The sequence below is a fragment of the Chromobacterium indicum genome, assembly GCF_039708975.1.
In the GTDB taxonomy this organism is placed as follows: Bacteria; Pseudomonadota; Gammaproteobacteria; order Burkholderiales; family Chromobacteriaceae; genus Chromobacterium; species Chromobacterium piscinae.
In genome coordinates, this window is the sequence record NZ_JAYFSJ010000017.1 from 1 (window position 1) to 106,517 (window position 106,517).

Annotated in this window: 101 protein-coding genes, 8 tRNA genes and 1 riboswitch; of the genes, 53 read left to right on the top strand and 56 right to left on the bottom strand. The window is 65.7% G+C overall.

Translation table 11 applies throughout. The features are described 5' to 3' along the window. The 6 genes from VA599_RS19895 to rsmD all read right to left on the bottom strand — a co-directional run. A partial coding sequence (locus tag VA599_RS19895) for a GTP-binding protein (protein WP_346790242.1) occupies window positions 1-329 on the bottom strand: 329 nt, incomplete at its 3' end. Window positions 330-368: 39 nt separating this feature from the next. Then, window positions 369-443, bottom strand: a tRNA-Thr gene (locus VA599_RS19900). Window positions 444-469: 26 nt separating this feature from the next. Further along, window positions 470-543 (bottom strand) — tRNA-Gly (locus VA599_RS19905). A 53-nt stretch (window positions 544-596) separates the two neighbouring features. Beyond that, window positions 597-681: transfer RNA gene (locus VA599_RS19910), tRNA-Tyr, on the bottom strand. 139 nt (window positions 682-820) lie between these two features. Continuing rightward, window positions 821-1,072: a YfhL family 4Fe-4S dicluster ferredoxin gene (locus VA599_RS19915; RefSeq protein ID WP_021478148.1), complete on the bottom strand. Its 252-nt coding sequence runs from the start codon at window positions 1,070-1,072 to the stop codon at window positions 821-823. Between the two features lie 107 nt (window positions 1,073-1,179). Beyond that, window positions 1,180-1,734: a 16S rRNA (guanine(966)-N(2))-methyltransferase RsmD gene (rsmD, locus tag VA599_RS19920; protein WP_346790243.1), complete on the bottom strand. Its 555-nt coding sequence runs from the start codon at window positions 1,732-1,734 to the stop codon at window positions 1,180-1,182. A gap of 237 nt (window positions 1,735-1,971) precedes the next feature. Here rsmD and ftsY point away from each other — a divergent pair, with 237 nt between their 5' ends. The 4 genes from ftsY (at window position 1,972) to rpoH (ending at window position 5,737) form a co-directional block, all read left to right on the top strand. Beyond that, window positions 1,972-3,123 (top strand): signal recognition particle-docking protein FtsY, encoded by a 1,152-nt coding sequence (gene ftsY / locus VA599_RS19925; RefSeq protein ID WP_346790245.1) that lies wholly within the window; start codon window positions 1,972-1,974, stop codon window positions 3,121-3,123. Window positions 3,124-3,186: 63 nt separating this feature from the next. Next, a complete protein-coding gene (ftsE, locus tag VA599_RS19930) occupies window positions 3,187-3,840 on the top strand; it encodes a cell division ATP-binding protein FtsE (protein ID WP_011137750.1) in 654 nt (217 codons plus the stop codon). Further along, on the top strand, window positions 3,837-4,745 hold the full coding sequence (gene ftsX / locus VA599_RS19935) for a permease-like cell division protein FtsX (RefSeq protein ID WP_046158084.1): 909 nt from the start codon (window positions 3,837-3,839) through the stop codon (window positions 4,743-4,745). The genes ftsE and ftsX overlap by 4 nt, the downstream gene beginning before the upstream one ends. Before the next feature lie 128 nt (window positions 4,746-4,873). After that, the gene (rpoH, locus tag VA599_RS19940) at window positions 4,874-5,737 is read left to right on the top strand and encodes an RNA polymerase sigma factor RpoH (protein ID WP_021478152.1); all 864 of its coding nucleotides are present in this window, start codon (window positions 4,874-4,876) and stop codon (window positions 5,735-5,737) included. 84 nt (window positions 5,738-5,821) lie between these two features. Here rpoH and VA599_RS19945 read toward each other — a convergent pair whose 3' ends face one another. From VA599_RS19945 to VA599_RS19955, 3 genes are all read right to left on the bottom strand, one after another. Further along, complete coding sequence (locus tag VA599_RS19945; RefSeq protein ID WP_346790248.1) at window positions 5,822-7,606, bottom strand: PglL family O-oligosaccharyltransferase; 1,785 nt, start codon at window positions 7,604-7,606, stop codon at window positions 5,822-5,824. 92 nt (window positions 7,607-7,698) lie between these two features. After that, entirely contained in the window at window positions 7,699-9,516 is a 1,818-nt protein-coding gene (locus tag VA599_RS19950) for a PglL family O-oligosaccharyltransferase (RefSeq protein WP_346790249.1), read from the bottom strand. A gap of 61 nt (window positions 9,517-9,577) precedes the next feature. Beyond that, complete coding sequence (locus VA599_RS19955) at window positions 9,578-10,066, bottom strand: pilin (RefSeq protein WP_346790251.1); 489 nt, start codon at window positions 10,064-10,066, stop codon at window positions 9,578-9,580. Window positions 10,067-10,343: 277 nt separating this feature from the next. On the opposite strand from VA599_RS19955, the gene VA599_RS19960 reads away from it, so the two are divergent. The 4 genes from VA599_RS19960 to VA599_RS19975 all read left to right on the top strand — a co-directional run bounded on the left by VA599_RS19960 (window position 10,344) and on the right by VA599_RS19975 (window position 15,631). Beyond that, complete coding sequence (locus tag VA599_RS19960; RefSeq protein ID WP_346790253.1) at window positions 10,344-11,690, top strand: adenosylmethionine--8-amino-7-oxononanoate transaminase; 1,347 nt, start codon at window positions 10,344-10,346, stop codon at window positions 11,688-11,690. A gap of 85 nt (window positions 11,691-11,775) precedes the next feature. After that, entirely contained in the window at window positions 11,776-13,269 is a 1,494-nt protein-coding gene (locus VA599_RS19965; RefSeq protein ID WP_021478157.1) for a hypothetical protein, read from the top strand. 75 nt (window positions 13,270-13,344) lie between these two features. After that, complete coding sequence (proB, locus tag VA599_RS19970) at window positions 13,345-14,463, top strand: glutamate 5-kinase (protein WP_021478158.1); 1,119 nt, start codon at window positions 13,345-13,347, stop codon at window positions 14,461-14,463. A 94-nt stretch (window positions 14,464-14,557) separates the two neighbouring features. Then, window positions 14,558-15,631 (top strand): ABC transporter substrate-binding protein, encoded by a 1,074-nt coding sequence (locus tag VA599_RS19975; protein WP_346790256.1) that lies wholly within the window; start codon window positions 14,558-14,560, stop codon window positions 15,629-15,631. Between the two features lie 42 nt (window positions 15,632-15,673). Here VA599_RS19975 and VA599_RS24205 read toward each other — a convergent pair whose 3' ends face one another. From VA599_RS24205 to ruvB, 3 genes are all read right to left on the bottom strand, one after another. Next, entirely contained in the window at window positions 15,674-15,784 is a 111-nt protein-coding gene (locus VA599_RS24205) for a hypothetical protein (protein WP_429838916.1), read from the bottom strand. Window positions 15,785-15,838: 54 nt separating this feature from the next. Next, a complete protein-coding gene (locus tag VA599_RS19980) occupies window positions 15,839-16,258 on the bottom strand; it encodes a hypothetical protein (RefSeq protein WP_031296709.1) in 420 nt (139 codons plus the stop codon). A gap of 156 nt (window positions 16,259-16,414) precedes the next feature. After that, window positions 16,415-17,452: a Holliday junction branch migration DNA helicase RuvB gene (ruvB, locus tag VA599_RS19985; RefSeq protein WP_046166906.1), complete on the bottom strand. Its 1,038-nt coding sequence runs from the start codon at window positions 17,450-17,452 to the stop codon at window positions 16,415-16,417. 78 nt (window positions 17,453-17,530) lie between these two features. Beyond that, window positions 17,531-17,679: riboswitch (FMN riboswitch) on the top strand. Window positions 17,680-17,811: 132 nt separating this feature from the next. Here ruvB and ribB point away from each other — a divergent pair. The 6 genes from ribB to VA599_RS20015 all read left to right on the top strand — a co-directional run bounded on the left by ribB (window position 17,812) and on the right by VA599_RS20015 (window position 23,146). Continuing rightward, window positions 17,812-18,444 carry a 3,4-dihydroxy-2-butanone-4-phosphate synthase gene (gene ribB, locus VA599_RS19990; RefSeq protein WP_021478163.1) on the top strand — a complete coding sequence of 211 codons (633 nt, stop codon included), beginning with the start codon at window positions 17,812-17,814 and terminating at the stop codon, window positions 18,442-18,444. Between the two features lie 11 nt (window positions 18,445-18,455). Then, complete coding sequence (locus VA599_RS19995) at window positions 18,456-19,166, top strand: riboflavin synthase subunit alpha (RefSeq protein WP_346790259.1); 711 nt, start codon at window positions 18,456-18,458, stop codon at window positions 19,164-19,166. A 91-nt stretch (window positions 19,167-19,257) separates the two neighbouring features. Beyond that, complete coding sequence (locus VA599_RS20000) at window positions 19,258-20,661, top strand: ATP-binding protein (protein ID WP_346790260.1); 1,404 nt, start codon at window positions 19,258-19,260, stop codon at window positions 20,659-20,661. Next, on the top strand, window positions 20,658-21,146 hold the full coding sequence (locus VA599_RS20005) for a hypothetical protein (RefSeq protein WP_346790262.1): 489 nt from the start codon (window positions 20,658-20,660) through the stop codon (window positions 21,144-21,146). The genes VA599_RS20000 and VA599_RS20005 overlap by 4 nt, the downstream gene beginning before the upstream one ends. Further along, entirely contained in the window at window positions 21,143-22,483 is a 1,341-nt protein-coding gene (locus VA599_RS20010; RefSeq protein ID WP_346790264.1) for a sigma 54-interacting transcriptional regulator, read from the top strand. The genes VA599_RS20005 and VA599_RS20010 overlap by 4 nt, the downstream gene beginning before the upstream one ends. Window positions 22,484-22,795: 312 nt before the next feature. Next, complete coding sequence (locus tag VA599_RS20015) at window positions 22,796-23,146, top strand: BON domain-containing protein (RefSeq protein ID WP_021477444.1); 351 nt, start codon at window positions 22,796-22,798, stop codon at window positions 23,144-23,146. Between the two features lie 80 nt (window positions 23,147-23,226). Here VA599_RS20015 and VA599_RS20020 read toward each other — a convergent pair whose 3' ends face one another. Next, complete coding sequence (locus tag VA599_RS20020) at window positions 23,227-24,012, bottom strand: substrate-binding periplasmic protein (RefSeq protein WP_346790266.1); 786 nt, start codon at window positions 24,010-24,012, stop codon at window positions 23,227-23,229. A 69-nt stretch (window positions 24,013-24,081) separates the two neighbouring features. Beyond that, window positions 24,082-24,675 carry a Holliday junction branch migration protein RuvA gene (ruvA, locus tag VA599_RS20025; RefSeq protein ID WP_021477442.1) on the bottom strand — a complete coding sequence of 198 codons (594 nt, stop codon included), beginning with the start codon at window positions 24,673-24,675 and terminating at the stop codon, window positions 24,082-24,084. Between the two features lie 520 nt (window positions 24,676-25,195). On the opposite strand from ruvA, the gene VA599_RS20030 reads away from it, so the two are divergent. Further along, a complete protein-coding gene (locus tag VA599_RS20030) occupies window positions 25,196-25,948 on the top strand; it encodes a trypsin-like serine protease (protein WP_346790268.1) in 753 nt (250 codons plus the stop codon). A gap of 62 nt (window positions 25,949-26,010) precedes the next feature. Here the strand turns inward: VA599_RS20030 and ruvC are convergent, their stop codons facing one another. Genes ruvC through amgK form a run of 4 tightly spaced genes read right to left on the bottom strand, consistent with a single transcriptional unit; the run spans window position 26,011 to window position 28,929 of the window. Further along, a complete protein-coding gene (ruvC, locus tag VA599_RS20035; protein ID WP_104946048.1) occupies window positions 26,011-26,541 on the bottom strand; it encodes a crossover junction endodeoxyribonuclease RuvC in 531 nt (176 codons plus the stop codon). Further along, window positions 26,538-27,236 carry an N-acetylmuramate alpha-1-phosphate uridylyltransferase MurU gene (gene murU / locus VA599_RS20040; RefSeq protein ID WP_031296466.1) on the bottom strand — a complete coding sequence of 233 codons (699 nt, stop codon included), beginning with the start codon at window positions 27,234-27,236 and terminating at the stop codon, window positions 26,538-26,540. The genes ruvC and murU overlap by 4 nt, the downstream gene beginning before the upstream one ends. A gap of 11 nt (window positions 27,237-27,247) precedes the next feature. Further along, complete coding sequence (locus tag VA599_RS20045) at window positions 27,248-27,895, bottom strand: hypothetical protein (protein WP_346790270.1); 648 nt, start codon at window positions 27,893-27,895, stop codon at window positions 27,248-27,250. Then, on the bottom strand, window positions 27,895-28,929 hold the full coding sequence (gene amgK, locus VA599_RS20050) for an N-acetylmuramate/N-acetylglucosamine kinase AmgK (protein ID WP_346790271.1): 1,035 nt from the start codon (window positions 28,927-28,929) through the stop codon (window positions 27,895-27,897). Before amgK ends, VA599_RS20045 begins: the two co-directional genes overlap by 1 nt. Window positions 28,930-29,003: 74 nt before the next feature. Between amgK and VA599_RS20055 the strand changes: the two genes are divergently transcribed. From VA599_RS20055 to pdxA, 3 genes are read left to right on the top strand one after another with little or no spacing between them, the layout of a single operon-like run. Further along, window positions 29,004-31,265 (top strand): LPS-assembly protein LptD, encoded by a 2,262-nt coding sequence (locus VA599_RS20055; protein WP_346790273.1) that lies wholly within the window; start codon window positions 29,004-29,006, stop codon window positions 31,263-31,265. Between the two features lie 12 nt (window positions 31,266-31,277). Continuing rightward, window positions 31,278-32,567 (top strand): peptidylprolyl isomerase, encoded by a 1,290-nt coding sequence (locus VA599_RS20060; RefSeq protein ID WP_199776234.1) that lies wholly within the window; start codon window positions 31,278-31,280, stop codon window positions 32,565-32,567. Beyond that, window positions 32,567-33,553, top strand: a complete 987-nt coding sequence (gene pdxA, locus VA599_RS20065) for a 4-hydroxythreonine-4-phosphate dehydrogenase PdxA (protein WP_346790274.1) — start codon at window positions 32,567-32,569, stop codon at window positions 33,551-33,553. The genes VA599_RS20060 and pdxA overlap by 1 nt, the downstream gene beginning before the upstream one ends. A gap of 15 nt (window positions 33,554-33,568) precedes the next feature. On the opposite strand, the gene VA599_RS20070 is transcribed toward pdxA, so the two are convergent. The 3 genes from VA599_RS20070 to VA599_RS20080 are packed head-to-tail and all read right to left on the bottom strand — an operon-like array spanning window position 33,569 to window position 35,529. Beyond that, on the bottom strand, window positions 33,569-34,072 hold the full coding sequence (locus tag VA599_RS20070; protein WP_346790275.1) for a TPM domain-containing protein: 504 nt from the start codon (window positions 34,070-34,072) through the stop codon (window positions 33,569-33,571). 1 nt (window position 34,073) lies between these two features. Continuing rightward, entirely contained in the window at window positions 34,074-34,922 is an 849-nt protein-coding gene (locus tag VA599_RS20075; RefSeq protein WP_346790276.1) for a TPM domain-containing protein, read from the bottom strand. Window position 34,923: 1 nt separating this feature from the next. Then, window positions 34,924-35,529: a LemA family protein gene (locus VA599_RS20080; protein ID WP_343481010.1), complete on the bottom strand. Its 606-nt coding sequence runs from the start codon at window positions 35,527-35,529 to the stop codon at window positions 34,924-34,926. 313 nt (window positions 35,530-35,842) lie between these two features. Here VA599_RS20080 and VA599_RS20085 point away from each other — a divergent pair, with 313 nt between their 5' ends. The 6 genes from VA599_RS20085 to VA599_RS20110 all read left to right on the top strand — a co-directional run bounded on the left by VA599_RS20085 (window position 35,843) and on the right by VA599_RS20110 (window position 44,876). Next, window positions 35,843-39,697 carry a DUF3683 domain-containing protein gene (locus tag VA599_RS20085; protein ID WP_346790277.1) on the top strand — a complete coding sequence of 1,285 codons (3,855 nt, stop codon included), beginning with the start codon at window positions 35,843-35,845 and terminating at the stop codon, window positions 39,695-39,697. Window positions 39,698-39,796: 99 nt separating this feature from the next. Next, window positions 39,797-40,591, top strand: coding sequence for a MerR family transcriptional regulator (locus VA599_RS20090; protein ID WP_346790278.1), 795 nt, complete (start codon window positions 39,797-39,799; stop codon window positions 40,589-40,591). A gap of 66 nt (window positions 40,592-40,657) precedes the next feature. After that, a complete protein-coding gene (gene dnaN, locus VA599_RS20095; protein WP_104946038.1) occupies window positions 40,658-41,758 on the top strand; it encodes a DNA polymerase III subunit beta in 1,101 nt (366 codons plus the stop codon). Window positions 41,759-41,823: 65 nt separating this feature from the next. Then, window positions 41,824-43,299 carry a sensor domain-containing diguanylate cyclase gene (locus VA599_RS20100; protein WP_346790279.1) on the top strand — a complete coding sequence of 492 codons (1,476 nt, stop codon included), beginning with the start codon at window positions 41,824-41,826 and terminating at the stop codon, window positions 43,297-43,299. Window positions 43,300-43,339: 40 nt separating this feature from the next. Next, entirely contained in the window at window positions 43,340-44,311 is a 972-nt protein-coding gene (locus VA599_RS20105; RefSeq protein WP_346790280.1) for a D-2-hydroxyacid dehydrogenase family protein, read from the top strand. Between the two features lie 40 nt (window positions 44,312-44,351). Then, complete coding sequence (locus VA599_RS20110; RefSeq protein ID WP_021476257.1) at window positions 44,352-44,876, top strand: cysteine hydrolase family protein; 525 nt, start codon at window positions 44,352-44,354, stop codon at window positions 44,874-44,876. A 59-nt stretch (window positions 44,877-44,935) separates the two neighbouring features. Here VA599_RS20110 and VA599_RS20115 read toward each other — a convergent pair whose 3' ends face one another. The 3 genes from VA599_RS20115 to paeA all read right to left on the bottom strand — a co-directional run bounded on the left by VA599_RS20115 (window position 44,936) and on the right by paeA (window position 48,521). Next, window positions 44,936-46,552 (bottom strand): glycosyl hydrolase family 18 protein, encoded by a 1,617-nt coding sequence (locus VA599_RS20115; protein WP_346790281.1) that lies wholly within the window; start codon window positions 46,550-46,552, stop codon window positions 44,936-44,938. Window positions 46,553-46,822: 270 nt separating this feature from the next. Then, window positions 46,823-47,071, bottom strand: coding sequence for a hypothetical protein (locus tag VA599_RS20120; RefSeq protein WP_046158090.1), 249 nt, complete (start codon window positions 47,069-47,071; stop codon window positions 46,823-46,825). A 133-nt stretch (window positions 47,072-47,204) separates the two neighbouring features. Next, on the bottom strand, window positions 47,205-48,521 hold the full coding sequence (paeA, locus tag VA599_RS20125; protein WP_021476397.1) for a polyamine export protein PaeA: 1,317 nt from the start codon (window positions 48,519-48,521) through the stop codon (window positions 47,205-47,207). Window positions 48,522-48,685: 164 nt separating this feature from the next. On the opposite strand from paeA, the gene VA599_RS20130 reads away from it, so the two are divergent. Continuing rightward, window positions 48,686-49,087 carry an HIT family protein gene (locus VA599_RS20130; protein ID WP_346790283.1) on the top strand — a complete coding sequence of 134 codons (402 nt, stop codon included), beginning with the start codon at window positions 48,686-48,688 and terminating at the stop codon, window positions 49,085-49,087. 7 nt (window positions 49,088-49,094) lie between these two features. Here the strand turns inward: VA599_RS20130 and VA599_RS20135 are convergent, their stop codons facing one another. Next, window positions 49,095-50,744, bottom strand: a complete 1,650-nt coding sequence (locus tag VA599_RS20135; RefSeq protein ID WP_346790285.1) for a methyl-accepting chemotaxis protein — start codon at window positions 50,742-50,744, stop codon at window positions 49,095-49,097. 216 nt (window positions 50,745-50,960) lie between these two features. Between VA599_RS20135 and VA599_RS20140 the strand changes: the two genes are divergently transcribed. Continuing rightward, window positions 50,961-51,797, top strand: a complete 837-nt coding sequence (locus VA599_RS20140; RefSeq protein WP_346790287.1) for a sulfurtransferase — start codon at window positions 50,961-50,963, stop codon at window positions 51,795-51,797. Between the two features lie 72 nt (window positions 51,798-51,869). On the opposite strand, the gene VA599_RS20145 is transcribed toward VA599_RS20140, so the two are convergent. Together VA599_RS20145 and VA599_RS20150 are read right to left on the bottom strand one after the other, a co-directional pair. Further along, window positions 51,870-52,466: an alpha/beta hydrolase gene (locus VA599_RS20145; protein WP_104946031.1), complete on the bottom strand. Its 597-nt coding sequence runs from the start codon at window positions 52,464-52,466 to the stop codon at window positions 51,870-51,872. Then, the gene (locus tag VA599_RS20150; RefSeq protein ID WP_021475832.1) at window positions 52,466-53,242 is read right to left on the bottom strand and encodes an exodeoxyribonuclease III; all 777 of its coding nucleotides are present in this window, start codon (window positions 53,240-53,242) and stop codon (window positions 52,466-52,468) included. The genes VA599_RS20145 and VA599_RS20150 overlap by 1 nt, the downstream gene beginning before the upstream one ends. Window positions 53,243-53,316: 74 nt before the next feature. Here VA599_RS20150 and pyrE point away from each other — a divergent pair, with 74 nt between their 5' ends. Then, a complete protein-coding gene (pyrE, locus tag VA599_RS20155) occupies window positions 53,317-53,961 on the top strand; it encodes an orotate phosphoribosyltransferase (RefSeq protein ID WP_021475833.1) in 645 nt (214 codons plus the stop codon). 1 nt (window position 53,962) lies between these two features. Further along, window positions 53,963-54,547 carry a DUF4124 domain-containing protein gene (locus tag VA599_RS20160; RefSeq protein WP_346790290.1) on the top strand — a complete coding sequence of 195 codons (585 nt, stop codon included), beginning with the start codon at window positions 53,963-53,965 and terminating at the stop codon, window positions 54,545-54,547. Here VA599_RS20160 and VA599_RS20165 read toward each other — a convergent pair whose 3' ends face one another. The 12 genes from VA599_RS20165 to cutA all read right to left on the bottom strand — a co-directional run bounded on the left by VA599_RS20165 (window position 54,548) and on the right by cutA (window position 62,301). Then, window positions 54,548-54,877: a hypothetical protein gene (locus tag VA599_RS20165; protein WP_346790291.1), complete on the bottom strand. Its 330-nt coding sequence runs from the start codon at window positions 54,875-54,877 to the stop codon at window positions 54,548-54,550. 58 nt (window positions 54,878-54,935) lie between these two features. Continuing rightward, a complete protein-coding gene (locus VA599_RS20170; protein ID WP_346790293.1) occupies window positions 54,936-56,039 on the bottom strand; it encodes a TonB family protein in 1,104 nt (367 codons plus the stop codon). Then, entirely contained in the window at window positions 56,036-56,614 is a 579-nt protein-coding gene (locus VA599_RS20175) for a biliverdin-producing heme oxygenase (RefSeq protein ID WP_104946026.1), read from the bottom strand. Before VA599_RS20175 ends, VA599_RS20170 begins: the two co-directional genes overlap by 4 nt. A gap of 93 nt (window positions 56,615-56,707) precedes the next feature. Next, complete coding sequence (locus VA599_RS20180) at window positions 56,708-59,629, bottom strand: TonB-dependent receptor (RefSeq protein WP_346790295.1); 2,922 nt, start codon at window positions 59,627-59,629, stop codon at window positions 56,708-56,710. Window positions 59,630-59,730: 101 nt separating this feature from the next. Then, window positions 59,731-60,717: a FecR family protein gene (locus VA599_RS20185; protein WP_346790297.1), complete on the bottom strand. Its 987-nt coding sequence runs from the start codon at window positions 60,715-60,717 to the stop codon at window positions 59,731-59,733. Next, a complete protein-coding gene (locus tag VA599_RS20190) occupies window positions 60,714-61,211 on the bottom strand; it encodes a sigma-70 family RNA polymerase sigma factor (protein WP_346790299.1) in 498 nt (165 codons plus the stop codon). The genes VA599_RS20185 and VA599_RS20190 overlap by 4 nt, the downstream gene beginning before the upstream one ends. 127 nt (window positions 61,212-61,338) lie before the next feature. Next, a tRNA-Lys gene (locus tag VA599_RS20195) sits at window positions 61,339-61,414 on the bottom strand. Between the two features lie 39 nt (window positions 61,415-61,453). Next, window positions 61,454-61,529 (bottom strand) — tRNA-Lys (locus tag VA599_RS20200). A gap of 34 nt (window positions 61,530-61,563) precedes the next feature. After that, window positions 61,564-61,639, bottom strand: a tRNA-Lys gene (locus VA599_RS20205). Between the two features lie 28 nt (window positions 61,640-61,667). Next, window positions 61,668-61,743, bottom strand: a tRNA-Lys gene (locus VA599_RS20210). A gap of 37 nt (window positions 61,744-61,780) precedes the next feature. Continuing rightward, window positions 61,781-61,856: transfer RNA gene (locus tag VA599_RS20215), tRNA-Lys, on the bottom strand. A gap of 130 nt (window positions 61,857-61,986) precedes the next feature. After that, on the bottom strand, window positions 61,987-62,301 hold the full coding sequence (cutA, locus tag VA599_RS20220) for a divalent-cation tolerance protein CutA (protein WP_346790301.1): 315 nt from the start codon (window positions 62,299-62,301) through the stop codon (window positions 61,987-61,989). 31 nt (window positions 62,302-62,332) lie between these two features. Between cutA and VA599_RS20225 the strand changes: the two genes are divergently transcribed. Next, on the top strand, window positions 62,333-62,773 hold the full coding sequence (locus VA599_RS20225) for an FxsA family protein (protein ID WP_346790303.1): 441 nt from the start codon (window positions 62,333-62,335) through the stop codon (window positions 62,771-62,773). On the opposite strand, the gene VA599_RS20230 is transcribed toward VA599_RS20225, so the two are convergent. Beyond that, a complete protein-coding gene (locus tag VA599_RS20230; protein ID WP_166439825.1) occupies window positions 62,767-63,063 on the bottom strand; it encodes a DUF167 domain-containing protein in 297 nt (98 codons plus the stop codon). The genes VA599_RS20225 and VA599_RS20230 overlap by 7 nt on opposite strands. A 76-nt stretch (window positions 63,064-63,139) precedes the next feature. Between VA599_RS20230 and VA599_RS20235 the strand changes: the two genes are divergently transcribed. From VA599_RS20235 to VA599_RS20255, 5 genes are all read left to right on the top strand, one after another. Next, window positions 63,140-63,607 (top strand): Dps family protein, encoded by a 468-nt coding sequence (locus tag VA599_RS20235; RefSeq protein WP_021475269.1) that lies wholly within the window; start codon window positions 63,140-63,142, stop codon window positions 63,605-63,607. 91 nt (window positions 63,608-63,698) lie between these two features. Further along, window positions 63,699-64,529: an energy transducer TonB gene (locus VA599_RS20240; RefSeq protein WP_346790305.1), complete on the top strand. Its 831-nt coding sequence runs from the start codon at window positions 63,699-63,701 to the stop codon at window positions 64,527-64,529. 14 nt (window positions 64,530-64,543) lie between these two features. Continuing rightward, window positions 64,544-64,921: a VacJ gene (locus VA599_RS20245; protein ID WP_231152764.1), complete on the top strand. Its 378-nt coding sequence runs from the start codon at window positions 64,544-64,546 to the stop codon at window positions 64,919-64,921. Between the two features lie 27 nt (window positions 64,922-64,948). After that, complete coding sequence (locus VA599_RS20250) at window positions 64,949-65,362, top strand: acyl-CoA thioesterase (RefSeq protein WP_021475272.1); 414 nt, start codon at window positions 64,949-64,951, stop codon at window positions 65,360-65,362. Between the two features lie 29 nt (window positions 65,363-65,391). After that, window positions 65,392-65,877 (top strand): TlpA family protein disulfide reductase, encoded by a 486-nt coding sequence (locus VA599_RS20255; RefSeq protein ID WP_021475273.1) that lies wholly within the window; start codon window positions 65,392-65,394, stop codon window positions 65,875-65,877. A gap of 36 nt (window positions 65,878-65,913) precedes the next feature. Here VA599_RS20255 and VA599_RS20260 read toward each other — a convergent pair whose 3' ends face one another. The 8 genes from VA599_RS20260 to def form a co-directional block, all read right to left on the bottom strand. Beyond that, a complete protein-coding gene (locus VA599_RS20260; RefSeq protein WP_021475274.1) occupies window positions 65,914-66,681 on the bottom strand; it encodes a HesA/MoeB/ThiF family protein in 768 nt (255 codons plus the stop codon). A gap of 154 nt (window positions 66,682-66,835) precedes the next feature. Then, window positions 66,836-68,104, bottom strand: a complete 1,269-nt coding sequence (locus VA599_RS20265) for a sigma-54-dependent transcriptional regulator (RefSeq protein ID WP_011137805.1) — start codon at window positions 68,102-68,104, stop codon at window positions 66,836-66,838. Then, window positions 68,104-70,215, bottom strand: a complete 2,112-nt coding sequence (locus VA599_RS20270; protein ID WP_021475275.1) for a sensor histidine kinase — start codon at window positions 70,213-70,215, stop codon at window positions 68,104-68,106. The genes VA599_RS20265 and VA599_RS20270 overlap by 1 nt, the downstream gene beginning before the upstream one ends. Beyond that, a complete protein-coding gene (locus VA599_RS20275) occupies window positions 70,215-70,787 on the bottom strand; it encodes a DUF4390 domain-containing protein (protein ID WP_021475276.1) in 573 nt (190 codons plus the stop codon). The genes VA599_RS20270 and VA599_RS20275 overlap by 1 nt, the downstream gene beginning before the upstream one ends. Then, on the bottom strand, window positions 70,774-72,024 hold the full coding sequence (gene rsmB / locus VA599_RS20280) for a 16S rRNA (cytosine(967)-C(5))-methyltransferase RsmB (RefSeq protein ID WP_021475277.1): 1,251 nt from the start codon (window positions 72,022-72,024) through the stop codon (window positions 70,774-70,776). Before rsmB ends, VA599_RS20275 begins: the two co-directional genes overlap by 14 nt. 66 nt (window positions 72,025-72,090) lie before the next feature. Then, entirely contained in the window at window positions 72,091-72,945 is an 855-nt protein-coding gene (gene htpX, locus VA599_RS20285; RefSeq protein WP_021475278.1) for a zinc metalloprotease HtpX, read from the bottom strand. 124 nt (window positions 72,946-73,069) lie between these two features. Continuing rightward, window positions 73,070-73,993, bottom strand: a complete 924-nt coding sequence (gene fmt, locus VA599_RS20290; RefSeq protein WP_346790310.1) for a methionyl-tRNA formyltransferase — start codon at window positions 73,991-73,993, stop codon at window positions 73,070-73,072. Between the two features lie 73 nt (window positions 73,994-74,066). Further along, window positions 74,067-74,570, bottom strand: a complete 504-nt coding sequence (gene def, locus VA599_RS20295) for a peptide deformylase (protein WP_021475140.1) — start codon at window positions 74,568-74,570, stop codon at window positions 74,067-74,069. A gap of 126 nt (window positions 74,571-74,696) precedes the next feature. Here def and VA599_RS20300 point away from each other — a divergent pair, with 126 nt between their 5' ends. The 4 genes from VA599_RS20300 to topA all read left to right on the top strand — a co-directional run bounded on the left by VA599_RS20300 (window position 74,697) and on the right by topA (window position 79,764). Next, entirely contained in the window at window positions 74,697-75,731 is a 1,035-nt protein-coding gene (locus VA599_RS20300; protein WP_346790312.1) for a LysM peptidoglycan-binding domain-containing protein, read from the top strand. Further along, complete coding sequence (gene dprA, locus VA599_RS20305) at window positions 75,731-76,810, top strand: DNA-processing protein DprA (protein WP_104946015.1); 1,080 nt, start codon at window positions 75,731-75,733, stop codon at window positions 76,808-76,810. The genes VA599_RS20300 and dprA overlap by 1 nt, the downstream gene beginning before the upstream one ends. A gap of 29 nt (window positions 76,811-76,839) precedes the next feature. Continuing rightward, on the top strand, window positions 76,840-77,298 hold the full coding sequence (locus VA599_RS20310) for a Smg family protein (RefSeq protein ID WP_021475573.1): 459 nt from the start codon (window positions 76,840-76,842) through the stop codon (window positions 77,296-77,298). A 156-nt stretch (window positions 77,299-77,454) separates the two neighbouring features. Beyond that, complete coding sequence (topA, locus tag VA599_RS20315) at window positions 77,455-79,764, top strand: type I DNA topoisomerase (protein WP_346790315.1); 2,310 nt, start codon at window positions 77,455-77,457, stop codon at window positions 79,762-79,764. A 98-nt stretch (window positions 79,765-79,862) separates the two neighbouring features. On the opposite strand, the gene VA599_RS20320 is transcribed toward topA, so the two are convergent. Then, on the bottom strand, window positions 79,863-81,140 hold the full coding sequence (locus VA599_RS20320) for a hypothetical protein (protein WP_158677485.1): 1,278 nt from the start codon (window positions 81,138-81,140) through the stop codon (window positions 79,863-79,865). A 750-nt stretch (window positions 81,141-81,890) separates the two neighbouring features. Here VA599_RS20320 and VA599_RS20325 point away from each other — a divergent pair. Next, on the top strand, window positions 81,891-82,025 hold the full coding sequence (locus tag VA599_RS20325) for a hypothetical protein (RefSeq protein ID WP_267895150.1): 135 nt from the start codon (window positions 81,891-81,893) through the stop codon (window positions 82,023-82,025). 12 nt (window positions 82,026-82,037) lie between these two features. Further along, entirely contained in the window at window positions 82,038-82,244 is a 207-nt protein-coding gene (locus VA599_RS20330; protein WP_346790318.1) for a hypothetical protein, read from the top strand. A 10-nt stretch (window positions 82,245-82,254) separates the two neighbouring features. Here VA599_RS20330 and VA599_RS20335 read toward each other — a convergent pair whose 3' ends face one another. The 5 genes from VA599_RS20335 to VA599_RS20355 all read right to left on the bottom strand — a co-directional run bounded on the left by VA599_RS20335 (window position 82,255) and on the right by VA599_RS20355 (window position 86,609). Continuing rightward, on the bottom strand, window positions 82,255-82,620 hold the full coding sequence (locus VA599_RS20335) for a DUF1622 domain-containing protein (protein WP_104946013.1): 366 nt from the start codon (window positions 82,618-82,620) through the stop codon (window positions 82,255-82,257). 84 nt (window positions 82,621-82,704) lie between these two features. Further along, window positions 82,705-83,085 carry a diacylglycerol kinase gene (locus tag VA599_RS20340; protein ID WP_031295639.1) on the bottom strand — a complete coding sequence of 127 codons (381 nt, stop codon included), beginning with the start codon at window positions 83,083-83,085 and terminating at the stop codon, window positions 82,705-82,707. A 76-nt stretch (window positions 83,086-83,161) separates the two neighbouring features. After that, entirely contained in the window at window positions 83,162-84,106 is a 945-nt protein-coding gene (gshB, locus tag VA599_RS20345; RefSeq protein ID WP_021475568.1) for a glutathione synthase, read from the bottom strand. Window positions 84,107-84,124: 18 nt separating this feature from the next. After that, the gene (gene gshA, locus VA599_RS20350) at window positions 84,125-85,411 is read right to left on the bottom strand and encodes a glutamate--cysteine ligase (RefSeq protein WP_346790319.1); all 1,287 of its coding nucleotides are present in this window, start codon (window positions 85,409-85,411) and stop codon (window positions 84,125-84,127) included. Between the two features lie 253 nt (window positions 85,412-85,664). Next, window positions 85,665-86,609, bottom strand: coding sequence for a carbohydrate kinase family protein (locus VA599_RS20355; RefSeq protein ID WP_021475566.1), 945 nt, complete (start codon window positions 86,607-86,609; stop codon window positions 85,665-85,667). A 120-nt stretch (window positions 86,610-86,729) separates the two neighbouring features. Here VA599_RS20355 and VA599_RS20360 point away from each other — a divergent pair, with 120 nt between their 5' ends. Then, window positions 86,730-87,209: a TlpA family protein disulfide reductase gene (locus VA599_RS20360; RefSeq protein ID WP_021475565.1), complete on the top strand. Its 480-nt coding sequence runs from the start codon at window positions 86,730-86,732 to the stop codon at window positions 87,207-87,209. A 46-nt stretch (window positions 87,210-87,255) separates the two neighbouring features. Here VA599_RS20360 and VA599_RS20365 read toward each other — a convergent pair whose 3' ends face one another. Together VA599_RS20365 and secA are read right to left on the bottom strand one after the other, a co-directional pair. Then, complete coding sequence (locus VA599_RS20365; RefSeq protein ID WP_346790321.1) at window positions 87,256-87,789, bottom strand: DUF2087 domain-containing protein; 534 nt, start codon at window positions 87,787-87,789, stop codon at window positions 87,256-87,258. A gap of 266 nt (window positions 87,790-88,055) precedes the next feature. Further along, on the bottom strand, window positions 88,056-90,767 hold the full coding sequence (gene secA, locus VA599_RS20370) for a preprotein translocase subunit SecA (RefSeq protein WP_021475563.1): 2,712 nt from the start codon (window positions 90,765-90,767) through the stop codon (window positions 88,056-88,058). A 265-nt stretch (window positions 90,768-91,032) separates the two neighbouring features. On the opposite strand from secA, the gene VA599_RS20375 reads away from it, so the two are divergent. The 12 genes from VA599_RS20375 to VA599_RS20430 all read left to right on the top strand — a co-directional run bounded on the left by VA599_RS20375 (window position 91,033) and on the right by VA599_RS20430 (window position 106,320). Beyond that, window positions 91,033-93,072: an alkaline phosphatase D family protein gene (locus VA599_RS20375; protein ID WP_346790323.1), complete on the top strand. Its 2,040-nt coding sequence runs from the start codon at window positions 91,033-91,035 to the stop codon at window positions 93,070-93,072. 334 nt (window positions 93,073-93,406) lie between these two features. After that, window positions 93,407-95,146 (top strand): ABC transporter permease, encoded by a 1,740-nt coding sequence (locus tag VA599_RS20380; RefSeq protein ID WP_346790325.1) that lies wholly within the window; start codon window positions 93,407-93,409, stop codon window positions 95,144-95,146. A 13-nt stretch (window positions 95,147-95,159) separates the two neighbouring features. Then, on the top strand, window positions 95,160-96,473 hold the full coding sequence (locus tag VA599_RS20385) for an ABC transporter ATP-binding protein (protein ID WP_021475560.1): 1,314 nt from the start codon (window positions 95,160-95,162) through the stop codon (window positions 96,471-96,473). Window positions 96,474-96,581: 108 nt separating this feature from the next. Then, window positions 96,582-97,010, top strand: a complete 429-nt coding sequence (locus tag VA599_RS20390; RefSeq protein WP_021475559.1) for a DUF721 domain-containing protein — start codon at window positions 96,582-96,584, stop codon at window positions 97,008-97,010. A 76-nt stretch (window positions 97,011-97,086) separates the two neighbouring features. Beyond that, window positions 97,087-97,971, top strand: a complete 885-nt coding sequence (locus VA599_RS20395) for a phytanoyl-CoA dioxygenase family protein (protein ID WP_346790327.1) — start codon at window positions 97,087-97,089, stop codon at window positions 97,969-97,971. A 76-nt stretch (window positions 97,972-98,047) separates the two neighbouring features. Then, entirely contained in the window at window positions 98,048-99,700 is a 1,653-nt protein-coding gene (locus tag VA599_RS20400) for an acid phosphatase (RefSeq protein WP_346790328.1), read from the top strand. Between the two features lie 76 nt (window positions 99,701-99,776). Beyond that, window positions 99,777-100,187, top strand: a complete 411-nt coding sequence (locus tag VA599_RS20405) for a lysozyme inhibitor LprI family protein (RefSeq protein ID WP_346790330.1) — start codon at window positions 99,777-99,779, stop codon at window positions 100,185-100,187. Window positions 100,188-100,262: 75 nt separating this feature from the next. Continuing rightward, complete coding sequence (locus VA599_RS20410; protein ID WP_346790332.1) at window positions 100,263-101,864, top strand: mechanosensitive ion channel family protein; 1,602 nt, start codon at window positions 100,263-100,265, stop codon at window positions 101,862-101,864. Window positions 101,865-101,955: 91 nt separating this feature from the next. Further along, window positions 101,956-103,215 carry a glutamate-5-semialdehyde dehydrogenase gene (locus VA599_RS20415; RefSeq protein ID WP_346790334.1) on the top strand — a complete coding sequence of 420 codons (1,260 nt, stop codon included), beginning with the start codon at window positions 101,956-101,958 and terminating at the stop codon, window positions 103,213-103,215. 506 nt (window positions 103,216-103,721) lie between these two features. Beyond that, the gene (locus tag VA599_RS20420; RefSeq protein WP_346790335.1) at window positions 103,722-104,198 is read left to right on the top strand and encodes a WbuC family cupin fold metalloprotein; all 477 of its coding nucleotides are present in this window, start codon (window positions 103,722-103,724) and stop codon (window positions 104,196-104,198) included. A 94-nt stretch (window positions 104,199-104,292) separates the two neighbouring features. Continuing rightward, a complete protein-coding gene (locus VA599_RS20425; protein ID WP_144410291.1) occupies window positions 104,293-104,649 on the top strand; it encodes a hypothetical protein in 357 nt (118 codons plus the stop codon). A gap of 276 nt (window positions 104,650-104,925) precedes the next feature. Then, on the top strand, window positions 104,926-106,320 hold the full coding sequence (locus VA599_RS20430) for a DUF2252 domain-containing protein (RefSeq protein ID WP_346790337.1): 1,395 nt from the start codon (window positions 104,926-104,928) through the stop codon (window positions 106,318-106,320). The last annotated feature ends 197 nt before the right edge of the window (window positions 106,321-106,517 follow it).

The following is a 106,517-nucleotide window of genomic DNA, read 5'->3' on the forward strand; positions in this document are numbered from 1 at the left end:
TCAGCGGCCGAGCAAACCAGGATCGCGCCGTCCATCTGAGCCGCGCCGGTGATCATGTTCTTCACATAGTCGGCGTGGCCCGGGCAGTCTACGTGAGCGTAGTGGCGGGCTTCGGTTTCGTATTCAACGTGCGCGGTATTGATGGTGATACCACGAGCCTTCTCTTCCGGCGCGCTATCGATCTGGGAGTAGTCCTTGGCTTCGCCACCGAACTTCTTGGACAGAATGGTGGTGATAGCAGCGGTCAGAGTGGTTTTACCATGGTCCACGTGACCGATGGTGCCGACGTTTACGTGCGGTTTGGTCCGCTCGAACTTTTCCTTAGCCATGGCAAATTTCCTGAATACGAAACAAGCAAATAAAATTAGTGGTGCCCATGGGCAGAATTGAACTGCCGACCTCTCCCTTACCAAGGGAGTGCTCTACCCCTGAGCTACATGGGCCCTTAAACAGGCTACAATCAGACGCTTGGAGCGGGTGAAGGGAATCGAACCCTCGTCGTAAGCTTGGAAGGCTTCTGCTCTACCATTGAGCTACACCCGCCTGGCTTTACAACAAGACAGCTTAACTTCACTGCCAAGCGCTTCATCTAATTCTGGTGGAGGGAGAAGGATTCGAACCTTCGAAGGCAGAGCCGTCAGATTTACAGTCTGATCCCTTTGACCGCTCGGGAATCCCTCCTGAAAGAGACCCGAATATTATAGATGGCCCGCCTGATCGTCAACACCTTTTGCGAAAAAAACTGCACTTTTTCGCCGAAAAATAAAAAACGCCCCGCAGGCCGCGGGGCATTCCATTTCGCATCAATAACTTAGCTCAATCAGGCCTTGCCCGAAATCTTCAGATATTTCTGGTGGAGCTCATCCTGGGTCTCCTCGCGGGACGGATCCAGGGGGATGCAATCGACCGGACAGACTTGCTGGCACTGCGGCTCGTCGTAGTGGCCTACGCACTGGGTGCACAATTCCGGGTCGATCTGGTAGATCTCCTCGCCTTGGGAGATCGCGTTGTTCGGACACTCCGGCTCACAGACGTCGCAGTTGATGCATTCGTCGGTAATCATCAAAGACATAGTAATTTCCTCAGGTATTCCACAACATGAATTCTGTCACCCGCCGCCCGGGGGAGCAAGTTCGCGCTGGTTATATCCATAGGCGCAAACTCCCCGCCGCGACGCTCCTATCCAGGCTGGCGGATCAATAGGCCGTAATGGACCATGCCCGCCTTGTCGCGCCGCAGCACCGTCAGACCTTCCGGCAACTCATCCGGCCATTGCCGCGCCTCGACATACAGCACGCCCTCTTCCGACAAGCGCTCCAGCGCCAGCGGCAGCGCCCGCGGCAGCAGGTCGGCGTCGTAAGGGGGATCCAGGAAGATCACATCGAAGGTTTCGCGGCTGTTCTTCAAATACAGCAGCGCGTCGCCGGCGACCACGTCGAGCGCGCCGGCCTGCAGCGACTGGCGGTTGGCCTGCAACGACTCATAGACTTTGCGCGACTTCTCCACCATCACCACCCGCCGCGCAGAACGCGATGCCGCTTCGAAGCCGAGAGCGCCGCTGCCGGCGAACAGATCCAGGCAGCTCTTGCCGTACAGATCCTGGCCCAGCCAGTTGAACAGCGTCTCGCGCACGCGGTCCGGCGTCGGCCGCAAGCCTTCGGCTTCAGGGAAGGGCAACAGGCGGCGACGGTAGTCGCCGCCTATGATTCTGACCTTATTACGTGTCTGACTCATGAAAGCTAAACTCTAGGGACAAGCGCGAGAGTTTAACCTGATCAGGACTTTAGCGCCTCATTCCCGCGCGCCGGGCGGCGAATCTGTCGCGCCGGCGGCGAAATTCGGCAACTATTCCTTATATATGTTTGCAGCGACGTCGCAGCTTTCCGCCCTCGCATCGCCAGCCGATTCGGTGCTCGGCGGCGTTTGAGGATACAATCTTAGCCATTTACCGCTTTTCTGGCCCATTCACGCATGTTTAGCTTCTTCAAGAAAAAGACCAAGCCGGCGGAAACGCCGCAAATCGAAATCCCGGCGCAGGCCGCGCCGGAACAAGCGCCCGCCTCGCCCGAGCACCATGCCCCAGCCGCGGAGCCTCAGCTCGACGCGATCCCGGCGATGGCAATAGACACGCCGGCCTCTCCCGAACCGGCCCCGGCGGCGCCGATTGCGGCCGCGCCCGACGCGCCGGTCGAAGAAGCGCCGACGCCGCTGAAGAAAATGAGCTGGACCGAGCGGCTGAAAGCCGGCCTGGCCAAGACCCGCGACCGACTGGGCAAGCAATTGGCCGGCCTGTTCGGCGGCGGCAAGATCGACGAAGACCTGTACGAAGAACTGGAAACGGTGCTGCTGACCGCCGACATGGGCATGGACGCCACCGTCCATCTGCTGCAGGACGTGCGCGAGCGCGTGTCGCTGAAGGGCCTGAAGGATTCGTCCGAGTTGAAGGGCGCGCTGAAGGATTCGCTGCAGGATCTGATCGGCCCGCTGGAAGTGCCGCTGAACGTGGAAGGCAAGAAGCCGTTCGTGATCATGATGACCGGCGTCAACGGCGCCGGCAAGACCACCTCCATCGGCAAGCTGGCCAAGTACTACCAGAGCCAGGGCAAGAGCGTGCTCCTGGCCGCCGGCGACACCTTCCGCGCCGCCGCGCGCGAGCAGCTGATCGCCTGGGGCGAGCGCAACAACGTCACCGTGATCGCGCAGCAGGGCGGTGATTCCGCAGCCGTCTGCTATGACGCGATCCAAGCCGCCGTCGCCCGCGGCATCGACATCGTGCTGGCCGACACCGCCGGCCGCCTGCCGACCCAGCTGCACCTGATGGAAGAGATCAAGAAGGTGAAACGCGTGATCCAGAAAGCGCTGCCGGACGCCCCGCACGAAGTGGTGCTGGTGCTGGACGCCAATATCGGCCAGAACACCGTCAGCCAGGTGAAGGCCTTCGACGACGCGCTGGGCCTGACCGGCCTGATCCTGACCAAGCTGGACGGCACCGCCAAGGGCGGCGTGATCGCCGCCATCGCCAAACAGCGGCCGATTCCGTTGCGTTTCGTCGGCGTCGGCGAGAGCATCGACGATCTGCGGCCGTTCGACAGCCGCGACTACATCGACGCGCTGTTCGAATAAGACCATGATTCGCGGCCGCAGGCGCGGCCGCCTTTTCTCAGCCAACAAGCGGGAAACTTCTCAATGATACAGTTCGACCAGGTCACCAAGCGCTATCCAGGCGGCAATGAAGCCCTGAAGAACCTGTCGTTCACCATAGAAACCGGCGAAATGGTGTTCCTCGCCGGCCACTCCGGCGCCGGCAAGTCCACCTTGCTGAAGCTAATCGCCGGCATCGAGCGCGCCACCAGCGGCGGCGTCATCGTCAATGGCCAGAATCTGTCCAAGCTGCGCGCAAGCCAGGTGCCCTACGTGCGCCAGCACCTGGGCATGGTGTTCCAGGACCACAAGATCCTGTTCGACCGCAGCGTGTTCGACAACGTGATGCTGCCGCTGGACATCATCGGCTTCGACCGCCGCGACGCCGCCAAGCGCGTGCGCGCGGCGCTGGACAAGGTGGGCCTGCTGCCCAAGGAAAAAATGATGCCGATCCGGCTGTCAGGCGGCGAGCAGCAACGGCTGTGCATCGCCCGCGCCGTGGTCCACCGCCCCAGCATCCTGCTGGCCGACGAGCCATCGGCCAACCTTGACCGCGCCTACGCGCTGGACATCATGGAGCTGTTCAAGTCCTTCCACCAGGTGGGCGTCACCGTGCTGATCTCCGCCCACGACGAAACGCTGATGGAAGATTACGGCCGCCGCATCATCCGCCTGAGGGAAGGACAGTTCGCCGCATGAAACACTTTCTCTATCTGAACTGGCAGAGCGCCAAGCAGGCGCTGGCCAAGATCGTCCGCCAGCCCTTCGGCAGCCTGCTGACCTTGTTGATGCTGGCGCTGGCCCTGGCCCTGCCGCTGTCGCTGTACCTCGCGGTCAACAGCGTGCAGGAATGGGTGGGCCGCCTGACCGCCACGCCGCAGATCACGCTGTTCATGGAGCAGACGGCCGAGCAGGCCGATATCGCCGCCGTCAACAGCACGCTGTCGCATCACCCCAAGGTGAAGAGCTTCTCCTTCGTCAGCAAAGGCCAGGCGTTGCAGGATCTTGAAAAACGCAACGGCCTGTCCGGCCTGTCCGACGGGCTGGAAGGCAACCCGCTGCCCGACGCCTTCGTGGTGACGCCGAAATCTCTCGAGCCGCGCGAACTGGACATGCTGCAGAAGGAGCTATCCGGCCTGCCGATGGTGGAGCTGGCGCAATTCGACGCCAGCTGGGCCAAGCGCCTGTACGGCATGGTGGAGATGGGCAAGAAGCTGACCTGGTTCCTGGCCGCCGCGCTGGGCCTGGCGCTGGTGCTGGTCACCCACAACGCGATCCGGATGCAGATACTGGCGCGCCAGGACGAGATCGCGGTGTCCAAACTGATCGGCGCCACCGACAGCTTCATTCGCCGCCCCTTCCTGTATCACGCGCTGTGGCAGGGCGTGCTGGCGGCGCTGCTGGCCTGGGGCCTGTCCTGCTGGCTGGCAGCGATGGCCAACCCTGCCATCAGCGAGTTCGCTATGCTGTACGGCGAACGGGTGGAGCTGCGCGCGCTGAACCTGCCCGAGCTGGCGGCGCTGATCGGCATCTCCGCCGCGCTGGCAATGCTGGGCGCGCGGCTGGCGGCCGATCACCACCTGCGCAAGGTAGAGCCGAAGTAAAAATGACAAGCGGAAGGTTTCAACTATCGGGCCGATTGTTAAATATCATTGACTCGGGAACCTTTCGCTGCTAGCACTCTCAATACTCGAGTGCTAACATAGCACTACCCAAGGAGGTAGCCATCGCAATGAACACAACATTTGCCCTTCCCGTCCCGTCGACCAGCGGCAGCCTGGAACAGTACATCCAGGCCGTCAACAGCGTGCCCATGCTGACGCCGGAGCAGGAAACCGAACTCGCGACCCGTTTCCAACAGGAAAACGACCTGGAAGCGGCGCGGCAGATGGTGCTGTCGCACCTGCGCGTGGTGGTGTCCGTGTCGCGCGGTTACGCCGGCTACGGCTTGCAGCAAGCCGACCTGATCCAGGAAGGCAATATCGGCCTGATGAAGGCGGTGAAGCGCTTCGAGCCGGGCCGCGGCGTGCGCCTGTTCTCGTTCGCCATCCACTGGATCAAGGCCGAGATCCACGAATTCATCCTGCGCAACTGGCGCCTGGTGCGCATCGCCACCACCAAGCCGCAGCGCAAGCTGTTCTTCAACCTTCGCAGCATGAAGAGCGGTTTCTCCGCGCTGTCCGAGCAGGAAGCCAAATCCATCGCCAATGACCTGGGCGTCAAGCCCGAGGAAGTGCGCGAAATGGAAATCCGCATGAACGGCCAGGACATCTCCCTGCTGGCCGACAGCGACGACGAGGACAGCTACGCGCCGATCGACTGGCTGGCCGACAGCCATAGCGAGCCGACCCGCGCTCTGGAGCGCCGCGCCTTCGACCATCTGCAGTCGGAAGGCCTGGAATACGCGCTGTCCACGCTGGACGCCCGCAGCCGCCGCATCGTCGAGGCGCGCTGGCTGGCCGACGACAGCGGCTCCACGCTGCATGAGCTGGCCGCCGAGTTCGGCGTGTCGGCCGAACGCATCCGCCAGATCGAGGCCAAGGCGCTGACCAAGATGAAGACCGCGCTCAGCGAAGGCGTGGTGCTGGATAACTGATCCCGCCGCCGGACGCGAAAAAACCGCTCGATGATTCGAGCGGTTTTTTTATTGTCCACCGCCGCCATCCGGCGGCGGGACAATTCACTCCTGCAACGTGCGGAACTTAGCCGGCAGCTTGTCGTAAGCCTCGCGGCTGATCTTGCGCAGCGGTTCCCATTCCTGGTTCTGATCGCCCAGCGTCTCCAGAAATTGGCCGGCATAGGTCGGGAACGAGGCCAGCGTGGTGCGCAGCGTCTGCTCAGCCTTGGCCCGCTCGCCAGCCAGGATCTCCAGCTGGGCCCGCTTCAGCATCACATCGGGATAAGGACGGAATTCCGTCAGCCGGTCTTCCAGCGCCAGCTTTTGCTTCAGATTGTCCCGGTTCACCGGCAGATAATCATCCAGCGTGTACAGCGCGTGGTAGGCGAACAAGGGCTTGGTTTCGACGATCTCGACCAGGCGCTCGGCGCGGACCTTGTCCTTGGACGCGTTGCCGGTCGGCACGTACAGGTTCACCAGCTCCCAGAACATGGAAGAGGTGCTGATCGACAGCCAGCCCACCCACACCAGCGCCGCCAACAGCGGCAAACGCAGCGGCCAGGCCAGCGGGCGCTCGCCGCGCGGCGCCATCGCCATGAACATCACCAGCATCGCCAGGAAATAGTAGTACCACAGCGGATACTCCAACATGCTGTGGGTCAGCGTCACTGCGATGCAACCCAGCGCCAGCACGCCTTCCGGCTCGGCCTTGCGGCGGAAGAAGGGCAGCACCGTCCAGATGAAGCCGACGACAATCAGCGCGGTGACCGCGCCGCCCATCTCGGCCAGCAGCTGCATCAGCAGATTGTGCGCGTTGGTGAACAAGCCGCTGTTGTAGCCCGCCGCGGCGAACTGCGGCAACGGCTGCAGACGCACGCTTTCCGCCGCGTACTGCGACCAGCCCACGCCCCACAGCGGATGCGCCTGGAAGGTCATCCAGGCCTTGTGCATCTCGGCGAAGCGGCGCGCGCCCATATCGTCGCCATTGGCCGCCAGCCGCGCGATGCCGGACGCGTTCTCGACATCGGAGTGGGTCAACAGCGAGATCAGGTGGTTGAACAGCGGCAGCGCGAACTGGGCGGCCAGAATCGTGCCGGAAGCGGCCCACATCGCCAGCATCATCCGGCGCGACGCCTCGTCGCGGCTGCGCCAGTGCCACAAGCCGGCCAGCGCCGACAGCGCAACCAGATAGAGCAGAATGGTGCGCGAGCCCGCCCAGCCCAGCATCAGCGCCATCCACAGCACCAGGGCGACCAGCCAGCCGCGCCCCAGGCGGCCTACGGCGAACAGGTAGACACCGGACACCACCGACCACATCAGGTAATGGGCGTACTGGTTGCGCTGGCCGATGTGGCCGAAGATATTGCTGGTGGGATGGGAGCCGTCATAGAACAGCCCCAGCGCCGGCGCCAGGCCGGTCAGCTGGGCGGTGCCAATCAGCGACTGCACCAAGCCGCCCACGATGATAGCCCGCGCCAGCCACACCGCGAACTCCCGGTCGCCTAGGGCGCCGCGCAACGACGCGGTGACCGAGGCCAGCAATGCCGTCGCCAGCCAGGCCAGCGCGGTGACGTAGCTCATGCCGGGGAACAGCAGATGGACGAACTGCGGCTGCAGCGCCCAGGCGCCGGCCAAGGCCAGGCACAGCCAGCCGGCGCGCGGCATCGAATCGAACAGCCGCGCGCCGGGCAGCAGAAACACGCCGGCGGCCAACAGCAGCCAGATCACATTGATCTCGCCGAACCACTGCGGCAGCGGCACGAAGTGGACGCGGGAAGCGAAGGGCACGATGGCGATCAGGCACAGGGCCAGCAGCGCCAGGCGCTCGGAAATCTTCTGAAAAGTCATGGCAGATCAGATGTCGAGAAGCAGGAAGCGGGCAGCATACCGCATGCGCCGCCCCGGCAAAACCCATCAAGTGTGTCCGCGCGTTACAAAGCTCAGAACAGCGTCTTGCGCGTGACCGGCGACGCGACGGTCATCACCGCGGCTACCCGGCCGGCCTCCGTACCTGAGCCATGGCGGTCATATTCCATTGCCGCTTTTTGGGCCATGTGGATCAAAGGCTGCAATGCCGGCTCCCCTCTTCCCCGCAAAAAAAGAGCGACCTTCGGCGTTTCGTCAGGAAAGTTAGCGATCAGCAAAGCCATTGCCTGCTTCGCCTCTTGATCCTTGCCCATGATCAGCCTTTGCATCGCAAGCTTAAGCAGCACCTCGGGGAAAGGCTGGCTCCTGGCCAACTCGTCCAGAAAACTGATACGAGCTTCTGCCATATCGTTTGAAGCATCAATATAATTCGACAGAATAAATTTCGCGCTGTCGTTCCACCAAGGAATGAGCATCACTTTTTGTAGATATGCGACTCTGCGCTGATTTTCTTCGAAACTAATACTGGGATGGTTGTAACGCACCAGATTCTGAAAAATCCAAACCCCGGAAACCATATAAACCAGCACCCCCCCCCCCGCAGCCACCCCAACCCATCTCAACAAACTTGTTTCCAATCGTGCATGAATCAAAGGGCAAGGCGCCCTAGCGCAAACAATGACCAACATCGCCAAAAATGGCAGATACCACAAGGGGAATTCAAATAAGCTGTGCCCCAATATCATGAATACAATAGCAATTAAAAACAAGTGCTCTGGCGCTTGCTGCTCTTTAAAAAAATAAGGCAATAAGCAAAAAAACAAACCGGTCATCACGATGAGCGTGCCTATCAGCCCGGTCTCCGCCAGCAATTGGAATATTAAGTTGTGACAGTGAGTGAACAACCAATTTTCCGGCGCCTTCGGCAAGCCGCCAGTCAACTCCAACCATTGCGCTTGATAAGCATATCCGCCAACACCATAACCCGTCCAAGGATGATCCTGGAACATGCTCCAAGCCTTGCTCCACTCGATTCGCCGCCGCAAGCCGAAACCATCGCCCAGCATCCTTTCCGCACCGCTTGACGTGCCGAAATACCAGCCCAATGCATGCATCTCCCTGACCAGCAGCCCATTGAACAGCTGCCACATAGCCAATGCCAGCAAGGCGAACGCCAACATCACCACCATCTTCGCCACCCGTTCATCCGAACGAGCGCGCCGGTACCAAAACCAACCAAGCACAGCCATGATCAATCCATAAGCCAAAACCAGCCGAGAGCCGGACCAGGTCATCAACATGGTCAACAGCAGCATGCTTACGGCACTAAGTACTCTGGACAGGCGCCCCATACCGTACAGATAGCAACAAGCCATGATGCTCCAACCCAAATATTCCCCGTAATGATTGCGCTGCGCTAAATTACCGATAGGGACTGATGGATTGAGTGGATCATAAATGATGAAACCATGCAGATAAGGCGCCCCTCCCCCAAGCTGTATCAAACCAATTACACACTGTAATAAGCCACCGCCTAACAATGCCCAGGCAAGCGTGCTCAATGCCGAATCTTGTCTAAGCCAGTGCCCTACACACAAGCTGAGAAGAAACATCATCGCCAATACACTCCCCCATTGGATCACCGCGGTGTAATTTCCTCTCCACGCGCCAGAGACGACAACCCATAACAGGAAAATCAGCAGAAAAATGCTTGAGCGGGGAATCGCCAGACTCTCCATACGCAGGCGAAAAAACCAACACGCCGCCATGCCAATGCCCAATACCACCAGCGCATGGGTCCACCAATCCTGCAATGGGCTATAACGGGCATAATTAAGAAAGGGAGCGACAAACAGCAAGATCCAAAACAGGGAGATCGGGAGTTTTTTCATTATGGGCATAGAATCAAAAAGAGGCGCCTATGCGCCTCTTGTCATGACAATGCAATCGCGGTTATACGCGGCAATTGGAGGGTACCCAATTAGCCGATAGCTGATTAGCGGATGCAATAGCAATCGCATTCGAAGCGACCGTGGAACTCCCGGTATAAGTGCAAGCCCAAGTCACAGAGCCGGTACCCGCGCTAGGGACGAGCTCAAGCAAAGCGCCATTTGAGACCGCAGCGGTAAATGTAACCTGGATAACACCATTCGCCAATACCGATACCTGACTGACTGACGGCCCTGCAATCGAAGTCGGAGCGGCAAGCCCATAAGTGGTATTAAAAGGCGCCGTACCACTGGCATATGAGCCCTGCGATGCATAGTACTCCGCGACTGCCGTTTGCGCCGAGGCGGCCAACGACAAACCCTCCGACACCCGCGCGCGCTTGGTGTAATCCTGATAAGCCGGAATCGCGATCGCGGCCAAAATGCCGACGATGGCCACCACTATCATCAGTTCGATCAGGGTAAAGCCCCGCTGCCGATGCTGTTTCTTCATGTTGAACTCCCAGTTTGAGCCAAGCTTAGCCAAAGTGGAGGGCGGCGCGTTGCCTCATCCCTCCTTCCCATCTTCAAAGGTCGCGGGTTTGCCCCGTCATGTTGTACCGAAACCGACCAGCACGAAACATGCCAGCCCTGCGGAAGGCCGGCCATCGACGCCGATCCGGGCACAGCCTTGTCAGCATAGGTCAGAAACTGCCGTTTTTCGTCACACGGACTGCCCGTTCGGACTGTGCTAGCATCGCTTTCCCACCCGGATACACAGGAACCGCCTCATGAGCAACCAAGCCTGGCTGGAGCGCAGTTTCGCCGCCGTCTGGCATCCCTGCACCCAGATGAAGCGCCATGAGCGGCTGCCCATCGTTCCCATCGCCAGCGCGGACGGCGTCTGGCTGACCGATTTCGACGGCAAGCGCTACCTGGACGGCGTCAGCTCCTGGTGGGTGAATTTGTTCGGCCACGGCCACCCGCAGATCAAGCAGGCGGTGCGTGAGCAGTTGGACCGGCTGGAACATGTGATGCTGGCCGGCTTCACCCACCGCCCGGTGGTCGAGCTGTCCGAGCGCCTGGCCAAACTATCCGGCCTCGGCCATGCCTTCTACGGCTCCGATGGCGCCAGCGCCACCGAAATCGCGCTGAAGATGAGCTTTCATTACTGGAAAAATCTCGACCGGCCGCAGAAGAGCCGTTTCGTCAGCCTGGAAAACAGCTACCACGGCGAAACCGTCGGCGCGCTGGCGGTCACCGACGTGCCGCTGTTCTCGTCCACCTACGCCGAGCTGCTGAAGCCCGGCCTGCGCGCGCCCAGCCCGGACGCCCGGCAAGCGGGGCCTGGCGAAAGCGCGGCCGATGTCGCGCTGCGCGCTGTCCGCTCGATGGAAAACCTGCTGGCCAAGCATGGCGGCGAGATCGCGGCGGTGATCGTCGAGCCGCTGATCCAGGGAGCGGCAGGCATGGCGATGTACCATCCCGTCTACCTGACTGAGCTGCGCCGGCTGTGCGACCGCTACCAGGTGCATCTGATCGCGGACGAAATCGCCGTCGGCTTCGGCCGCAGCGGCAGTTTCTTCGCCTATCAGCAAGCCGGCGTCACGCCGGACTTCCTATGCCTGTCCAAGGGCATCACCGGCGGCTTCCTGCCCTTGTCCTGCGTGCTGACCCGGGACGAAATCTACCAGGCCTTCTACCACGACGACGTGACGCGCGGCTTCCTGCACTCGCACAGCTACACCGGCAACGCGCTGGCTTGCGCGGCGGCGCTGGCGGTGCTGGACATCTTCGAAGACGAAAACGTGCTGGAGGCCAACCGGCTCAAGGCAGCCGATTTCACTGAACGGATGCGCCCGTTGATCGACCGCCCCGAAATCCGCCACTTCCGCCATCAGGGGATGATCTGGGCCTTCGATGTCGAAACGTCGCGCGCGGACTTTGCATTGGCTTATTTTTCGGCCATGCTGAAACGCGGATGCCTGTTGCGGCCGATAGGAAAGTCGGTCTACTTCATGCCCCCGTACACGCTGAAACCCGAGGAGATGGACTGGCTGGTAGCGGCCGGCGTCGATGCGCTGGACGAGGTGCTGGCAGGAGAAAGCGCCGGCGGCGACGCAACCCCGCTGCCCTGAGCGCTTCCGGCCCTCCCCCTCCCTTCCGCAGCGCCCGCCTCGGAGCCTCGCCCGAATGCCGCCACTCGTCTTGCCGAAGAAGGATATGGACCCGCAACTCGTCGACACCCAGCCTGCCAGCGTCGCCGCCTGGCTGGAGCGCTTGCCTTACACCGACCTGGCCGAATGCGGCAAGCTGCTGGGCCAGGGCCTCCACCAGCTGGGCCGCGTCCCGATGGACCCCATGCAGCGCTACAAGCTGCTCAAGCTCTATCTGAAAGCGCTGGATCGTTACTACCCGTTGCTGGAGAACGATGCCCAGCACGGCGACGCGGTCGCCTCCCCCAAGATGCGGCTGCTGGCTGCGATCAGCGTCAAGCTGTTCGCCAACCTGTTCCTGGCCTTCAAGCAGACGCTCAACGAGAAGCTGGCCCGCCAAGCGCTGCTGGAGCGCGAGCAGCCCAAACAGGAACTGTTGCTGTACACGATGATGGCCGCGCGCCAATACCTGAACATCAGCCAGCAAAACTATTACCCTCTCCCCGGCGGCTTCTGGCTGGACTGCCATCAGTTGTACGGTCTGGCGCTGCAGCGCGGCTGGCAGGACAAATCACTAGCCGGCGACGACACGCTGGCCGTCATCTATCGCCAGTTGCTGCTGCTGGGGCTCACCGCCACCAACCGGCTGTCGGCCAGCGACATGCAGCTGGCCCGCCAACTGGCCTACGATCTGGCCAAGCAGGTGGAGCTGCTGCCGCTGGCGCGTTTGCCGGAAGGCCGCCAAGGCTATGTGCTGGATCTGCGGGAAGACGCCCCGCCTCGCTATCTCCCCGCCCGGCCGTCTCCATCCCAGCCCGATTGCTTTCTCCTCGAGCTGTCCGGCGCGCTGGCCTCGATGCGGAAAAGCCTGGCCCAGCTGCGCAAGACCGCCAGCGGCAGCGCCTCTCCCATGCTGAACGACGAAGTGCGGCTGCTCAGCGGCCTGGCGGAGGAATGGCAGCGTCCGCGGCGCCGGCGGCACAACCGGGAAGGCGCGCACGCGCAAGCCGAGGTCACCGCAGGCGTCGCCGCCATCTGGCACCGCGTAAACGGCGGCAGTTGGCAGCCGGCCGGCGCGGATCCCGACGAGGACGGCTCCCATCTGCGCCCGCCTCCCGCTTCCAGCCTGTTGACCATCGCCAACCGCAGCGAATCCGGCTACCTGCTGCGCGGCCAGCCGCTGGAGCAGCCGCTGCGCGCCGGGGAAGTCCTGCTGCTGAGCCTGGCCGGCGAAGCCCGGCTGTGCGCGGTGCGTTGGGTGCTGATGCAGCCGGCAGGCGCGGAAGTGGAATGCGGCGTGGAGATCCTGGGAGCGCAGCCGCAACCGGTTCGGGCCATGCCCAGCATCACCCACAGCGGCGACAGCTTCCAGCGCGGCCTGAGGCTGCCCGCCAGCGCGGATGCCCCGGCTCTGCTGCTGTTGCCGGGCCATCCCTTCAGCCAGTTGCGCGAGTTCAGGCTGCGCGATGAAAACGGCGAGCAACTGGTCCGCGTCGCCAAGCTGCACCAGCAATCGCCGCATTTTCAGCTGATGGAATACCGCCCCAGCGAGCAATTTTGACCTGGCGCAAGCCCCGGGCTTTTTCGGGTACACTGCCCTCTCTATAATTATTGGCTTTCATAGAGAGGTCCGTTGATGCACTCGGTGATTCACGCTTCCGACCGTATCGTGGTCAAAGTAGGCTCCAGCCTGGTAACCAACGATGGCAGGGGGCTGGACCTGAACGCCCTGGCGCGCTGGGCGGAAGAAGTGGCCGAACTCAAACGCCGCGGCAAGCAAGTGGTGCTGGTTTCCAGCGGCGCCATCGCCGAAGGCTGCCAGCGCTTGGGCTGGACAGTGCGCCCCAAAGGCGTGCACGAGCTGCAGGCCGCCGCCGCCGTCGGCCAGATGGGCCTGTGCCAGGCCTATGAGAGCGCCTTCCGCTCCTTCGGCCTGCGCACCGCGCAGATCCTGCTCACTCACGAAGACCTGGCCGACCGCACCCGCTACCTGAACGCCCGCTCGACGCTGACCAGCCTGCTCAATCTGAACGTGGTGCCGATCATCAACGAGAACGACACTGTGGTCACCAGCGAGATCCGCTTCGGCGACAACGACACCCTGGGCGCGCTGGTCACCAACCTGATCGAAGCCGACGCGCTGGTGATCCTGACCGACCAGAAAGGCCTGTACAGCGCCGATCCGCGCAAGCACCCCGACGCCGAATTCATCCACCAGGCCGAAGCCGGCGATGAACGCCTGGAAGAGATGGCCGGCGGCGCCGGCTCCAGCGTCGGCACCGGCGGCATGATCACCAAGATCCTGGCCGCCAAGCGCGCCGCCCGCAGCGGCGCCGCCACCGTGATCGCCAGCGGCCGCGAGCCCCATGTGCTGTCGCGCCTGGCCGACGGCGAGTCCATCGGCACCCAGCTGGTCGCCGCCACCAACCGCATGGCCGCGCGCAAGCAATGGCTGGCCGACCACCTGAAGCTGGCCGGCCGCCTGCTGCTGGACGATGGCGCGGCGCTGGCGATCCGCGAGCGCGGCACCAGCCTGCTGCCGGTGGGCGTCAGCGCGGTGGAAGGCGACTTCCTGCGCGGCGAGGCAGTGGCCTGCGTCGACGCATCCGGCAATGAGGTGGCGCGCGGCCTGGTCAACTACAGCTCGGACGAGGCGCGCCAGATCATGCGCAAGAGCACGCGCGAGATCGAAACCGCGCTCGGCTACATCGTGGAGCCGGAATTGATCCACCGCGACAATATGGTGGCGCTCTGACATCGCCCGGCATGTAGCAAACGGTTTTCCCGACCCCTGCCCGGCAGGGGTTAGTTTTTGCAATACCAAAATAATTGGCAAGGATTTTCCGTATATGAACAAGATCGCCCTGGCCGCCTTGTTGGCGGTGGCCTGCGGTTCGGCCACAGCCGCAGACGTGCTGCACATCTACAACTGGAACAACGCGCTGTCGCCGGACACCGCCAAGCGCTTCGAGCAGTCGTGCAAGTGCAGGCTGGTGCAGGACTATTATGGCGACAACGAAGAGATGCTGGCCAAACTGGCCGCCGGGGCCAAGGGCTACGACATGGTGTTTCCCACCGCCTTCGCGGTGAACACGCTGCTGAAGCAGGGCAAGCTGCAGCCGCTGGACAAGAGCAAGCTGCCCAACTGGAAGAACCTGAACAGCGGCTACCTGGCGCTGAACCAGCCCTTCGACCCGGGCAACCGTCACGCCGCGCCCACCGTGGTGTCGCTGACGCTGATCGGCTACAACGCCACCCAGTTGAAGAAGGCCGGCGTCGAAGGCAAGGCCAACAGCTGGGCTCTGGTATTCGATCCGACCGTGCTGGCCAAGATCAAGGGCAAGGTCACCGTGCTGGACAGCCAGCGCGAACTGATGGCCGCCGCGCTGATATATCTGGGCAAGGATGCCAATTCCGCCAATCCGGCCGACTGGAAGGCCGCCGCGGACACCATCCGCAAGGCCAAGCCGTACTGGGCCGCCTTCAATAACCAGAGCTATATCAAGGAGCTGACCGTCGGCAACATCTGGGTGGCGCTGGGCTATTCCAACGACCTGTTCCAGGCGCAGCAGGACGCGAAGAGCGCCAAACGGCCGTTCGAGCTCGCCTACCGCCCGCAGCGGGAAGGCAATGTGCTGGCCATCGACAATATGACCATCCTGAAGGACGCGCCGCGCCCGGACCTGGCGCACAAGTTCATCAACTTCATGCTGGACGGCAAGAACGCGTCGGAGATCTCCAACCAGATCGGCGCCACCAACCCGGTCAAGGCGGCCGAGGCCTTCTTCAAGCCGCAGATCAAGGCCAACCCGGTGATCATGCTGGACCCGTCCAAGGGCAAATACGTGGCGCTGAAAGATCTGGACGTGAAATCCCGCCGCGAGCTGAACCGCCTGTGGTCGCAGGTGAAGATCGGCAGCTGAGCGCCCGCTCCATCAAAAACGCCGGCTTTCCGCCGGCGTTTTTCATTCATGCGCCACCGACACCCGCGGCCAGCGCTCGCGGTAGCGCTTGTCGGCCACCCGGCGGCGATAAATCTCCGCGCTGGCCCTGGCCGGATTTCGGCGCACCGCCATGCCGAACAGGTCGTCCAGCCGAGCGGCGCGATGATGCGCAGGCTGTCGTCTTCGTCACTCGTCGCCATGCTGGCGCGGACCCGACTCCTCGCGGCGGTACTCCACCGCGCGCATGATCGCGTAAGCCAGCATCGCGCACAGGAAAAACAGCAGCACCACCCAGGCGATGGATTGCAAGGTGCTGATGAAGGCCTGGAACAGTTCCAGCAGCCAGCGCTCGCCGCTCAGCTGCAGTTGGGAAGTGCCCTTGCCCGGCGCGGGCGGCAGGTATTGCTGCAGCGACCATTGGCGCACGCCGCCGGAAATGCCGCTGACCACGATGGCGAAGAACACGTACTTGCGCCAGGCGTCGGCCAGGTCCTGGCCCAGCGTGCGGCTGAGTATCTTGCCGACGGCGGGGTCGAAGAAACGGGCGGCGGCGGCGGCGGTAACCACCACCACGATCAGGATGGTGGTGAACAACACGTAGAACATGATGGCTTGCTCGATCAAGGAATACTGTCATTGTACGCGCTTTGCATGCTCGCCACCCGGCCAGCCTTTGCGCGCCGACAAACGCGGCCCCCTTCTGCCGCATCCGGGATGCGAAAACGGCCCCGAAGGGCCGCTCAACGAATCATGGGCAGGGCGTCAGACATCCTTCGCCGGCAGGCCGAAATGCAGATAGGCCTGGGCGGTGGCCATCCGCCCGCGCGGCGTGCGCTGCAGATAACCCTGCTGGATCAGGAAGGGTTCGATCACGTCCTCGATGGTGTCGGTGGATTCGCCTATCGCGGCGGCGACGTTGTCCAGCCCAACCGGGCCGCCGGAAAACTTCTCCAGAATGGCCTGCAGCAGCTTGCGGTCCATCACGTCCAGGCCGGCCGGATCGACGTCCAGCATCGCCAGCGCGGCGTCGGCCACCGCTACCGTCACCACGCCGTCGGACTTCACCTCGGCGTAGTCGCGCACTCGGCGCAGCAGGCGGTTGGCGATCCGCGGCGTGCCGCGCGAGCGCTTGGCCACCTCGAAGGCGCCGTCGTCGGACAGCTGCACATTGAGCAGGCCGGCCGAGCGGCTGACGATGCGGGTCAGCTCCTCGGCGTTGTAGAACTCCAGCCTAGCGACGATGCCGAAGCGGTCGCGCAGCGGATTGGTCAGCATGCCGGCGCGGGTGGTGGCGCCCACCAGCGTGAACGGCGGCAGGTCGATCTTGACCGACCGCGCCGCCGGCCCCTCGCCTATCATGATATCGATCTGGTAGTCCTCCAGCGCCGGGTAGAGGATTTCCTCCACCACCGGGGACAGGCGGTGGATTTCGTCGATGAACAGCACGTCGTGCGGTTCCAGATTGGTCAACAGCGCCGCCAGATCGCCGGCGCGCTCCAGCACCGGGCCGGAGGTCTGGCGCAGATTGACACCCATCTCGCGCGCGACGATGTGGGCCAGCGTGGTCTTGCCCAGGCCCGGCGGGCCGAACAGCAGCACGTGGTCCAGCGCCTCGCCGCGCTTCTTCGCCGCCTCGATGAAGATCTCCAGTTGCTCGCGCGCTTTCTTCTGGCCGACGTACTCGTCCAAGAGCTTGGGCCGCAGCGCGCGCTCCAGCGCCTCTTCCTGATCGGACGCGCGTTGCGGGGTGACGATGCGGCGCTCCGGCGCGGCGCCGAAAAGCTTGTCGGTTTCTATCATCGGGGACTCTTGAAAGATGAATCTTGCTGCCGACATTCTAACACCGCGCTATACTCGCCGCTGGCCGCGCTGTGCGGCCAACGTCTTCGGGGCGGGGTGAAATTCCCCACCGGCGGTATGGCGCGCAAGCGCCGAGCCCGCGAGCGCCTTCGCCGCACGGCGAAGGGTCAGCAGATCTGGTGAAATGCCAGAGCCGACGGTCATAGTCCGGATGAAAGAAGACGACGCCAGTAGTCCGTCCGCGCCCGCGGTTGGAAAACTGTGTCGTATCCGCGCGTTTATTGCGCCGGATAGCCGCACGCTATCCGCTTCACGCCCACGGGACGTGTTTCTCAATCCATTATTTGAGGACCGTTTCCATGAACGCCCACACCGATATCCTTTCCCTGCGCGTCCACGCCGCGCTTGACGCCTTGCGCCGCGGCCTGCCCGTCATCGTCGCCGACGACGCCGACCGCGAAAACGAGGCCGATCTGATCCTTGCCGCCGACACGCTCACCGTGCCGGAAATGGCGCGGATGATCCGCGACGGCAGCGGCATCGTCTGCCTGTGCGTCACGCCCGAGCGGGCCGAGCGGCTGCAGTTGCCGCCGATGGCCGCCGAAAACGGCAGCCGCTACGGCACCGCCTTCACCGTCGCCATCGAGGCGGCCGAGGGCGTCACCACCGGCGTGTCCGCCGCCGACCGCGTCACCACCATGCGCGCCGCCATCCATCCCGACGCCAAACCCAGCGATCTGGTGCGACCCGGCCACGTCTATCCCATCGTCGCCCGCGCTGGCGGCGTGCGCGAGCGCCGCGGCCACACCGAAGCCTCGGTGGAGCTGGCGCGGCTGGCCGGCTTCAGCCCGGCCGGCGTGCTGTGCGAGCTGATGAATCCGGACGGCACCATGATGCGCGGCCAGCAGGTGCAGGATTACGCCGAGCGCCATGGCCTGCCGCAATTGTCGGTCGCCGAGCTGGCCGACTGGCTGCAGCGCGAACAGGCTTGAGGAGGCGCGACATGTTCACCGGCATCACCCAGGCCATCGGCCGCATCGCCGCCATCGAAGAAGGCGAGGCCAGCCGCCGCGTCGCCATCGACTTCCCGGACGGCTTCTGCGCCGGCCTCGTCCAGGGCTGCAGCGTGTCCGTCAACGGCGCCTGCCTGACGGTGGCCGCGCCGCCGCGGGGCGACCGCGCCGAGTTCGACCTGATCCTGCCGACGCTGGTCACCAGCACGCTGGCCTCATGCCGCGTCGGCGATGAGGTCAACGCCGAGCGCGCGCTGCGCGACGGCGCCGAAATCGGCGGCCACGCGCTGTCCGGCCACGTCGACTATCAAGCCACCGTCGAGCAGCGCAAGGAATACGGCGACAATCTGTGCCTGCGCCTGTCGGTGCCCGCCGGCGCGCTGCGCTACCTGTTCGCCAAAGGCTACGCGGCGCTGGACGGCGTCAGCCTGACCATCGCCGACATCGACAAGCAGGCCGGCTGGATCGAGGTATGGCTGATCCCGGAAACCCGCCGCGCCACCTCGCTCGGCGCCAAGCGGCCCGGCAGCCGGCTGAACCTGGAGATCGAGCGCGACACCCAGGTGCTGGTCGACACCATGCGCGAGGCGCTGGAAGACAAGCTGGCCGCGCTGATGCCGCTGCTAGCGCCCAGACTGGAGGAGCTGGCGCCCGCGCTGTTGCCGGCCGCCCGCCACCGCCACGCGCTGGCCGCGCGCTGAGCGCGGACCGGCGGCCGCGAACCAATCGGCCGCCGGCCTGTCTGCTGAACAGGGGCGCATCCGAGCCCCTGTTTTCTTTATCGCCGACTCCATGCTCCGCTTCATCTCCTTCCGCGGCCTGCTGCTGGCCGGCTTTCTCGGCGTCGCGCTGATCCCCGCCGCGGCGCTGGTGCAGCTGCGCCACGAGCTGGGCCTGGCCGCCGACAGCGCCCAGCTTCACCAGCGCCAAGCCCAGCGCTGGCAGGACATCACGCGCCTGTCGCAGGAGCAGGCGGTGCAATTCGAGCGCGCCAGCCGCCAGGCGGCCATCCTGCGCGACCGCAAGCTCAACGAGACCGCCAGCCAGGCGAGCGGCGAGCTGCAGCGCGCCCAGCGGACGCTGCGGCAAGACGCGCCCGCCGAGGCGGTGCCCGGCATCGACAACGTTTTTTCCCTAGCCGCGCAACTGCAAAAGCTTCCCGCCAATCGCCGCCAGCAGCGCGACGCGCTGTTCCGCCAACTGAACCGCGTGCTGGATCAGCAGCAGCAGACGCTCGCCCTGGCCGGCGAAAAGCGGCAGGCCAGCTGGCGGGACGACATCGAACGGATGCGGCTGCAGGCCAACCGCCTGGCCTGGCTGGCGCTGGCCGCCGCCGTGCTGCTGGCCTTGATCGTCACCCTGCTGATCCACGCTCCGCTGCGCGGCCTGCAGCGCCGCATCGCCCGGCTGGCCGGCGGCGCCCGGCAGCTGAACTGGCGCCAGGCCGGACCCGCCGACCTGCAGCGCCTGGGCCGGGAGCTGGAACAGCTGGACCTGCGGCTGGTTGAGCTGGAACAGCAGAAAACCCGTTTCTTCCGCCAGGTGTCGCATGAGCTGAAGACGCCGCTGGCGTCGATACACGAGGCCGCCGCGCTATTGAAGGAGCAGGTGGCCGGCCCGCTCAATCCGCAGCAACGCCACATCGTCGACATCCTGGGCAACAACGCGCTGACGCTGCGCCAGCGGGTGGAGGCGCTGCTGAAGCAGGACGCCGGCCTCTGGCTGTCCACCACGCTGAACGTTTCCGCCTTTCCGCTGCGCCAGTTGCTGGAGGCCAGGCTGGCCAGCTGCCAGCCGCTGTGGCAGGCCAAACGGCTGGAGGTGGCGCTGGACGGCGCGCCCGGCGCAGTGCGCGGCGACCCGTCCAAGGTGGAGACCATCGTCGACAATCTCTTGCTCAACGCCATCCGCCACAGCCCTCCCGGCGGGCGGCTGACGCTGCGCTGCGGCCGCGAACGCGGCCAGGCCTGGCTGGAAGTGGCCGACCAGGGACCCGGCGTGCCCGTCGCGCTGCGCGACAAGATATTCGAACCTTTCTGGAGCGGACCCGCGCCCGACGGCGAACGCCCCGGCAGCGGCCTCGGCCTGACCATGGCGCGCGGCTACGCGCAGCTGATGGGCGGCGAGCTGCGGCTGCTGGACGACGGCCCCGGCGCGCGCTTCCGCCTCCACTGGCCTGAACCGGAGCCGATATGAGTCCATCCGTTTTCCCGCGGCGCTGGCTGCCGCTAATGCTGCTGCCGCTGCTCGCGGCCTGCGCCGGCGTCCCCCCGCCCAACCCGCCGATACGCTACTGCCCGGGCAGCGACGCGCTGCTGATCGCGCTGGACTGGCCGGACGAAGCCGTGCGCCAGCGCTGGCAAGCCTATGAAGCCTGCGACAGCTACCGCCTGCTGCGCGCCCTGCGCGCCAACCGCGGCGATCCTGGCCGCCTGGCCACCGAGCTGGACAAGTTGCTGGCCGACAAGAGCCTGTCGCCGGCCAGCGCCGCGTTGGCCCGGCTGCAGCTGCGCCAGGCCCAGGCCCAGTTCCGGCTGCAGGACCAAAGCGACCGCCAGCAGCAGCAATTGCGCGACCAGCAAAAACGCATCGACGACCAGGCCGCCAAGCTGGACGCGCTGCGCCGCCTGGAGCTGGATCTGCCCAAACCCAACGGCCTCAGCGGAGGAAGCAAGCGATGAACGCCCCCGCCCGCATCGTCCTGGTGGACGACGATCCCGATCTGCTGTGCCTGGTCAAGCTGCGGCTGGAGGCCGCCGGCCACGAAGTGGAGGCGCTGGCCAGCGCCGAAGCCGCGCTGGCGGCGATGGCCGCCCGCCGCGCCGACCTGCTGCTGACCGACTGGCGGCTGCCGGGCATGGACGGCCTGCAGCTGTTCGAAACCGCGCGCCGCCGCTATCCGACGCTGCCGGTCATCCTGTTCACCGCCCACGGCACCGTGCCGGACGCGGTGGAAGCGGTCAGCCGCGGCGTGTTCTGCTATCTGGAAAAACCGTTCGACGGCCAATTGCTGCTGGACAAGGTGGCGCAGGGCCTGACGCTGTCGGCGGGCGACGGCGCCGCCGGCGACGGCTGGCGCGCCGGCATCGTCAGCCGCGGCCCGGCGATGGAGGAGCTGCTGAGCGAGGCCCGGATGGTGGCCGCCACTGACGCCAGCGTGCTGCTGCAGGGCGAGAGCGGCAGCGGCAAGGAAGTGCTGGCGCGGGCCATCCACCAGGCCAGCCGCCGCGCCGGCCGGCCCTTCGTCGCCGTCAATTGCGGCGCGATTCCGGAAAACCTGCTGGAGAGCGAGCTGTTCGGCCATGAAAAAGGCGCTTTCACCGGTGCCTCCGCCCGCCACGAGGGCCTGATCCGCCAGGCCGACGGCGGCACGCTGTTTCTGGACGAGATCGGCGACATGCCGCTGCCGCTGCAGGTCAAGCTGCTGCGGGTGCTGCAAGACCGGGAAGTGCGGCCGGTGGGCGCCAGCCGGCCGCTGCCGGTGGATATCCGGCTGCTGTCGGCCACCCACCGCGACCTGCCGGCCCGCATCGCCGATGGCCAATTCCGCGAAGACCTGTATTACCGACTGAACGTGGTGGCGCTGACGCTGCCGCCGCTGGCCGAGAGGCGCGAAGACATCCCGCTGTTGGCCCAGCATTTCCTGCAACAGGTGGCGGCCCGCTACGGCAAGACAGTGACAGGCTTCGCGCCGGACGCCCTCGCCTTCCTCGCCGCCGCGCGCTGGCCGGGCAATATCCGCCAGTTGGCCAATGTGGTGGAGCAGTGCTGCGTGCTGGCCACCGGCCCGCTGCTGACCCTGGCCCAGGTGGAAAAGGCGGTGGCCGGCGAGTCCCGCGCCATCCCCACGCTGGCAGAAGCCCGCCGCGAGTTCGAGCGCGACTACCTGGAACGGCTGCTGCGCCTGACCGGCGGCAACGTCAGCGACGCCGCCCGGCTGGCCGACCGCAACCGCACCGAATTCTACCGGCTGTTGCAGAAACACGAGCTGCACGCCGCCGCGTTCAAGGACGACTGAATGCCTGTCGCCAAACAGCGACAGCAGCAAGCCATTGATTGGCATGGATTTTCCAACACGCGGCTGGATCGCTGTCGCCGAACGGCGACAAATCAGGCCCCCTGGACCGGCGCCTTCCCCGCCGCAAACCATCAAACAACTGATAAATAAGGAAAAACAAGCGCTGGCACGGCGCTTGCTGTATCGGGAGCCAAGCGCGATTGGCCGCAAGGCGCTGCGGAACAGACGGCTCGGCGGAAATGCTTCCCCGCCGACACCATCCCGGAACGCCGGCCAAACGCAACGACCTCACCCAGTCCTAGGAGACTCATCATGCGCAAGACCCTGATCATCGCCAGCCTGATTCCCGCCCTGTACGCCGGCGCCGGCATCGCAGCGGAAACCAAGCAGACCGCCAGCTCGCCGGCGCAGGAACAAGCGGTTCAACAACACGCCGCCGCCACTCCCGCAGACGCGGAACTGGGCCGCCAGATCAACGAAATCGTCGCCAAGTCCGCCGCGCAGCTGGGCGCCAAGGTCGAGGCTCAAGTCAACAACGGCGACGTGGTGCTGAACGGCACCGCGCCGAACCAGGACGTGGTCTCCCGCATCGCCGAGGAAGTGGCTCGCGTGCCGGGCGTGAAGAGCGTGCGCAGCCAGGTCAACCTGCTGCCCGCCGGCTAAGTCAGATTTCGCCGTTCGTCTTGGACGGCAACCGTCCCGCATCCGTTTGCCCGCCGAAAGGCGGGCTTTTTTTCGCCCGCTCAACGCCACAACGCCGTTTCGGTCTCCGCCGGCGTCATGTAGCGGCCGATCAGCCTGCGCATGGTGCCGTCCCGGTTCATCTTGTCCACCAGCGCCTGCCACTGGCCGATGTCCTGCTCGGAGAATGTCCGCTTGGTGAACACGATGCCGCGCGGGCTGGGCGCGGAAACCTTGTCCCAATCGGCCACCCGCACGCTGTCTTCCAGATTGAATTCGCGCAGTTTCTGGCGATAGACCATGGGCGTGGAGAAAATGCCGGCCACGCGGTTCTGTCCCAGCAAACGATACAGGCTGTCCTCTTCCGGCACTTCCACCACCCGGCCCTTCGCCGCCAGCTGCGCCACCAGCGGATCGTAATAAGCGCTGGTGCTGTAGCTGCGGACAACGGCCCAACGCCACGGGGCCCCGGCCTGGATGAAATCGTCCATCGAATCGATGGCCGCCGGCAGCTTGGGCGACAGCAACACGTACTGTTTGAGCTGGATGTAGTTGAGAAACCAATAGACGCGATCACGCTCGGGGGTGGCGATGGCCGACAGCGTGATGTCCAGCCTGCCGGCCTCCAGCTCGCGCCAGATGCGGGCACGCGGCATCACCTCGTATTCGAAGCGGCAGCCGCTGCGGCGGCGCAGCTCTTCGGCGACATCCCAGTCCAGCCCGTTGCGGTCGGTGTAGAACAGGCCGATGCGGTAGAAGGCCAACCGTATCGGATGCGGCGGGCAATGCAAGGGAGAGGCGAAGGCCGGCATGCCGCCCAGGCCGATTCCCAGCGCAACCGCAGCCACGCACCGCCTCCTCATGCCCTCGCCCTCCCGTCGACGCGGCCTTGGGCGGCCGCATCGGCAGTATAGGCGTCAGACCTTCATCAAGCTCTTCAGGGCCAGGCGCACGCCTTCGCTGACCGTAACGTCGGACGGCAGGCTCTTGGTGGCCGCCGCCGCTTCTTTCTCGTTGTAGCCGAGCGCCAGCAGCGCGTTGACGATGTCGCTCTTCTCGTCCGGCGTGGCGGCGAAAGCCAGGCCGCCCGGCACCGTCAGGTTGCCGCCGGTGGCGAGCTTGCCGCGCAGCTCCAGCACCAGCCGTTCGGCGGTCTTCTTACCGATGCCCGGCACCGCCGACAAGCGCTTGATGTCCTCGCTGGCCACCGCGATCGCCAGTTCGTCGGCGGTCATGCCGGACAGGATCGCCAACGCGATCTTGGCGCCGATGCCGGTCACCTTGATCAGCTGGCGGAAGGTCTGCCGCTCCTCCTTGCTGGCGAAGCCGTACAGCAAATGGGCGTCCTCGCGCACCGCCAGGTGGGTGAACAAGGTGCAGGGCTGGCCCAGCGCCGGCAACTGGTAGAAGGTGGTCATCGGCACGTCCACTTCATAGCCGACGCCGTTCACGTCCACCACCACTTGCGGCGGCAATTTTTCGATCAGTTTTCCGGAAAGACGTCCGATCATCTTGGCATTCTCGCAATCAGGCCCGCGCCGGACTGGCGCGGCTGCCGGCATTATCCCACAAGCCGCGCCCGCGCCCACCTGGCTCGCCAGAGGATCCACCCAACGGTGAAACCCCATCGCTGCCTGTCTTCGATATATCCAGACAAGCTATTCAAATATTTAAAAGTAACTACGCTTAAAATAAATAAAACCCGGACTATTTTCTGGAGCGCGCCGGTGAATATTAACAAGATGGCTATTTCATTTTATGCCATATCGCCCAGCGCCTGATATTCAGCCGATTTCGCGGCCACCTGCTCAATATTCAAACAAAAACAAAATCAAACGTCATTCCAAAAGCAAGCACCCATGCAAACCCTGCCATTCCACAATCGCCTCAGCTGGGCATAATGAATCGGCAAGGCCACATTAATGAGAGTCAAGAATATCAACACTGGAAATATCAGCCCAAACTTGCTGGGATCAGTTTTGACAGCGTCCATAAAGCCGCCTTGACTCCCCATCGACAAGGAATGCATCCGTGAAGAAACTGCTTGCCGTTTCATGCCTGTCGGCATTGTCCCATTTTGCCGTCGCCGCGCCGTTTTCGCCGCAGGAAACCAATTACATCAAGCTGGATTTTCAAAACCAGAATGGCAGCCGCAATATCTGCGGCGGCTCTCTGGTGGGCAAGGATCTGGTGCTGACCGCCTCGCACTGCATCCTGGACAATTGGGCCGGCGTCACCGCCTATTACGGCCGTAATTTCGAGAACCAGGCCAGCGCCCGGCGCGACAACGCCCAGCCCAACTGGATCAAGTTCGACCATCACGGCGTGGCCGTCGATCTGGCCTTGCTCAAGCTGTCCCAGCCCATCGCCGGCCGCAACGGCGCCAAGATCGTCCCGGTAGTGGCCCAGGAAGACTGCGCCAGCGGCATCGGCGCGATGCAGGCGCAGCGCCGCATGGACGATCAGGGCTATCAACTGGGGCAAAGCCTGATGCAGGTCAGCGTCGCCAACATCGTCCGCCAGGGCCCGTCGCCGCTGGCCAACGGCGTCTCCCTGCTGGCCAACGGCAATGTCGGCCGCGGCGGCGACTCCGGCAGCCCGCTGCTGTCGCCGCAAGGCGTGCAAGTGGGGGTGTACAACGGCAACGCCGGCAATGTTTCCGCCTTCGCCGCGCTGTGCAAGTACGCCAGCAATATCCAGGCATGGTCGGAAACGCTCAGCCCGGGCGGCAGCCAGACGCCGCCTCCCGGCGACTGGGTGTGGCCGACGGAACGGCGGCGCTGAGGATTCCAGAAACGGCAAAAGCGGCCTGCGGGCCGCTTTTTCTCGAAGGGAATCAGACCGCGCTACACCAGCCGGCCGCCTTTCACCTTCAAGCCGCTCAAGGCCAGCTTGCCAATGGCGCCGCCGCTATGATTCGCGTGGGTCAAGGCCACGGCCAGCGCGTCGGCGGCATCGGCCTGCGGCGTGCCGGACAAGTTGAGCATGCGCACCACCATGTACTGCACCTGCTCCTTCGGCGCCTTGCCCTGGCCGACCACCGACTGCTTGACCTGCAGCGCGGTGTACTCCGCCACCGGCAGGTCCTTCAGCACCAGCGCCGTCATGCAGGCGCCGCGCGCCTGGCCCAGCATCAGCGTGGCGGCCGGGTTGACGTTGACGAACACTTGCTCCAGCGCCGCCTCGGTCGGCTGGTAGGTATCGATGACTTGATGTATCCCGTTCACGATCACCTTGACCCGCTCGGCCAGGCTGGCGCCCTGCGGCGTGCGGATGGCGCCTGAGGCGACGTAATGGCGCTGGTTGCCCAGCACGTCGATGACGCCGAAGCCGCAGATGCGGCTGCCGGGATCGATGCCGAGAATGCGCCGGCTCATGCCGTCCAGCCGGAGGCGATGCGGTCGGCCTCGGCCAGCCGTTCCGGCGTGCCGACATCCAGCCACACCCCCTGTTGCACCTCGCCGCGGATCCGGCCCTGCTCCATCGCCGCCAGCAGCCACGGCAGCAGGGGGCTGGCCGCGCCGGGCTTCACGTCGCGGAAGAAAGCCGGATGGTAGGCGGCCAGGCCGCAGAAGGTATACGGCGTGTCGCCATCGCCGCAGGCGGCCACGCGGCCGTCGGCGCGCAGCGTCAGGTCGCGGCCGGTTGGATAGCCGGCCTTGGGCGTCAGCGCCAGGTGGGCCTGCGCGGCGTCGCCGTCCAGCCGGCCCGCCGCCTCGATCAGCCGTTCGACCGGAAAATCCGCCAGCACGTCGCCGTTCAGCACCAGGAAAGGCTCATCGCCGAGCAGAGGCAAGGCGGTGGCGATGCCGCCGGCGGTTTCCAGCGCCTGACCCTCCGGCGAATAGGCGATGGACGCGCCGAAGCGGCTGCCGTCGCCCAGCGCCTCCTCTATCCGTTCGCCCAGCCAGGCGTGGTTGATCACCAGCTCGGTGACGCCGGCGCGAACCAGGCGTTCGATGTGCCACTGGATCAGCGGCTTGCCGCCGGCGACCAGCAAGGGCTTGGGCGTGTGGTCGGTCAACGGCCGCATCCGCTCGCCGCGGCCGGCCGCCAGTATCATTGCCTTCATATTCTTCTCGTTCATTTCGGGAACAGCCGCTCGGCCGGGAAATCGCCTTCGTTTTCCCAGAAACCGCGCTCGCTGCGCTCGGTCAGCCGCCATTGGCCATCCTGCAGCTTCAAGCGGCGATAGCTGACGCGGAAGGTTTCGCCGTCCCACTCGCCCTTGGCCGGGAAGTCCGGCGCGCACGACGCCAGCAGGAAGCCGTCCCGCACCTCTTTCCAGCCGCTCTTCAGCGCGTTCGCCATCGCGAACGGCTTGGCCGAATCGCGCCCCTCGGGCTGGGCGAAGCGGATGCCGCGCGCGCCGACAGTGAATGGCCGCGCCTCGACGCCGGAATAGGAGCCGAAACCGGCGGAATGGTCTTCCAGCAGCAAAAACACCGGCTTGCCGCCGTCGCTGAGCCGGGTGCGCTCCAGCTTCGACAAGCGCCCCACTCGCAAACGAGACAACTGGCCGCTCTGACTGTCGTAGATTCGCAACTCGGCCGGGACCAGGGCCGGCTTCCAGGCATCGCCCTCGCTGCCACCGCCGTCCTGCCGCGCGGCCAGCCTGGCATCCTGCCACAGGCACACGCGCAGATCTTGCGCCGGGAAGCACTGCCGCTGCTTGAGATCGGCGGCGCCTGCCGCCAACGGCAGCAACAGCAAAAGGAGAGGCCAGCGCATCACTGGCCCTTGACGCCCAGCACCGGGTAGCTGGACTGCAGTTCCTCGTCGGTGGCGTCGCGGCCCACTAGGTCCACCAGCAGGTGGTAGAACGGCGCCAGCTCGACATAGCGGCGGGTGGTGCGCTTCAGGTACTTGATGAAGCGCGGAATCTCGGCGCGGTACTTGTCCTTGCCGTCGCGGTGGTGCAGGCGGGCGAAGATGCCGGCCACTTTCAGATGGCGCTGCACGCCCATCCACTCGAAGGCGCGGTAGAAGTCGTCGAAGGCCTCCGGCACCGGCAGGCCGGCGGCGCGCGCCTTCTCCCAGTAGCGGATCGCCAGGTCCAGCACGAACTCTTCTTCCCATTCGATGAAGGCGTCGCGCAGCAGCGATACCGCGTCGTAGCTGACCGGGCCGTACACCGCGTCCTGGAAGTCCAGCACGCCGGGCGCGCCTGGCGTCAACATCAGGTTGCGGACAATGAAGTCGCGATGGACGAAAACCTTGGGCTGCGCCAGCAGCGCCGGCAGCAAGGCCTTGACGCCGGCGTCCCACAGCTGGCGCTGCTTGAAATTCAAGGGCTTGCCCATTTCCTTGGCGCAGAACCATTCCGGGAACAGGTTCAGCTCGCGGGTCAGCAGCGCTTCGTCGTATTCCGGCAACAGATCCGGCTGGCTGCCCTTCTGGATCTCCACCAGCGTGTCCAGCGCCTCCAGCAACAGATGGCGGTGCACCAGAGCGCGCTCGTCGTGCTGCAACGCGGCCAGGTAGGTGACCTTGCCCAAATCCTCCATCACGATGAAGCCCTGCTCGCGGTCGCGCAGGTAAATCTCGGGCACTTTCACCATGGAGAAGATGTCTCGCACCTTGATGTAGGCGTCGGTGCCGATGTGCTCCGGCGGCGCGTCCATCACGATGCGGCTTGCGCCATCGGGCCAGATTGCACGGAAATAGCGGCGGAAGTCGGCGTCGGCCGCGGCGAATTCAAGCTGGATTTCGTCGCCGGGATACTGTTGCGCCAGCCATTTCTTGAGCTGTTCCTGTCTTTGCATGTCGCTTTATCGTGGTGCTGATAGAATTGGACGATTTTATACCGCCCACTGCCCCCCACGATATGGCTTTGTGCATGCACAGACAAAAACTGACTCCGCTGGCGCTGGCCCTGGCCGCCGCCTTTGCCCTGAACGCCCCCGCCGCTTTCGCCGACGACGATGAGCCGCCGATAGCCGTCCCCGCCCCGCCCAAGGAGCCGGGCCAGACCGTGGTCCACGCCGACGATCTGGACGGCGAAATGAACGTGATCCTCCACGCCAAAGGCAATGTGGTGGTGACCCGGGATGACCAGAAGGTGGAGTCCGATTGGCTGGACTACTACCAGAACAAGAGCCGGGTGAAAGCCGGCGACCGCTTCCGCATGACCCGCGGCGGCGACGTGATCACCGGCACCACGCTGGACTACAACGTCGACACCTACAGCGGCACCGGCATGGACCCTGTGTTTTCCATGGCCAGGCAGAACCAGACCGCGGCCAAGCCGGCGCCCGGCGCGCAGCCCGCCAAGCCCGTCACCCTGCGCGGCGACGGCAGCCAGGTGGATTTCCAGGGACAGAACCAATATCGCGTCTACGGCAGCCGGATGACCACCTGCGATCCCGGCGACGAGGCCTGGTATCTGAAGTCGTCGCGCACAGACCTCGACTACAACGCCGGCGTCGGCGTCGCGCACAACGCCTGGATGCAGTTCTACGGCGTGCCCATCCTGTATTCGCCGTGGCTGGACTTCCCGCTCAACAGCAACCGCAAGTCCGGCTTCCTGATGCCGACCTTCAAGACCGGCAGTTCGGGCACGGAATTCTCGCTGCCCTACTACTGGAACATCGCGCCCAATTACGACGCCACCATCACGCCACACATCAACGTCAAGCACGGCAACATGCTGGCGGGCGAATTCCGTTACCTGCAGCCCGACTACAGCGGCCGCATCTACACCGAGCAGTTGCCCAAAGACAAGCTGACCGACCAGTCCCGCTACGCCTGGAGCGCCATCCATAGCCAGAACTTCGGCCATGGGCTGACCTTCGGCATGGATTTCAACCAAGTATCGGACAACAACTACTTCACCGATTTCGGCGACCAGGTGGCCATCGCCTCCAACGTCAACCTGAACCGTGAAGCCTGGCTGAACTACGCGCTAAACTGGCAGGGCGGCGGCGGCAACGTCACCCTGCGCGCCCAGCGCTACCAGAACCTGACCATCAACCCGGGCCCCGGCGACATCCCCTACGCCAAGATGCCGCAGCTGACGTTCAGCGCGAACCAGAGCTTGCCGTCCGGGTTCTCGGCCAATCTGATCTCGGACCTGACCCGCTTCGACCATCCTTCGCTGCAGAACGGCGAGCGCTTGGTGCTCTACCCCAGCGTCAGCTGGAACTTCGACCGCAGCTGGGGCTTCCTGCGGCCGAAGCTGGGCGTCAACTACACCCACTACAATCTGGACGCATTCCAGGGCAACCCAAGCAATGTCCAGACCCGCACGCTGCCGATCTTCAGCACCGACGCCGGCCTGTATTTCGACCGCGACACCCAGTTTCTGGGACGGGACCACCTGATGACGCTGGAACCCCGGCTGTTCTACGTCAACATCCCCAACAACAAGGATCAACTCTCGCTGCCGCAGTTCGATACCTCGCTCAACGACATCAACTTCGCGCAGCTGTTCACCGAGAACCGCTACTCCGGCTACGACCGCATCAACGGCGCCAACCAAATCACCACCGCGCTGACCAGCCGCTTCATCGACCAGACCAACGGTCTGGAGCGCTTGCGCCTGGCGGTGGGCAAGCGTTTTTATCTGAAAGACGACGTCACCCAGAGCGTCAACCAGCCCAGCTCCGACCTGCTGCTGTCCGCTGGCGGCGACCTGACCCGCGAATGGCGCTTCGACAGCAGCTATCAGTACAACCAGCAACTGGGCATGACCGAGCGCTACAACGCCCAGCTGCGCTACAACCCTGCCGCCGGCAAGGTCGCCAGCGTGCGCTACCGCTACGGCCGCTACGAGCAGCTGGACAACTCCAACAACTACGGTCCGATGCGCCAGGTGGACGTCGCCGCGCAGTGGCCGATAGCCCGTCGCTGGTACGCGATCGGCCGCTACAACTACTCCATCATCGAACGCAAGCCTATTGAGCGGCTGGCCGGCTTCGAGTACAACGATGGTTGCTGGTCGCTGCGGATGTACAGCCAACGCTATGTCACCGACCCGACCACCACCAAGAACGCGTGGTTCTTCCAGCTGGAACTCAAGGGCCTCGGCGCCTTGGGCAACAACGGCGTGCAGGACACGCTGCGTCTGGCCGTACCCGGCTACACCAAGATTAACGAGTAACAAAGCCTGACCATGAAAAAGACCCTGCTTGCCCTGTTGATCGCCAGCGTCATGCAAAGCGCGCTGGCGGCCCCCGCCACCCCGGTACGAGAAGTGGATCGCATCGTCGCCGTGGTCAACAAGAACGTGATCACCTGGCAAGAACTGCAGGCGCGCGTGGACGAAGCGATCAAGCAGCTGGAATCGCAAAAGGTGGCCCCGCCGCCGCGCGAGGTGCTGGAGCGCCAGGTGCTGGAACAGATGATCACCGAGGAAGTGCAGCTGCAATACGCGGCCAGCGGCGGCCTGCGCATCGAGGACGCCGCGGTCGATCAGGCCGTGGCCAACCTCGCCAAGCAGAACAAGCTGAACGAAGCCGGCCTGAAGGCCCAGCTGGCCAAGGACGGCATCACGATGGACCGCCTGCGCGGCGACATCCGCCGCGAACTGACCATCTCCCGCCTGCGCGACAGCGAAGTGGCCTCGCGCGTCAACGTCAGCGACAACGAAGTGGATCAGGCGCTGAAGAGCGCGCAGAGCGCCAACCGCACCGAATACCACCTGGCCAGCATCCTGGTCGCCGTGCCTGAGCGTGCCGACGCCAAGCAGATCGACCTGCTGTCGCAAAAGGTGCACAAGGCCCAGGCCGACCTAGCCGCCGGCCAGCCGTTCGCCAAGGTGTCCGCCGCCTACTCCGACGCGCCCAACGCGCTGAAGGGCGGCGACATGGGCTGGCGCAGCGCCACCTCGCTGCCGCAAGAGTTCGTCCAATTGCTGGAACAGCTGAAAGTCGGCGCCGACACCGACGTGATCCGCACCCAGCAAGGCTTCTTCATCTTCAAGCTGGTGGACAAACGCAGCGGCGGCGCGCCGATGATGGTCGAGCAGTATCACCCGCGCCACATCCTGATCCGCACCAACGAGGCGGTGTCCGAAGCCGACGCCAAGGCCCGCATCGACCAGGTGCGCGACCGCATCATGCGCGGCGCCAAGTTCGCCGACATGGCCAAGCTGTACTCGGAAGACGGCAGCAACTCCAAGGGCGGCGACCTGGGCTGGGTGAACCTGGGCGATCTGGTGCCGGAATTCGAGAAGGTGATGGTGTCGCAACCGATCGGCCAGGTGTCGCAGCCGGTGCGCACGCCGTTCGGCTGGCACTTGATTCTGGTGGAAGGCAAGCGCAACCAGGACGTCTCCAGCGACCACGAGAAGATGGCGGTCAAGCAGCAGATCCGCTCGCGCAAGATGGAACAGGCCTACACCGACTGGGTGCGCCAGCTGCGCGACTCCGCCTTCGTCGAAGAACATCTGGACGAGAAGTGATGGCTAACCGGCCCGTTCTGGCCGTCACCGCCGGGGAGCCGGCCGGCATCGGTCCCGATCTGGTTTTGCGGCTGCCCGAGCTGGCGCCTGATACCCGCTGCGTGGCGATCGCCGACCGCGGCCTGCTGGCTGGCCGCGCCGCGGCGCTGGGCCTGGATGTGGAACTGGCCGACTACCGCCCCGGCCAACCGGCGCCCGCCGGCGCGCTGGAGGTGCTGCACGTGCCGTTGGCCGAACAGGCGGAAGCCGGCCGGCTGAATCCGGCCAATGGCCGCTACGTGCTGGCCACGCTGGACGCGGCGATAGACGGCTGCGTGTCCGGCGAATTCGCCGCGATGGTGACCGCGCCGGTGCACAAAGGCGTGATCAACGACGCCGGGGTGCCGTTCACCGGCCATACCGAATACCTGGCCGAGCGCACCGGCACGCAGAAAGTGGTGATGATGCTGGCCGGCGGCGGCATGCGCGTCGCGCTGGCCACCACCCACCTGCCGCTGCGCGACGTCGCCGACGCGATCACCGCGCCGCTGCTGTTCGAGGTGGTCCGCATCCTGCACGCCGACCTGGCCGGCAAGTTCGGCATCGCCGCGCCGCGCATCCTGGTGGCCGGCCTCAACCCGCACGCCGGCGAGAGCGGCCACATGGGCCGCGAGGAAATCGACGTCATCGAGCCGGCGCTGGACGCGCTGCGCGCCGAAGGCATCCTGCTGATCGGCCCGCTGCCGGCCGACACGCTGTTCAATCCCGACAAGCTGGCCGCCGCCGACGCGGTGCTGGCGATGTACCACGACCAGGGCCTGCCGGTGCTCAAGCACGCCAGCTTCGGCGCCGGCGTCAACATCACGCTGGGCCTGCCCATCATCCGCACCTCGGTCGACCACGGCACGGCGCTGGACCTGGCCGCCACCGGCCGCGCCGATCCGGGCAGCCTGGTCGAGGCGGTGCGGCTGGCGGCGCAGCTGGCGCGACGCTCGTCGCGCCGCTGACGTCCGCCGCGACGCTCAGCGCACCACCACCTGATCCGGCAGCTCGTTGACGAAGGACTCGCCGTCCCGCGGCGCGTGCTTCAGCAACACCTCGTGGATTCGGCTTAGCCCCTGTTCCAAACCCGCCACGTGGTCGCGGGCGGCGAAGGCCCGCTGCATCTCGGCGCAGATGCCGGCCCACTCGCCGGCCGCCACCCGGCGGTTGATGCCGCGGTCGGCGACGATTTCTATCCGCCGCTCGGCCAGCAACAGGTACACCAGCACGCCGGTGTTCTCTTCGGTATCCCACACTCTCAGCTCGCCGAACCATTGCAGCGCCCGCTGGCGCGCGCTCATGCCGCGCCAGGCGGCGCGCCAGTCCAGCGCCGACTCCACCACGAAACGCAATTGCCCGCGGTGCGCCCGCTCCGACTCGGCGATCCGCCGCTCCAGCCGCTTCAGCTGAGCCGCCGGGAATTGCCGCCGCGCCTGCCAGCCGGTGCTGCACAGGTGGCGCCATGCGCGTTGCCATCGATTCATTTCACCAGTCTCCCGAAGCACCGCCGCCGCCGAAATCTCCGCCGCCGCCCGACCATCCGCTGCCGCCGGAGCCGGAGCTTCCCCCGCCTCCGCCGCCCCAATTGCCCCAGCTGGCCAGCGACAGGCCATGCTCGCCCAACGCCAGGCACAGACCCGCGGCCACCGCGCCGATCAGCAAGGCCATCATCACGCCGGCGCCCAGCACCACCGACAGGCCGATGCTGAGGCAGCCGATGATGAAGCTGCCCACCAACCGGCCGAACAGCTTGCCGGCCACGCCCGAGCCTATCAGCAGGAAAAAGGCCAGCAGCGGCCAGCTTTCGCCCCAGCCGCCGCCCTGCGCGGCTTGCCTGGCCGGCTCAGGCAGCTTCTCGCCGTCTATCAGGCCCTCGATCTGCGCCGTCGCCGCCTGGATGCCTTGGAAACGCAGACCCTGCTTGAACAGCGGCCGCAAAGTGTCCTGCAGGATGCGCTTGGCATAGATGTCCGGGATCGCGCCCTCCAGCCCGCGCCCGACCAGCAGCTGGGTCTTGTGCGAATCGGCGACGATCAGCAGCAGCGCGCCGTCGTCCACGCCCTTGCGCCCCAGCTTCCAGCTGTCCATCACCCGGGTGCCGTAATCGAACGGCGTTTCCGGGTCGACAGCCGGCACGATCAGCACCGCCAGCTGGCTGCCCTTGCGCTGGTGGAAATCCAGCAGCTGCTTCTCCAGCTCGCCGCGCTCGGCGTCGGTCAGGAAGGACGCCTGGTCGATCACCGGCGAGGTCGGCGGCGGCACCGCCAGCTCGGCCCGCGCGACGCTGGCCAGCAGGCACAGCGCGAGCCACAGCCAGGCCCATGCGCGGCTCATCTCACTTGCCTTGCTGGTCGAAGTTCACCTGCGGCGGCGCCGAGATCGCCTTCTCGTTCTCCACGGTGAAATTGGGGCGGGTCTTCAGGCTGAACATCATCGCGGTCAGGTTGTTGGGAAAGCTGCGCACGGTGACGTTATAGGCCTGCACCGAATCGATATAGCGCTTGCGCGCCAGCGCGATGCGGTTCTCGGTGCCCTCCAGCTGCGCCTGCAGGTCGCGGAACGACTGGTCGGCCTTCAGCTGCGGGTAGTTTTCCGACACCACCAGCAGGCGGGACAAGGCCGAGCCCAGCTGATTTTGCGCGGCGGAGAACTGCTTGAGCTTGTTCTCGTCGCTGGCCGCCGCCGCGTCCATCTGGATGCTGCCGACGCGGGCGCGGGCCTCGGTCACCTGGGTCAGCACGTCTTTCTCATGCTTGGCATAGCCCTGCACCGTCTTCACCAGGTTGGGAATCAGGTCGGCGCGGCGCTGGTACTGGTTCAGCACCTCGGACCAAGCGGCGTTGGCCGCTTCGTCCTGGGACTGCATCGCGTTGTAGCCGCAGCCGCTCAGCGTGGCCGCCAGCGTGAAGGCCAGCAACAGTTTCTTCCACATGATCGTCATCCTCTCGATAGTGCGAAACGCCCCGCAAGGAAGCGTTCAAAACCCATAGCTTAACCGAAAAACGGCGGCGCGCCGGCAATCGAAAAACTCATGAACATGGCGTTTGGCGGCATAAAATGACAAGCCGCGCCACCAAGGCCAGCCATCCCCATTAAATAAAAAATCCCATTCGACTCTCATGAATATGGCTCATGCAAACCGGCAATATCTTGATCTAAAGAGGAAAAAGCCCTATTCAACTCGTATTTTTCGCAGCGCAGCAATTGGGATACACTGACAGGCATTCCTCTAATAAAACCCAGCTTGCGGACAAATGACAGCCATCACCAGCGAACAACGCCTGCGGGAGATCCCGTACAACTACACCTCGTATTCCGACCGCGAGATCGTCATCCGCCTGTTGGGCGAGTCGATGTGGCAATTGCTGGACGAATTGCGCGGCGCGCGCAAAACCGGCCGCTCGGCGCGGATGCTGTTCGAGGTGCTGGGCGACATCTGGGTGGTGGACCGCAATCCGTACCTGGTGGACGACCTGCTGGACAATCCCAAGCGACTGGCCGCGCTGGTGGAGGCGATGCGCCACCGGCTGACCGAGATCGAAAAACGCCGCGACGGCAACGACAAGGTGCAACGGATGATCGCCGCCGCCCGCGAGGCAGTGGACGAGTTCGCCCGCCAGTTCGATGAAACCCGCGAGCTGCGCGCCCGGGTGTTGAAGAAGCTGACCCGGCTGACCCGCCGCGACAATATCCAGTTCGACGGCCTGTCCCGCGTCGCCCACGTCACCGACGCCACCGACTGGCGCGTCGAATATCCGTTCGTGGTGCTGAGCCCGGACAGCGAGGCCGAGATGGCGCCGCTGGTGCGCGCCTGCATCGAGCTGGGCCTGACCATCATCCCGCGCGGCGGCGGCACCGGCTATACCGGCGGCGCGGTGCCGCTGGACCGGATGAGCGCGGTGATCAACACCGAGAAGCTGGACCGCCACCTCGGCGTGGAGCACATCGAGCTGCCGGGGCTGGACGGCAAGCGCGCCACCATCCATTGCGGCGCCGGCGTGGTCACCGCCCGCGTCTCCGAAGCCGCCTACGCCGCCGGACTGGTATTCGCGGTGGACCCGACCTCGGCCGAGGCCTCCTGTATCGGCGGCAACATCGCGATGAACGCCGGCGGCAAGAAAGCCGTGCTGTGGGGCACCACGCTGGACAACCTGGCCAGCTGGAAGATGGTGGACCCGGATGGCCGCTGGCAGCTGGTGGAACGCATCGGCCACAACTACGGCAAGATCCACGACGTGGCCGAGGCGCGCTTCCGCGTGTCGCGGCTGGCCGACGACGGCAAGACCGTGGAGGAAAGCCGCGAACTGATCATTCCCGGCAGCGCCTTCCGCAAAGTGGGCCTGGGCAAGGACGTCACCGACAAATTCCTGGCCGGCCTGCCCGGCGTGCAGAAGGAAGGCTGCGACGGCATCATCACCAGCGCCCGCTTCGTGCTGCACCGGATGCCGGGCCATACCCGCACCGTCTGCCTGGAGTTCTTCGGCACCGTGGCCGAGGCCACGCCGGCCATCGTCGAGATCACCGACCTGTTCAAGCCGGGCGGCGCCTGTCTGGCCGCCGGCGTGCAGCTGGCCGGCCTGGAGCACCTGGACTGGCGCTACGTGCGCGCTGTCGGCTACGCCACCAAGGCCAAGAGCAAGGGCCGGCCGAAGATGGTGCTGATCGCCGACATCGTCTCCGACGACGAGAACGCCGCCGCCGAAGCCGCCAGCCAGGTGGTGCGCATCGCCAACGCCCGCCACGGCGAGGGTTTCATCGCGGTGACGCCGGAGGCGCGCAAGACCTTCTGGCTGGACCGCAGCCGCACCGCGGCCATCGCCAAGCACACCAACGCGTTCAAGGTCAACGAGGACGTGGTGATCCCGCTGCCGCGCCTGGGCGACTACAGCGACGGCATCGAGCGCATCAACATCGAGCTGTCGATCGCCAACAAGATCGAACTGCTGGATACGCTGACCGAGTACTTCCACGGCCGGCTGCCGGTGGACAAGATGGACACCAACCTGCCGTCGGAAGAGCTGATCGGCGACCGCCGCGCCGCCGCGCTGTCGCTGTTGGCGGTGCACCGCGACCGCTGGCAGTGGCTGCTGGACCACATGGACGCGCACTTCCACGAGTACGCGGCCCGCTGGCCCGACGCACCGCTGGAAGACGCGGCCGCGCGGCCGGACACCGTGTTCCACGCGCTGCGCGACTTCGCGCTGCGCGTCAGCTGGAAACGCGAAGTGCTGGCCGAGCTGGAGCAGATCTTCTCCGGCAACGCCGCCGCCGGCATCCGCGCCGCCATCCTCGAGCTGCAAAAGCACGTGCTGCGCGGCCGGGTGTTCGTCGCGCTGCACATGCACGCCGGCGACGGCAACGTGCACACCAACCTGCCGGTCAACTCCGACAACTACCGGATGCTGCAGACCGCCCACCACGCGGTGGAACGCATCATGGCGCTGGCGCGCCGGCTGGGCGGCGTGATCTCCGGCGAGCACGGCATCGGCATCACCAAGCTGGAATTCCTCAGCGATGACGAGATCGGCCCGTTCCGCGTCTACAAGGAGCTGGTGGACCCCAACGGCCACTTCAACCGCGGCAAGCTGCTGCCCGGCGCCGACCTGCGCCTGGCCTACACGCCGTCGTTCTCGCTCTTGGGCGCGGAGTCGCTGATCCTGGAGCAGTCCGACATCGGCGCGATCAACGACTCGATCAAGGACTGCCTGCGCTGCGGCAAGTGCAAACCGGTGTGCTCCACCCACGTGCCGCGCGCCAACCTGCTGTACAGCCCGCGCAACAAGATTCTCGGCGTCGGCCTGCTGACCGAAGCCTTCCTGTACGAGGAGCAGACCCGCCGCGGCGTCAGCCTCAAGCACTTCGAAGAGCTGTCCGACGTGGCCGATCACTGCACGGTCTGCCATCGCTGCGTCAAGCCCTGCCCGGTGAAGATCGATTTCGGCGACGTATCGGTGGCGATGCGCAATTTCCTGCGCAAGGCCGGCCAGAAGAAATTCAACCCCGGCACCGCGCTGGGCATGGCCTTCCTCACCGCCAAGGACCCGGCCACCATCAAAACCATACGCGCCGGCCTGGTCGGCGTCGGCTACAAGGCGCAGCGCCTCGGCAACAGCGTCGGCAAGCGGCTGGGCCTGCTGACCGGGCAGAAGAAACAGCCGCCGGCCACCGTCGGCCCGGCGCCGGTGAAGCAGCAGGTGATCCACTTCATCAACCGGCCGATGCCGGGCGGGCTGCCGAAGAAAACCGCGCGCGCGCTGCTGGACGTGGAAGATCCGCACATCGTGCCGGTGATCCGCAACCCCAAGGCGGCGGAAGACGCCGAGGCGGTGTTCTACTTCCCCGGCTGCGGCTCGGAGCGGCTGTTCAGCCAGGTCGGCCTCGCCACCCAGGCGATGCTGTGGCACGTCGGCGCGCAGACGGTGCTGCCGCCGGGCTACCTGTGCTGCGGCTACCCGCAGACCAGCGCCGGCTACCAGGACAAGGGCGACGCCATCACCACCGAGAACCGCGTGCTGTTCCACCGCGTCGCCAACACGCTGAACTACCTGGACATCAAGACCGTGGTGGTCAGCTGCGGCACCTGCTTCGACCAGCTGGCGCACTATCGCTTCGAGGACATCTTCCCCGGCTGCCGCGTGATCGACATCCACGAATACCTGATGGAAAAGGGCGTCAAGCTGGACGGCATCCAGGGCCAGCAGTATCTCTATCACGACCCCTGCCACACGCCGATGAAGACCCACCAGCCGCTGAAGGTGGTCAACGAGCTGATGGGCGGCGGCGTGCCGCTGTCCGACCGCTGCTGCGGCGAGGCCGGCACCTTCGCCGCCAGCCGGCCGGACATCGCCACCCAGGTGCGCGCGCGCAAGGAGGAGGAAATCCGCGGCAATCTGCAGGCGCTGACCGGCGGCCAGCCGACGGCCAAGCCGGTGAAGATCCTCACTTCCTGCCCGTCCTGCCTGCAGGGCTTGTCGCGCTACAACGACGACACCGGCACCGAGGCCGACTACATCGTGGTGGAAATCGCCCGCCACCTGCTGGGCGAGAACTGGCTGCCGGAATACGTGGCCCGCGCCCGCGACGGCGGCATCGAAAGGGTGCTGTTGTAACTCCGTCCCCGGCCCTTCCCCTCAGGAAAGGCCGGGGCTTGACCTTGCCCTTGCGGCAAGGTCCAGACTGGCTCCATCCGCCACCACCCGTTTCGACTCATGCTCACCATCGGACAACTGGCCCGCTGCTACGGCCTCAGCACCAAGACGCTGCGCCACTACGACGGCATCGGCCTGTTCCGCCCGGCGCTGACCGGCCGCGGCAACGGCTACCGCTATTACCTGCCGGCGCAGGTGGCGGAGCTGGGCCGCATCGTCATGCTGCGCGAGCTGGGCCTGCCGCTGGACGAGATCGCCAGGCTGCTGCCCGCCGATGACGCGGCCCTGCGCCGCGCGCTGCGCGAGCATGCGGCGCGGCTGCGGGATGAGATCGAAACGCGGCGCGAGCGGATCGCGCGCATCGAGCGCCGACTCGACCAACCCGAATGGAGCCAGACCGCCATGCAAACGCCCGACATCGTCAATCTGCCCGCCTTCCGCGTCATCGGCCTCGCCTGGAGTCCCCAGGACGAGGGCGACATCCCGGCCATGTGGCAACGCTTCCTCGAACGCGAAAACGAAATCGCCGACGCCCGTCCCGGCAGCAGCTACGGCCTGTGCCAACCGCTGCCCGACGGCGGCTGGCGCTATCTCGCCGCCTTGCAGGCGGCGGCGGACGCGCCGGTGCCCGACGGCATGGCGGCGGTCGACGTGCCCGCCCAACGCTACGCCCGCTTCCGCCACGTCGGCCCGGTGGACGGCCTGCCCGCCACCTTCCGCGCCATCCACGGCAGCTGGTTGCCGGCGGCCGGCCTGGAAGCGATGGACGGCATCGAATTCGAATACATGGACCAGCGCTTCATCGCGCCCGGCCATCCCGACTCGCTGACCGAGCTGTACATTCCGATCCGTTGACGAATAATCCATTCGCATAACGCGATGTGATAAATTGCCGGGTCCGCCACTCCGGAGAATCCGGCCATGCTGCTTCGCACCGACCGCGACACCCTGCTCGCGCCGCTTTCCATCGTCTGCGGCGTGGCGCCGCGCCGCCACGCGCTGCCCGTCCTGTCTCACGCGCTGCTGGAAGCCGACGGCGAACACCTGGCGCTGACCGCCAGCGATCTGGAAATCCAGCTGCGAAGCCGCCGGGCCGTCCCGACCGATACGCCGTTCCGCCTATGCCTGCCGGCGCGCAAGCTGCTGGACATCCTGCGCGCGCTGCCCGCCGGCTGCGAGCTGCAGTTGAAGCGCCATGGCAGCCAGCTGCTGTTGCTGGCCGCCGGCAGCCGCTTCCTGCTGCAGGCGCTGCCGGCCGACGACTTCCCGCTGCTGGAGGCCGATGCCGACACCGCCGCCCCGCTGCGGCTGGAGCAGGGCGAACTGAAGCGCAAGCTCGGCCAGATCCTGTACGCGCTGGCCGACAACGACATCCGCCCCTACCTCAACGCCCTGCTGCTGCAACTGGACGGCGGCGAGCTGCGGCTGATCGCCTCCGACGGCGTGCGGCTGGCCTTCCAGCGCTATCCGCTGCCAGCCCCGCAGCCGGGAAGAACGCTGCTGCTGCCGCGCAAGGCGGCGCTGGAACTGGCCAAGCTGCTGGGCGATCGGGACGCTCCCGTCCTGCTGGAGCCCGGCGCGCGGCAACTGGCCTGTGCGATCGGCGACACCCTGCTGCGCTGCAAGCTGCTGGACGCCCGCGCGCCGGACTATCTGCGCCTGCTGCCTGAGCGCCACGACTGCGAGCTGACGCTGCCGCGCCTGCCGCTGCTGGAAGCGGTGCAACGGGTGGCGGTGCTGGCGCATGCCAAGTTCCGCCAGCTGGAGCTGACGATCCGCCCCGGCCAGCTGGCGCTGCGCTGTCGCAACGCCGATCGCGAGGAGGCGGAGGAGACGCTGCCGACCGACTGGCAAGGCCCGCCGCTCGACGCCAGCTTCAATCTGCAATACCTGCAGGACGTGCTGACCCATGTGCCGGCCGAACATCTGCGCTTCGGCCTGGGCGGCGATCAGCGCGGCATGCTGGTCACCAACCCCGACGATCCGCACTTTCAGTACCTGGCCATGCCGCTTCGTGGCTGACGCGCGGCCTCGCAACGCCTATCTTCATATTACGATCTGCGATTTTGCCATTCGGAAGGGTAGCCGTGTCCGGCCCATTGTCTCGTTATCGCCTGGCCATCATCGTCGCCCTGCTGTTGCTGGCTGGCATCATCGTCAATGCCGGCCTGTACTATCAGCAGGGCAGCCAGGACATCCGCCACGGCATCGTCGAACAAGGCCTGCCGCTGACCGGCGACACCATCTTTTCCGAGATAGACAAAAGCATCCTGCGACCGTTGTCGGTGGCGTCGCTGATGGCCAACGACACCTTTCTGCAGGACTGGCTCCGAGACGGCGAGCGCGGCCCCGATCGCGTCGCGCGCTACCTGGCGGCCATCAACGGCCGCTACGGCATCACCGGCAGCTTCCTGGTATCGGAAAGCAGCCGGCGCTACTACTACGCCGGCGGCGTGCTGAAAACCGTGTCGCCGGCCGATCCGGAAGACCACTGGTACTTCCGCAGCCTCAAGAACGCCCAGGGCGTCTACGACATCGCGCTGGACGAGGACATGACCAATGGCGGCAAGACCACGCTGTTCATCAACCACCGCATCGTCGACGGCCAGGGCAAGCTGCTGGGCGTGATAGGCGTCGGCCTGCCCCAGGCCGAGCTGAGCGCGCAGCTGGCCGCGCACGAGCGGCGTTTCCAGCGTCGCATCTACTTCATCGACCACGACGGCCGCATCGTGCTGGACAGCGCCGGCGCCGGGCAAAGCAAGCTGCGCGACATGCCTGGCCTGGCCCAACTTGCCGACGCCATCCTGGCCGGCGGCCCCGAGCCGCGCAAGCTGGAGTACAGCCGCGACGGCAATCGCTACCTGCTGACCAGCCGCCTGCTGCCCGAGCTGGGCTGGCATTTGCTGGTGGAGCAGAACGAAACCCGCGCGCTGCAGCCGCTGCACGCCGCGCTGCAGGTCAATCTGGCCATCAACAGCACCATCCTGCTGCTGGTGCTGATCGCGGTGCTGGCCACCTTGCAGCACCACCAGCGGCGGATGCGGCAGCTTGCCACCACCGACCCGCTGACTGGCTGCCTGAACCGGCTGGCCTTTCTGGACCTGCTGCCCGGCTGGCTGCGGGCCTGCGAACGCGCCAGCGCCGAGCCGCAGTTGCTGATGATAGACATCGACCACTTCAAGCAGGTCAACGACAAGCACGGCCACCAGATCGGCGACCAGGTGCTGCGCGAGATCGCCGACCTGCTGCGCTCGCAACTGCGCGGCGGCGATCTGCTGATACGCTGGGGCGGCGAGGAGTTCGTGGTGCTGGTCCATAGCCACGGCGACGACGACGCGCTGGCCGAACGCCTGCGCAGCATCGTCGCCAATCACATGATGAGCGCCTCCGGCAAGCGGCTGACGGTGACCATCAGCATCGGCCTGTGCCAATGGCTGCCGCCGGAAACGCTGGAAGCCGCCGTCGCCCGCGCCGACCTCGCGCTGTACGCCGCCAAGCAAGGCGGCCGCAACCGCGTCTGCCATGCCCAGCCTTACCACCCGCTGGACGAACCCATCGCATGATAAATGCTTATAATGTGGACTTTCATCGCGAAGTCCGCCCATGCCCTCGATCCAGCTGCTGATCCCCGACGACTACCAGAACATCGGCCCCGAACTGGCCGAACTGCGCCAGAACCCCGGCTACCGCTGCGCCAGCGTCGGCGACCTGTCCCGGCTGCCGGACGCGGACGCCGTCCTGGCCGAAACCGACGCCCTGCTGCTGATCCGCGAACGCACCATAGTGGATGCCGCGCTGCTGGCGCGGACACCGGCGTTGAAGCTGGTCAGCCAGACCGGCAAGCTCGCCCGCAACATCGACGTGGACGCCTGCACCCGCGCCGGCGTCGCGGTGGTGGAAGGCAGCGGCACGCCGCACGCGCCGGCGGAGCTGGCCTGGCTGCTGATCATGGCGGCGCGCCGCCGGCTGGAGGAGAACATGGCCAGCCTGCGCGCGGGCCGCTGGCAGGGTCCGGTGGGCCATGCGGTGCGCGGCCAGACGATGGGCATTCTCGGCTTCGGCAAGATAGGCAAGCTGGTGGCCGGTTACGGCCGCGCCTTCGGCATGGAGATCCTGGTGTGGGGCAGCGAGCGCGCCCGCGAGGAAGCGCTGGCGCTGGGCTACCGGGCCGCCGCCAGCCGCGAGGCCTTCTTCGCCGACGCCGACGTCGTCACTCTGCACCAGCGGCTGCTCCCCGCCACCGCCGGCAACGTGACCCGCGCCGACCTCTCGGCGATGAAGCCGGACGCGCTGCTGGTCAACACCAGCCGCGCCGAACTGATTGCGCCCGGCGCGCTGGAAGCGGCGCTGGACGCCGGCCGCCCCGGCTTCGCCGCGCTCGACGTGTTCGAGCAGGAACCGATCTACGACGCTGGCCACCCGCTGCTGCGCCGCCCCAACGTGCTGTGCACGCCGCACCTGGGCTACGCCGAGGCCGACAGCTACCGCCAGTACCTGGAAATCGCCTACCGCAACGCGCTGCGTTTCTTCGAAGGCGACGCGTCGCATGTGCTGAACCCGGAAGCCCTGGCCTGAGGCCGCCCCACCCTTTTCCCACACCTGCCGGAGAGCAAACATGTCCGATACCGCGCTGCTGATCATCGATGTACAAGCCGGCGTCGTCGAAGGCGAGCTTCGCGCCGCCCGCCTCGACGCCGTGCTCGACAACCTCAACCTCGCCATCGCCAAGGCCCGCCAGCGCGGCATGCCGGTGATCTTCGTCCAGCACGAGGAAGACGACCTGCCGCGCGGCTCCGACGCCTGGCAGCTGCATCCCCGGCTCTCGCGCCAGGACGGCGACGCCATCGTCTACAAACGCTACGGCGACAGCTTCTGCGACACCGATCTGGCGCAACTGCTGTCGGCGCGCGGCGCGAACAAGCTGTGGATAGGCGGCGCCGCCACCGATTTCTGCGTCGACAGCACGCTGCGCAACGCGGTGTCGCGCGGCTATCAAGTCACTGCCATCGCCGACGGCCATACCACGCTCAGCGCCTTTGCTTTGAGCGGCGAGCAAGTGATCGACCACTTCAACGCCGTCTGGCAAGCCTCCAGCGCCACGCCGCAGCCGTTGCGGGTGCTGCCGGCGGCCGAGCTGTGAATCCGGGCAGGCAATGAAAAACGGCGGGGCATGCCCCGCCGTTTTCCATCCTCGCCCGCTTACTTCTTCACCGCCTTGGCTTTCGCCGCCGCTGCCGCGCGGCGCTGGGCGGCGGTCGCCGCGTCCAGCCGTACTTCGGCGCTGGTCTTCAGCAGCGTCGACTGCGCGTCGTCGCCGTCCAGCGACCAGCTGAACACCCCGCCCAGCTGCTGCGAGCGCACGTAGTCGAGCTTGCCGCGGATGGTGGCCGGATCGTCGTAGCTCCAGAACTCGTTGCCGTCGTAGGTCCACAGCTGTTTGGCCACCGGGCTGTTGAACTGCTTGGCGCTGCGGGTCACCAGCACGCGGTAGTCCTCGATGCCCTGCTCGTAGGTGCCCTTGGCCGGACCGGTGGCCACCTGGTACAGGCCATCGCCCTTCGGACCGGCGGCGACGCCAGCCCAGCCGCGGCCGTAGAACGGCAGGCCGACGTTGATTTTGGCGCGCGGCACGCCAGCGCTCACCAGGGTCTTCACCGCGTCGTCGACGTTGTAATAGACCTGGTCGCCAGTTACCGGCGCGGCCGGATCGCGGTAGAGGTTGGACTGGAAGTTGGTCGGCCCCTTGGCGTCCCAGCCGCCGTGGAAGTCGTAGGTCATCACGTTGATCCAGTCGAGATAGCCGCTGTACTTGTCCGGCTCGGTGTTGCGGATCTTGTCGACGCCGGAGCCGATCGCCACGGTCAGGTAGTAGCGGCGCTTGTTGGCCGTGGATAGCGCGTTCAGCTGGTTGCGGAATTCGGCCATCAGCAGCGTGTAGTTCTGCTTGTCGTTGGGATCGACGGTATTGGTCGGCAGGCCGCCGCCGCCCGGGTATTCCCAGTCGATGTCGAAGCCGTCGAACACGCCGAGCGCCGCTGCCTGTCCTCCGGCGCTTTCGCCCACCGGCAGGTTGCCCTTGATGTAGAGATCGATGCACGAGCTGACCATCGCCTTGCGGCCGGCGTCGGAGGCGGCGAACTTGCCGAAGTTCTTCGACCAGGTCCAGCCGCCCAGCGAGATCAGCACTTTCAGCGAGGGATTGGCCAGCTTCAGCTTGCGCAGCTGGTTGAAGTTGCCGCGCAGCGGATCGTTCCAGCTGTCGGCCTTGCCGTCCACCGACTCGTTGGCGGCGAAGGAGCGCTGGTAATCGGCCCAGGCGTCGCCGCCGTCGCCGTTGCCGTTTTCGGCGCGGGTGACCATGCCGCACTTGCCGTCGGCGTAGACATTGCCGAACGCGTAGTTGAGGAAGGTCAGCTGCTTGTCGCCGCCGGACTTCACCAGGTTGGCGACCTTGTAGTTGCGGTCATAGATGCCCCATTGGGCGAAGTAGGAGCCGACATGGCGGCCGACGGTAGGCTTGGGCTCGGGCGGCACGCCGCTGCCCGGCGTGCCCGGGGTGCCGGGATCGCCGCCGTCAGGCACGCACTCGCTGGCCGGGCGCTCCTGCCAGGCGCCCCACTGGCTGCTGCCCGGCTGCTCGCCCTGGGTCCACCAGCTGGCGCGCCAGGTCTTGCCGTTGAAGGTGGCGTAATCGCCGGCGTTATAGACCTTGCCTGTCGCCCACGGCGAGCAAGACGGCGCGGCCCAGACCGCCTGGGACAACGCGAAGGCGGCGCCGACTGCCAGCAGCGCGCGCGACAACGGAAATGGCATCATGGTGGTTCTCCTCTTCTTGATTGAGTGAACGGCGGAGGGATTCGCTCTGCCTATGCATACACCGAACATGAGCGTCTCATGTGGTATTACATTGGTATCAGAATCGAATATCCAGACCCAAATTCAAGAACAGGCGCAAACGTCTGTCATTTCGTACAGGTTTTATTGATACTGAATGACAGATATACAACAGAATCTTCAAAAAGAACGCCAAAACAAAAAGGAGGCCTTAAGCCTCCTTTCTCTCACATCCGGAGATGACCCGGCCGATCAGGCCGCTTTCTTCGCGTGGTGGTGGTGTTTCTTGTGATGGTGGTGCTTGCCGTGCTTCTTGGCGGCTTGCGCTTTTTGCGCGGCCGGAGCCGAGCTGGCCTTCTTGGCGTGGTGCTTCTTGTGATGCTTGTGGTGCTTGGCCGGAGCGGCGGCTTTGGCGGCCGGAGCGGAAGCGTCGGCGGCGTAGGTGGCGGCGGAACCCAGGCCCAGAGCGGCGGCCAGCAGAAGGGCGGTCAGTTTTTTCATGGTCATGCTCCCGAATACGAGTGTAAGGATTCTGTTTCTGGGGCGTTGTTTCCTGCGCCCTTGAACCCATAGTAGGCAGGCCGCCCCACCCCGTCTGTGAGGCCTGTGTAAGCGGGTGTAACCAATCGTAATGTCAGCGGGCGGACTCGCCTTCGGCCGGCGCAGGAGGGATCAGCGTCACCAGCAACTGGTCGATCCGGTAGTTGTCGATGTCCACCACCTCGAACTTGTAGCCCTCGAATTCCACACTGTCGGTGCGCTTGGGAATCCGGCGCAGCATGTACATCATGAAGCCGGCGATGGTTTCGTAGTTTTCGTCGTCGGGGAAGGATTCGATATCCAGCGCGCGCAGCACGTCCTCCACCGGCGTCGCGCCGTCCACTAGCCAGGAGCGGTCGTCGCGGCGGACGATCTGCTCTTCCTGGAACTGGCTGACCAGGTCGCCCATTACCGTGCTCATCAGGTCGTTCAGCGTGATCACGCCCACCACCAGCGCGTACTCGTTCATCACCACCGCGAAGTCCTCGCGCGAGGCCTTGAAGCGCTCCAGCAGCTCGGACAAGGTCAGCGAGTCGGGAATGATCAGCACATTGCGTATCGTCAGCTCGCGCTTCATCGACAGGCTCTGCTGGTTGATCAGCCGCATCAGGATGTCCTTGGAGTCGACGTAGCCGATCACCGAGTCGATCACGCCGTCGCAGACCAGGAACTTGGTATGCGGATGCTCGGCGATCTTCTGCTTGATGCTGGCCTCGTCCTCGTGCAGCGTGAAGTAGACGATGCTTTCGCGCGCGGTCATCGACGACGGCACGGTGCGGCTTTCCAGCTCGAACACGTTCTCGATCAGATGGTGCTCGCGCTGCTGCAGCACGCCGGCCTCGGCGCCGGCGTCCATCATCGCCACGATGTCGGCGGAGGTCAGATCGTCCGGCCGCCCGGTCGGCACCCCCAGCATGCGGAAAAATACATTGGCCAGACCGTTGAACAGCCACACCAGCGGCCGGAACACCCGCACGCAGAACATCATCGGCCTCACCACCAGCAACGCGATGCGCTCCGGCGCCACCATGCCCAGCCGCTTCGGCATCAGGTCGGCGAACAGCACGAACAGCGAGGTCACGCTGAGAAAGGACAGGACGAAGCTCAAGCGCTCGACCCAATCCGCCGGCGTCACCAGGTGCAGCATCGAAGCGAAGTAGGGCGTGAACGCCGCCTCGCCCAGGATGCCGGCCAGAATGGCCACCGCGTTCAGGCCGATCTGCACCACGGTGAAGAAATGCCCCGGCTGCTGCTGCAATTCCAGCACCCGCTCGGCGTTGACGTTGCCCTCCTCCGCCAGCAGCCTGAGCTTGATCTTGCGCGCGGCGGCCAGCGAAATCTCCGACACCGAGAAAAAGGCGCTGGCGGCGATCAGCAGAAGGATGATGGAAAGATTGTTTGCAAGGCTCACGATTAGTCCCGAACAAGTGCTGGCGCTGCGCCGCGAATAAGACAACCCGATTCGCGAGACTGAACGCATGGATTTGATGTCCAGTATAACAGAGCCGTTTTCGCCCACCGCCCCGCCGGCTCCGGCCGCGCGTACAATCGGGCCATTTCATCGGGAGCGAAGACATGAGCTGCGAACTGTGCCGGCAACCCGCCGGCGATCTGCTGTACCAAAACGACGAGCTGTGGGTGGTGCTGGTGGATGAACCCGGTTACCCGGGATTCTGCCGCGTGGTCTGGAAAGCGCACGCCAAGGAGATGACCGACCTCGCAGCCGACGAGCGCCTGCGCCTGATGGACTGGGTATGGCGCGCCGAAGCGGCCATCCGCCAGACCATGCAACCGGCCAAGATCAATCTGGCCAGCCTGGGCAATGTGGTGCCCCACCTGCACTGGCATGTGATTCCCCGCTTCGAGGACGACGCCCACTTCCCCAGCCCGATCTGGGCCGCGCCGCGCCGCGAAGCGCCGGCGCGCGCCTGGCCGGACCTGGCCGACCGGCTGCGCCAGGCGCTGCAGGCCGGCTGACACCGCCTCAGGCGGTGCGGAAGCGGCTGATCGCCTCGTCCAGCCCGTGGGCCAGTCCCGACAGCTGATTGGCCATCGCCGACGACGATTCCACCGACTGGCCGTTTTCCGAACCCATATTGGCGATGCGCTCGACGTTCTTCGCCGCCTCGTTGCTGGCGGTGCTCTGCTCGCGCATCGCCGCGGCGATCTCGCTGGTCTTGTCCAGCAGCCCGGCCGACAGCGTACGGATCTGCTCCAGCCTTTCGCTCAAGCGTCCGCTCAGCTCCACGCCGCTGGACACCCGCTCCGCCGCCTCGCGCATGCTGGCCGCCGCGGTGGAGGTGTCGCCCTGCACCGCCTGGATCTTCTCGGAAATCTCGCCGGTGGCCTGGGCGGTGCGCTCGGCCAGTTTTCTCACCTCGTCCGCCACCACCGCGAAGCCGCGGCCCATCTCCCCGGCGCGCGCCGCCTCGATCGCCGCGTTCAAGGCCAGCAGATTGGTCTGCTCGGCGATGTCGTGGATCACGTCGACGATGTTGCCGATTTCGTCCGAGCGCTGGTTCAGGCCGCTGATGATGGTTTCCGAGCGGCCGATCACCCGCGCGATCTCCTGCATCTGGCCGGCGGTCTCGCCCGCCGTCTCGCTGCCGCTGACCGCCGCGCTCATGCTGCTCTTGGCCTCGCTGGCCATTTCCGTCGCGTGCTCGGCCACCAGGTTGATGCTGACCGTCATCTGCTCCACCGCGGCCGCGGTGGACGAAGAGGCGTCGGTCTGCACCCTGGACGCCTCGGCGATGCGGCGCGACACCTCGGACAGCGCGTGCGCGGTGTCGTTGACCTGCTTCGCGTCGTCGCGGGTCTGGCCGATGAAGGCGCGCAGATTGGCCAGCAGTTGGGCCAGCGCGCGGCCTGTCTCGCTGACCTCGTCGCGGCCGGTCTGGTCCACCGCGATGGTCAGATCGTTATGCTCGGCGGCGTGGCGCATGCTGTCCTGCATCGCCCGCAGCGGCGCGGTGATCGAACGCACGATCACCCAGGCTAGCGCGACGCCGACCAACAGCGCCAGCAACAGCACCGTCAGCATGCCCTGCTGTGTGCGCGACATGCTGGTCTCCAGGCTGTCCTCCGCCTGCTGCGCGCTGTCGTCCGCCAGCTTGCTCAGCTTGTCCAGCGCGTCGCGCGCCGCGTACAGCTTGGGTTTGAACGACGCGATGCCGGCGTCGCCGACATTGGCGGCCGCGATCTCGCCGGCCGATATCTTCTGGTACAGGCCGCTCATGCCCTGTTCGTAGCCGGCGATGCCGTCCAGCATGCCATCGAACTCGCCCTGATGGTCCGCCGCCATCGCCATACCCTTGGCCTTGGCCACGCCGGTCTTGAAATCGCCGATGTGCTTATCCAGCAGCTGCTTGTTGGTCTGGATGCTCTGATCGGAATTGGCCGGATTGCCGATGCTGATGAAGACGTTCTTCTCATCCTGGCGGATGTGCAGCATGGTCCGCTGCAGATCGTCCATCTGGTGCCGGAACGCGATCTTCTGGTCGAACAGCGCCGTCAGCTCGCGGTTGATCTTGTCCATCGACCACCAGCCTACGCCGCCCACCACGCCCACCGCCAACAGCAGGGCCCCCGCCAGCGCCGCGATGCGCTGGCCTATGGAAAATTGACTCAACATGACTTCCCCGTCTCCGCTTGGTTTATGAGTTTTTTAAAATTTTACGCTGATAAATTCAATGTCGATTTGATACTAATACTAATTTATTCGGACTGTGAAAATTCCCCGCGCCCCGATGCATTTCGCCGCCAGCCCCAGACCTACGGACAGGCCGGGCTTGCCAAAGCCGTTGTGATAACCATAGGCTGGACGCTTCTTCGATACCAAGGCCGAGAAATGTACACCACGCTGATTTCCTGCCAGCAGCTGATGGACGAACCTGGCGAATCGCTGATCGTGCTGGACTGCCGCTTCCAGCTGGACAACCCAGACTACGGCCATGCCGCCTACGAGCAGGGCCGCATTCCGGGCGCGCATTACCTGCACCTCGATTACCACCTGTCCGGCAGCAAGAACGGCCAGAACGGCCGCCACCCGCTGCCGGACGGCCAGCGCCTGGCGGTGGACCTGGGCGCGCTGGGCGTGGGGGAGAACACCCAGGTCGTGGCCTACGACGACGGGACGGGACAGTACGCGGCGCGCGCCTGGTGGCTGCTGCGCTGGCTGGGCCATGACAAGGTGGCAGTGCTGGATGGCGGCTTCGCCGCCTGGCAGGCCATCGGCGGCGCGGTGGACGCGGAGCCGCCGCAGCGCCGCCCCTGCCGCTTCGCCATCCGCCGCTCGCTGCAGGCGACGGTGGATGCCGGCGCGGTGCTGGCCAACCTGGACGAACCAGCGTTCACGGTAGTGGACGCCCGCAGCCCGGAACGCTTCCGCGGCGTGGGCGAGATGATAGACCCGGTCGGCGGCCACATACCCGGCGCCGCCAACCGCTTCTTCATGGACAATCTGGACGCCGGCCGCTATAAGCCGGCGGCGCGGCTGCGCGCCGAGTGGGAGGCGCTGCTGGGCGAGGGCTTCGATGCCGCCGCCATCGTCCACCAGTGCGGCTCCGGCGTCACCGCCTGCCACAACCTGCTGGCGATGGAGATAGCCGGCTTTCCCGGCAGCCGGCTCTATCCCGGCTCCTGGAGCGAATGGTGCAGCGATCCGGCGCGGCCGGTCGCGCGCTGAACGCTTCCGCATAAGAAAAAGCCCGGCCAAGCCGGGCTTCCCGCCGACGATCGCGTGGGAACGGACTGTCCGCTACCCCAGGATCAAGCGTTGCAGCAGGCTCTGCCCGGCGGGCCAGCTCCCGAGGCCGGCGTGGCTGCCCATATGGCCGGCCATGCCGCCGTCAACGAATTCCGCGCCCCACAACGCGGCCATCCGCCGCGCTTCGTCGAACTCGCAGAACGGATCGTCGCGGCTGGCCACCAGCAGCGTCGGCACCGGCAGCTTGCGCTCCGGCAGCGTCTCGAATCCGGCGAAGCTCGGCAACGGCGCGCCTTCGGGCAGCTCGCCGCTGGCGCGGGCGCGCTCGTCGGTCAGCGGAATCGCCGGCGGCGCCACCAGCAGCGCGCCCTTCAGCTTGCGCTGCTCCAGCAGGGACGCCTGCAGCAGCCAGGCGACCGTCGTATGGCAGCCCAGGCTGTGGGCAGCGATCACCAGTCGCCCCGGAATCTCCGCCACCGCCGCGGCCAAACCAGCCACCCATTCGTCGCGGGTCGGGTACAGCCAGTCGCGCTGCTCCGCGCGGCGCGCCAGCGGATAGGTTTTTTCCCAATAGCCGTGCCAGTGCGTGTCGCCGGAATTGCCCCAGCCCGGCACCGTCAGCAAGGTGACATCATCGTCGTCCCACATCACAGGCTCCGCCGGTAGTCGACGATCAGCGGCGCGTGGTCGGAGAACTTCTCGTCCTTGTACACGCTGGCGGATTCGGCCTGCTCCATCAGCGACGGCGTGACGATCTGGTAGTCGATGCGCCAGCCTACATCCTTGGCGTAAGCCTGGCCGCGGTTGCTCCACCAGGTGTAGCCGGGCGCTTCCGGGTACAGATTGCGCCACGCGTCGCGCCAGCCGACGCGGCCCAGCAGGTCGGTCATCCAGGCGCGCTCCTCCGGCAGGAAGCCGGAATTCTTCAGGTTGCCCTTCCAGTTCTTCAGGTCGATCTCGTTGTGGGCGATGTTCCAGTCGCCGCAGATCACGATGTCGCGGCCGTCGGCGCGCAGCTGTTCCAGGTGCGGCATGAACACGTCGAGGAAGTCGAACTTCACCTGCTGGCGCTCGTCGCTGCTGGAGCCGGACGGCAGGTACAGCGACACCACCGACAGCTTGCCGAAATCCAGTTGCAGGAAGCGGCCTTCGGAATCGATCCAGTCGACGCCCAGCCCCTCCACCACCGCGTCCGGCTTATGCCGGGTGTAGACGCCGACGCCGCTGTAGCCCTTCTTCTCGGCGTAGTGGAAATAGCCGGCCAAGCCGTCCGGATTGCGCATCCGCTCGGACAGGTCGCCCGCCTGCGCCTTCAGCTCCTGTACGCAGACGAAGTCGGCGTTGATGCCGGCCAGCCAGTCGAAAAAGCCCTTCTTGTCCGCCGAGCGGATGCCGTTTAGGTTGGCGGAAACGATTCGAAGCATTGTGTCTCCCGTGCTATGCTTGCGGCGGTTTTTTTCAGCCGTTCAAACAGTTAACGATTCGATAAGGAATGAGGATGAGCGACTTTCGTCAGGATTTTATTCGTTTTGCGCTCGACAAGCAGGTGCTGAAGTTTGGCGAGTTCATCACCAAGGCGGGCCGCAAGTCGCCGTACTTCTTCAACGCCGGCCTGTTCAACGACGGTCTGTCCACGCTGAACCTGTCGCGATTCTACGCCAAGTCCATCCAGCAAAGCGGCATCCAGTTCGACATGCTGTTCGGGCCGGCCTATAAAGGCATCATCCTGGCCGCCGCCGCCGGCATGGCGCTGGCCGAGCAGGGCCGCAACGTGCCCTTCGCCTACAACCGCAAGGAAGCCAAGGACCACGGCGAGGGCGGCACCTTGGTCGGCGCGCCGCTGCAAGGCAAGGTGCTGATCATCGACGACGTGATCTCGGCCGGCACCTCGGTGCGCGAATCGGTGGAGCTGATCCGCGCCGCCGGCGCCGAACCGGCCGGCGTCGCCATCGCGCTGGACCGGATGGAACGCGGCCAGGGCGAATTGTCGGCGGTGCAGGAAGTGGCCCAGCAGCATGGTCTGCCGGTGGTGGCCATCGCCACGCTGAAAGACTTGCTGGGATTCTTGGAAAACAGCCCGGAACTGGCGGCTCACCTGGACGCGGTGCGCGCCTACCGCGCCCAATACGGAGTCGACGACTGACATGAAAGCGCTTGCCGGACCGTTTCTGCTGCTGTGTTCGCTGGCCCAGGCCGGCGTCTACAAATGGGTGGACGAGGCCGGCAACACGCATTACAGCGACTCGCCGCCGCTGGAGAGCCAGAGCCGCGGCGTCGCCGAGCTGAGCAAGCAGGGCGCCGTCAACAAGCCGGCGGAAACCGCCGCCCAACGCCAAGCGCGCGAGGCGTCCGCCGCCGCCGCCCGCCAACAGCAGCAACAACGGATGGACGCCGCCCGCCACGACCAGGCGCTGGTGCAAAGCTATCCGACGCTGGCCGAACTGCAGGCCGACCGCGAGCGCCAGCTGGCGGTGCTGCAGTCCTCTTATCACGCGCTGGAGCTTCGCAGCCAGGGGCTGGCGCTGCAACGCGGCCACCTGGAGCAAGACCTGGAACACGCCAGGCAATTCAAGCAGACGCCGCCCGCCGCCGCCGTGCGCAATCTGCAGCTGCTGCGGCAATCGCAACAAGACCTGCAGCGGCAGATGGCGTCCAAGCGCGCCGAGCTGGACGCGTTCCGCCAGCGGATGCAGCAGGACATCGCCCGCTACCGCCAGCTCAATCCCTGATTACTGCCCGCCGTCCTTGCGCTGCCAGGCCTGGTTCAGCGTCTGGGTCGCCTGATCCAGCGCCTGCTTGCCGCGCGATTGCGCGTCGGTGGCCGCCGCCAGTTCGGCGTTCGCCTTGTCCAATGCGGCTTGCGCGCCGGCCAGCCGTTGCTCGGCGACCGCCTTTTCGTCCTGCGCCGTCTTCAGCCTGCCATCCAGCTGTCTTTGCTGGGTTTGCGCCTGCTGGAAAGCCATCTGCGCCGCCAGCAGCTGTTCGTCGGCGCTCTGCGCCCAGGCCCCGCCGGCAGCCAGCGCCGCCAGCAGCGGCGCGCTCAACATCAGCTTGTTCATTGTGTTCCCCTTGTCGGCTGTCAGCCGACATTATGCGGCAAGCCGGCTTCGGCGGGCATTACTGTTCGAGGAAGAATTCCACCGGCACCGCCAGTTCCAGCGTATCCGGCAACGCGTCAGGAATGCGCGGCAACGGCGCCGCGCGGTAGGCGGTGTCCAAGGCAGCCTGGTCCAGCGCCGGATGTCCGCTGCCGCGGCTCAGCCGCGCCGCCAGCACCCGCCCCTCGCGGTCGATGCGGATGGACAAGTAGGCCGTGCCTTCGTCGCCGCGCAGCCGCGACGTGACCGGATATTGCCGATAGCGCTCCAGCCTGGCCAGCACCTGGGCCTCCCAGCTGCTGCGGCCCTGGCTCACTCGCGGCCGGCTGTCGTCCTGCGACGCGGCCTTGGGCGCGGCGGCCTGGCTGGGCGCCTGGTCGGCGGCGGCGCGCGGCGCCGGCGGCTGATCCGCGCGCGGCGCGGGACCCGGCTTGCCGGCCGCTTGGGTCGCCTGGGGAGAATGGCTGTCAGGCTGGATGCCGGCCGGCTGCGGCGCGGCCGCGCGGCGGGATGCCGACGCCGCCTCGCTGGCGCGCTCGGCGATGCGCTTCTGTTCCGGCGCGGTCGAACCGCCGCCGGCCAGCCACTGCATCGCGGGCTGCTCCGCCGGCGCCGGCGCCGGCGGCTTGGCGCCGGGCCACCACCATCCCGCGGTCAGCGCCGCCAGATGCAGGCCGACACACAGTAGCAGCGCCAGACCTTTCCACTGCCCGGCGGACAGTCTGCGCCAGCCAGCCAGCTCTCCGGGACGGGACGGCCGGCTCAGCAGATACAGCAAGACCGAGAGCTCGATCGCGGCCACCAGCCACGGCACCCAGTGCGGCGGCCGCGCCAGCAGCAGCGCGACGAATCCCCCGCCCATCCCCAGCGCGGCGAAGCACTTGGCCTTGCGCGGCACGATGCGCTGCTCGCGCCAGCGCCGCAGGCCCGGGCCATAGCGCGGATGATCCAGCAACCGCTGCTCCAGCCGCGGCGAAGACTTGCTGAAACAGGCCAGCGCCAGGATCAGGAAGATGGTGGTGGGCATCACCGGCAGCAGCGCGCCGATCACCGCCAGCGCCACCATCAGGCAGCCGCCCAGCAGATAAAGCCAGCGCACCGCCGGGTGCCGCGCCGCGCTCAAGCGTACACCCGGTCCAGGTGGCCGTTCATGCAGGCGAAGGCGGCCACCGCGCCGGCGGTGACGCGGGCTTCGGCGTCGCCGTCCAGCTCCAGGCCGTCCAGCGCCGAGGTGAACGCGCGCCAGTGGCGGGCGCGGCCGTCCGGGTGGCCGGCCAGGTGGCGGGCGCCGAAGTTCTCGTCCAGATCCAGCTTGCCAGCCAGCTTGTACAGGATGGCCGCGCCCAGCTTGGAGCCTTCCACCACGTACAGCCAACCCATCGCGCTGGCCACGTCCAGCGCGCCGCTGATCGGCGGCTCGGCCAGCTGCGGCAGCGCGCGGCCGAGATCGCCCATGTCGGCGGCGATGCTGTGGTAGCGGCGGCGCTCGGCCAGATCGGGGAACAACTTGGCCAGCTCCGGGTTGTCGTACAGCGCGTCGGCGTCCCGCAGGAAGCGGTATTGCGCGTCGAGGAAGCGGGCGTAGTTGTCGCGGCTGGCGAACGGCTGGTTGGCCATGATGCGCTGGTCCAGCTGGTCGTGGGTGTCGTGGGTTCGGGCCTTCAGGTCCTGGGTGCGGGTGCGTTCGATGGTGGTCATGCCAATGCTTTCTTCTACTGAGCTGGGCTTTGCGGACAAAGCCCATTAAATGTTAATGATAACTATTTTTGTTTATTTAGGGAAACGCGCCGCTCAGAATTGCCAAGTCGCGTTCAGCCGCGCGGTGCGTCCCGGCCCCGGCATCAGGCTCAGCGCCAGCGGGTCCAAGTAGTAGCGGTCGGTCAGGTTGTCGATGGCCAAATCAACGCTGACGCCCTTGGAGATCCGATAGCTGGCGAACACGTCCACCAGCGTGTAGGCGCGGGTCAGCACCTGGTTGGCGGTGCCGTTCCAGCTCTCCCAGCGGCTGTCGTCCACGCTGGCGCCCTGCTTGGCTACCGGCTCGCTGTTGTAGGTGACGCGGCTGCCGAAGCTGAGCCTGCGGTCGAGCGCGCGGCCGCCCAGCGTCAGGTTCAGGTTGAAGCGCGGCGGGATGTGGTTGCGGACGTAGCTGCTGGAAAAGCCGCTGGGCGTGCATTCCGGCGTGTTAGCCATCGGATGCTCGCCGCCGAACCAGGTGATGCCGCGGAAATACTCGGCCGACGCGCGGTCGCAGATCCGGGTCTTGCGGTTGTAGGTGGCGGACAGCTCGCCGAACAGCGCGCCGCCATCGTACGACGATTGCAGCTCGACGCCGGACAGCTGGTAGCGATCCATATTCACCATGCTGAAGTTCTGCTCCCACGCTTCCTTGCCGGGAATCGGCCGCCGGGTGATGTAGTCGCGGGTGGTGTTGTCGAAATAGGCGAGCTTGAAGCGGAAGCGGTCGTCGCCGCGCAGCAGGCCGTCTTTCAGCACGCTGACGCCGATTTCCCAGTTCTGGCTGCGTTCCGGCTTCAGTTCGCCAAGGAAAGGCGAGGACGAGCCCAGCGTCGACTCCATCAGGCTGGGCATGCGCAGGCCTTCGACGTAGCGCAGATAGCCTGTGACCGAATCGCTCAGCTTCAGGTTGATGCCGAAGGACGGCGCGAAGCCGCTGTCGCGGCGGCGGTAGGGCTGGCTGCGGCGGTACTGGCGCGACGCCAATTCCTGGTTGTCGCGCCAGCTCGCCTCCGCCTCGCTGGATTTGGCGCCGGCCAGCGGCTGCGCCTGGCCGTTGGCGTCGACATAGGTGGCGCCCGGCTGCTTGAAGGGATTGGTGGCGTCGCTGAAATTGCCGGCGGCGTCCGGCTTCCACTCCACCTCACCCAGGTATTCGAAGGTATCGTCGCTGTAGAGCTGAGCGGTCTTGGACACCGTGCGGTAGGTATCCAGCTTCTTGACCTCGACGTTGTTGTCCTGGGTGGCGAAACGCAGATAGCGGCCGCCCAAGTCGAAGCTCAGCCAATCCACCGGCGCCCAGTTGACGCCGACGAAGGCGCTCTGCTCGTCGCGGCTGCCGTCCCGCAGATTGCGGTTGTTGAGGATGTCGTCCTCGTCGCGGATGAAGCCCTTGCCCGGCGCCAGCCGCTCATGCTGCAGCGACACCCCGTAATCGAACTTCAACGCGCCCAGCGGGGTGCGCAACAGCGAGGTGTTGCTCAGATCGGCCCCGGTGCGCTGCGCCTGCGCCGGCGCCAGGTAGGAAAAGTCGATGCAGTCTGCGCAATCGCCCCAGCCCGGACGCGGCTTGCCCTGGGTGGGATTGCGGAACACATCGCCGTTGTAGGCGCGGCTGTCCATGTCGGTATGCCACAGATTGGCCTGCAGCTTGATCAGCGGATTGTCGTCCGGCTGCCACTTGAAGCGGGCGGTGTAGGCGTCCACCCGCACCTGGCTGCGCGGCCACTGCGGAATGGAATCGCCGTCGTTGCGGACGATCTGCGAGGTCATGATCTCGCCGTAGTCGCTGTCGTAGCGGCGGAAACCCAGCTCCAGCGAGCGCTCGGCGTCCGGCTTCAACGTGCCCTTCAGCAGCAGCGAGCGGCTGCGGTTGGCGGTATTGAGCACCTCCTCGCCGGGCTTGAAGATGCGGGTGACGCCGACATCGTTCTGGGTGCCAGACGACATCCAGTCGTTCTTCACCACATAGCGCTGGTAGCCGTGCTTGCCGGAGAAGTAATTGCCGATGTCGCGGTAGGCGAAGGCGCCGACCAGCTCGTAGCGGTCTTCGCGCAAGGCGGCGGCGACGCTGCCGTGGCCGGCGCGGCCGTCCAGCGCCGGGCTATGCTGGCGCGGCGTCGCGTTCAGTTCGGCCGGAGGCGCGGCGCTGTTGCTCTGCAAGCCGCCGCGCAGGCGCACGCCGCGGCGCTCGCCCGGCAACAGGATGTCCTCCGCCTTCAGCGTGTCCATCTTCACCAGGCCGCCGATCGCCCCGGCGCCCTGCGCCGACAGGACCGGCCCCTTGTCGACGGTCACGCCGCCGATCAGGTCCGGGTCCAGATAGTTGCGGTCGGCGACGCCGCCGTAGCCGCGATAGGCGGTCACCGACTGCACGCTGCCGTCTATCACCACCGGCACCCGCCCCTGCCCCTGCAGACCGCGGACATTGACGTCCACCGAGCCGCTGTTGCGGCTCTCGCCCACTTGCACCCCGGCCACGCCCTTGAACATGTCGGCCGGCGAGGTGCCGCGAAAGCGCTCGATCTGCTCGCGCGTCACCGCCGCCGACGAGCCCGGCTTCAGATACGGCCGGTCGAACAGCGACATCTCGTCGTCGGACAGCGCGCCCGGCGCGCTGCTGGCGCCGCGCACCCGCAAGGCGCCGATATTGACCGCGCCCCCTCCCGTCGACGGCGCCGCCTGCACTACGATGCCTTCCGCCCGCAGGCTGGCGGCCAGGCCGCTGCCGGCCAGCAGCCGGCGCAGCGCGTCGCGCACCGTATAGCTGCCTTGCAGACCCGGCGTGGCGCGACCGCCGGCCAGAGCCGGATCGAACAGCAGATTCATGCCGGCCTGGCTGGCCAGCTGCTGCAACGCGCCGGCCAGCGGCTGCGGCGCGATCTGGAAGGCGACTACGCGGGACTGGGCCTGCGCGGGCTGGACGCAAGCCAGGCCCAGCAGCAGGGCCGCGGCGCCCGGGCGGGAAATCGACATGGCGGACTACCTCACGGATGAAATTAATAATTATTCGCATCCATGAAGACGTGGCAGCCCGCCGCATCCTGACGTCGGTCGGTAAATATTTTTTTCTCGGATTATTTTTTGGCGTCGATCAGCGTTTCGCCGCCGTTCCGGCGCACCTCCACCGGCAGCACGCGCGGCAGGATGCGGGCGAAAGCGGCGGCGTCGTGGCTGGCGAAGCTGCCGCTCAAGCGCAAACCGCCCAGCTCCGGCCGCGCCAGCTTGAGGCCGGTCGGGCCGTAACGCTCGAACTCCGCCAGCACCTCGGCCAGCGGCCGGTCGGAAAACGCCAGCCGCCCCGCGCGCCAGGCGGCCACGGTTTCCGGCGGCACCGCCGCCTCCGGCCGAAGCGAGCCATCGCGCCAGACCGCGCGCTGGCCATCGGTCAGCAGCAGCTTGCTCCGCGCCTCGCCTCCCGTGCCGGCGGCTGCTTCGGCGTCGCCGTGGTCAGCCACCGCCACCCGGCCGTGCTCCACCGCCACCTCGACCGCGCCGTACAGATGGCGCGCCGCGAAGCGGGTGCCCAGCACCGTCACCCGCACCGGGCCGGCCGCCACGCGGAACGGCCGCCCGGCATCCCGCGCCACCGAGAACATCGCCTGTCCGCGCAGCAGCTTCGCCTCGCGGCGATCGGAAAAATACGCGACCTCCACCACGGTATCGGCATCCAGGCTCAAGCGGCTGCCGTCGGCCATCACCCGCTCCAGCTGCTGGCCGCGCGCGCTGGCCAGCGTCTGCGTCCACTGCGGCTGGCCGGCCCGCCAATGCCAGCCCAGCGTACAGGCGAGCAGCAATGCCGCGCAGGCGGCAAGGCCATGGCGGCGCAAGCGCGACGGCGGGGGAACCGCCAATCTTCGCCTCTGCTCGCCGCCCATCTCCGACAGCAAGGCGTCGACTCGGGCGTGCGCGGCGTAAGCTCTGCGGCGCTCGCCGGACGCGTCCAGCCAGGCGGCCAGTCCCGCCCGCCCCGCCTCGTCCAGCCCCTCCCGCTGCCGCAAGCGCCAGCGCGCCGCTTCCGCGTCGGCCAGCTCTTCGTTCGCCGCTTCACGCTCCCGCCTCATCGGCCCTCCTCCTGTTCCAGCGCCCGCTTGCACGCCAGCATGCCGTTGATGATGTGCTTCTCCACCATGTTCCGGGAAATGCCCATTTCCCGCGCGATGTCAGCCTGGCTCAGCCCTTCCAGCTTGAACAGCACGAAGGCCTGGCGGCAGCGTGGCGGCAAGCCCGCTATCGTCCGCTCCAGCAAGGCCAATTGCTGCCGCGCGGCCAACCGCCGCTCCGGTTCGCAATGCGCGGGCGCGGCCAGTTCGATGTCGGCAATGTCCTGCTGCGGCCTTGCCTGCTCGCGGCGGTGGCGGTCTATCAGCAGATTGCGCGCGGCGGCGTACAGCAGCGCGCGGGGAGAGCGCACCGCCGCGCCGCCGGCTTCGCCTCCCGGCGCCTGCAGATTCAGCACTTTCAGATAAGCGTCCTGCGCCACATCCTCGGCGCGCTGGCGCGAACCGGTGGCCCGGGTGAGGAAATTGAGCAGTTCGCGATAATAGCCGTCCAACACCAGCTTCGCCCGTGACAAAAGGGCGCAGCATAGCGCAAGAAACAAATGATAACAATTATCGTTATCAGAAATATCGGGAATGGAAATGCGAAGGCCCGGACAATAGCCGGGCCCTTGCGGGAATTCTTGGTGGGTCGTGCGGGATTCGAACCTGCGACCAACGGATTAAAAGTCCGCTGCTCTACCAGCTGAGCTAACGACCCATTTGGGGGGTATTCGTGTCGGGAAGGGTGCAGGGATGGTGGTGGGTCGTGAGTGGCTCGAACACTCGACCTACGGATTAAGAGTCCGCTGCTCTACCAACTGAGCTAACGACCCATCCGGTCTGCACAAAGACAGAAATGAACTTGATTGGTGGGTCGTGCGGGATTCGAACCTGCGACCAACGGATTAAAAGTCCGCTGCTCTACCAGCTGAGCTAACGACCCGCACAACGTACGGCGGCATGTCTTTGGATGGTGGGTCGTGAGTGGCTCGAACACTCGACCTACGGATTAAGAGTCCGCTGCTCTACCAACTGAGCTAACGACCCGTCCGGGACATGCGACTACACTATATCAAGCTTTCTCTGGTGGGTCGTGCGGGATTCGAACCTGCGACCAACGGATTAAAAGTCCGCTGCTCTACCAGCTGAGCTAACGACCCATCGAGAGCTGGCAACTATAATGAAACGTTTCAGATGCGTCAAGCCGTATCGCGAAAAATTTCTCTCCGCCGCCGCCCCGCGCGGGGAACGAAAACGGGCGGAAAACAGTCGGAACAAACCGGGCCGGAATCATTCGGCACTTGAAACTACGCTGTTCGATACCCATGTGAGATAAGAGGGCAATCCCTGCGCCACAGGCAGCGCGACAATCTCCGGCACTTCGTACGGATGCAGCGCCGCCAGCCTGGCCTCCAGTTGCGGATACGCGTCAGCGCGGGTCTTGATCAGCAGCGGAATCTCCTCGGCCCGCTCCACCGCGCCCTGCCAGCGGTACACTGAGCGGCAGGGACTCAGAATATTGACGCAGGCGGCCAGCTGCTCGGCCACCAGCGTCGTCGCGATGCGCTCGGCGGTTTCCGCGTCCGGCGCGTTGCAGACAACCAATAAACAATCGTTAGATGGAATCGGATTCAAGATGCGCGTTCTCCCGCTGCTGTTATTGATTTACCCGTTCGCAGAAATCGCCGCCCTGGTGGCGCTGGCCGACCGCATCGGCGGCCTGGCGGTGTTCCTGCTGGTGGTGCTGTCCTCGATGCTTGGCCTGTGGATGCTGCGCAACCAGAAGCTGGGCGCGCTGCTGACGCTGGGCAGCGTGATGCGCCAGGGCGACAAGGTTTCGCTGTACTCGCTGCTGTGGCCGCTGCGTTACGCGCTGGCCGGCCTGCTGTTCCTGCTGCCCGGCCTGCTCAGCGATCTCGCCGCCATCCTGCTGCTGCTGCCGCTGAAAGGACCGGACATTTCGCTGCGGACCACCGGCGCGGGCCCGTCCGCCGGACCGGCCGGCAACGGCGACATCATAGAAGGCGAGTTCAAGCGCGTGGACGAAACCACGCCGCCGGGACGCCGCCTTCAGTGAAAACCCAGACGGTCCAGCGCCGCCGCGTCATCAAGGCCGCAGGCGATCCGCACCACCTTGTGCCGGCTCTTGTCGCCGGACAGCAGTTCCACGTCGCGCTTGGCGACGCCGAAACGATCGGCCAACCAGGCCAGCAACGCGGCATTGGCCTTGCCGTCCACCGGCGGCGCGGCCAGTCTGACCTTCAGGCAGTCGCCGTGCTCGCCGGCCGCCTCGGTCTTCTTGGCGCCCGGCTGCACGTGCAGCGTCAGCCGGACGCAGCCATCATGGCACGACAACCAAGGTTTCATCCCATTTCCCGCCCAAAACGGGGAGTGTAGTCCAAAACGCGGCCTGGAAGCAGCGCCGCCAAAAAGGAGCATCGTCATGGATATCGGCATCAATGAACAAGATCGCCAGGAAATCGCCCACGGTCTGTCCCGCTTGCTGGCGGACAGCTACACCCTGTACCTGAAGACGCACAACTTCCACTGGAACGTCACCGGGCCGATGTTCAACACACTGCACTTGATGTTCGAGACCCAGTACAACGAGCTGGCGCTGGCCGTTGACGCCGTGGCCGAGCGCATCCGCGCGCTGGGACACTACGCGCCGGGCAGCTACGCCGACTACGCCAAGCTGACCGCCATCCCCGAATCCGCCGGTGCGCCGCCCAAGGCAGAGGAGATGATCCGCCAGTTGGTGGAGGGCCACGAAACCGTGTGCCGCACCGCCCGCAGCGTGTTCGCAGTGGTGGAGCGCGCCTCCGACGAGCCAAGCGCCGACTTGCTGACCCAGCGCCTGCAGGTGCACGAGAAAACCGCCTGGATGCTGCGCAGCCTGCTGGAAAAATAAGCCGGCCGCGCGCCGCCGCCGAAACGCCGCCTCCGCGCGGCGTTTTTGCATGGCCGCCATGCTACACTCTGGCAAAATCCGGAAACCCGCGATGGCCGATCACCTGTACCGCCCCCGCCCATCCGCGTCCAGCGGCCTGCTGCTGTGGCTGATGCTGGGCGTGTCGCTGCTGGCCCACCTGCTGCTGCTCAGCCTGGGCGGCCGCGTTTCCGCGCCCGATCGCGCCGGGGAAACACCCGCGTCGCAGATCAATATCCGCCTGGTCCGCCACCCGGCGCCATCTGCGCCGCCGACCGAACGGCTGGCCGAAATCGATCATGCAGGCTCGGGCAACAGCGCCGAGCCGCGCCAGCTGCTCAGTCGTCGCGAGCCGCCCAAGCCGCGCCCCGCCGCGGAAATGCCGCCACCGGCTCCGGCCAACCCGATCGCCCGCCCAACCCCGGCGCCGGCCAAGGTCCAGCCCACGCCGCCCAGCGGCCAGGTCAGCACCGGCTCGCTGCTGGCCCAGGTCGGCGCGCTGTCGCGCGGCGGCGACAGCGCCATCGTCGACAACGACAAGGAGAGCGGCCAGGCCGGCAACGCGCTCGGCGAAGCAGCCCGCGGCTATCCGTGGGCGCGCTACCAGGCCGACTGGCGGCTGAAGGTGGAGCGCATCGGCAACCTGAATTACCCGGATGAAGCGCGCCGCCAGGCCCTGCACGGCGCGGTGACGCTGGAAGTGACGATAGCCGCCGACGGCAGCCTGCAGGGACAACGGGTCACCCGCAGCTCCGGCAGCCGGGTGCTGGACGAAGCCGCCCAGCGCATCGTCGAGCTGTCCTCGCCGTTTCCGCCGTTTCCGCCCGCACTGGCCCGCGCCCCCGCGATGCGCATCAACCAGCGCTTCGTCTTCACCCGGGACAACCTCTTATCCAGCCATTGAACCAAGGAAACATCATGTTTGAAGTCAACCGCAGCATCGCGCTGCTGCGCCCGCAGGCCCCGTTTCTGGCCTGGCTGAAAAGCCTGCCCGGCGGCATCGATCCGCAACTGACGCTGGAAGCGCTGGCCGCTGACAGCAACGCGCTGCTGATCCCGCCGGCGGAAGACGCCGACGCCGCCCGCCGCTTCGTGCAGCAACGCCATCGCCAGCTGTTTGAGGCCGAGCTGGCCGACTGGTGCGAAGACGAGAGCCTGTGGCCGCAGAACATCAGTCCCAACCTGTTCCAGCAATGGTTCAAGGTGGAAATCCACTCGGTGCTGACCGATCTGGTCGAAGAGCCGCTGGAGCGAGAAGCCTTCGTGCCGCTGGATCTGGACGGCCGCGCCGATTAACCGCCACACACAATAGAGGGGAAACACATGGCGCACCACACCCGGATCAAGGTCCGCGGCTATCACCTGGACCTGTTCGGCCACGTCAACAACGCGCGCTACCTGGAATTTCTGGAAGAAGCGCGCTGGAGCCAGTTCGAAGAGCAAGGCGGACTGGACTGGTTCCTGAAATCCGGCCTGGCGCTGGCAGTGGTCAACATCAACATCGACTATCGCCGTCCCGCGCTGATGGGCGAGCAGCTGCTGATCGAGACCGGTCTGAAGTCCATCGGCAACCGCAGCGCGGTGATCCACCAACGCGTGCTGCTTGAGGGCACGGACACCGTGGTGGCCGAGGCCGACGTCACCTTCGTGGTGTTCGATGCCAAGCAGAACAAGGCGGTGGTGCTGGAAGGACAATTGAAGGACATGCTGGAACAGATGACCGCCTCTCCGGTCTGAACCAGCGGCAGACACGACAGGAAATCGAAATGAAGAAGGGTTTGATCATTGCGCTGGCACTGCTGGTCGCGGCCGGCGCCGCCTACAAGCTGATGTTCTCCGGCAACCCGGCCCCCGAGGTGCAGCTGACCTCGCTGACCGGCGCCGCCACCAGCACCTCGGCGCTGAAAGGCAAGGTGGTGCTGGTCAACTTCTGGGCCACCAGCTGTCCCGGCTGCGTCGAGGAGATGCCGGAAATCAAGAAGCTGCACCAGGACTACGGCGGCAAGGGCCTGAACGTGCTGGCGGTGGCGATGAGCTACGACCCGCCCAACTACGTGCAGAACTTCGTCGCCAAGAACCAGCTGCCCTTCTTCGTCGCGCTGGACCCGCAAGGAGCCACGGCCAAGGCCTTCGGCGACATTCAGCTGGCGCCGACCACCTTCCTGATCGACAAGCAGGGCAACATCATCAAACGCTACGTCGGCGTGATGAACTTCCCCGAGGTGCGCAAGCTGATCGAGCAACACCTCTAAGCCACAAACCGCCGCCCCGCCCGCCGGGGCGTTTTTCTACCCCACGCCCCCGCATACCGCGCAGCCCGGATCGCGCGGCACGCGGATCTGCTTGAAGCCGCCGCTCAGCGCGTCGTACAGCGTCAGTTTGCCCAGCGCCGGTGGGACGCCAGCCAGCAGCTTGACCGCCTCCACCGCCTGCAGGCTGCCGATCACGCCCACCAAGGGCGAGAGCACGCCAAAAGTGGCGCAGGGGCCGTCGCTGGCCTCGCCCTCGTCCGGAAACAGGCAGTGGTAACACGGAGACGCCGCGTCGCGGCTGTCGAACACCGCCAGCTGGCCGGAGAAGCGCACCGCCGCGCCGGATACCAGCGGCACCCTGGCGGCCACGCAGGCGCGGTTGACCGCATGGCGGGTGGCGAAATTGTCGGAGCAATCCAGTACCACATCGTGCGCGTCCACTTCTTCGATCAAGCGATCGCCGGACAGGCGCTCGGCCAGCGGCCTCACCTCGATCGAGGGATTCAAGGCCCGCATCCGCTCCGCCGCCGACTCGGCCTTGCCGCGCCCCAGGCTGGCGGTATCGTGGGCGATCTGGCGCTGCAGATTGGACAGTTCCACCACGTCGTCGTCGACGATGGTGATCCGGCCGACGCCGGCGCTGGCCAGATACAAGGCTACCGGCGAGCCCAGGCCGCCGGCGCCGACGATCAGCGCGCGCGCCGCCAGCAGCCGGCGCTGACCTTCGATGTCGATCTCGGGCAACAGGATGTGGCGGCTGTAGCGCAGCAGCGCCTCATCGTCCAGTTCGCGGTCTTGCTCCATACTCATGCTCCAGAATGCGAAACGCCAGCCGGGAAGGCTGGCGTCGATAAGCGATTTGTGTCGAGCAAAACGCCTGAAACAAGGCGCGCCTCGTAGATTGGGCCGAGCAAAGCGAAGCCCAACATTACCGCAACGCAGTATCAGGCGTTTTGCCTTACTCCTCCGCCACCTTGCGGGCGAACTTGATGCCCAGCTGCTTCAGCTTGCGGTACAAGTGCGTGCGCTCCAGGCCCACCTTCTGCGCCACCCGGCTCATATTGCCGTTCTCCAGCGAGATGTGGTACTCGAAATAGCGGCGCTCCAGCTGTTCGCGCAATTCGCGCAACGGGATGTTGAAGTCGAAGCCCGACTCCTCCACCGGCTTTTCGTGGCGGAACTGGGCCAACACCTTGTTGACCTCGGCGGCGTCGACTTCGTCGGACTCGGCGGTCAGCGCCAGGCTCTTGATGATGCTGCGCAGCTGCTCCAGATTGCCCGGCCAGTCATACTGGCGCATCGCGTTCAGCGCGGCGGTGGTCAGCTTGCGCGCCGGCACCTGCTTGGATTCCACCAGCTCCACCAGGATCTGCTCGGCGATGAAGGTGATGTCCTCAGCGTGCTCGCGCAACGGCGGGATCGGCACGATCACGCTGGACAGCGCGGTCAGCAGGCGGTTGTCGCACTCGGGGTCGACCAGCAGCTCCTGCAGCGGACGGCTGCAGGAACAGATCAGGCGCACGTTGAAGCGGTCGAGCTTGGACAGCAGGAACAGCAGGCCCTGCTGCACGCGGCGGCTGTACTGGCCGATTTCCGGCAGGTAGAGCACGCCGTTGTTGGCCTTCTGCAAGAGCTCCAGCGGCGCGTCGGCCAGCTGCTCCAGCTTGGCCGGCGTCACCCAGGGCGTGTTGCCCTGGTGGAAGAAGCGCGCCACCAGCTCGAAGCCGGAGCCGGACTCGCCGGTCAGCAGCACCGGCGACTTCACCTTGGCCACGCGCTCCAGCTGGCGCTTGAGCTCCTGGATCGGCTCGCTGCGGCCCAGCTTGTCCAGGTTCAGCGAGGTGTTGGCCTGCATGTCGCCGTACTTCAGCGCGCGCTGAACCGTGGTCAACAGCTTCTGCAGCGCGATCGGCTTTTCCAGGAAATCAAAGGCGCCGATGCGGGTGGCTTCCACCGCGGTGTCTATGCTGGCGTGGCCGGACATCATCACCACCGGCATGTTGAGCAAGCCGGACTTGGCCCATTCCTTCAGCAGGGTGACGCCGTCGCAATCGGGCATCCAGATATCCAGCAGCACCAGCGCCGGCCGGGTCTGATTGCGCAATTGGCGGGCCACTTCGGCGTTTTCCGCCAAAGCCACGGTATAACCTTCGTCCTGCAGGATCTCGGAGAGCAGCTCTCGGATGCCGATCTCGTCGTCCACAATCAAAATGTCGCTGCTACGCATTAGGCCTCCAGCAATGGCAGGGAGAGAAGGACGCGCGCGCCATGCTGCCCGGCGTTCCCCAAAATGACCTGTCCATGGTGTTCTTCCATAATCTTCTTGACCACGGCCAGTCCAAGACCGGTTCCCTTGGCTTTACTGGTCACATATGGCTCGAACGCGCGTCTGAGGATGTCCGGGCCGAAGCCCGCGCCATTGTCCTCGACGCTGACGAGCGCGTTTCCTTCTTCTTGTCGGCTGCTAATTTGAATCATCGGGATGCCAACGTCAAGGACTGCATCCTGGGCGTTTTGCATCAGGTTATGCAGCACCTGCCGCAGCAGAGCCGCATCCCCCATGATCATCAGCGGAACTTCGTCCAGCGCAATCTTAACAGCAGGATTGGATTCGTAAAGGGCCATCACCTCCCGGATCACCTGATTGAGATCAAGTTTCACCAGTTTGATCTTGGGCGCGCGGGCATAGTCGCGGAACGCCTCCACCATGCTTTTCAGCGCGCCCACCTGCTTGATGATGGTGTCGGTGGAGCGCTTGAGCATGTCGGCGTCCGACCCTTCCAGCTTGTCCGCCAGCTTCATCGCCAGCCGCTCGGCGGACAGCTGGATGGGCGTCAACGGATTGCGGATCTCGTGCGCCAGGCGCTTGGCCACCTCGCCCCAGGCCGCGTCGCGCTGGGCGCGGGCCAGCTCGGTGATGTCGTTGAACACCAGCACGTAGCCGTCGCTGGAATGCTCGGGCAGCCGCGCGCCGCGCACCAGCAGCGTGCGCTCGCCCTGGGCGGTGTCGTAACCGAGCTGGGTCTGCCAGTCGCTCTCGACATCGCTGTCTGCGTGCTGCATCACCGTTTCCACCAGGCTGGCCACCGCCGGTATCAGGCCGCCCCACTCGGGAAAACGGTGCTCGGCCAGCTGGCTGAAATCGAAGCCCAAAATGCGCGAGGCGCTGGTATTGGCGGCGCGGATCTGCCAGTCGCCGCCGAAAGCGATCACGCCGGCCGACAGGTTAGCCAGTATGCTTTCCAAATAAAGCTTGCCGCCCTCGAGCTCGCCGCGGCTCTTTTCCGCCAGCTGCCGCGCCTCGTCCAATTGCTGCGTCATACGGTTGAACAGCGTGGTCAGCATGCCCAGCTCGTCGCGGCGGTAGACCGGATGACGCTTGGAAAAGTCGCCCTGCGCCACCGCCCGGGTGCCGGCAGCCAGCTCGGACAAGGGCGCCGACAGCCGCTCCGACAGGAACAGCGCGAAAGCCAGCGCCGCCGTCAGCGCCAGCAGCACCGCCAGCGCCAGCGTCAGCATGTAGAAGGTGCGCAAGCCCTGCCGCGCCAGCAGCAATTGCCGATATTCGGAGCGAGCGCTTTCGATCTGTTCGGCGTCGCGGCTGATATCGGCCGGCGCCGCCTGCAGCAGCTGCAGCACCCGCGTCTGCTCGCCCGGGCCCCGGTAAGCCAGCAGCACTCTCAGCGCCAGGCCGTTGTTGCCGTCGTTCTCTATGCTCTGCTGCGGCGTGCGCAGCTTAACCCCGCGCAGCGCTTCATGGCCCGGGGATTGCGGCAGTCCGCGCGCGTCGCCGCCGGCGAAAGCCAGCAGCTGGCCGTTGCCGCGGTTGAAGATAGCGATTTCCTTCAGGCCCAGCTGCTCGCGCAGCCGTTCCAGCCTCACCGGCAGCACGCCGTCCGGCAACGCCTCCACCTCGTCCTGCACCATCCGCCCCTTGCGGCCGACGTCGTCCAGCACGTAGTTGAGCGCGCTGCGGCCCAACACCAGGCCGCGGTCCAGCGCCGCCTCGACGCGCACGTCGAACCAGCTTTCAATGCTGCGGGTCAGGAATTGCGCCGACACGGTGAAAACCAGCAGGCCCGGCACCAGCGCGACGCCGGCGAACATCAGCGCCAGCTTCTGCGTCAGCTTGGCGCCGAACACGCGGTTCTTCACCCGCTGGCGCAAGCGCCACAGCTGGCGGCCCACCACGCCAAGCAGGGCCAGCAGCAGCAGGCTGTTGAGGCCGAAAACCCACCAGTAGTAATCGTTGAGCTTGGAAGCGTTGCCGGTGGCCACCGCCAGCAGATAAAGCAGGATGGCCCCGACCGTCGCCATCGCGATGGTGGCGTAGCGCATCAGCCGGCGTCCTTGACGTCCAGCTTGATCCAGCCGGAATCCAGCGACCAGTCGTCAGAGCCCAGCGCGTTCATCTGGAAGGGTTTGGGCAGATCGCCGATGTCCAGCAGCAGCCGGACCTGGCCGGCCACCTGGCCGGGCCTCTTCGGATCCAGCGTGCCGGGATTGAGCACGCGCCAGCCCTGGATCGCGCCGAGGGCGGACAAGGCTTCGCGCAAGGTGGGGTAGTAATTGGACAGGCTGCCGATGGTGACGCGGTAGCGGCCGGTCAACGGCTGGTAGGACAGTTTGAAAGCCAGCTGCGCGTGCGGGTCGAACCACTCGCGCAGCGACAGGTAATATGACGTGGTGCGGGGCTTGGTCAGCTCGAACTCCAGCCGGAAGCCCAGCACTACCCCCTGCTCCAGCGCCTCGCTGAGGCTGGGGGTGAGCTTGGTGAGGAACCGGGTGCTGACCGCCAGCGTGCCGTCCGGCATCACTTCGGCCTCCGCGCGGCGCGAGCCTATGGTGTCGGCCAGCGCCGGCGGCAGCAGGCAACAGAGCAGAGCCAACAGCAGGCTAATGTTTCTCAAGCAGCGCGTAATAGAAGCCGTCATGTCGCTCACAAGGCAGCAGTTGTTCTTCTTTCAGGCACACCGCGTCCGCGTGGCGCTTGAGGAAGCCCTCCAATTGCTGGCGGTTTTCTTCGGGAAAAATCGAGCAGGTAGCGTATAGCATTTTTCCCCCGCTGGCGAGCAGCGGCCACAGCGCGTCGGCCATCGCCGCCTGCTGCTCTCCCAGCGCGGCGAAATCGCCGGGCCGGCGCAGCCATTTGATGTCCGGATGGCGCCTCACCACGCCGGAAGCCGAGCACGGCACGTCGGCCAGGATGCGGTCGAACGGACGGCCGCCCCACCAGTCGTCCGGCCGCGACGCGTCGGCCTCGATCAGCTGGGCGGACAGGCCCAGCCGCCGCAGATTGTCGCCGACGCGGGCCAGGCGCGTGGCGTCGATGTCCAGCGCGGTCACCTCCACGTCGGCGCGCTCCAGCATATGGCCGGTCTTGCCGCCCGGCGCGGCGCAGGCGTCCAGCACCCGCAGGCCCGGCTTCAGGTCCAGCCAGTGCGCGGCGCGCTGCGCGCCCTCGTCCTGCACCGAGGCCAGGCCATCGGCGAAGCCGGGCAGATCGCGCACCGCCACCGGCCGCGCCAGTTGCACCGCGTCGTCGCCCAGCGCCTTGGCCGCCAGGCCTGCCTCCTCCAACCGGCCCAGATAATCCTCCACCGAAATGCGGCGGCGATTGACGCGCAGCGTCAGCGGCGGGTGGACGTTGCTGGCCTCCAGGATGCCGCGCCACTCGGCGGGATAGGCCGCCTTCAACCGCGCCACCCACCAGTCCGGATGGTTGGCCTGCGCCACCTCATCGGCGGCGGCGTTGGCCAGCAGCTCGTCGCGGCGGCGCTGGAAGTTGCGCAGCACGCCGTTGACCAGGGCCTTGAACTTGCCGCGCGCCATCATGCCGGCCAGCGTCACCGCCTCGTGCACCACCGCGTACTGCGCGGCGCGGGTATATTGCAGCTGGTACAGCGCAATCAGCAGCAGGCGCTCCACTTGCGGCTCCGGCAGCGGATGCGGCACCAGCTGGCGCAGGCAGTGGCGCAGCACGCCCAGATGGCGCAGGCTGCCGTAGCTCAGGTCCTGCAGCGCGCCACGCTCGGCGGGCGTCAGCTTGCCGGCCTGGCGATGGGCGTCGGCCAGCGCGTCGGTGAGGGTGGTGCCGGCCTCGATGCGGGCCAGGATCTCGGCGGCCAGTTGCTGGATTTGATGCATGGTGTGTCTTTCGATGAAACAAGGCCAGTCCTGGGGACTGGCCGCGGGTCGGTTCAAGTGCTTGCGTCAACAGGCGCCGCGCGCCAGCGCGTGCAGCCGTTCAATGCGGTCGGCGGTATGCGGGTGGGTGCGGAACAAATCGCCGACGCCGCCGCCGGACAGCGGATTGATGATCATCATCTGCGCGGTCTCCGGGTGGGCCTCGGCGGCCGGCATCGCAATGCCCTGGGCATAATATTCGATTTTCTGCAAAGCGGAAGCCAAAGCCAGCGGATCGCCGGAAATTTCAGCCCCGCCTCGGTCGGCCTCGAACTCGCGCGCGCGCGAGATCGCCATCTGGATCAGGCTGGCCGCCACCGGCGCGAGGAAGGCCACCGCCAGCCGCGGCAGCAGGCCGACCGGCTGGCCGTTCTCGTCGCGGCCGCCGAAGAACATGGCGAAGTTGGCCAGCGCGGAGATCGCGCCCGCCATCGTCGCGGAGAGAGTGGAGATCAGCGTGTCGCGGTGCTTGACGTGGGCCAGCTCATGGGCCATCACGCCGCGCAGTTCGCGGTAGTCGAGCATGCGCATGATGCCGCTGGTGGCGGCCACCGCGGCGTTCTCCGGATTGCGGCCGGTGGCGAAGGCGTTGGGCTGGTCCTCGTGGATCACGTAAACGCGCGGCATCGGCAGGCCGGCGCGCTGCGCCAGCTCCGCCACCATGCTGTAGAATTCGGGCGCGCTGTTGGCGTCCACTTCCTGCGCGTTGTACATCGACAGCACCATGCGGTCGGAATTCCACCAGGCGAACAGATTCATGCCGCCGCCGAACAACAGCGCCAGCAACATGCCGCCCTTGCCGCCCAGCATGCCGCCGATCAGGACGAACAGGGCCATGATCGCAGCCATCAGCAGCGTGGTCTTCAGCCAGTTATCGTTCATGCTCTCCTCTCGCAACTGCGGGTTTGCCTATTTTTTAGAGACTGCGCGCCATCTTTTTTCCAGACTTGCGGCCGACGGAGAACCGCCGGCGCGGGAAAAAGACCGTAAGTAGACTCTTAGTGCGTCAAACGCCCAGGCGGGTTCCCACCGGCAGGCTCTTGCCGGCGACGAAATCGCGCGCGGCCAGCCGCTTGCCGCCGGCGGCCTGCAGCACGGTCAGCCGCACCAGGCCCTGCCCGGTCCCCACCAGCACGCCGTCGGCGTCGGCGGACACCACCGCGCCCGGCTCGGCGGCGCCGGCCTCGGCGCTGGCCAGCCACAGCTTCAGCGGCTCGCCGCCAAGCTGGGTGAAGGCGCCCGGCGCCGGGTTGTAGGCGCGGATCGCGCGGGCGACATCTTCGGCCGGCAGCGTCCAGTCGACCTCGGCTTCGGCCTTGGACAGCTTTTGCGCGTAGGTGACGCCGTCTTCCGGCTGCTTTTGCGGCGCAATCGCGTCCAGGCGGCCCAGCGTCTCGACGATGGCCTGCGCGCCGCAGGCGGCCAGCTTGTCGTGCAGCGTGGCGGCGGTTTCGTCGGCGGCGATCGCCAGCGGGTGGATGCTCAGCATGTCGCCGGTGTCGAGGCCGACATCCATCTGCATGATGGTGATGCCGGTTTCCGCGTCGCCGGCCAGGATGGCGCGCTGGATCGGCGCCGCTCCGCGCCAGCGCGGCAGCAAGGACGCGTGGATGTTCAGGCAGCCGCGCGCCGGAATCTCCAGCACGTCCTGCGGCAGGATCAGGCCGTAGGCGGCCACCACCATCACCTCGGCGCCGATGTCGCGCAGCATCTGCTGCGCTTCCAGGTTGCCGCGCAGCTTTTCCGGCTGCTCAACGCGCAGGCCATGCGCCAGCGCCACTTCCTTGACCGGACTCGGCTTCAGCTTCATGCCGCGGCCGGCCGGCCGGTCGGGCTGGGTCAGCACCAGCGCGATCTCGTGGCCGGCGTCTATCAGCGCGCGCAGCGCGGCGGCGGCGAATTCCGGCGTACCGGCAAAAATCAGTTTCATCTTGATCAGTTCCCCGACAACGACAGCGGCGCCGTCGCGCGGCGCCGCCTGCTCCTGGCCATCCGGCCGGAAATTACATGTTCTGCTTTTCGCGCTTTTTCAGCTTGGTCTTGATGCGGGTCTGCTTCATCTGCGACAGCCGCTCGACGAACACCACGCCGTTCAGGTGGTCGATCTCATGCTGGATGCAGATCGCCAGCAGGCCGTGGGCCTCCAGCTCGAACGGTTTGCCGTCGCGGTCCAGCGCCTTCACCTTGACGTGTTCGGCGCGGGTCACCTTGTCGTAGATGCCGGGCACCGACAGGCAGCCTTCCTCATAGACGGTCTCGCCGTCCTTGGCGACGATTTCCGGGTTGATGAACACCCGGCGCTCGTCGCGCTCCTCCGAGATGTCCATCACCACCAGGCGGCGATGGTAATCGACCTGCGTGGCCGCCAGGCCGATGCCCTTGGCTTCGTACATGGTCTCGAACATATCGTCTATCTGCTGCTGCAACGCGGCGTCGAAAACCTCCACCGGCTTGGCCACCGTGTGCAGTCTTTCGTCCGGGTAATGCAAAATGTTCAACAGCGCCATTGCTATCCACTCACTCCAAGTTGTCGTATTGCCGCGCCCGCGTCGATAATAGAGCGGTTCGGCGCAGCTTCGTTCCTCTCCGGCGCCGCGCCTTGGCGCGCCGGCATCAAAATTGGGATTCCTCGCATGCGTAAACGCATTATATCGCTTGCCCTGCTGATGGGGCTGGCCTTTCCCGCCTTTTCAGACGATCTGACCGTCAAGCCCGACGCCCCCTCGCGCTACACCGTCGCGCGCGGCGACACGCTGTGGAGCATCGCCGGCCATTACCTGCAAAGCCCTTGGCGCTGGCCGGAGCTGTGGCGGATGAACCGCGACCAGGTCCGCAACCCGCACTGGATCTACCCGGGCAATGTGCTGGTGCTCGATTACGTCAACGGCCGGCCCAGGCTCAGCCTGGCTTCCGACATCCAGCGCGAGGTCAAGTTGTCGCCCCAGGCCAGGCCCGAGGAGCAGGACCGCGCGATCGCCAGCATCCCGGCCGAGGCGATCGAGCCCTTCCTCGCGCGGCCGCTGGTCGTCGATCCCGCCCAGTTCGCCACCGGGCCGAGGCTGGTGGCCGGACCGGACGAGCGGCTCAGCATCACCCAGAGCGACCGCGTCTACGCCAGCGGCGTGACCGAGAACGGCACCTGGCAGGCCTACCGGCTGGGCAAGCAGCTGGTGGACCCCGACAGCAAGGAAGTGCTAGGGGTCGAAGCCGTATATGGTGGCGATCTGGCGGTAGACAAGCTGCGTCCCGACATCCAGACGCTGACCGTCCGCAGCGTGGCCGGAGAAGTGCTGGTCGGCGACCACCTGGTGCGCGCGCCCAAGGCCGCCTTCGTCAACTACATGCCGCGCCGGCCGGAAGAAAACCTGCGCGGCAAGATCATCGCCGTCTATCAGGGCATAGACGGCGCCGCCCAGTACTCTACGGTGGCGATCAATCTCGGCGAGCGCAACCACATCGAGCCGGGCCTGGTGTTCGGCATCTACAAGAAGGGCAACTCCATCACCATCGCCGACGCCGCCGGCAAGAAGCGCGAAACCCAGCTGCCGACCGAGCAGGCCGGCTCTCTGTTCGTCTACCGCGTGTTCGACAAGGTGTCCTACGCGCTGGTGCTCGATAGCCTGGGCGCCCTTTACGTCGGCGATAGCGTCGCCACGCCGGAAGACTGATGACCACTGAACTGCAAGCCTGGCTGACGCTGGCGCTGACGCCCGGCATCGGGCCGGTCGGCTTTCTCAAGCTGATCGACGCGTTCGGCTCCGCCGGACACGCCGCCGCCGCCCGCGCCGCCCAAACCGAGAAGCTGGTGGGCCGCGAGGCGGCCGAGGCGCTGCAAGCCGGCGCGGCCGCGGAAGACGTTCAAGCCGCGCAGGCCTGGGCCGCGGGCGACGGCTGCCACCTGATCACGCTGCAGGACGACGACTACCCGCCGCAACTGGCGGAAGCCGCGTCGCCGCCGCCGCTGCTGTTCGCCCGCGGCCGGCGCGAACTGCTGGCACGGCCGATGCTGGCCGTGGTCGGCAGCCGCGCCGCCACCCCGCAGGGCAAGCGCAACGCCGAAGACTTCTCGTCCGCGCTGGCCGCCCACGGCTACACCATCGTCAGCGGCTTGGCCAGCGGCATCGACGCCGCCGCCCACCACGGCGCGCTGGCGCACCCGGCGTCCACCATCGCGGTGATCGGCACCGGCATCGACCGCGTCTATCCGGCGTCCAACCGCCAGTTGGCGCACCGCGTCGCGGCGGAGGGCCTGATCCTGTCCGAGTTCCCGCTGGGCATGGGGCCGCTGGCCGGCCACTTCCCGCGCCGCAACCGCATCATCGCCGGCCTCGCCCTCGGCTGCCTGGTGGTGGAGGCCGGCACCGCGTCCGGCTCGCTGATCAGCGCGCGGCTGGCGATGGAGAGCAACCGCGACGTGATGGCGATACCGGGCAGCATCCACAACGCCCAGGCTCGCGGCTGCCACCGGCTGATCAAGGACGGCGCGCGGCTGGTGGAAACCGTGGACGACGTGCTGGACGAGATCGGCCGGCTGCCCGCCGCGCCCGCCGCCGCTGAGCGGGAAACGGAGCCGGAAGCGCCGCCGCTGCTGCTCAGCATGGGTTGGGAACCGGTGCTGGCGGACTCGCTGGCCGGGACGCTCGGGTTGACTCCCGGGGAGGTTTACGCGATGCTGCTCGAACTGGAACTGGCAGGCCGCGTGGCCAGCCTGCCGGGCGGCCGCTTCCAGCGGCTCGCACAACTCTGAGCGCCCAGCGTTCTTCATGAAAAATACCGATGTTTGACGTACTCACCTATCTATTCGAGCAATACAGCGATCCCGCCGCCTTCGGCGATCGCGGCGCCCTGACCCGCCAGCTGAACGCCGTCGGCTTCGACGACGACGACATCGGCGAAGCGCTGGACTGGCTGGACAGCGTCAGCGAAACCAGCGTCGAGCCTTATCTGGGCGCCGACGAGGGCAGCGGCCTGCGCGTCTACGCCGACAGCGAGCTGGAACACTTGCCGCCCGACGTCCGCGGCCTGATCCAGTTTCTGGAAGACAACGGCGCGCTCAGCCCCGCCCAGCGCGAAATGGTGATCGACCGCCTGCTGGAGCTGGACCCCGAGGACCTGGACGTCGATACCGCCAAGCTGCTGGTGCTGATGGTGTTGTGGGCGCAACAGGCGGAACTGCCCATCTTGCTGGGCGAGGCGCTGCTGGAAGCGGTGCATGGCGAACCAACCATGCAATAGCTTGTCAGCCTCGGTGTAGCGGGCTTAACATGCCGCCGACCGATCGTGACCCTATTTAGCATTCAAGAGCGCCCTTGCGCTCTTGTTTTGTTTGACGGATATAACAAGATGTGTCGGCCGGGCGCGTCCGGCCTCGAATTTTGCTGAAAAGATAATATGCCCTCCAGCCTCCTGATCGTTGAATCGCCATCGAAGGCGAAAACGCTGAAAAAATACCTGGGCCCGGACTTCGAGGTCCTGGCCTCCTACGGCCACGTGCGCGATCTGGTGCCGAAGAACGGCGCCGTCGATCCGGAAAAAGACTTCGCGATGAAGTACCAGCTGATCGCGCGCAACAGCAAGCACGTCGACGCCATCGTCAGCGCGGTGCGCGAAGCCGACCACGTCTATCTGGCGACTGACCCGGACCGCGAAGGCGAGGCCATTTCCTGGCACCTGGTGCAGATCCTCAACAGCAAGAAGCTGCTGAAGGACAAGACCGCCCAGCGCGTGGTGTTCCACGAGATCACCAAGAACGCGGTGCTGGACGCGATCCAGAACCCGCGCGACATCGCGCAGGACCTGGTGGACGCGCAGCAGGCGCGCCGCGCGCTCGACTACCTGGTGGGCTTCAACCTGTCGCCGCTGCTGTGGAAGAAGATCCGCCGCGGCCTGTCCGCCGGCCGCGTGCAGAGCCCGGCGCTGCGGCTGATCTGCGAGCGCGAGAACGAGATCAAGGCCTTCGAGCAGCAGGAATACTGGTCGGTCCACCTGGACAGCCACAAGAGCCGCACCAAGTTCTCGGCCAAGCTGACCCAGCTCGCCGGCAAGAAGCTCGACCAGTTCGACATCCCGAACGAAGCCGAGCAGGCCGCCGTGCTGGCCCGGCTGCAGAATCTGCCGGCCACCGTCGGCTCCATCGAGAAGAAAAAGAAATCGCGCAGCCCCGCCGCGCCGTTCACCACCTCGACGCTGCAGCAGGAGGCCGTGCGCAAACTGGGCATGACCACCGACCGCGCGATGCGCACCGCCCAGCAACTGTACGAGGGCATGGACATCGGCCAGGGCACCGTCGGCCTGATCACCTATATGCGTACCGATTCGGTGGCGCTGGCCAATGAGGCGGTGGAGGAAATCCGCGGCTACATCGGCCTGAAATGGGACGCCGACTTCCTGCCAAAGAACCCGGTCGCCTACAAGAGCAAGGCCAAGAACGCCCAGGAAGCGCACGAGGCGATCCGCCCGACCTCCATCCTGCGCACGCCGGAGATGGTCAAGCCCTTCCTGACCACCGACCAGTTCAAGCTCTACGACATGATCTGGAAGCGGACGCTGGCCTGCCAGATGGCGCCGGCCAAGTTCGACACCACCAGCGTCGACATCCTGGTGGGCGAAGGCGTGTTCCGCGCCAGCGGCCAGGTGCAGACCTTCGCCGGCTTCCTCGCCGTGTACGAGGAGGACGTCGACGACGCCGAGGACGAAGACAACGCCAAGCTGCCGCAGCTGGCCGAAGGCGAAGAGCTGCCGGTGGACAAGCTGTACGGCGAGCAGCACTTCACCCAGCCGCCGCCGCGCTTCTCCGAAGCCAGCCTGGTGAAGGCGCTGGAAGAATTCGGCATCGGCCGGCCGTCCACCTACGCCAGCATCATCTCGACGCTGAAGGACCGCGAATACGTGATCCTGGACAAGAAGCGCTTCCTGCCGACCGACACCGGCGACATCGTCAACAAATTCCTGACCGAGCACTTCGCCCAGTACGTCGACTACAACTTCACCGCCAAGCTGGAAGACCAGTTGGACGAGATCGCCAACGGTGGCCGCCAGTGGGTGCCGGTGATGGACACCTTCTGGAAGGGCTTCAAGAAGCAGATCGACGAGAAGGAAAGCATCTCGCGCGCCGAGGTCACCACCGAGAGCCTGGACGAGGATTGCCCGAAATGCGGCAAGCCGCTGTCGATCAAGTTCGGCAAACGCGGCCGCTTCATCGCCTGCACCGGCTACCCGGAATGCGATTACACCCGCAACATGGGCGAGACCGCGGAGCAAGCGGCCGAGGAAGCCGAAGCGCCGACGGTGATCGAAGGCCGCTCCTGCCCGGACTGCGGCGGCGAGCTGCACATCAAGAAGGGCCGTTACGGCAAGTTCATCGGCTGCGCCAACTACCCGAAGTGCAAGCACATCGAGCCGCTGGAAAAGCCGCGCGAGACCGGTGTCACCTGCCCGGAATGCAAGACCGGCCAGTTGATCGAGCGCAAGAGCCGCTACGGCAAGCTGTTCTACAGCTGCAACACCTACCCGAAGTGCAAGTACGCGACCTGGAACCCGCCGATCGCCGAGCCGTGCCCGAAGTGCAACTGGCCGATCCTGACGATCAAGACCACCAAGCGCCGCGGCACCGAGAAGGTGTGCCCGCAGAAGGAATGCGGACACGCCGAGCAGATCGCGCCGCCGGAAGGCAAGGACACCGCGCCCGCCGAAGAGGCGTGAGCCCGGCGCTCCCGAACCGATCAACAAACAGCCCTGCCGGCCTTGCCGACAGGGCTGTTTTTTTCGCCATATTCAAAGCCTAGGCAGAAATATCCCGCCTATTCGGTTTCTCCCAAAAAGGTGAAATAGCCCATAGGCACATGCACGCTGCGCAAGGTCGGCACCGCGCCGACCTCCCCAAGCAAGTCGACAGCCTGCAGATAATGGCTGTTCGAATGCGGCACGCACCAGAGCATTCCAATCTCCACCGAGGCGCTGCTCGGCAACCCTCTGCCGTTCGGCCCCTCCAGATGCAGCTTCAGCTGGCCAGCGTAGTGCGGCGGCGCGATGACGGAGACCCGCAATTCCTGGCTGTCTTTGACAACCGTTACCATGCCGCTATCGAATGCCGCATCAGGATCGTCGGAATACATCCGCAGCTTGGAGCCCTCCGGCACGCGACGGCACCTCATAACAAAACTGAACTGCTCCGGTGTACCGTCCTGATTGTGGAAAACCAGCGATGTTTCTCCCAGCTTCGGCACCGTATCCACGTTGCGCCACGCAGCAGCGCCGTTATTGATAAGCCAAGTCACGAAGTTCCAGTTTCCCTGCTCGATCGTCAGCGGATTATTTTTTGTAAAGAAATCAGCATCAGTTATCGTGGCGACAAGGCAGACATGCCCTAGAGGCAGATCGGCAACGAAAGCTTCCGACGCTCCGCGCTCACCGGTCGTCAACTTGGCTGGGTGACCATTTCTATCAAGAATGTTTCCTTCTTCCTGATCACCATCGCGCGTACGGCATTGAACCCAGGAGCTAGCCGTTTGAGTAAAACCAGCCGGCACGGCGAACATCCGCACCTTGATACCAGAAATTTCCCCTTCAAATCCTAGGTTTTGACAGCGGGCATAAGCATAATTGACACCTGCCTTGGGTGGATTAACTGTCGAGTCCCAATGGTCAATCAGATCTCTCGGAGTTAAGACCAAGACTTGAGAAGTGACAATATCCAAGGCATTAAAATAATTAGGAGATGGAATAACTCCCCCATCGCCTGGATATTTTCGGCATAATATGCCACGCCATTGCCTGAACGATACCCTGGCGTACTGCAGCGCCTCCACCTGGCCAATCCCCATCGCCGCAGCTAAACTCGTAGCCAATATATCAGCGCTCGCACCTTGACTCGTCCAATATGTGTCGATGTACACTGCTGCGAACACATTTGAAAAAAGTTGATTGGATGTCCTTGCAGGCATTTTTTTACGGACCGTAATCATTGCCTGAACATCACTATCCCCCTTCATCTGCCTTAGAATGACACTACCCCAAAGCTCCGACTCGGAATCAAGCATTCCGGGCGCACTCACTGCTTCTTTAACGATATCGTTCATGATATAAACTCCACGCCAAAAGTGACTAACGCTGAAACAGCCCCCGCAACGAGATGATCTAATTTCCGTGCGCAATGCACACAGTCAGGCCGCCATTTGGGCTGAACGCACATCAAGACTCTCACCATTTCCGATCATTAAATCAAAATGAAATATGAAAATAGCAATTGTTCTATTTATCGGCATCTTACCAAATTAAACTTAGCGCTATTTTAAATAGATCGCCTGTCAGAAAGCACAGGGCGCACAAATCCTGATTCCACACTTATTGCCAGAAAACCATTAATGCAACTCATAATCTTGAGCAATAAAAAGATTCGGCCACAATATGATGCTTCTGCTGGTGATTGCCGGAATTCTACGGATTGACAATGGTTGATGCGGAAAAACGACATCAGCCTTGCCGGTGCTGGCCGCTGCAGCCTGATGTTGTCGACGGCCGCCGGATGCGGCGCATCCAAGCGCCATTGCGTCCATGACAGAGGGAGCCCCGGCTCAGGAGAAGCCGGCCACAGCCGCCGCTGTTGCGGATCGGCATCACCCGGGCAAACCCGGCCGTTACAGGCGGCAAGCCGGCATCATGGATAAGCAATTGATTATATTTAAAAGCACTGTCCATCCAGCGCTATAATCGCGGTCTATGGCGCGCCACCCTCGACCCAATCTGTCCCGGCGCCGCGGATCGCCGCCGCGACACGCTCCCTGCGCAGGCCCTGGGAGCCGCCGAGTCAGCATCAATGAATAGAAACCATGAAAGTCAGCAGGCACCTCCTGCTCACCGGCGCCGCCATCCTCACCCTGCTTGGACTCGCGGGCCACGCCTACCTGATCCTGCCCGTTGCCTTCCCGATCGCCTTCGTAGGCCTGTCCGCCGCCGACCGCTAGCAGATCGCCGACATGACGCCGCACGCCGCAGCGATGCTGCTGCCGCTGGATGCCTTCCATGGCCACGATCTGATGTTCTACCGCGCCGGCAGCCCCGTGTACCGCACGCTGGTGGCGCGCGACTCGCGCTGGCAATTGCTGGGCGAACAGGGCGTGGTTCCAGAAGAACCGGGCTGCATCCGCGTCTATCCGGGCTATCTGTACAGCCGCCTGCCCTGAGGCGCCCATCTCAAACTCGTGCGCCTGCCTCCGCCTCGCGGATCTCGCGCGCCAGGAAGTAATTGAGCGCGGTGCGCAGCACGGCGATGGCGCCGAGCTTGCCGATCTGGTCCCAGCTGGGCGCCACCGCGGTGGACAGGATGTCGGCCGCCAGCTGCAGCTCCAGCGCCAGGGCGAGAAAACGCGCGAAGGTCAGCCGCAGCCGGTTGTAGTCGCTATGCTGCCCAGCCAGGGCCTGCCGCAGCCAGCGGCCCGCCACCAGCAGCACCCCGGCGGCGATCGCCAGCGCGCCGCAGGCCTCCACCGCCAGCTTCAGCCACAGCGCCAGGTTCTGCACCAGCTCTTCGACGCCGGCCTGTTGCGGGGAAATCCACATATCGCTCTCCTGTTTCCTGACAAGACAAAGGCCCCGCCGCGGCGGGGCCTTGTTGTCAGAACCGGACGACCAAGTTCGGTTCCCTCAGCCGAACAGCACGATGCCCCAGACCGTGGCCAGATTGATCAGCCCCAGCAGCTGGGCGGCGCTGCCCATGTCCTTGGCGCGCTTGGCCAGCGGATGGCGCTCCAGCGAAGTATGGTCGACCGCCGCCTCGATCGCGGAATTGAGCAATTCTATGATCAGCGTGGCCAGGCTGCTGGCCACCAGCAGCGCGCGGGCCAGCGGCGTGGTGTGGACGATGAAGGCGGCCGGAATCAGGATCACTGCCAGAATGGTCAACTGGCGGAACGCGTCCTCATGGCGGAACGCCGCCTTCAGGCCGTCCAGCGAATAGCCTAAGGCGTTGACCAGCCGGGTGATGCCGGTCTTGCCCTTGAACGGACTTTCCTGCGGTTTTCCCATCATCGCTCCACAATCCGGCGGCGCCGGCTTTCAAAAGACCGGCATGGTAGCGCGGATGCGCCGTGCGGCAAAGCGCTCAATGCTGGCAGTGCCGCTCCAGCGCGTCGAGGTACAGGCCGGCGACATTGATGCCGGTCTGGTCCATGATCTCGCGGAAGCAGGTCGGGCTGGTGACGTTGACCTCGGTCAGGTAGTTGCCGATCACGTCGAGGCCGGCAAGCAGGATGCCGCGCTTCTTCAGCTCCGGCCCCACTGCCTCGGCGATCTCGCGGTCGCGCGCGCTCAAGGGCCGGGCCTCGCCGCGGCCGCCGGCCGCCAGGTTGCCGCGGGTCTCGCCGGCCGCGGGAATCCGCGCCAGGCAGTGGTCGACCGGCACGCCGTCTATCACCAGGATGCGCTTGTCGCCGTCGCGGATCTCCGGGATGTAGCGCTGCGCCATCACCGTGCGCTTGCCGCGCCAGGTGATGGTTTCGATGATCACCGACAGGTTGGGATCGTCCGGCTTGACGCGGAAGATGCTGTCGCCGCCCATGCTGTCCAGCGGCTTCAGGATCACGTCCTGGTGCTGGTTGACGAAGGCGCGCAGGCGGTGGGCCTCGCCGGTGATCAGCGTCGGCGAGATCAGCTCCGGGAAGTGCAGGATGGCCAGCTTCTCGTTGAAGTCCCGCAGCGCCTGGCCGCTGGTGAACACCTTGACGCCCTGCTCCTCGGCCAGCGAGAACAGCTGGGACGCGTACAGGTATTCCATGTCGAACGGCGGGTCCTTGCGCATCACCACCGCGCTGAAGGCGGTCAGCGGCTGGCGCAGCTTCTGGCCCAGCTTGTACCAGTTCTGGCGATCCTCGGTGATGGCCAGGTCGCAGGCGTCCACCTGCAGGCGGCCGCCCTCCACCGACAGCTGGCGCGCCTCGGCGAAGCTGAGCGCGTGGCCGCGGCGGTGCGCCTCCTCCATCATCGCGAAGGTGGTGTCCTTGTAAATCTTGAAATGTTCCAGCGGGTCGGCAATGAACAGGATGCGCATGTCTGTGCTCCAGCGGGGTTATTCGGCGTCCGGATCGGTGGCTTCCAGCTCCAGCGAGGCCGCCAGCAGCGCCAGCCGCGAGATCACGCCGTAGGCGTAAAAGCGGTTGGGCGCGCAATCGGGCAGGCCCTTGCGGTCCGGCAGGCACGGCGTCTCGAACGACAGCGGCACGAAGTGCATGCCCGGCGCGTTCAGGTTCTCGTCGATGCCGCGGCCGGTGTGCACGCGGTAGAAGCCGCCGATCACGTAGCGGTCCATCATGTAGACCACCGGCTCGGCCACCGCCTCGTTGACGGTCTCGAAGGTGTAGACGCCCTCCTGGACGATCACCTCGGACACTTCCAGGCCTTCCTTGACCACCGACATCTTGTTGCGCGCCTTGCGGTTGAGGCCGATCACCTCGTCCGGGCTCTTCACGCTCATCACGCCCATGCCGTAGGTGCCGGCGTCAGCCTTGACGATGACGAAGGGATCGTTGTCGATGCCGTATTCGCGGTATTTGCGGCGGATCTTGTCCAGCATCTGCGACACGGTCTCGGCCAGCTGCTCCTCCCCGGTGCGGGCGTGGAAATCCAGGCCGCCACAGCTGGCGAAATAGGGATTGATGGTCCACGGGTCGATGGAGATCAGCCGGGCGAAGTCGTCGCACACCTTGTTGTACGCTTCGAAATGATGGGTCTTGCGGCGCACCGCCCAGCCGGCGTGCAGCGGCGGCAGCAGCGTCTGCTCCAGATTCTTCAACTGGTCTGGGATGCCGCTGGACAGGTCGTTGTTGAGCAGCACCACGCAGGGGTTGAAGCCGTCGGCCAGCACCAGGCGGTTGCCGCGGCGCTCCAAAGGCTCCAGCGTCAGCTTGTCGCCGTTGGCGGCGACCAGCTCGGTCGGCTCGATGATCTCCGGGCTCAGCGAGCCCAGGCGCACCTTCAGGCCGGCCTGCTCGAAGATGTGCACCAGGGTGGCGACGTTCTGCAGGTAGAAAGTATTGCGGGTGTGGTTTTCCGGAATCAGCAGGATGCTGCGCGCTTCCGGACATACCTTGTCCACCGCGCTCTGCGCCGCTTGCACCGCCAGCGGCAGGAATTCCGGGTTCAGATTGTTGTGGCCGCCGGGAAACAGGTTCATGTCCACCGGCGCCAGCTTGAAGCCGCTGTTGCGCAGGTCCACCGAGCCGTAGAACGGCGTGGCGTGGGCATGCCACTGGCTGCGGAACCAGTGCTCGATCTGCGGCTGGGCGGCCAGGATGCGGCTTTCCAGCTCGTAAAGCGGACCGGTGAGAGCGGTGGCCAGGTGCGGAACAGGTGGCATGATATCCCCTTGGAACGGACGTTGAATTCGCTAATGGTGGGGGTGGCGACAGTCATATTCAAGTGCCGGCGCGCAATGCGGCCCGCCAGGCAGGCGAAAATCCGGCCCCAGCCGCAGAGCGGCGGCCCGCAGCGCAGGCATTCCCGCGGCGGCGATTTCCTCGCCTTTCGCCAGGACTCTCATCATAGCCCGCCGGACAAACAAAAAGGCGCCGCGAAACGCGGCGCCCTCCAAGGCATGACGGCCAGCCTGATTACAGCGGCCATTCCTCGCCATAGGCTTCGAAGTAGATGTCCTTCAAAGAGTCCCAGTCGAAGAAGTGGTTCTGGCAACCCGGCGTGGTGACCTTGATCGCGCCGATCACATTGGCCAGGCGGCCGGTGATCTTCCAGTCCACGCCGCGGCTGATGCCCCACAGCAGGCCGGCGCGGAACGCGTCGCCGCACCCCATCGGATCCACCGGCTTGATGGGCATCTGCACGCGCGGAATCAGGTGCACGGTGTCGTCGACGTAGATCTCCGCGCCCTTGGAGCCGCGGGTGACGATCAGGGCCTTCACCTTCTTGCGCAGGTCGTCGACGGTCAGGCCGGCGCGCTCGCGCATCAGCTCGCTCTCGTAGTCGTTGATCGCCACGTAGCTGGCCAGCTCGACGATCTCGTGGATCTCGTCGCTGGACAGCAACGGCAGCTCCTGGCCCGGATCGAAGATGAACGGAATGCCCGCCGCCGCCAGCTCCCGCGAGTGCTGGATGAAGGCGGTGTAGCCCCCGGGCGACAGAATGGCCAGCTCGATCGGGTCCTTGATGTCGGACACGTGGTTCTCGGTGGCGAAATCCATCGCGCCCGGATGGAAGGCCATCAGCTGGTTGCCGTCCTTGTCGGCAATGCCGAAGCATTGCGGGGTATACTGCTTGCGGATCAGGCGGATGAAGCGGTCGTCCACGCCCACCCGCTTCAGGTGCTGGCGATATGGCTCGAAGTCCTCGCCCACCACGCCCATCACGATCGGCGTCTCGCCCAGCAGGCACAGGCTGTAGGCGATGTTGCCGGCCATGCCGCCGAATTCGCGGCGCATCGTCGGAGCGAGGAAGGTGGTCGAAATCTTGTGCAGCTGATCCGGCAGGATCTGGCTGTCGAATCGGCCATGGAACGAGAACAGGGTATCGTATGCGAGCGCCCCGCAGACGAGGATAGACATGCCCACTCCGCAAAGTAATCAATCGAACATTTTAACATAAAGTTTATTTTTCGATCATCCCCGGATCGCCGCAAGTTGCGGAAATCCAAGACAATTCCAATGACATCACAGGAAAAGCCGATGAACACCAAACGCCTGTTCGCCTCCCTGCTGCTGGCCGCGCTGCCGCTGGCCGCCCAGGCGGCGCCCTCGCTGGAGCAAAGCCGCTTCGCCGACCTCAACGCCAAGCCGGTGGCCGTGTCCGCCTATAAGGGCAAGGTGACGGTGCTGAACTTCTGGGCCACCTGGTGCGGCCCGTGCCGCGAAGAGATGCCGATGCTGAACGGCCTGCGCAAGAAACTGTCGCCGAAAGGCGTGGAAGTGGTGGGCGTGGCATTGGACAGCAAGGAACAGGTGGAGCCCTTCGTCAAGCAGCTGAAGATCGGCTACCCGATCCTGCTGGGCAACGACGACACGCTGGACCTGATGCGCAGCCTGGGCAACAAGACCGGCGGCCTGCCGTACACGCTGGTGCTGGATCGCCAGGGCAAGGTGGCGGCGACGCTGACCGGCAAGTTGGACGAAAAGAAGCTGGAAGCGGCGGTGAAACCCTACCTGTAAGTCCAGCCCCCTCTCCCCTTGCGGGAGAGGGGATCTCCATCCCGGCTCAAGCCGCGCCGGCGCGCCTCAAGCAAACCTGCTCGACCAACGGAGCCATCTCCTCCGGCACCGTCCGTTCAATTCGCCAATAACGGCGGCAGTCGTCCGTCCGGCCTATCCAGTCGCCCTCCACCAGCTCGCGCCGGATCAGCACGTGATCGCCGAAAGCTTCCAGCGCGCGGATCGCGGCGTTTGCCCCCGGCTCATCCCACTCCCCGCCGCGCGGCAAGCCGGACCACAGCGCCCACAGGCAGGCGCGCTGCTCGCTGAATTTCTTCGGCCAACGGATCAACCGGCCCTCGCCATCGAAATGGCGCAGCAAGCGCCGGGACTCGGCCGACACGGTTGCCGGTTCGGCGGGAGTAGGCCTGTCGTGCTCGGCGCGCAGATGCTGAAAGTTCTGGAAACCTGCGGAACGCGCCAACATATTGAGGATTTGCAGATGGCCGGGCGCTTCGGCCTCCGCCATCCACTGCCGCTTCAGGGAGCGGGCAAGGGACGAGATATCGCTGCTGTAGAACGGATAAACGGTGCGAGACATGGTTCGAATCCTGTCTGCGTGCCAAGGTCGGGAAGGACTGCCGCGGTCGCCGTTGCGGCCTGGCACGAGGTTCGAGCCAAGCGAGATGATGAGTGCTGCAAGCCAAGACAGGTTTAGCGTGGCGAAATCGCCGGCGACGCCTGGGTGAACTGTTGACCCGCCGCCATGCTAACACCATGGCATGGCCTTGCAAAGCGCGGCGGCGGGCCGACGCAAAAAAGCCGACGCGGTCGCGTCGGCTTTTGCTTGGCTGCCGGATCAGGCGATCAGGCCAGGCGGCCGTGGCACTGCTTGTACTTCTTGCCGCTGCCGCAAGGGCAGGCGTCGTTGCGGTTGATGCGCAGGCCTTGCGAGGCCAGCGCTTCCGGCGACAGCGGATTGTCCTCGTCGTCGCCCAGCGCCGAACCCGGCTCGGCGTGCTGCATCTCGAAGTCAGGCAGCGAATGCGGCTCCACCGCATCCACGTCTTCCTGGCCGCGGATCTGCACCGTCATCAGCACTTGCACCACGCTGCGCTTGATGCGCTCCAGCATGTCGGCGAACAGCTCGAAGGCCTCGCGCTTGTACTCCTGCTTCGGGTTCTTCTGCGCGTAGCCGCGCAGGTGGATGCCCTGGCGCAGGTGATCCATCGCCGCCAGGTGCTCGCGCCAGTGGTTGTCCAGCATCTGCAGCACCAGGCTGCGCTCGAACTGGCGCATCACGCCGTCGCCGGCCTGGTCCACCTTGGCCTGATAGGCGGCGGCGGCCATGTCGACGATGCGCAGGCGGATCTGCTCGATGTCCAGATTCGGCTCGGCCTTGATCCACTCGGCCACCGGGGCTTCCAGCAGGAAGTCCGACGCCAGCGTCTTCTCCAGGCCAGCCAGGTCCCACTGTTCTTCCAGCGACTCCGGCGGCAGGTGCAGGTCGACCAGGTCGGAGATCACGCCTTCGCGCATGTTCACCACCACGTCGGACACATCCTCTTCCACCAGGATCTCGTTGCGCTGCTGGTAGATCACCTTGCGCTGGTCGTTGGCGACGTCGTCGTATTCCAGCAATTGCTTGCGGATGTCGAAGTTGCGGCCTTCCACCTTGCGCTGCGCGTTCTCGATCGAACGGCTGACCCACGGATGCTCGATCGCCTCGCCTTCCGGCATCTTCAGGCGATCCATGATCGCGGCGACGCGGTCGGAGGCGAAGATGCGCAGCAGCGGATCTTCCAGGCACAGGTAGAAACGGGACGAGCCCGGATCGCCCTGGCGGCCGGAACGGCCGCGCAGCTGGTTGTCGATGCGGCGGGATTCGTGGCGCTCGGTGCCGACGATGTGCAGGCCGCCGGCTTCCAGCACCGCGGCGTGGCGTTGTTTCCACTCGGCGCGGATGGCTTCGATCCTGGCTTGCTTGTCGGCGTCGGACAGGCTTTCATCCGCCTCCACCGCCTTGATTTCCGGCGCAGGGTTGCCGCCCAGCACGATGTCGGTGCCGCGGCCGGCCATATTGGTGGCGACGGTGATCACGCCCGGACGGCCGGCCTGGACCACGATGTCCGCTTCGCGGGCGTGCTCCTTGGCGTTCAGCACATTGTGCGGCAGCTTGGCCTGGGACAGCAGATTGGCCACCAGCTCGGAGTTTTCGATGCTGGTGGTGCCCACCAGCACCGGCTGGCCGCGCTCGTGGCAGTCCTTGATGTCGGCCAGAATCGCTTCGTACTTTTCCTTGGCCGAGCGGTAGACCTTGTCCTGCGAATCCTTGCGGATCATCGGCTTGTTGGTCGGGATCACCACGGTTTCCAGGTTGTAGATGCTCTGGAATTCGTAGGCCTCGGTGTCGGCGGTGCCGGTCATGCCGGACAGCTTGCCGTACAGGCGGAAGTAGTTCTGGAAGGTGATCGAGGCCAGCGTCTGGTTCTCGCGGTTGATCTCCACGCCTTCCTTGGCCTCCACGGCCTGGTGCAGGCCGTCGGACCAGCGGCGGCCCGCCATCAGGCGGCCGGTGAATTCGTCGACGATCACCACCTCGCCGTCCTGCACCACGTAGTGCTGGTCGATATGGAACAGCGAATAGGCGCGCAGGGCAGCCATCAGGTGGTGCATCAGCGTGATGTTGGTGGCCGAGTACAGGCTGTCGCCTTCCTTCAGCAGGCCGAGGCGGGTCAGGATTTCCTCGCTGTGCTCGTGGCCGGCTTCGGACATCAGCACCGAGTGGGCCTTCTCGTCCACCCAGTAGTCGCCTTCGCCTTCTTCGGTTTCCTGGCGGACGAGCAGCGGCGGCACCGCGTTCATGCGCTGGTACATGTCGATGTTGTCGTCGGCCGGGCCGGAGATGATCAGCGGCGTGCGCGCCTCGTCGATCAGGATGGAGTCCACTTCGTCGACCACGGCGAAGGCCAGCTTGCGCTGCACCTTCTCTTCTACGCTGAACACCATGTTGTCGCGCAGGTAGTCGAAGCCGAACTCGTTGTTGGTGCCGTAGGTGATGTCGCAGGCGTAGGCGGCCTGCTTGTCGTCATGGGCCATCTGCGACAAATTCATGCCGACCGACAGGCCGAGGAAGTTGTACAGCGGCGCCATGATGCCGGCGTCGCGGCTGACCAGGTAGTCGTTGACGGTCACCACGTGGACGCCGTCGCCGGACAGCGCGTTCAGGTAGACCGCGAGCGTGGCGACCAGGGTCTTGCCCTCGCCCGTCTTCATTTCGGGGATCTTGCCCTGGTGCAGCGCCATGCCGCCGATCAGCTGCACGTCGAAGTGGCGCATGCCCATCACGCGGCGCGAGGCCTCGCGGCAGACGGCGAAAGCCTCGGGCAGCAGGTCGTCCAGCGTGCCGCCCTTGGACAGGCGATCGCGGAATTCTTGGGTCTTGGCGGCCAGCGCCTCGTCGGACAGCGCCTGCATCGCCGGCTCCAGCGCGTTGATGCGCGCCACCTCTTGGCGATATTGCTTGAGCAGACGATCGTTGCGGCTGCCGAAAACCTTCTTGAGTAGCGAAGAAATCATGTAGTCGAATCCAGAAACCAGCGGGCCGTTGGGAGTGTCCGCAAAAAATGCTGAAAAGTGTAGCACATTCGCAGACAAGGTTATGGGGGCATCCATGCGCCACATCAAGATGTGAGTCGAGAAATCGCTGTTGGTTTTACGCGACGCTCTCTTAGAGCAAACGCTCGATTCAATTGACCGCCCCATTCATGCAACTTAAATATTGACCCGCGATAATCCGCAACTTTGTTCATTCCTACAACAAGCGACAATCTCGGGAGAAACGATGGATAGGCGGCAATTCCTCAAGTGGGGCAGTTTCCTGACGGTATCGGTGGCCGCGGCGGGCTGCGGCGGCGGCTCGGACAGCTCCGATTCGGGCAGCCAGCGCCAGCTCGCGGCCGGCCAGGGCTTCGGCCTGGGCGTGGCGTCCGGCGATCCGCGCCCGGACAGCATCATCCTGTGGACCCGCGTCGACGGCGGCGATGGCGCAGCCTCGCTGTCGGTCACCGTGCAGCTGTCGGACAAACCGGACTTCTCCAACCTGCTGGTCAACCAGGCGCTGAGCGCCGACCCGGGCTGGGACTACACCGTGCGCCACAAGGTGACCGGCCTGGCCAGCGCCACCACCTATTACTACCGCTTCCTGACCGGCAAGACCGTCAGCGCGGCCGGCCGCACCAAGACCGCGCCGGCGGCCGGCACGCCATTGTCGCAGTTGAAGTTCGCCTACATCACCTGTCAGGACTGGAGCGTCAACCACTGGGGGGCGTTCGACGAAATCGTCCAGCTGGACCTGGATTTCGTGATGCACGTCGGCGACTACATCTACGAGACCGTAGGCGCCGGCTTCCAGACCGGCAACAACGAAACCCGCCATCCGCCGCTGACGCTGCCCAACGGCACCAAGCGCGCCGACGGCGCGATCTACGCCACCACGCTGGCCGACTACCGCTACCTGTACAAGAGCTACCGCTCCGATCCGCGCATCCAGGCGGTGCACGCCAACTTCCCGGTGATCTCGATCTGGGACGACCACGAATTCTCCGATGACTGTTGGCAGGATCGCCAGGTGTACTACCCCGGCGACGACAGCACGCCGCGGACGCCGCGCCGCCGCAGCGCCAACCAGGCCTGGTTCGAATACACGCCGGCGGATGTCCAGCTCGACCTGGCCAACCCCTCGTTCCAGAACATCCAGATCTACCGCAGCTTCGCCTTCGGCAACCTGGCCACGCTGGTGATGACCGACCAGCGCCTGTACCGTTCCGACCACATCATTCCGGAAACCGCAGCGCCCAACACCGGCCTGGCCAATCTGGGCAGCCGCTATTTCGTGCCCAAAGCCACGCTGGCCCAGGCCGAGGCCGCCAAGATGGCCTCCACCGGCGGCAACCTGCTGAACGTGTCCATCCTGGGCGCGACCCAGCGCGCCTGGTGGCAGCAGCAGATGCAAGGCGCCACCACCACCTGGAAGCTGTGGGGCAACGAAGTGTCGCTGCTGCGAATGGGCGTGGACGGCACCATGGCGGTGGCCAGCCTGCTGGAGCAGGGCCTGTCGGCCGCGCTGGCGCAGAGTTTCGGCCTCAACCTCAGCGCCGCCCAGCAGCAACAGCTGACCGGCGCGCTGTATCAGGACCTGCTGGCCGCCGACACCAGCGGCGCGACGCCGGTGCTGAGCTATGCCAACACCCAGCCGCTGCTCGCCGGCTTCAGCGGCGGCGCCATCAGCGCCGGCGTATTCGCCGCCGCGGTGAAGCCGGTGCTCAACGGCAACCTGCCGCCGAGCATGCTGTTGAACCAGTACATCCTCAACGCCGATCAATGGGACGGCTACAACGCCGAGCGTAAGGCGCTGATGGCCTTCCTGAAGGGCAACGGCATCGGCAACGTGGTGGGCATCACCGGCGACATCCACGCCTTCTTCGCCGGACAAGTGTATGACGACTTCGACGCCGCCAGCCCGACGCCGGTGATGGTGGACCTGGTCACCGCCGGCATCTCCAGCAATTCCTTCTTCAGCTACTTCAAGAACGTGGTGGACACCGTGCCGGCATTCGCCAAGGCCGCGCCGCTGATCTACCAGACGGTGAACGGCCAGACGGTCAACACCTTCACCGGCACGCTGCAAACCTTCAACCCGTGGCTGAAGTACGCCGACACCGACGCCCAGGGCTACGCAGTGGTGACGCTGACGCCGGGCAAGCTCAGCTGCGCCTTCCACAAGATGGCCAAGCTGGCGAACGGCGTCGCGCCGTCGCCGGCCACCGCCAGCGTCAAGACCGTCGAAGTGCTTGCCGGGACGCCGGCCGTCAACGTGCTGTAAGCGGTTTCGCTCCCCAGGGTTGGCCGCGCTTGCGCGGCCAACCATTTCAATCAGTACATTTCGTCACAAAATCCCTACAAAGCCTCCTGGTTTTTAACATTCGTTTTATGGCTTCTCTGGTAGCATCCATGCCCTGAAACCGGAGGCGCGACCCAGCTTCCGGGATTGCTTGCAATGCTCTCCAGCACGGCTTTGGACATGGCGGACGCATCGTTGCGCGGCGCTCGGCATGCCGAACGTCGAGGACGCCATCCGCCACCCGCTCCAGAGTTGTCATAATAGAAGCGGGCCGGTTGCCGCCCGCCGCGATAAACATAGAAAACGGAGAGGCCTGATGACCACCGCCGTCCGCCACTTCATGCCCGCCACCGCACGGCGGCTGATCCCCAACCGCTGGGACCTGATCGCGTTTCCGCTGATCCTGGGCTTTTTGCTGATGGCCACCACCGGCATCCGCGAAACCTGGGCCCCGATCACCGCGCTGCAGACCGCGCCGATCTCGCTGGAGCCCGGCAACCTGCCCGAATACGCGCTGCGCACCACGCTGCGCATGCTGGCGGCGATGGCCGCCGCGCTGGCCTTCACTCTGGTCTACGGCACGCTGGCCGCCAAGAGCCGCCGCGCCGGCCTCTTGCTGGTGCCGATACTGGACATCCTGCAATCGGTGCCGGTGCTGGGCTACATATCGTTCACCGTCACCTTCTTCCTGGCCTTGTTCCCCGGCCGGGTGCTGGGGGCCGAGTTCGCCGCCATCTTCGCCATCTTCACCAGCCAGGCGTGGAACATGACCTTCAGCTTCTACCAGTCGCTGCGCACCGTGCCGCGCGACCTGCAGGAAGTGTCGGTCAACCTCAGGCTGACCGCCTGGCAGAAGTTCTGGAAGCTGGAAGTGCCGTACGCGATGCCCGGCATGATCTGGAACATGATGATGAGCATGTCCGGCGGCTGGTTCTTCGTGGTGGCGTCCGAGGCGATCACCGTCGGCGACAAGACCGTGATGCTGCCCGGCGTCGGCTCCTACCTGGCGCTGGCGATCCAGAACAAGGATCTGGCCGCGGTCGGCTGGGTGATCCTGACCATGTCGGTGGTGATCCTGATCTACGACCAGTTCCTGTTCCGACCGCTGGTGGCCTGGGCCGACAAGTTCCGCCTGGAGGACACCGCCAGCCAGCACGCGCCGGAATCCTGGGTGCTGAACCTGATCCAGCGCACCCATTTCATCCAGCAACTGCTCAAGCCCTTCGGCAAGCTGCTGAAGAAGATCGCCCGCCTGCGGCTGAACGTCAGCCTGCCCAAGGGCATCCACTCGGAAGACCACACCCCGGTGTCGCGCGGCATCGACGTGCTGTGGTGGGCGCTGGTGGCGCTGCTCGCCGCCGCCGTCGCCAGCAAGCTGGTGCACTTCATCGCCACCGAAGTGGGCGCCTGGGAGGTGCTGCGGGTGTTCGGCCTGGGCCTGATCACGCTGGTGCGCGTCAGCCTGCTGATCGCCGTGGCGTCGGTGATCTGGGTGCCGCTGGGCGTGCTGATCGGCCTGCGCCCCCGGCTGGCCGAAAAGGTCCAGCCGCTGGCGCAGTTCCTGGCCGCCTTCCCGGCCAACCTGCTGTTCCCGGTGTTCGTGATCTTCATCGTCCACTACAAGCTGAACCCGGACATCTGGCTATCGCCGCTGATCGTGCTGGGCACCCAGTGGTACATCCTGTTCAACGTCATCGCCGGCGCCACCGCCTTCCCCAACGACTTCAAGGAGGCCGCCGCCAACTTCCGCATCCGCGGCTGGCAGTGGTGGCGCAAGGTGATGCTGCCAGGCATCTTCCCGTACTACGTCACCGGCGCGATCACCGCGTCCGGCGGCGCCTGGAACGCCAGCATCGTGTCCGAATTCGTGTCCTGGGGCGACGACAAGCTGGCCGCCCACGGCCTGGGCGCCTACATCGCGCAGACCACCGCCGCCGGCGACTATCCCAAGATCCTGCTCGGCATCGTGGTGATGTCGCTGTTCGTGGTGCTGTTCAACCGCCTGCTGTGGCGCCCGATGTACGCCATCGCCGAAAACAAACTCCGTCTCAACTAAGGGGGCATCAAGCATGACTACCGAAAACAACGCCCTGGGACAGGAAATCTTCAAGCTGAAGAACGTCTGCCGCGGCTTCTCCAAGGGCAGCGACGAGATCCAGGTGCTGGACGATGTGAACCTGACGCTGCGCGAAGGCGAGATCGTCGGCCTGCTGGGCCGCTCCGGCTCCGGCAAGTCCACGCTGCTGCGCATCATCGCCGGCCTGATCCCGCAAAGCGGCGGCGAGGTCAACTACCAGGGCAAGCCGCTGAAGGGACCGGCCGAAGGCGTGGCCATGGTGTTCCAGACCTTCGCGCTGTTCCCGTGGCTGACCGTGCTGCAGAACGTGGAGGCCGGCCTGGAGGCGCTGGGCGTGGACGCCAAGGAGCGCCGCCGCCGCGCGCTGGCCGCGATCGACCTGATCGGCCTGGACGGCTTCGAAAACGCCTACCCGCGCGAGCTGTCCGGCGGCATGCGCCAGCGCGTCGGCTTCGCCCGCGGCCTGGTGGTCAACCCGACGCTGCTGCTGATGGACGAGCCGTTCTCGGCGCTGGACGTGCTGACCGCCGAGACGCTGCGCACCGACATGCTGGACCTGTGGAGCGAAGGCCAGCTGCCGATCAAATCCGTGCTCATCGTCACCCACAACATCGAAGAAGCCGTATTCATGTGCGACCGCATCCTGGTGCTGTCGTCCAATCCCGGCCGCGTGGTGGCCGAGATCAAGGTGCCGTTCCCGCACCGCCGCAACCGGCTGGACCCGGCCTTCCGCAAGATGGTGGACGACATCTACGCGCTGATGACCGCGCGCCGCAGCGCCCACACGCTGCACAAGCTGCCGCTGGAGATCGGCAGCCACCTGACCGAGGTATCCACCAACCTGATGGCCGGCCTGATCGAGGAAGTGGCGCAAGAGCCCTACTTCGGCAAGGCCGACATGCCGGAAATCGCCGAGAAGCTGCTGCTGGAAGTGGACGACCTGTTCCCGGTGGCCGAGGTGCTGGAGCACCTGGGCTTCGTCGAGCTGAAAGACGGCGACATGCTGCTGACCGCCGCCGGCAAGCTGTTCGCCGACTACGGCACCCAGGAGCGCAAGGTGATGTTCGCCGAACACCTGCTGCGCCACGTGCCGATGGCCGCCCACATCCGCAAGGTGCTGCAGGAGCGCCCCGGCCAGCGCGCGCCGCGGCTGCGTTTCGCCCAGGAACTGGAGGACTCGCTGTCCGACCAGTCGGCCGAGGAAACGCTGGACACCGTGATCAGTTGGGGCCGCTACGCCGAAATCTTCTCCTACAACGACCACACCGAGACCTTCAGCCTGGAAGACGTCGAGGGCGGCCAGTAAGCTTTCGCGGGCCACGACAACGGGCGCCCGGACGGCGCCCGTTTTGTTTCGCCGGCCGCAAGCCCGCTCGATGCTACAATACGGCATCGACCGTTCCCCCCCACGCCCATGTCCGGACGCCCGCTCAACGACATCACCCGCCAGGACCAGACCCTGGCCCGCCTCTCCGCCGCCGCGCACGAGCTGATGGCGCTGGACCGCGCCTTCAAGAAGCTGATTCCGCCGGCGATGGGCGAGGCTTGCCGCGCGGTGCGCATCCGCGACGACGAGCTGGTGATCCACGCCGACAACGGCATCGTCGCCGCCCGGCTGCGGATGACCGCGCCCGGGCTGCTGCCGCAGCTGGCGCAGCAGGGCTATCCGGCGTCTAAGGTGCGGGTCAAGGTGGCGCTGCAGCTGGTCCGCGTCAAAAAACCGAAGACGCTGGCGATCAGCGAAACCGCGCTGGACGGCATGGAGCAGGCGTCCGACTGCATCAGCCACCCCGACGTCAAGCGCGCGCTGCAGCGGCTGATCGCGCGCCAGCGCCGCGGCTGACTGTACCGACAGCCAGTTTTCCCGCCGCGCCTCGGCGCCAATAGTCTCCTTTCGATTGATCTTGGCAGGAGGCGCCATGACCGCTCTGCAACGCTTTTCTCCCGATCACCCCGCATCCGGCATCGCCGCCGCGCTGGAGCGCGACGGCGGCGTCATCGTAGAAGGGCTGCTCTGCCCCGAGCGGCTGGCCCGCTTCCGCGCCGAGCTCTTCCCGCTGCTGGACGCCGCGCCCGACTGCCAGGGCGACTTCTACGGCTACGCCACCCGCCGGCTGTCCGGCCTGATCGCCCGCGTGCCAGTCTGCCGCGAGCTGGCCATCCACCCGCTGATCCTGCAGCTGATGGACATCATGCTGCTCAGAGGCTGCCGCGAATACCAGCTCAACCTGACCCAGGCGATACGCATCGGCCCGGGCGAGCCGCGCCAGTTCCTGCACAGCGACGCGCTGATGTTTCCGGTCAAGGTTCCCGGATCGGAAACCATGATCAACTGCATGTACGCGCTGGACGACTTCACCGAGGACAACGGCGCCACCAACGTCGCGCCGGGCAGCCACCGCTGGACCGAGGAGCGGCTGCCGGACGAGAGCGAAGTAGTCCCGGCCGCGATGCCCGCCGGCTCGGTGCTGATCTATCTCGGCTCCGTCATCCACGCCGGCGGCGCCAACCGCACCGGCCAGCCCCGCACCGGCGTGGTGCTCAGCTACTGCCTGGGCTGGCTGCGCCAGGCGGAAAACCACTACCTGGCGGTGCCGCGCGAGCTGGCTCGCGAACTGCCCGAACGGCTGCAGCGGCTGCTCGGCTACTTCGTGCACGCGCCCAACCTTGGCAGCATCGACGGCCAGGACCCAGTCGCGCTGCTGCGCGAGCCGCCGGCCGAGCCGCCGCGCTTCGCCGAATTCCTGCCGGAAGAAGCCAAAACGCTGCTGGCCCAGGCGCGCGCCGCCATGCGAAACGATTGATCGCCTTCAGATAGACATCAAAGCGGAGTAAAGTGGCGGTTTCCCGCTGTACGTCCAGCACCACAGGATAATCGCCATGTCCGAACACGATACGCCCGAAACCACTCCCGAAACCGCGCCGCAGGACCCGTCGCGCCGCCGCCTGTTCGAAGGCCTGGCCGCCATCGGCGCCGCCGGCGTGCTGCCCGCCGTCGCCAGCCAGGCGGCCGACGCCGCGCCGGGCGCCCACGGCCCGCTGGACGACAGGCTGCGCCATCACGTGAAGAACGTGGTGGTGATCTACCTGGAAAACCGCAGTTTCAACAATCTGTACGGCAACTTCCCCGGCGTGAAGCATCCGCTGTCCAAGGCGCCGGCCGAAGCCTGTATCCAGCTGGACCGCGACGGCTCCAGGCTGAAGAACCTGCCCAAGATCTGGGGCGGCATGGTGCAGCGCGGCCAGACCGTGGCCGGCAAGTACTACCTGATCGAGGAAGACAAGATCCAGAACCTGCCCAACGGCCCGTTCCCGCTGAAGGACGCCGACGGCGAGCCGCTGCCGGAAGCCGTGATCACCCGTGACCTGTGGCATTTGTTCTACCAGAACCAGATGCAGATCAACGGCGGCCGGAACGACCAGTTCGCCGCCTGGGCCGACTCCGGCGCGCTGGTGATGGGCTATTACAGCGAAACCGCGAAGAACCTCAACCAATGGAAGATCGCCCAGCAATACACGCTGTGCGACAACTTCTTCATGGCGGCCTTCGGCGGTTCCTACTTGAACCACCAGTTCCTGATCTCCGCCCGCACGCCGGAATACTTCAACGCCAAGGACACCGCGGCGGCGAAGAAGATCGCCGTGCTGGACGACGGCCCCAAGGGCTACAAGCTGAAGGTGAAAGTGCCCAGTTCGGCGATGGACGGCCCGCCGCAATTCGTCAACAACGGCGCGATCACGCCGGACGGCTACGCGGTCAACACCATGGCCCCGCCATTCCAACCCAGCTACGTCAAGCCGGCCGAGGGCGGCGACAAGCGCTACGCGGACCCGGCCGACGCCAGCACCCTGCCGCCGCAAACCTACGACACCATCGGCGACCTGTTGTCGCGCAAGGGCGTCAACTGGGCCTGGTACGGCGGCAGCTGGCAAGCGGCGCTGGACGGCAAGGGCGGCCCGGACGCGCCCAACTTCCAGTACCACCACCAGCCGTTCAACTACTTCAAGAACTTCGCGCCCGGCACCAAGGCCCGCGAGGCGCACCTGCGCGACGGCGGCCTGGGCGACAGCCCGATCAGCAACCGCTTCATCGCCGACGCGGTGGCCGGCAAGCTGCCGGCGGTGGCCTTCTACAAGCCGCAGGGCAATCTGAACATGCACGCCGGCTACTCCGACGTGGAAAGCGGCGACCGCCACGTCGCCAACGTGCTGCAGCACCTGATGAGCGGCCCGCAGTGGAAGAACATGGTGGTGGTCATCACCCACGACGAGAACGGCGGCTGGTGGGACCACGTGGCCCCGCCCAAGGGCGACCGCTGGGGTCCGGGCAGCCGCATCCCGGCCATCGTGGTGTCGCCGTTCGCCAAAAAAGGCCATGTCGACCACACCTTCTACGACACCACCTCCATCATCCGCTTCATCAGCCGCCTGCACGGCCTGCCGGAGCTGGAGGGCGTCAAGGTTCGCAACCAGGCCTTCCGCGAGCGCGGCGCGCAGCCGCCGGGCGACCTGACCGGCGCGTTGCAGCTCTAAGCCCCATGGCCGGCTCGCCCCCGCGGGCCGGCTTCCCCCATCATTCCGCGTGCGCACCTTGGAAAACCATAAAAACATGACTCGATACGCCTTACGCCTGTCCGCCCTGCTGCTGCTCGGCCTCCTATCCTTCCGCGCCTTTGCCTGCGCCGAAGAGGCGATGTACAGCCACCATTACGACCAGTGCATGGACCAGGCCGGCGGCGTCACCGCCGGCATGCTGGATTGCCTCTCGGCAGAACACGCGCGCCAGGACAAGCAGCTGAACGACACATACCGCAAGCTGATGGCCGCCTTGCCCGCCAAGCGCCAGCAAAGGCTGCAAACCGCCCAGCGGCTGTGGCTGAAATACCGCGCCGCCAACTGCAGCGCCTACGTTGATCCTGACGGCGGCACCGCCGAATCGCTGGTGGCCGCCGACTGCGAGCTGGCGTCCACCGCCGCCCGCGCCGCAGAACTGACCCGGCTGCAACCCAGTCCGCGCTGACGCGCGCGCCGGCGGGTGCCGAACGGCTCCGGCTGTGCGATGATGCCGATATCATCGCCGCCGACCGGAGCCGCCATGTCCCTGATCCGCCGCTGCCTGCTGCCGCTGCTGCTATCGCTCCCGCTGCTTGTCCACGCCGCGGAACCCCGCGCCACCCCGTCCGCCGCCGATCAAGCCCGCACGCTGATGCTGGACAACCGCCCCATCTTTCTTTTCCTCGCCGGTCAAGGCAGCCTGACGCCAGAGCAACGGCTGCAACGCACGCTGGAGCGCATCAATGCGCTCCAACCTGAGGATCTGCGCCAACCGGTGCAAGCCGCGCCCTTCGCCGACGGCCGGCTGCGCGGCCTGGCCTTGAGCGTGCGCGGCAAGCCGCTGTTCACCATTCTGGAGGGCGATCTCGACCCAGGCGATCAACTGACGCTGGAACAAGCCGGGGAACGAGCGCGCGACAGGCTGAACGAACTGCGGCAGGCGGTGCTCGAACAACGCTCGCCGCAGCGCATCGTCCAGTCTTCGCTGCTGGCCCTGCTGGCCTGCGGGCTGTTCGCCGCCGCGCTGTACCTGATCGCCCGCGCCCGCGCGGCCTCGCGGCGGCGCCTGGCCCAATCGCCGGCGGACGCGTTGCCGCTGCTCGCCGGCCGCCTCCAACTGCGCCGCTTTCTGCTGGCAGCCGAACGCCAGCTGGTAGACATCACCGCTCTGCTGTCCGCCCTGGTCGCCGGCTATGTCTGGCTCGGCTACACGCTGGCGCAATTCCCCTATACCCGGCCGCTGGGACGCAAGCTGGCCGCCGCCTTCTACCAGTTGCTGGCCACCATCGCCGACGACTTCCTGTCGGCGCTGCCCGGACTCGCCATCGTCGCCGTGATCTTCTTGCTCGCCCGGCTGATCGGACGCGGCCTCGGGCTGCTGTTCGGCACGGTGGAGCGCGGCCAGTTGGAGCTGCCCGGCCTGCACGCCGAAACCGTCGGCGCCACCCGCCGGCTGGCGTCGGTGATCCTGTGGCTGTTCGCGCTGATCGTCGCCTACCCCTACCTGCCCGGCGCCAACAGCGACGCGTTCAAAGGCGTCAGCGTGTTCTTCGGCCTGATGGTGACGCTGGGCTCGGCCGGACTGATGAACCACGCGATGAGCGGCCTGGTGCTGATCTACTCCCGCGCGCTGCGCCCAGGCGATTACGTGAAGATAGGCGAGGCCGAAGGCACCGTCAGCGAGCTGTCGGCGCTATCCACCAAGATCCGCACCGGCCAGGGCTTCGAAGTCACCATTCCCAACGCGGTGGCGGTGGGCGGGCTGGTCAACAATTACAGCCGCCACGACGGAGAAGCCGGCGCGATGGTCGCCACCCGCGTCACCATAGGCTACGACACGCCCTGGCGGCAGGTGGAGGCGCTATTGGAGCTGGCCGCGCGCCGCACGGCGGGCATCGACCCGGCCGCGCCGCCTCAGGTGCGCAAGCTGGCGCTGCAAGACTTCTACATCGAGTACGAGCTGCAGGCGAAGCTGGCGCGCGGCGAACAGGCGCCGGCGGTGCGCGACGCGCTGCACGGCGAAATTCTGGACGCCTTCAACGAATTCGGCGTGCAGATCATGTCGCCGCACTTCGTCGAACAGCCGGCCCAGCCCATCGCGGTGCCGGCCGAACGCTGGCGCGAACCGCCTGCCCGACAATAGCCAATCTACATTCCGACTGTCTCTGTTCGCTGTCTGCGCTTTGGTTTAAGCTGCAAACAATCAGAAAACAACAGCACCGGGACTCTTCGCCATGAACGTCAAAGAATACATGCAGCAACTGGGCCAGGCCGCGCGCAAAGCGTCGCGCCTGCTGGCCCGCGCCGACGCCAACCAGAAAAACGCCGCGCTCCACGCCATCGCCGACGCCATCGTCCGCGAACAGGACACGCTCCTGGCCGCCAACCGCCAGGACCTGGACGCCGCGCGCCTGGCCGGCCTCGACGACGCCATGCTGGACCGCCTGACCCTCTCCGCCAAAGGCGTGGATGCGATGGCCGACGGCCTGCGCCAGATCGCCGCGCTGCCGGATCCGGTCGGCGAGATCGACGAAATGAGCTACCGCCCGTCCGGCATCCAGCTGGGCAAGATGCGGGTGCCGCTGGGCGTGGTGGGCATCATCTACGAAGCCCGCCCCAACGTCACCGCCGACGCCGCCGGCCTATGCCTGAAATCCGGCAACGCCACCATCCTGCGCGGCGGCTCCGAGGCCTTCCACAGCAACCAGGCCATCGCCGCCTGCGTGCATGAGGGCCTGGCCGCCGCCGGCCTGCCAGCCGAGGCGGTGCAGGTGCTGGCCACCACCGACCGCGCCGCGGTGGGCGAGCTGATCGCGATGCCGGAGTACGTCGACGTGATCGTGCCCCGCGGCGGCAAGGGTCTGATCGCCCGCATCAGCGCCGAGGCGCGGGTGCCGGTGATCAAGCATCTGGACGGCAACTGCCATGTCTACATCGACGACACCGCCAATCCGGACAAGGCGTTCAACATCGCCATCAACGCCAAAACCCACCGCTACGGCACCTGCAACACCATGGAAACGCTGCTAGTGCACGGCGCCTTCGCCGAATTCATGCTGCCGCGGCTGGCCGGCACCTATTGGGAAAAAGGCGTGGAGCTGCGCGGCTGCGAACGCACCCGCGCCATCCTGGGCGAACAGGTCAAACCCGCCACCGACGACGACTGGGCCACCGAATACCTGGCGCCGGTCCTGGCGGTGAAGGTGGTCAAGGACATGGACGAGGCGATCGAGCACATCAACCACTGGGGCAGCCACCACACCGACGCCATCGTCACCGAGGACTACGGCCGTTCGCGCCGCTTCCTGCGCGAGGTGGACTCCGCCAGCGTGATGGTCAACGCCTCCACCCGCTTCGCAGACGGCTTCGAATACGGCCTGGGCGCCGAAATCGGCATCTCCACCGACAAAATCCACGCCCGCGGCCCGGTCGGCCTTAACGGCCTGACCAGCCAGAAATGGATCGTACTGGGCGACGGGCAGATTCGGCAGTAAGCGAAACACCTCTCTGGCCCAGGGCGGCGCATAACCTGATGCGTCGCCCTGCGGCTGTGCGCCCCCTCTCTCCTCCCGGTCGACTTCCAGCCGATCAACACTCCTTGCCATGCTACGCATCCACGCATCGCGCCGTCCCTCCCCCTTCCGACCCGCGCCGTTCCGTTGACGGATGGCAAGGTTTTAAGCCGTCGCATGTTTGAGCCCCGCGACGCTAGCGCGGGGCGAGTTCCACGGCGCCTTGCCATCCGTCAACGGAACGGGAATTCGCGGTCGCAGGGGCGGCCTGGGGTTGCAAGGGGGCTGGCCGCTCAGCCCCTTGCCTGCCCGGCGGACAGCTCCGCCATGAAAATCATCCGTCCGCGCAGCGGACACAAAACCACTTCAATAGAAAAACGGCAGCAGCCCTCTCCCACCCAAGCCCCTGCGGCAACGCCACGCGCCCGGACACAATCCTCCCGTTTCGCGCCATAATCGCGCTTTGCTTTTCACGCTCGCGTCAAAAAATGAAAACCCTGACCAATCAAGACCTCGCCGACCTGTCCGCCAAGGCTGCCTGTGCGCCGCGGCTGCGCGCCCACCACAATATCCACACCGAGCTGGACGACGTCGTCCAGCGCCTGGCCATCGCCATGGAGCCGGACACCTATGTCCGCCCGCACCGCCACCCCGGCAGCCCGGAACTGCTGATCATGCTGTCCGGCGCGCTGGACTGGATCGAATTCGACGCCTCCGGCGAAACCGTGGCCGCCCGCCACCGCCTGGGCGACGGCGGCGCGCGCGCGTTCGAGATGCCGGCCGGCACCTGGCATTCGGTGGTGTCGCTGGAGCCGGGCAGCGTGGTGTTCGAAGTGAAGCGCGGCCCATACCAGCCCCTGCCCGAGTCTGATCAGGCCGCCTGGGCCCCGACCGAAGGCGACGCCCGCGTCGCCGACATGCTGGCCTTCCTGCGCCGCTGCCAGCCCGGCGACCGCTTCGCGTAACATCGCTTAACATCTTGCCGCCGCGGAAGACGGAACCCGCGGCGGCGATTGGCGCACCAAAAAGGCATTGTTTCACCAACCCATGCCGAAGCCGATGTTCCTATTCCGCGCCGTTCTCCCCCTCGTCGTCTCCTTGTCCCTGCTCGCCTGCGCCACGCCGCTGCGCGCCGCCCCCTCGCTCAGCCTGAACAGCCAGCGCCCGCCGCAGCAGGTGGCCGACTGCCTGCAGCAAGGCTTGCAAAAGCTGCACATCCCCGATGATTTCGTCGAGCGCCGCGACGAGCGCGACGGCAGCCGCAGCCTGGCGCTGCGCAACCCGGTCAGCGACGCCTCCGGCACCCGGGTGGACATCCTGCCGCAAGGCGAAGGCAGCCTGCTGGAGGTCAGATTGAACGGCATGCCGCTCAGCCCGGCCTGGAAGAAGCAGATTCACGGCTGCGCCCGCAAATGACTGTGGATAAGTCCGGCATTCAGTGACTGGCTGTGGATGAGCTGGATATCCCGGGATAAGACTGTGGGCAACTCGCAGAAAAGTGCCTATCCCTTTGCGACAATGTGGGTAAGTGATTTCATCCACAACAGCCTGTGCATAATGTGGACAATTTCAGAACAAGCTGTGAATAAGCACCCGTGCGGCGAGGCCGCCTGGCCTACCGAACCGCGTCGGCAGCGCGCCGCCCGCCCCGCGCGGTTACACTGACGGCATACGCCACGAACGGACCCGCCGATGACCACCGCCTCCCATCCCAAGTACGATCAGCACTACGCCGACGGCAAGGCCCGACGCGGCCAATGCCCGCGCTCCAGCCAGGCCGAACTCCACCTGGCGCCGGGGCGCGACGTGGTGGCGCTGGTGGAATCCACCTCGCAGGGCCGGGTGCCGGCGCTGGTGCCGCTGCGCTACGCGCGCATGCACGCGTCGCCGTTCGCCTTCTTCCGCGGCATGGCGATGATCCAGGCCGCCGACCTGGCCGCCGGCCCCGACAGCGGCCTGCGGCTGCAGATCTGCGGCGACGCCCACCTGATGAACTTCGGCTTCTTCGCCTCGCCGGAACGGCAACTGGTGTTCGACATCAACGATTTCGACGAAACCCATCCCGGCCCCTGGGAATGGGACGTCAAGCGGCTGGCGGTCAGCCTGGTGCTGGCCGGCCGCAGCCGCGGCTTCGACGCCCAGGCCACCCGCGAGATCGTTCAGCGCCTGTCCGCCACCTATCGCCGCCGCATCGGCGTTTTCTCGCAGATGAGCCAGCTGGACCTGTGGTATTGCCGCGTCGATTTCGAACAATTGCTGTCCCAGGCCACCGACGAGGGCATGCGCCAGCAATTGAACAAGGTGGCCGGCAAGGCGCGCAACCAGACCCAGGAGCGGCTGCTGCCCAAGATGACCGACCTGGAGGACGGCGGCTTGCGGCTGCGCGACAACCCGCCGGTCATCTTCCACCTCGACGACCGGAACGGTCCGTTGGCCGCCTGCGACGACTGGCTGGGCGGCGACAGCCTGGCCAAGATCCAGCGCATGCTGACCAGTTACATCGACACCCTGAAGGAAGACCGCCGCGAGCTGCTGCAACGCTTCCGGCTGGTGGACGCCGCCTTCAAGGTGGTGGGCGTCGGCAGCGTCGGCACCCGCTGCCTGGTGCTACTGCTGCAGGACGACTACGACCAGCCGCTCTTCCTGCAGTTGAAGGAGGCGCGGCCATCGGTGCTGGAAGCCTTCACCCAGCCATGCGTGCACGGCAACCAGGGCAAGCGGGTGGTGTTCGGACAACGATTGATGCAGGCCACCAGCGACCTGTTCCTAGGCTGGACCCAGGGCGCAGACGGCCATCACTTCTACATGCGCCAGCTGCGCGACATGAAGGCCGCTCCGGCGCTGGAAGCGTTCACCAATGCCGAAGAGCTAGCCAGCTACGGCCAGGCTTGCGGCTGGACGCTGGCGCGCGCCCACGCCAAATCCGGCGGCTGCGCGGCCGAAATCGCCGGCTATCTGGGGGAGTCGGACAAGTTCGACCAGGCGCTAGCCGACTACGCGCAGGCCTACGCCGACCAGGTGGAATCCGACTATCGGCTGTTCGACGCGGCGGTCCGCGGCGGGCGTTTGCCGGTCTCCGCGGCATAAATGCCGGGTTAGGGAAAATTGCGATGTTGACGGTTGCGTCCTGAACTAGACTGTAACAACAGAAACGCATAATCAGCCGGCGCCGGACCGTCCCCGACGGGCCCGCGCCGCCGCCGCATATGCGGCGGCTTGTTTTCTTCCCCCCTAGTGTTGAAAACAGCGCCTAACACCCTCCCCCCCCCCCCCCCCGTCGCCCA

Excerpts from the sequence above, each read along its gene's own strand:
- VA599_RS19915 (WP_021478148.1), bottom strand. The coding sequence starts at position 1,072 with ATGTCTTTGATGATTACCGACGAATGCATCAACTGCGACGTCTGTGAG.
- rsmD (WP_346790243.1), bottom strand. The coding sequence starts at position 1,734 with ATGAGTCAGACACGTAATAAGGTCAGAATCATAGGCGGCGACTACCGT.
- ftsY (WP_346790245.1), top strand. The coding sequence starts at position 1,972 with ATGTTTAGCTTCTTCAAGAAAAAGACCAAGCCGGCGGAAACGCCGCAA.
- ftsE (WP_011137750.1), top strand. The coding sequence starts at position 3,187 with ATGATACAGTTCGACCAGGTCACCAAGCGCTATCCAGGCGGCAATGAA.
- ftsX (WP_046158084.1), top strand. The coding sequence starts at position 3,837 with ATGAAACACTTTCTCTATCTGAACTGGCAGAGCGCCAAGCAGGCGCTG.
- rpoH (WP_021478152.1), top strand. The coding sequence starts at position 4,874 with ATGAACACAACATTTGCCCTTCCCGTCCCGTCGACCAGCGGCAGCCTG.
- VA599_RS19945 (WP_346790248.1), bottom strand. The coding sequence starts at position 7,606 with ATGACTTTTCAGAAGATTTCCGAGCGCCTGGCGCTGCTGGCCCTGTGC.
- VA599_RS19950 (WP_346790249.1), bottom strand. The coding sequence starts at position 9,516 with ATGAAAAAACTCCCGATCTCCCTGTTTTGGATCTTGCTGTTTGTCGCT.
- VA599_RS19955 (WP_346790251.1), bottom strand. The coding sequence starts at position 10,066 with ATGAAGAAACAGCATCGGCAGCGGGGCTTTACCCTGATCGAACTGATG.
- VA599_RS19960 (WP_346790253.1), top strand. The coding sequence starts at position 10,344 with ATGAGCAACCAAGCCTGGCTGGAGCGCAGTTTCGCCGCCGTCTGGCAT.
- VA599_RS19965 (WP_021478157.1), top strand. The coding sequence starts at position 11,776 with ATGGACCCGCAACTCGTCGACACCCAGCCTGCCAGCGTCGCCGCCTGG.
- proB (WP_021478158.1), top strand. The coding sequence starts at position 13,345 with ATGCACTCGGTGATTCACGCTTCCGACCGTATCGTGGTCAAAGTAGGC.
- VA599_RS19975 (WP_346790256.1), top strand. The coding sequence starts at position 14,558 with ATGAACAAGATCGCCCTGGCCGCCTTGTTGGCGGTGGCCTGCGGTTCG.
- VA599_RS24205 (WP_429838916.1), bottom strand. The coding sequence starts at position 15,784 with ATGGCGGTGCGCCGAAATCCGGCCAGGGCCAGCGCGGAGATTTATCGC.
- VA599_RS19980 (WP_031296709.1), bottom strand. The coding sequence starts at position 16,258 with ATGTTCTACGTGTTGTTCACCACCATCCTGATCGTGGTGGTGGTTACC.
- ruvB (WP_046166906.1), bottom strand. The coding sequence starts at position 17,452 with ATGATAGAAACCGACAAGCTTTTCGGCGCCGCGCCGGAGCGCCGCATC.
- ribB (WP_021478163.1), top strand. The coding sequence starts at position 17,812 with ATGAACGCCCACACCGATATCCTTTCCCTGCGCGTCCACGCCGCGCTT.
- VA599_RS19995 (WP_346790259.1), top strand. The coding sequence starts at position 18,456 with ATGTTCACCGGCATCACCCAGGCCATCGGCCGCATCGCCGCCATCGAA.
- VA599_RS20000 (WP_346790260.1), top strand. The coding sequence starts at position 19,258 with ATGCTCCGCTTCATCTCCTTCCGCGGCCTGCTGCTGGCCGGCTTTCTC.
- VA599_RS20005 (WP_346790262.1), top strand. The coding sequence starts at position 20,658 with ATGAGTCCATCCGTTTTCCCGCGGCGCTGGCTGCCGCTAATGCTGCTG.
- VA599_RS20010 (WP_346790264.1), top strand. The coding sequence starts at position 21,143 with ATGAACGCCCCCGCCCGCATCGTCCTGGTGGACGACGATCCCGATCTG.
- VA599_RS20015 (WP_021477444.1), top strand. The coding sequence starts at position 22,796 with ATGCGCAAGACCCTGATCATCGCCAGCCTGATTCCCGCCCTGTACGCC.
- ruvA (WP_021477442.1), bottom strand. The coding sequence starts at position 24,675 with ATGATCGGACGTCTTTCCGGAAAACTGATCGAAAAATTGCCGCCGCAA.
- ruvC (WP_104946048.1), bottom strand. The coding sequence starts at position 26,541 with ATGAGCCGGCGCATTCTCGGCATCGATCCCGGCAGCCGCATCTGCGGC.
- murU (WP_031296466.1), bottom strand. The coding sequence starts at position 27,236 with ATGAAGGCAATGATACTGGCGGCCGGCCGCGGCGAGCGGATGCGGCCG.
- VA599_RS20045 (WP_346790270.1), bottom strand. The coding sequence starts at position 27,895 with ATGCGCTGGCCTCTCCTTTTGCTGTTGCTGCCGTTGGCGGCAGGCGCC.
- amgK (WP_346790271.1), bottom strand. The coding sequence starts at position 28,929 with ATGCAAAGACAGGAACAGCTCAAGAAATGGCTGGCGCAACAGTATCCC.
- VA599_RS20055 (WP_346790273.1), top strand. The coding sequence starts at position 29,004 with ATGCACAGACAAAAACTGACTCCGCTGGCGCTGGCCCTGGCCGCCGCC.
- VA599_RS20060 (WP_199776234.1), top strand. The coding sequence starts at position 31,278 with ATGAAAAAGACCCTGCTTGCCCTGTTGATCGCCAGCGTCATGCAAAGC.
- pdxA (WP_346790274.1), top strand. The coding sequence starts at position 32,567 with ATGGCTAACCGGCCCGTTCTGGCCGTCACCGCCGGGGAGCCGGCCGGC.
- VA599_RS20070 (WP_346790275.1), bottom strand. The coding sequence starts at position 34,072 with ATGAATCGATGGCAACGCGCATGGCGCCACCTGTGCAGCACCGGCTGG.
- VA599_RS20075 (WP_346790276.1), bottom strand. The coding sequence starts at position 34,922 with ATGAGCCGCGCATGGGCCTGGCTGTGGCTCGCGCTGTGCCTGCTGGCC.
- VA599_RS20080 (WP_343481010.1), bottom strand. The coding sequence starts at position 35,529 with ATGACGATCATGTGGAAGAAACTGTTGCTGGCCTTCACGCTGGCGGCC.
- VA599_RS20085 (WP_346790277.1), top strand. The coding sequence starts at position 35,843 with ATGACAGCCATCACCAGCGAACAACGCCTGCGGGAGATCCCGTACAAC.
- VA599_RS20090 (WP_346790278.1), top strand. The coding sequence starts at position 39,797 with ATGCTCACCATCGGACAACTGGCCCGCTGCTACGGCCTCAGCACCAAG.
- dnaN (WP_104946038.1), top strand. The coding sequence starts at position 40,658 with ATGCTGCTTCGCACCGACCGCGACACCCTGCTCGCGCCGCTTTCCATC.
- VA599_RS20105 (WP_346790280.1), top strand. The coding sequence starts at position 43,340 with ATGCCCTCGATCCAGCTGCTGATCCCCGACGACTACCAGAACATCGGC.
- VA599_RS20110 (WP_021476257.1), top strand. The coding sequence starts at position 44,352 with ATGTCCGATACCGCGCTGCTGATCATCGATGTACAAGCCGGCGTCGTC.
- VA599_RS20115 (WP_346790281.1), bottom strand. The coding sequence starts at position 46,552 with ATGATGCCATTTCCGTTGTCGCGCGCGCTGCTGGCAGTCGGCGCCGCC.
- VA599_RS20120 (WP_046158090.1), bottom strand. The coding sequence starts at position 47,071 with ATGAAAAAACTGACCGCCCTTCTGCTGGCCGCCGCTCTGGGCCTGGGT.
- VA599_RS20130 (WP_346790283.1), top strand. The coding sequence starts at position 48,686 with ATGAGCTGCGAACTGTGCCGGCAACCCGCCGGCGATCTGCTGTACCAA.
- VA599_RS20135 (WP_346790285.1), bottom strand. The coding sequence starts at position 50,744 with ATGTTGAGTCAATTTTCCATAGGCCAGCGCATCGCGGCGCTGGCGGGG.
- VA599_RS20140 (WP_346790287.1), top strand. The coding sequence starts at position 50,961 with ATGTACACCACGCTGATTTCCTGCCAGCAGCTGATGGACGAACCTGGC.
- VA599_RS20145 (WP_104946031.1), bottom strand. The coding sequence starts at position 52,466 with ATGTGGGACGACGATGATGTCACCTTGCTGACGGTGCCGGGCTGGGGC.
- VA599_RS20150 (WP_021475832.1), bottom strand. The coding sequence starts at position 53,242 with ATGCTTCGAATCGTTTCCGCCAACCTAAACGGCATCCGCTCGGCGGAC.
- pyrE (WP_021475833.1), top strand. The coding sequence starts at position 53,317 with ATGAGCGACTTTCGTCAGGATTTTATTCGTTTTGCGCTCGACAAGCAG.
- VA599_RS20160 (WP_346790290.1), top strand. The coding sequence starts at position 53,963 with ATGAAAGCGCTTGCCGGACCGTTTCTGCTGCTGTGTTCGCTGGCCCAG.
- VA599_RS20165 (WP_346790291.1), bottom strand. The coding sequence starts at position 54,877 with ATGAACAAGCTGATGTTGAGCGCGCCGCTGCTGGCGGCGCTGGCTGCC.
- VA599_RS20175 (WP_104946026.1), bottom strand. The coding sequence starts at position 56,614 with ATGACCACCATCGAACGCACCCGCACCCAGGACCTGAAGGCCCGAACC.
- VA599_RS20180 (WP_346790295.1), bottom strand. The coding sequence starts at position 59,629 with ATGTCGATTTCCCGCCCGGGCGCCGCGGCCCTGCTGCTGGGCCTGGCT.
- VA599_RS20185 (WP_346790297.1), bottom strand. The coding sequence starts at position 60,717 with ATGAGGCGGGAGCGTGAAGCGGCGAACGAAGAGCTGGCCGACGCGGAA.
- VA599_RS20225 (WP_346790303.1), top strand. The coding sequence starts at position 62,333 with ATGCGCGTTCTCCCGCTGCTGTTATTGATTTACCCGTTCGCAGAAATC.
- VA599_RS20230 (WP_166439825.1), bottom strand. The coding sequence starts at position 63,063 with ATGAAACCTTGGTTGTCGTGCCATGATGGCTGCGTCCGGCTGACGCTG.
- VA599_RS20235 (WP_021475269.1), top strand. The coding sequence starts at position 63,140 with ATGGATATCGGCATCAATGAACAAGATCGCCAGGAAATCGCCCACGGT.
- VA599_RS20240 (WP_346790305.1), top strand. The coding sequence starts at position 63,699 with ATGGCCGATCACCTGTACCGCCCCCGCCCATCCGCGTCCAGCGGCCTG.
- VA599_RS20245 (WP_231152764.1), top strand. The coding sequence starts at position 64,544 with ATGTTTGAAGTCAACCGCAGCATCGCGCTGCTGCGCCCGCAGGCCCCG.
- VA599_RS20250 (WP_021475272.1), top strand. The coding sequence starts at position 64,949 with ATGGCGCACCACACCCGGATCAAGGTCCGCGGCTATCACCTGGACCTG.
- VA599_RS20255 (WP_021475273.1), top strand. The coding sequence starts at position 65,392 with ATGAAGAAGGGTTTGATCATTGCGCTGGCACTGCTGGTCGCGGCCGGC.
- VA599_RS20260 (WP_021475274.1), bottom strand. The coding sequence starts at position 66,681 with ATGGAGCAAGACCGCGAACTGGACGATGAGGCGCTGCTGCGCTACAGC.
- VA599_RS20265 (WP_011137805.1), bottom strand. The coding sequence starts at position 68,104 with ATGCGTAGCAGCGACATTTTGATTGTGGACGACGAGATCGGCATCCGA.
- VA599_RS20270 (WP_021475275.1), bottom strand. The coding sequence starts at position 70,215 with ATGCGCTACGCCACCATCGCGATGGCGACGGTCGGGGCCATCCTGCTT.
- rsmB (WP_021475277.1), bottom strand. The coding sequence starts at position 72,024 with ATGCATCAAATCCAGCAACTGGCCGCCGAGATCCTGGCCCGCATCGAG.
- htpX (WP_021475278.1), bottom strand. The coding sequence starts at position 72,945 with ATGAACGATAACTGGCTGAAGACCACGCTGCTGATGGCTGCGATCATG.
- fmt (WP_346790310.1), bottom strand. The coding sequence starts at position 73,993 with ATGAAACTGATTTTTGCCGGTACGCCGGAATTCGCCGCCGCCGCGCTG.
- def (WP_021475140.1), bottom strand. The coding sequence starts at position 74,570 with ATGGCGCTGTTGAACATTTTGCATTACCCGGACGAAAGACTGCACACG.
- VA599_RS20300 (WP_346790312.1), top strand. The coding sequence starts at position 74,697 with ATGCGTAAACGCATTATATCGCTTGCCCTGCTGATGGGGCTGGCCTTT.
- dprA (WP_104946015.1), top strand. The coding sequence starts at position 75,731 with ATGACCACTGAACTGCAAGCCTGGCTGACGCTGGCGCTGACGCCCGGC.
- VA599_RS20310 (WP_021475573.1), top strand. The coding sequence starts at position 76,840 with ATGTTTGACGTACTCACCTATCTATTCGAGCAATACAGCGATCCCGCC.
- topA (WP_346790315.1), top strand. The coding sequence starts at position 77,455 with ATGCCCTCCAGCCTCCTGATCGTTGAATCGCCATCGAAGGCGAAAACG.
- VA599_RS20320 (WP_158677485.1), bottom strand. The coding sequence starts at position 81,140 with ATGAACGATATCGTTAAAGAAGCAGTGAGTGCGCCCGGAATGCTTGAT.
- VA599_RS20325 (WP_267895150.1), top strand. The coding sequence starts at position 81,891 with ATGAAAGTCAGCAGGCACCTCCTGCTCACCGGCGCCGCCATCCTCACC.
- VA599_RS20330 (WP_346790318.1), top strand. The coding sequence starts at position 82,038 with ATGACGCCGCACGCCGCAGCGATGCTGCTGCCGCTGGATGCCTTCCAT.
- VA599_RS20335 (WP_104946013.1), bottom strand. The coding sequence starts at position 82,620 with ATGTGGATTTCCCCGCAACAGGCCGGCGTCGAAGAGCTGGTGCAGAAC.
- VA599_RS20340 (WP_031295639.1), bottom strand. The coding sequence starts at position 83,085 with ATGGGAAAACCGCAGGAAAGTCCGTTCAAGGGCAAGACCGGCATCACC.
- gshB (WP_021475568.1), bottom strand. The coding sequence starts at position 84,106 with ATGCGCATCCTGTTCATTGCCGACCCGCTGGAACATTTCAAGATTTAC.
- gshA (WP_346790319.1), bottom strand. The coding sequence starts at position 85,411 with ATGCCACCTGTTCCGCACCTGGCCACCGCTCTCACCGGTCCGCTTTAC.
- VA599_RS20355 (WP_021475566.1), bottom strand. The coding sequence starts at position 86,609 with ATGTCTATCCTCGTCTGCGGGGCGCTCGCATACGATACCCTGTTCTCG.
- VA599_RS20360 (WP_021475565.1), top strand. The coding sequence starts at position 86,730 with ATGAACACCAAACGCCTGTTCGCCTCCCTGCTGCTGGCCGCGCTGCCG.
- VA599_RS20365 (WP_346790321.1), bottom strand. The coding sequence starts at position 87,789 with ATGTCTCGCACCGTTTATCCGTTCTACAGCAGCGATATCTCGTCCCTT.
- secA (WP_021475563.1), bottom strand. The coding sequence starts at position 90,767 with ATGATTTCTTCGCTACTCAAGAAGGTTTTCGGCAGCCGCAACGATCGT.
- VA599_RS20375 (WP_346790323.1), top strand. The coding sequence starts at position 91,033 with ATGGATAGGCGGCAATTCCTCAAGTGGGGCAGTTTCCTGACGGTATCG.
- VA599_RS20380 (WP_346790325.1), top strand. The coding sequence starts at position 93,407 with ATGACCACCGCCGTCCGCCACTTCATGCCCGCCACCGCACGGCGGCTG.
- VA599_RS20385 (WP_021475560.1), top strand. The coding sequence starts at position 95,160 with ATGACTACCGAAAACAACGCCCTGGGACAGGAAATCTTCAAGCTGAAG.
- VA599_RS20390 (WP_021475559.1), top strand. The coding sequence starts at position 96,582 with ATGTCCGGACGCCCGCTCAACGACATCACCCGCCAGGACCAGACCCTG.
- VA599_RS20395 (WP_346790327.1), top strand. The coding sequence starts at position 97,087 with ATGACCGCTCTGCAACGCTTTTCTCCCGATCACCCCGCATCCGGCATC.
- VA599_RS20400 (WP_346790328.1), top strand. The coding sequence starts at position 98,048 with ATGTCCGAACACGATACGCCCGAAACCACTCCCGAAACCGCGCCGCAG.
- VA599_RS20405 (WP_346790330.1), top strand. The coding sequence starts at position 99,777 with ATGACTCGATACGCCTTACGCCTGTCCGCCCTGCTGCTGCTCGGCCTC.
- VA599_RS20410 (WP_346790332.1), top strand. The coding sequence starts at position 100,263 with ATGTCCCTGATCCGCCGCTGCCTGCTGCCGCTGCTGCTATCGCTCCCG.
- VA599_RS20415 (WP_346790334.1), top strand. The coding sequence starts at position 101,956 with ATGAACGTCAAAGAATACATGCAGCAACTGGGCCAGGCCGCGCGCAAA.
- VA599_RS20420 (WP_346790335.1), top strand. The coding sequence starts at position 103,722 with ATGAAAACCCTGACCAATCAAGACCTCGCCGACCTGTCCGCCAAGGCT.
- VA599_RS20425 (WP_144410291.1), top strand. The coding sequence starts at position 104,293 with ATGTTCCTATTCCGCGCCGTTCTCCCCCTCGTCGTCTCCTTGTCCCTG.
- VA599_RS20430 (WP_346790337.1), top strand. The coding sequence starts at position 104,926 with ATGACCACCGCCTCCCATCCCAAGTACGATCAGCACTACGCCGACGGC.